The organism is Streptomyces sp. NPDC001549 (genome assembly GCF_042894025.1).
Lineage (GTDB): Bacteria > Actinomycetota > Actinomycetes > Streptomycetales > Streptomycetaceae > Streptomyces > Streptomyces kutzneri.
In genome coordinates, this window is the sequence record NZ_JBIAVJ010000007.1 from 221,836 (window position 1) to 334,431 (window position 112,596).

At 71.5% G+C, this 112,596-nt stretch carries 104 protein-coding genes (1 of these 104 only partly in view); 30 read left to right on the forward strand and 74 right to left on the reverse strand.

Annotated elements, in window-relative coordinates:
• Positions 1-90: 90 nt before the first annotated feature.
• From cobT to ACFY04_RS15060, 6 genes are all read right to left on the reverse strand, one after another.
• Positions 91-3,243, reverse strand: coding sequence for a nicotinate-nucleotide--dimethylbenzimidazole phosphoribosyltransferase (cobT, locus tag ACFY04_RS15035; protein WP_389116828.1), 3,153 nt, complete (start codon positions 3,241-3,243; stop codon positions 91-93).
• 274 nt (positions 3,244-3,517) lie between these two features.
• A complete protein-coding gene (gene cbiE / locus ACFY04_RS15040) occupies positions 3,518-4,717 on the reverse strand; it encodes a precorrin-6y C5,15-methyltransferase (decarboxylating) subunit CbiE (protein WP_389116829.1) in 1,200 nt (399 codons plus the stop codon).
• Positions 4,718-4,792: 75 nt separating this feature from the next.
• Positions 4,793-5,491 (reverse strand): GNAT family N-acetyltransferase, encoded by a 699-nt coding sequence (locus tag ACFY04_RS15045; protein ID WP_389116830.1) that lies wholly within the window; start codon positions 5,489-5,491, stop codon positions 4,793-4,795.
• 236 nt (positions 5,492-5,727) lie between these two features.
• The gene (locus ACFY04_RS15050) at positions 5,728-6,594 is read right to left on the reverse strand and encodes a MetQ/NlpA family ABC transporter substrate-binding protein (protein ID WP_389116832.1); all 867 of its coding nucleotides are present in this window, start codon (positions 6,592-6,594) and stop codon (positions 5,728-5,730) included.
• Between the two features lie 92 nt (positions 6,595-6,686).
• Positions 6,687-7,355 carry a methionine ABC transporter permease gene (locus tag ACFY04_RS15055; RefSeq protein ID WP_030010866.1) on the reverse strand — a complete coding sequence of 223 codons (669 nt, stop codon included), beginning with the start codon at positions 7,353-7,355 and terminating at the stop codon, positions 6,687-6,689.
• A complete protein-coding gene (locus tag ACFY04_RS15060) occupies positions 7,352-8,398 on the reverse strand; it encodes a methionine ABC transporter ATP-binding protein (RefSeq protein ID WP_389116987.1) in 1,047 nt (348 codons plus the stop codon). Before ACFY04_RS15060 ends, ACFY04_RS15055 begins: the two co-directional genes overlap by 4 nt.
• A gap of 613 nt (positions 8,399-9,011) precedes the next feature.
• On the opposite strand from ACFY04_RS15060, the gene ACFY04_RS15065 reads away from it, so the two are divergent.
• Together ACFY04_RS15065 and ACFY04_RS15070 are read left to right on the forward strand one after the other, a co-directional pair.
• Entirely contained in the window at positions 9,012-9,380 is a 369-nt protein-coding gene (locus tag ACFY04_RS15065; protein ID WP_389116834.1) for a hypothetical protein, read from the forward strand.
• Positions 9,373-9,831 (forward strand): hypothetical protein, encoded by a 459-nt coding sequence (locus tag ACFY04_RS15070; RefSeq protein WP_389116836.1) that lies wholly within the window; start codon positions 9,373-9,375, stop codon positions 9,829-9,831. The genes ACFY04_RS15065 and ACFY04_RS15070 overlap by 8 nt, the downstream gene beginning before the upstream one ends.
• On the opposite strand, the gene ACFY04_RS15075 is transcribed toward ACFY04_RS15070, so the two are convergent.
• The 3 genes from ACFY04_RS15075 to ACFY04_RS15085 form a co-directional block, all read right to left on the reverse strand.
• Positions 9,821-10,327, reverse strand: a complete 507-nt coding sequence (locus ACFY04_RS15075) for a GNAT family N-acetyltransferase (protein ID WP_150256638.1) — start codon at positions 10,325-10,327, stop codon at positions 9,821-9,823. The genes ACFY04_RS15070 and ACFY04_RS15075 overlap by 11 nt on opposite strands.
• A gap of 37 nt (positions 10,328-10,364) precedes the next feature.
• Positions 10,365-10,925, reverse strand: a complete 561-nt coding sequence (locus ACFY04_RS15080; protein ID WP_389116838.1) for a sigma-70 family RNA polymerase sigma factor — start codon at positions 10,923-10,925, stop codon at positions 10,365-10,367.
• A gap of 73 nt (positions 10,926-10,998) precedes the next feature.
• Positions 10,999-12,177 (reverse strand): glycerophosphodiester phosphodiesterase, encoded by a 1,179-nt coding sequence (locus ACFY04_RS15085; RefSeq protein WP_389116840.1) that lies wholly within the window; start codon positions 12,175-12,177, stop codon positions 10,999-11,001.
• A gap of 154 nt (positions 12,178-12,331) precedes the next feature.
• Here ACFY04_RS15085 and ACFY04_RS15090 point away from each other — a divergent pair, with 154 nt between their 5' ends.
• Positions 12,332-13,099 (forward strand): lysophospholipid acyltransferase family protein, encoded by a 768-nt coding sequence (locus ACFY04_RS15090; RefSeq protein WP_389116841.1) that lies wholly within the window; start codon positions 12,332-12,334, stop codon positions 13,097-13,099.
• A gap of 9 nt (positions 13,100-13,108) precedes the next feature.
• Here the strand turns inward: ACFY04_RS15090 and ACFY04_RS15095 are convergent, their stop codons facing one another.
• The 3 genes from ACFY04_RS15095 to ACFY04_RS15105 all read right to left on the reverse strand — a co-directional run bounded on the left by ACFY04_RS15095 (position 13,109) and on the right by ACFY04_RS15105 (position 16,747).
• Positions 13,109-14,584 (reverse strand): membrane-associated oxidoreductase, encoded by a 1,476-nt coding sequence (locus tag ACFY04_RS15095; RefSeq protein ID WP_389116843.1) that lies wholly within the window; start codon positions 14,582-14,584, stop codon positions 13,109-13,111.
• Between the two features lie 70 nt (positions 14,585-14,654).
• Positions 14,655-16,199: an MFS transporter gene (locus ACFY04_RS15100; RefSeq protein WP_389116844.1), complete on the reverse strand. Its 1,545-nt coding sequence runs from the start codon at positions 16,197-16,199 to the stop codon at positions 14,655-14,657.
• On the reverse strand, positions 16,196-16,747 hold the full coding sequence (locus ACFY04_RS15105) for a TetR/AcrR family transcriptional regulator (RefSeq protein ID WP_389116845.1): 552 nt from the start codon (positions 16,745-16,747) through the stop codon (positions 16,196-16,198). The genes ACFY04_RS15100 and ACFY04_RS15105 overlap by 4 nt, the downstream gene beginning before the upstream one ends.
• Before the next feature lie 90 nt (positions 16,748-16,837).
• On the opposite strand from ACFY04_RS15105, the gene ACFY04_RS15110 reads away from it, so the two are divergent.
• Complete coding sequence (locus ACFY04_RS15110; RefSeq protein WP_389116847.1) at positions 16,838-17,350, forward strand: HAD domain-containing protein; 513 nt, start codon at positions 16,838-16,840, stop codon at positions 17,348-17,350.
• Positions 17,351-17,543: 193 nt separating this feature from the next.
• On the opposite strand, the gene argH is transcribed toward ACFY04_RS15110, so the two are convergent.
• Both argH and ACFY04_RS15120 read right to left on the reverse strand, forming a co-directional pair.
• Entirely contained in the window at positions 17,544-18,971 is a 1,428-nt protein-coding gene (gene argH / locus ACFY04_RS15115; RefSeq protein WP_389116849.1) for an argininosuccinate lyase, read from the reverse strand.
• Positions 18,972-19,098: 127 nt separating this feature from the next.
• Complete coding sequence (locus tag ACFY04_RS15120; RefSeq protein WP_030009472.1) at positions 19,099-20,292, reverse strand: argininosuccinate synthase; 1,194 nt, start codon at positions 20,290-20,292, stop codon at positions 19,099-19,101.
• Positions 20,293-20,462: 170 nt separating this feature from the next.
• On the opposite strand from ACFY04_RS15120, the gene ACFY04_RS15125 reads away from it, so the two are divergent.
• From ACFY04_RS15125 to ACFY04_RS15135, 3 genes are read left to right on the forward strand one after another with little or no spacing between them, the layout of a single operon-like run.
• Positions 20,463-21,926 (forward strand): hypothetical protein, encoded by a 1,464-nt coding sequence (locus ACFY04_RS15125; protein WP_389116850.1) that lies wholly within the window; start codon positions 20,463-20,465, stop codon positions 21,924-21,926.
• Entirely contained in the window at positions 21,902-22,483 is a 582-nt protein-coding gene (locus tag ACFY04_RS15130; protein ID WP_389116851.1) for a pyridoxamine 5'-phosphate oxidase family protein, read from the forward strand. Before ACFY04_RS15125 ends, ACFY04_RS15130 begins: the two co-directional genes overlap by 25 nt.
• 6 nt (positions 22,484-22,489) lie before the next feature.
• The gene (locus ACFY04_RS15135; protein WP_389116989.1) at positions 22,490-23,176 is read left to right on the forward strand and encodes a L,D-transpeptidase; all 687 of its coding nucleotides are present in this window, start codon (positions 22,490-22,492) and stop codon (positions 23,174-23,176) included.
• Positions 23,177-23,207: 31 nt separating this feature from the next.
• Here ACFY04_RS15135 and ACFY04_RS15140 read toward each other — a convergent pair whose 3' ends face one another.
• The 8 genes from ACFY04_RS15140 to ACFY04_RS15175 form a co-directional block, all read right to left on the reverse strand.
• Positions 23,208-23,744, reverse strand: a complete 537-nt coding sequence (locus ACFY04_RS15140) for an arginine repressor (protein WP_030010023.1) — start codon at positions 23,742-23,744, stop codon at positions 23,208-23,210.
• Between the two features lie 7 nt (positions 23,745-23,751).
• Complete coding sequence (locus tag ACFY04_RS15145) at positions 23,752-24,957, reverse strand: acetylornithine transaminase (RefSeq protein ID WP_389116853.1); 1,206 nt, start codon at positions 24,955-24,957, stop codon at positions 23,752-23,754.
• Entirely contained in the window at positions 24,954-25,898 is a 945-nt protein-coding gene (gene argB / locus ACFY04_RS15150; protein WP_033222500.1) for an acetylglutamate kinase, read from the reverse strand. Before argB ends, ACFY04_RS15145 begins: the two co-directional genes overlap by 4 nt.
• Positions 25,895-27,052: a bifunctional glutamate N-acetyltransferase/amino-acid acetyltransferase ArgJ gene (gene argJ / locus ACFY04_RS15155; protein WP_389116856.1), complete on the reverse strand. Its 1,158-nt coding sequence runs from the start codon at positions 27,050-27,052 to the stop codon at positions 25,895-25,897. Before argJ ends, argB begins: the two co-directional genes overlap by 4 nt.
• Positions 27,053-27,167: 115 nt before the next feature.
• Positions 27,168-28,196 carry an N-acetyl-gamma-glutamyl-phosphate reductase gene (argC, locus tag ACFY04_RS15160; RefSeq protein ID WP_389116858.1) on the reverse strand — a complete coding sequence of 343 codons (1,029 nt, stop codon included), beginning with the start codon at positions 28,194-28,196 and terminating at the stop codon, positions 27,168-27,170.
• A 182-nt stretch (positions 28,197-28,378) separates the two neighbouring features.
• Complete coding sequence (locus ACFY04_RS15165) at positions 28,379-29,152, reverse strand: N-acetyltransferase (protein ID WP_389116859.1); 774 nt, start codon at positions 29,150-29,152, stop codon at positions 28,379-28,381.
• A 40-nt stretch (positions 29,153-29,192) separates the two neighbouring features.
• Positions 29,193-29,768, reverse strand: a complete 576-nt coding sequence (locus ACFY04_RS15170) for a histidine phosphatase family protein (RefSeq protein WP_389116861.1) — start codon at positions 29,766-29,768, stop codon at positions 29,193-29,195.
• A 31-nt stretch (positions 29,769-29,799) separates the two neighbouring features.
• The gene (locus ACFY04_RS15175; protein ID WP_389116862.1) at positions 29,800-31,245 is read right to left on the reverse strand and encodes a PLP-dependent aminotransferase family protein; all 1,446 of its coding nucleotides are present in this window, start codon (positions 31,243-31,245) and stop codon (positions 29,800-29,802) included.
• On the opposite strand from ACFY04_RS15175, the gene ACFY04_RS15180 reads away from it, so the two are divergent.
• Together ACFY04_RS15180 and ACFY04_RS15185 are read left to right on the forward strand one after the other, a co-directional pair.
• Positions 31,244-32,149, forward strand: a complete 906-nt coding sequence (locus ACFY04_RS15180; protein WP_389116863.1) for a DMT family transporter — start codon at positions 31,244-31,246, stop codon at positions 32,147-32,149. The genes ACFY04_RS15175 and ACFY04_RS15180 overlap by 2 nt on opposite strands.
• 57 nt (positions 32,150-32,206) lie before the next feature.
• Entirely contained in the window at positions 32,207-32,404 is a 198-nt protein-coding gene (locus tag ACFY04_RS15185) for a DUF1918 domain-containing protein (RefSeq protein ID WP_373043714.1), read from the forward strand.
• Position 32,405: 1 nt separating this feature from the next.
• Here ACFY04_RS15185 and ACFY04_RS15190 read toward each other — a convergent pair whose 3' ends face one another.
• Positions 32,406-33,653: a glycoside hydrolase family 10 protein gene (locus tag ACFY04_RS15190; RefSeq protein WP_389116866.1), complete on the reverse strand. Its 1,248-nt coding sequence runs from the start codon at positions 33,651-33,653 to the stop codon at positions 32,406-32,408.
• A 139-nt stretch (positions 33,654-33,792) separates the two neighbouring features.
• Here ACFY04_RS15190 and ACFY04_RS15195 point away from each other — a divergent pair, with 139 nt between their 5' ends.
• Entirely contained in the window at positions 33,793-34,686 is an 894-nt protein-coding gene (locus ACFY04_RS15195) for a 3-hydroxybutyryl-CoA dehydrogenase (protein ID WP_373043712.1), read from the forward strand.
• 15 nt (positions 34,687-34,701) lie between these two features.
• Here the strand turns inward: ACFY04_RS15195 and ACFY04_RS15200 are convergent, their stop codons facing one another.
• From ACFY04_RS15200 to infC, 10 genes are all read right to left on the reverse strand, one after another.
• Entirely contained in the window at positions 34,702-35,238 is a 537-nt protein-coding gene (locus tag ACFY04_RS15200; RefSeq protein ID WP_389116868.1) for an NUDIX hydrolase, read from the reverse strand.
• 56 nt (positions 35,239-35,294) lie between these two features.
• Entirely contained in the window at positions 35,295-36,635 is a 1,341-nt protein-coding gene (locus tag ACFY04_RS15205) for a transcriptional regulator (RefSeq protein WP_389116870.1), read from the reverse strand.
• Between the two features lie 351 nt (positions 36,636-36,986).
• A complete protein-coding gene (locus ACFY04_RS15210) occupies positions 36,987-38,057 on the reverse strand; it encodes a PP2C family protein-serine/threonine phosphatase (RefSeq protein WP_389116872.1) in 1,071 nt (356 codons plus the stop codon).
• A gap of 137 nt (positions 38,058-38,194) precedes the next feature.
• Positions 38,195-40,723 carry a phenylalanine--tRNA ligase subunit beta gene (pheT, locus tag ACFY04_RS15215; RefSeq protein WP_389116873.1) on the reverse strand — a complete coding sequence of 843 codons (2,529 nt, stop codon included), beginning with the start codon at positions 40,721-40,723 and terminating at the stop codon, positions 38,195-38,197.
• A complete protein-coding gene (gene pheS / locus ACFY04_RS15220) occupies positions 40,723-41,850 on the reverse strand; it encodes a phenylalanine--tRNA ligase subunit alpha (RefSeq protein ID WP_030012061.1) in 1,128 nt (375 codons plus the stop codon). Before pheS ends, pheT begins: the two co-directional genes overlap by 1 nt.
• Positions 41,851-42,001: 151 nt before the next feature.
• The gene (locus tag ACFY04_RS15225; protein WP_389116874.1) at positions 42,002-43,243 is read right to left on the reverse strand and encodes an ATP-binding protein; all 1,242 of its coding nucleotides are present in this window, start codon (positions 43,241-43,243) and stop codon (positions 42,002-42,004) included.
• A 56-nt stretch (positions 43,244-43,299) separates the two neighbouring features.
• A complete protein-coding gene (locus ACFY04_RS15230; protein ID WP_389116875.1) occupies positions 43,300-44,160 on the reverse strand; it encodes a TrmH family RNA methyltransferase in 861 nt (286 codons plus the stop codon).
• A 175-nt stretch (positions 44,161-44,335) separates the two neighbouring features.
• Entirely contained in the window at positions 44,336-44,722 is a 387-nt protein-coding gene (gene rplT, locus ACFY04_RS15235) for a 50S ribosomal protein L20 (RefSeq protein WP_007263143.1), read from the reverse strand.
• Positions 44,723-44,827: 105 nt separating this feature from the next.
• A complete protein-coding gene (gene rpmI / locus ACFY04_RS15240; protein WP_030012385.1) occupies positions 44,828-45,022 on the reverse strand; it encodes a 50S ribosomal protein L35 in 195 nt (64 codons plus the stop codon).
• A 105-nt stretch (positions 45,023-45,127) separates the two neighbouring features.
• The gene (gene infC / locus ACFY04_RS15245; RefSeq protein WP_030012386.1) at positions 45,128-45,862 is read right to left on the reverse strand and encodes a translation initiation factor IF-3; all 735 of its coding nucleotides are present in this window, start codon (positions 45,860-45,862) and stop codon (positions 45,128-45,130) included.
• Positions 45,863-46,187: 325 nt separating this feature from the next.
• Here infC and ACFY04_RS15250 point away from each other — a divergent pair, with 325 nt between their 5' ends.
• On the forward strand, positions 46,188-46,565 hold the full coding sequence (locus tag ACFY04_RS15250) for a DUF1844 domain-containing protein (RefSeq protein ID WP_030723460.1): 378 nt from the start codon (positions 46,188-46,190) through the stop codon (positions 46,563-46,565).
• Between the two features lie 97 nt (positions 46,566-46,662).
• Here ACFY04_RS15250 and ACFY04_RS15255 read toward each other — a convergent pair whose 3' ends face one another.
• The 3 genes from ACFY04_RS15255 to ACFY04_RS15265 are packed head-to-tail and all read right to left on the reverse strand — an operon-like array spanning position 46,663 to position 49,448.
• A complete protein-coding gene (locus tag ACFY04_RS15255; protein ID WP_389116877.1) occupies positions 46,663-47,403 on the reverse strand; it encodes an SseB family protein in 741 nt (246 codons plus the stop codon).
• A gap of 21 nt (positions 47,404-47,424) precedes the next feature.
• Complete coding sequence (mycP, locus tag ACFY04_RS15260) at positions 47,425-48,630, reverse strand: type VII secretion-associated serine protease mycosin (protein ID WP_389116879.1); 1,206 nt, start codon at positions 48,628-48,630, stop codon at positions 47,425-47,427.
• Positions 48,627-49,448, reverse strand: coding sequence for a hypothetical protein (locus ACFY04_RS15265; RefSeq protein WP_389116880.1), 822 nt, complete (start codon positions 49,446-49,448; stop codon positions 48,627-48,629). Before ACFY04_RS15265 ends, mycP begins: the two co-directional genes overlap by 4 nt.
• A 378-nt stretch (positions 49,449-49,826) precedes the next feature.
• Here ACFY04_RS15265 and ACFY04_RS15270 point away from each other — a divergent pair, with 378 nt between their 5' ends.
• On the forward strand, positions 49,827-51,029 hold the full coding sequence (locus ACFY04_RS15270; RefSeq protein ID WP_389116881.1) for an amino acid deaminase/aldolase: 1,203 nt from the start codon (positions 49,827-49,829) through the stop codon (positions 51,027-51,029).
• Between the two features lie 18 nt (positions 51,030-51,047).
• On the opposite strand, the gene ACFY04_RS15275 is transcribed toward ACFY04_RS15270, so the two are convergent.
• The 5 genes from ACFY04_RS15275 to ACFY04_RS15295 form a co-directional block, all read right to left on the reverse strand.
• A complete protein-coding gene (locus tag ACFY04_RS15275) occupies positions 51,048-51,341 on the reverse strand; it encodes a hypothetical protein (protein WP_389116883.1) in 294 nt (97 codons plus the stop codon).
• A 60-nt stretch (positions 51,342-51,401) separates the two neighbouring features.
• Positions 51,402-52,679, reverse strand: a complete 1,278-nt coding sequence (locus ACFY04_RS15280) for a haloacid dehalogenase-like hydrolase (RefSeq protein WP_389116886.1) — start codon at positions 52,677-52,679, stop codon at positions 51,402-51,404.
• A 98-nt stretch (positions 52,680-52,777) separates the two neighbouring features.
• On the reverse strand, positions 52,778-53,563 hold the full coding sequence (locus ACFY04_RS15285) for a 3-oxoacyl-ACP reductase (protein WP_389116888.1): 786 nt from the start codon (positions 53,561-53,563) through the stop codon (positions 52,778-52,780).
• 5 nt (positions 53,564-53,568) lie between these two features.
• The gene (locus ACFY04_RS15290) at positions 53,569-54,933 is read right to left on the reverse strand and encodes an aldehyde dehydrogenase family protein (RefSeq protein ID WP_389116889.1); all 1,365 of its coding nucleotides are present in this window, start codon (positions 54,931-54,933) and stop codon (positions 53,569-53,571) included.
• Positions 54,934-54,970: 37 nt separating this feature from the next.
• A complete protein-coding gene (locus ACFY04_RS15295; RefSeq protein ID WP_314249475.1) occupies positions 54,971-56,335 on the reverse strand; it encodes a glutamine synthetase family protein in 1,365 nt (454 codons plus the stop codon).
• A 77-nt stretch (positions 56,336-56,412) separates the two neighbouring features.
• Here ACFY04_RS15295 and ACFY04_RS15300 point away from each other — a divergent pair, with 77 nt between their 5' ends.
• The 4 genes from ACFY04_RS15300 to ACFY04_RS15315 all read left to right on the forward strand — a co-directional run bounded on the left by ACFY04_RS15300 (position 56,413) and on the right by ACFY04_RS15315 (position 60,582).
• Complete coding sequence (locus ACFY04_RS15300) at positions 56,413-57,159, forward strand: FadR/GntR family transcriptional regulator (RefSeq protein ID WP_389116891.1); 747 nt, start codon at positions 56,413-56,415, stop codon at positions 57,157-57,159.
• A gap of 121 nt (positions 57,160-57,280) precedes the next feature.
• Positions 57,281-58,759, forward strand: coding sequence for an ethanolamine permease (gene eat, locus ACFY04_RS15305; RefSeq protein ID WP_389116892.1), 1,479 nt, complete (start codon positions 57,281-57,283; stop codon positions 58,757-58,759).
• A 44-nt stretch (positions 58,760-58,803) separates the two neighbouring features.
• Positions 58,804-59,511, forward strand: coding sequence for a gamma-glutamyl-gamma-aminobutyrate hydrolase family protein (locus ACFY04_RS15310; RefSeq protein WP_389116893.1), 708 nt, complete (start codon positions 58,804-58,806; stop codon positions 59,509-59,511).
• Between the two features lie 276 nt (positions 59,512-59,787).
• The gene (locus ACFY04_RS15315) at positions 59,788-60,582 is read left to right on the forward strand and encodes a hypothetical protein (RefSeq protein ID WP_389116895.1); all 795 of its coding nucleotides are present in this window, start codon (positions 59,788-59,790) and stop codon (positions 60,580-60,582) included.
• A 36-nt stretch (positions 60,583-60,618) separates the two neighbouring features.
• Here ACFY04_RS15315 and ACFY04_RS15320 read toward each other — a convergent pair whose 3' ends face one another.
• Positions 60,619-60,975: a hypothetical protein gene (locus tag ACFY04_RS15320; RefSeq protein ID WP_389116896.1), complete on the reverse strand. Its 357-nt coding sequence runs from the start codon at positions 60,973-60,975 to the stop codon at positions 60,619-60,621.
• Between the two features lie 132 nt (positions 60,976-61,107).
• Positions 61,108-62,031 carry a LysR family transcriptional regulator gene (locus tag ACFY04_RS15325; protein WP_389116897.1) on the reverse strand — a complete coding sequence of 308 codons (924 nt, stop codon included), beginning with the start codon at positions 62,029-62,031 and terminating at the stop codon, positions 61,108-61,110.
• A gap of 70 nt (positions 62,032-62,101) precedes the next feature.
• On the opposite strand from ACFY04_RS15325, the gene ACFY04_RS15330 reads away from it, so the two are divergent.
• Complete coding sequence (locus ACFY04_RS15330; RefSeq protein ID WP_389116898.1) at positions 62,102-63,220, forward strand: TDT family transporter; 1,119 nt, start codon at positions 62,102-62,104, stop codon at positions 63,218-63,220.
• 428 nt (positions 63,221-63,648) lie between these two features.
• Here ACFY04_RS15330 and ACFY04_RS15335 read toward each other — a convergent pair whose 3' ends face one another.
• Both ACFY04_RS15335 and ACFY04_RS15340 read right to left on the reverse strand, forming a co-directional pair.
• Positions 63,649-64,377, reverse strand: coding sequence for a helical backbone metal receptor (locus ACFY04_RS15335; RefSeq protein WP_389116991.1), 729 nt, complete (start codon positions 64,375-64,377; stop codon positions 63,649-63,651).
• Complete coding sequence (locus ACFY04_RS15340) at positions 64,374-64,988, reverse strand: helix-turn-helix domain-containing protein (RefSeq protein WP_266392670.1); 615 nt, start codon at positions 64,986-64,988, stop codon at positions 64,374-64,376. The genes ACFY04_RS15335 and ACFY04_RS15340 overlap by 4 nt, the downstream gene beginning before the upstream one ends.
• Before the next feature lie 235 nt (positions 64,989-65,223).
• On the opposite strand from ACFY04_RS15340, the gene ACFY04_RS15345 reads away from it, so the two are divergent.
• From ACFY04_RS15345 to ACFY04_RS15360, 4 genes are all read left to right on the forward strand, one after another.
• The gene (locus ACFY04_RS15345) at positions 65,224-66,129 is read left to right on the forward strand and encodes a 5'-3' exonuclease (RefSeq protein ID WP_314249716.1); all 906 of its coding nucleotides are present in this window, start codon (positions 65,224-65,226) and stop codon (positions 66,127-66,129) included.
• Positions 66,130-66,177: 48 nt separating this feature from the next.
• Positions 66,178-67,017, forward strand: a complete 840-nt coding sequence (locus ACFY04_RS15350) for a siderophore-interacting protein (protein WP_389116899.1) — start codon at positions 66,178-66,180, stop codon at positions 67,015-67,017.
• Between the two features lie 131 nt (positions 67,018-67,148).
• Positions 67,149-68,705, forward strand: coding sequence for a serine hydrolase (locus ACFY04_RS15355; protein ID WP_389116901.1), 1,557 nt, complete (start codon positions 67,149-67,151; stop codon positions 68,703-68,705).
• Positions 68,706-68,724: 19 nt separating this feature from the next.
• Complete coding sequence (locus ACFY04_RS15360; RefSeq protein ID WP_389116903.1) at positions 68,725-69,696, forward strand: RluA family pseudouridine synthase; 972 nt, start codon at positions 68,725-68,727, stop codon at positions 69,694-69,696.
• Here ACFY04_RS15360 and ACFY04_RS15365 read toward each other — a convergent pair.
• From ACFY04_RS15365 to ACFY04_RS15425, 13 genes are all read right to left on the reverse strand, one after another.
• Entirely contained in the window at positions 69,693-70,349 is a 657-nt protein-coding gene (locus ACFY04_RS15365; RefSeq protein ID WP_389116904.1) for a helix-turn-helix domain-containing protein, read from the reverse strand. The genes ACFY04_RS15360 and ACFY04_RS15365 overlap by 4 nt on opposite strands.
• A 91-nt stretch (positions 70,350-70,440) precedes the next feature.
• A complete protein-coding gene (locus tag ACFY04_RS15370; protein ID WP_389116905.1) occupies positions 70,441-73,281 on the reverse strand; it encodes a DEAD/DEAH box helicase in 2,841 nt (946 codons plus the stop codon).
• Between the two features lie 46 nt (positions 73,282-73,327).
• Positions 73,328-74,227, reverse strand: coding sequence for a diacylglycerol kinase (locus tag ACFY04_RS15375; protein WP_389116908.1), 900 nt, complete (start codon positions 74,225-74,227; stop codon positions 73,328-73,330).
• An 81-nt stretch (positions 74,228-74,308) separates the two neighbouring features.
• Positions 74,309-75,274 carry a twin-arginine translocase subunit TatC gene (gene tatC, locus ACFY04_RS15380; RefSeq protein WP_389116909.1) on the reverse strand — a complete coding sequence of 322 codons (966 nt, stop codon included), beginning with the start codon at positions 75,272-75,274 and terminating at the stop codon, positions 74,309-74,311.
• A gap of 47 nt (positions 75,275-75,321) precedes the next feature.
• Entirely contained in the window at positions 75,322-75,612 is a 291-nt protein-coding gene (tatA, locus tag ACFY04_RS15385) for a Sec-independent protein translocase subunit TatA (RefSeq protein ID WP_314249451.1), read from the reverse strand.
• Between the two features lie 169 nt (positions 75,613-75,781).
• Complete coding sequence (locus tag ACFY04_RS15390) at positions 75,782-75,982, reverse strand: hypothetical protein (protein ID WP_389116911.1); 201 nt, start codon at positions 75,980-75,982, stop codon at positions 75,782-75,784.
• Between the two features lie 26 nt (positions 75,983-76,008).
• Positions 76,009-76,236 (reverse strand): hypothetical protein, encoded by a 228-nt coding sequence (locus tag ACFY04_RS15395; protein ID WP_266598426.1) that lies wholly within the window; start codon positions 76,234-76,236, stop codon positions 76,009-76,011.
• Positions 76,237-76,250: 14 nt separating this feature from the next.
• Positions 76,251-77,219 carry a YafY family protein gene (locus tag ACFY04_RS15400; RefSeq protein ID WP_301372211.1) on the reverse strand — a complete coding sequence of 323 codons (969 nt, stop codon included), beginning with the start codon at positions 77,217-77,219 and terminating at the stop codon, positions 76,251-76,253.
• Positions 77,220-77,331: 112 nt separating this feature from the next.
• The gene (locus tag ACFY04_RS15405; RefSeq protein ID WP_314249447.1) at positions 77,332-78,288 is read right to left on the reverse strand and encodes a WYL domain-containing protein; all 957 of its coding nucleotides are present in this window, start codon (positions 78,286-78,288) and stop codon (positions 77,332-77,334) included.
• Positions 78,289-78,461: 173 nt separating this feature from the next.
• On the reverse strand, positions 78,462-78,854 hold the full coding sequence (locus ACFY04_RS15410) for an FKBP-type peptidyl-prolyl cis-trans isomerase (protein ID WP_389116913.1): 393 nt from the start codon (positions 78,852-78,854) through the stop codon (positions 78,462-78,464).
• 28 nt (positions 78,855-78,882) lie between these two features.
• Positions 78,883-79,824 carry an FKBP-type peptidyl-prolyl cis-trans isomerase gene (locus ACFY04_RS15415; protein ID WP_373041316.1) on the reverse strand — a complete coding sequence of 314 codons (942 nt, stop codon included), beginning with the start codon at positions 79,822-79,824 and terminating at the stop codon, positions 78,883-78,885.
• A 127-nt stretch (positions 79,825-79,951) separates the two neighbouring features.
• Positions 79,952-81,313, reverse strand: a complete 1,362-nt coding sequence (gene pafA, locus ACFY04_RS15420) for a Pup--protein ligase (RefSeq protein WP_030016332.1) — start codon at positions 81,311-81,313, stop codon at positions 79,952-79,954.
• A gap of 128 nt (positions 81,314-81,441) precedes the next feature.
• Positions 81,442-82,704 carry an MFS transporter gene (locus ACFY04_RS15425; RefSeq protein ID WP_389116915.1) on the reverse strand — a complete coding sequence of 421 codons (1,263 nt, stop codon included), beginning with the start codon at positions 82,702-82,704 and terminating at the stop codon, positions 81,442-81,444.
• Positions 82,705-82,848: 144 nt separating this feature from the next.
• Between ACFY04_RS15425 and ACFY04_RS15430 the strand changes: the two genes are divergently transcribed.
• On the forward strand, positions 82,849-83,847 hold the full coding sequence (locus tag ACFY04_RS15430) for a LacI family DNA-binding transcriptional regulator (RefSeq protein ID WP_389116916.1): 999 nt from the start codon (positions 82,849-82,851) through the stop codon (positions 83,845-83,847).
• Positions 83,848-83,918: 71 nt separating this feature from the next.
• On the opposite strand, the gene prcA is transcribed toward ACFY04_RS15430, so the two are convergent.
• From prcA to arc, 6 genes are all read right to left on the reverse strand, one after another.
• Entirely contained in the window at positions 83,919-84,683 is a 765-nt protein-coding gene (gene prcA, locus ACFY04_RS15435) for a proteasome subunit alpha (protein WP_030016342.1), read from the reverse strand.
• A gap of 46 nt (positions 84,684-84,729) precedes the next feature.
• The gene (prcB, locus tag ACFY04_RS15440) at positions 84,730-85,569 is read right to left on the reverse strand and encodes a proteasome subunit beta (protein ID WP_389116918.1); all 840 of its coding nucleotides are present in this window, start codon (positions 85,567-85,569) and stop codon (positions 84,730-84,732) included.
• Positions 85,521-86,033: an endonuclease VII domain-containing protein gene (locus ACFY04_RS15445; RefSeq protein ID WP_389116919.1), complete on the reverse strand. Its 513-nt coding sequence runs from the start codon at positions 86,031-86,033 to the stop codon at positions 85,521-85,523. Before ACFY04_RS15445 ends, prcB begins: the two co-directional genes overlap by 49 nt.
• A 117-nt stretch (positions 86,034-86,150) precedes the next feature.
• The gene (locus ACFY04_RS15450) at positions 86,151-86,363 is read right to left on the reverse strand and encodes a ubiquitin-like protein Pup (protein ID WP_030233608.1); all 213 of its coding nucleotides are present in this window, start codon (positions 86,361-86,363) and stop codon (positions 86,151-86,153) included.
• Between the two features lie 199 nt (positions 86,364-86,562).
• Complete coding sequence (dop, locus tag ACFY04_RS15455) at positions 86,563-88,074, reverse strand: depupylase/deamidase Dop (RefSeq protein WP_202202290.1); 1,512 nt, start codon at positions 88,072-88,074, stop codon at positions 86,563-86,565.
• 266 nt (positions 88,075-88,340) lie between these two features.
• On the reverse strand, positions 88,341-90,107 hold the full coding sequence (gene arc, locus ACFY04_RS15460) for a proteasome ATPase (protein ID WP_389116922.1): 1,767 nt from the start codon (positions 90,105-90,107) through the stop codon (positions 88,341-88,343).
• A gap of 264 nt (positions 90,108-90,371) precedes the next feature.
• Between arc and ACFY04_RS15465 the strand changes: the two genes are divergently transcribed.
• Entirely contained in the window at positions 90,372-90,692 is a 321-nt protein-coding gene (locus ACFY04_RS15465; RefSeq protein ID WP_030016354.1) for a ferredoxin, read from the forward strand.
• 4 nt (positions 90,693-90,696) lie between these two features.
• On the opposite strand, the gene ACFY04_RS15470 is transcribed toward ACFY04_RS15465, so the two are convergent.
• The 3 genes from ACFY04_RS15470 to ACFY04_RS15480 all read right to left on the reverse strand — a co-directional run bounded on the left by ACFY04_RS15470 (position 90,697) and on the right by ACFY04_RS15480 (position 93,689).
• Positions 90,697-91,308 carry a hypothetical protein gene (locus ACFY04_RS15470; RefSeq protein ID WP_389116924.1) on the reverse strand — a complete coding sequence of 204 codons (612 nt, stop codon included), beginning with the start codon at positions 91,306-91,308 and terminating at the stop codon, positions 90,697-90,699.
• 179 nt (positions 91,309-91,487) lie between these two features.
• Positions 91,488-92,384, reverse strand: a complete 897-nt coding sequence (locus tag ACFY04_RS15475) for a tRNA (adenine-N1)-methyltransferase (RefSeq protein ID WP_030016358.1) — start codon at positions 92,382-92,384, stop codon at positions 91,488-91,490.
• 18 nt (positions 92,385-92,402) lie between these two features.
• A complete protein-coding gene (locus ACFY04_RS15480) occupies positions 92,403-93,689 on the reverse strand; it encodes a site-2 protease family protein (protein ID WP_389116926.1) in 1,287 nt (428 codons plus the stop codon).
• A gap of 68 nt (positions 93,690-93,757) precedes the next feature.
• Between ACFY04_RS15480 and ACFY04_RS15485 the strand changes: the two genes are divergently transcribed.
• Complete coding sequence (locus tag ACFY04_RS15485) at positions 93,758-94,651, forward strand: RecB family exonuclease (protein WP_301372193.1); 894 nt, start codon at positions 93,758-93,760, stop codon at positions 94,649-94,651.
• Positions 94,652-94,715: 64 nt separating this feature from the next.
• A complete protein-coding gene (locus tag ACFY04_RS15490; protein ID WP_030016364.1) occupies positions 94,716-95,387 on the forward strand; it encodes a response regulator transcription factor in 672 nt (223 codons plus the stop codon).
• Between the two features lie 106 nt (positions 95,388-95,493).
• Here the strand turns inward: ACFY04_RS15490 and ACFY04_RS15495 are convergent, their stop codons facing one another.
• The 4 genes from ACFY04_RS15495 to metH all read right to left on the reverse strand — a co-directional run bounded on the left by ACFY04_RS15495 (position 95,494) and on the right by metH (position 103,659).
• Positions 95,494-97,077, reverse strand: a complete 1,584-nt coding sequence (locus ACFY04_RS15495) for an ABC transporter substrate-binding protein (RefSeq protein ID WP_389116928.1) — start codon at positions 97,075-97,077, stop codon at positions 95,494-95,496.
• 71 nt (positions 97,078-97,148) lie between these two features.
• Entirely contained in the window at positions 97,149-98,753 is a 1,605-nt protein-coding gene (locus ACFY04_RS15500; protein ID WP_389116929.1) for an ABC transporter substrate-binding protein, read from the reverse strand.
• 566 nt (positions 98,754-99,319) lie between these two features.
• Positions 99,320-100,021 (reverse strand): HAD family hydrolase, encoded by a 702-nt coding sequence (locus tag ACFY04_RS15505; protein WP_389116930.1) that lies wholly within the window; start codon positions 100,019-100,021, stop codon positions 99,320-99,322.
• Between the two features lie 113 nt (positions 100,022-100,134).
• The gene (gene metH, locus ACFY04_RS15510) at positions 100,135-103,659 is read right to left on the reverse strand and encodes a methionine synthase (protein ID WP_389116931.1); all 3,525 of its coding nucleotides are present in this window, start codon (positions 103,657-103,659) and stop codon (positions 100,135-100,137) included.
• A 277-nt stretch (positions 103,660-103,936) separates the two neighbouring features.
• On the opposite strand from metH, the gene ACFY04_RS15515 reads away from it, so the two are divergent.
• The 5 genes from ACFY04_RS15515 to ACFY04_RS15535 all read left to right on the forward strand — a co-directional run bounded on the left by ACFY04_RS15515 (position 103,937) and on the right by ACFY04_RS15535 (position 110,189).
• The gene (locus ACFY04_RS15515; RefSeq protein ID WP_389116932.1) at positions 103,937-104,704 is read left to right on the forward strand and encodes an IclR family transcriptional regulator; all 768 of its coding nucleotides are present in this window, start codon (positions 103,937-103,939) and stop codon (positions 104,702-104,704) included.
• Positions 104,705-105,017: 313 nt separating this feature from the next.
• Complete coding sequence (locus ACFY04_RS15520) at positions 105,018-105,800, forward strand: MIP/aquaporin family protein (protein WP_030723337.1); 783 nt, start codon at positions 105,018-105,020, stop codon at positions 105,798-105,800.
• Between the two features lie 81 nt (positions 105,801-105,881).
• On the forward strand, positions 105,882-107,408 hold the full coding sequence (gene glpK, locus ACFY04_RS15525; RefSeq protein WP_389116933.1) for a glycerol kinase GlpK: 1,527 nt from the start codon (positions 105,882-105,884) through the stop codon (positions 107,406-107,408).
• 41 nt (positions 107,409-107,449) lie between these two features.
• On the forward strand, positions 107,450-109,057 hold the full coding sequence (locus ACFY04_RS15530) for a glycerol-3-phosphate dehydrogenase/oxidase (RefSeq protein ID WP_301372185.1): 1,608 nt from the start codon (positions 107,450-107,452) through the stop codon (positions 109,055-109,057).
• A 127-nt stretch (positions 109,058-109,184) separates the two neighbouring features.
• Positions 109,185-110,189, forward strand: a complete 1,005-nt coding sequence (locus ACFY04_RS15535; protein WP_389116935.1) for a PAC2 family protein — start codon at positions 109,185-109,187, stop codon at positions 110,187-110,189.
• A 175-nt stretch (positions 110,190-110,364) separates the two neighbouring features.
• On the opposite strand, the gene mshC is transcribed toward ACFY04_RS15535, so the two are convergent.
• The 3 genes from mshC to ACFY04_RS15550 all read right to left on the reverse strand — a co-directional run.
• Complete coding sequence (gene mshC / locus ACFY04_RS15540) at positions 110,365-111,594, reverse strand: cysteine--1-D-myo-inosityl 2-amino-2-deoxy-alpha-D-glucopyranoside ligase (RefSeq protein ID WP_389116936.1); 1,230 nt, start codon at positions 111,592-111,594, stop codon at positions 110,365-110,367.
• 110 nt (positions 111,595-111,704) lie between these two features.
• A complete protein-coding gene (locus ACFY04_RS15545; protein WP_389116938.1) occupies positions 111,705-112,556 on the reverse strand; it encodes an SCO1664 family protein in 852 nt (283 codons plus the stop codon).
• A protein-coding gene (locus ACFY04_RS15550) for a DUF3090 domain-containing protein (RefSeq protein WP_389116939.1) crosses the window boundary here: on the reverse strand, positions 112,520-112,596 show its 3' portion. It continues 514 nt past the right edge of the window; the window shows 77 of its 591 coding nt (coding positions 515-591); its start codon lies beyond the right edge, outside the window — the gene reads right to left on this strand; its stop codon occupies positions 112,520-112,522. Before ACFY04_RS15550 ends, ACFY04_RS15545 begins: the two co-directional genes overlap by 37 nt.

Below are 112,596 nucleotides of genomic sequence, written 5' to 3' on the forward strand. Positions count from 1 at the left end.
CCCACCCCACGGCGGACCCGAGCACGAGCCGGATCGTGGAAGGGACCCTGCCGCCGGTCCGGAGACGCACCGCCTCCGGACCGGCACGGATTACTTCTCGGTGACGCCCGCCGAGTCGAACGTGGCGACCTCGTGCATCGCGCGGGCCGCGCTCTGGACCAGGGGGAGGGCGAGCAGGGCGCCCGTGCCCTCGCCGAGGCGGAGGTCGAGGTCGACCAGCGGGCGCAGGCCCAGCTTGTTGAGCGCCGCGACGTGGCCCGGCTCGGCGCTGCGGTGGCCCGCGATACAGGCCGACAGGGACTCGGGGGCGATGGCGCGGGCCACCAGGGCCGCGGCTCCGGCGCTGACGCCGTCCAGGATCACCGGAGTGCGCAGCGACGCGCCGCCGAGGAGGAGGCCGACGATGGCCGCGTGCTCCAGGCCGCCGATGGCTGCCAGGACGCCGATCGGGTCCGCCGGGTCGGGCTGGTGGAGCTCCAGGGCGCGCCGGACGACCTCGACCTTGCGGGCGTGCGTCTCGTCGTTGATGCCCGTGCCGCGGCCGGTGACCTCGGCCGGGTCGACCCCGGTGAAGACCGAGATCAGAGCCGCGGACACGGTGGTGTTCGCGATGCCCATCTCGCCGGTCAGCAGGGCCTTGTTGCCTGCCGCGACGAGGTCGCGGGCCGTTTCGATGCCCACCTCGATGGCCGCGACGGCTTCCTCGCGGGTCATCGCGGGGCCGGTGGAGAGGTCGGCGGTGCCGGGACGGACCTTGCGCGGGAGCAGGCCCGGGGTGGCCGGGAGGTCGCCCGCGACGCCGACGTCGATCACGCAGACCTCGGCGCCGACCTGGTTGGCGAAGGCGTTGCAGACCGCTCCGCCGCCCAGGAAGTTGGCCACCATCTGGGTGGTGACCTCCTGCGGCCACGGGGTGACGCCCTGGGCGTGCACGCCGTGGTCACCGGCGAAGATCGCGACCGCGGCCGGCTCGGGGATCGGCGGCGGGCAGACCCGGGAGAGGCCGGACAGCTGGGCGGAGATGATCTCCAGCATGCCCAGGGCCCCGGCGGGCTTGGTCATGCGCTTCTGGCGCTCCCAGGCCTCGCCCAGAGCCTTCGCGTCGAGCGGGCGGATGCTGGCGACCGTCTCCGAGAGCAGGTCGTGCGGCTCCTCGCCGGGCAGCGCGCGGCGGCCGTAGGTCTCCTCGTGGACCACCCAGGAGAGCGGGCGGCGCTGCGACCAGCCGGCCTGGGCCAGCTCGGGCTCCTCGGGGAACTCGTCGACGTAGCCGACACAGAGGTAGGCGACGACTTCGAGGTGCTCGGGCAGGCCCAGCTCGCGGACCATCTCGCGCTCGTCGAAGAAGCTGACCCAGCCGACACCGAGGCCCTCGGCGCGCGCGGCGAGCCAGAGGTTCTCGACGGCGAGGGCCGCGGAGTACGGGGCCATCTGCGGCTGGGTGTGCCGGCCGAGGGTGTGGCGGCCGCCGCGGGTGGGGTCGGCGGTGACGACGATGTTCACCGGGGTGTCGAGGATGGCCTCGATCTTGAGTGCCTTGAACTGCTTCGCCCGGCCCTTGGGCAGGGACTTCGCGTAGGCCTCGCGCTGGCGCTGGGCGAGCTCGTGCATCGACCGGCGGGTCTCGGCCGACCGGATGACGACGAAGTCCCACGGCTGGGAGTGGCCCACGCTGGGCGCGTGGTGCGCGGCTTCCAGGACGCGGAGCAGCACCTCGTGCGGGATGGGGTCGGTGCGGAAGCCGTTGCGGATGTCGCGGCGCTCGCGCATGACGCGCAGCACGGCCTCGCGCTCGGCGTCGGCGTAGCCGGGGGCCGCCTCGCCTGCGGCGGGCTCGGCCGGGACGATGGGCTCGGCATCGGCATCGGCCGGGGCCTCGGGCTGGACGGGCTCGGCCACGATGGCGGCCACCTCGACCGGGGCCTCGGCCGGGGCGGACTCGGCCGACTCGGCCACGACGGCCGCGATCTCGATCGCGGGCTGGACGGGCTCCGGCTGGACCGGCTCGGGCACGACGGCCACCACCGGCTCGACCGCGACCGGTTCGGGCTCGGGCGCGGACTCGGGCTGGGGCTCGGGCTCCGGCTGCACCTCGGCGACCGGCTCGGGCTGGACGGGCTCGGGCTGGACCGGCTCGGGAGCCACGGCCGTCACCGGCTCGACGGGGACGACCGGCTCGGGCTGCGGCTCCACGGCCACCGGCTCGACCGCGATCGGCTCGGCCTGGGCCACCGGCTCCGGCCCGGCCTCGGGCAGTACCTCGGCAACGGGCTCCGGCTGGACCGGCTCGGCCACGACGGCCGCCACCGGCTCGGGCTCGGGCTCCACGGACACCGGCTGGACCGCGATCGGCTCCGGCTGCGGCTCGACCGCGATGGGCTCCGGCTGCAGCGGCTCGGCCGCCACCGGCTCGGGCTGGGCCACCGGCTCCGCAGGGGTCGGGACGGGCTGCGGCTCCACGGGCTGCGCTGCGGCCTCGGCGGGGACCGGGGCGGGCTCCGCCACCGGCTCCGGCGTCCACGGGGCGCCGGCCTGCGGCGGGATCTCGCCCGGCTGGGCCGCGGGGGCCGGGGCGGTCTCGGCGCGCGGGATGTCCAGGTACTCGGGTCCCGTGGTCGGGGGTCCTGCCTGGCGCAGCGGGAGGGGCGCCGACGGGGTGCTCACGGCGGCCATCGGGACGGCCTGGGCGGGCGCCGCGGCCGGGCCGCGGTCGGCGAGGGACCGTACGACTCCACCATTGGCCTCGGGCATGGGCGGGCCCATGTGCAGGGGGCGCCGGACGGGGGCCGCGGGGGCCACCGGGGCCGCCGGGGGCGGGACGACGAGCCCGCCGAGGTCGAGCGCGCCGGAGTCACGGCCGCCCGTCTCGTGCGCGCCCGCGCTGTAGCCGCCGTCGGGGAACACGGGAGGGGGGAACTCGGTGTACGCGGCCGGGGCCTCGGGGTAGGCGGGCGCGGCGGCGTAGGACTGGTCCGTGTACATCAGCGGCTCGCCGAGCTGGGGCGCGGCGGGGAAGGCGGGGGCCGGCGGGACGACCTGCGGGTCGCTCCATGCACCCTGGCCGCTCGGCATCAGCAGCAGTTCCTCGTCCTCCGGCTCGGCCGGGTTGTCCATGAGGTCCTGGAAGGCGTAGCCAGCGGGAATCGGTGCCGGGATCTGGACCGGAGCGGGGACGCTCTGCTGATCCACCATGCCCGCGCTGTCCGGGAGACCCTCGCCCGGGACCTGGCCGGTGTCAGTCATGCTTACCCCTCGCCCATCGGTGTTGCCTCTTCGATCGCCCGGTCGCCCACGAGGCCGCCGAGCGGTGTTGCCTGCGGGGTTGCGGTGCGACGAGCTCGTCTCGCATACGCCTGCACGACAACCAGTAAGCATTGTCGCGCCCGTCGGCCACCGTGGCGGCCATAACCGGCACGGTCCTCTGTGGACTGCGCCACGTCGCGCGTCCAGGCGGTGCCGCGATGCCCGAATCGTCCGAGGCAGTACGACGATCGGCCAGCCTACCCCGGCCCTCGTCTCAGCGCGTGGCGGGGCGTTCGGCTGCCAGGAGGAACACCACGGAACGGTCCTGTTCGGCCCAGGTCCGGGTGTCCAGGCCGACGGACTGGAGCAGCGCGCACTCGACGGCGTAACCGTGTTCGGTGAGTGCCCTGCCGATCGCCTCCGCCTCGTCGCGGGTGGAGGCGTGGCTGACGATCCGTTCGGGGCGGCGTTCGGCGACGGCCGCGACGACGGCGGCGCCGCCACCGCCGACGCGGACGACATCGGGCTCGGGCAGGTTCTCCAGTACGTGCGGAGCGCGCCCGGCGACGGCCTGGAGCTGCACTCCCCGCTCGCGGGCGGCGGCGGTTATGCGGTCGCAGGCGGCCGGGTCGGCGTCGACCGCGATGACGGCGGCGCCGAGGGCGGCGGCGTCCACGGCCACGCCGCCGGATCCGGCGCCGATGTCCCAGAGGAGGTCGCCGGTACGCGGGCCGAGCCGGGCGAGTTGGGCCGCGCGGAGCTGGGCGGACTCGCCTTCTCCCGCGTCGGCCTGCGGCCTGGCCCAGCCGCGGTCGGCGGACCGGGCGGCGCTCTGGCCGAGGAGCCAGCCGGCGTCGGCGGTGGCCGGTGCCCCGCCCCCGATGACGATGACGACGTTCGGGTCGCGCCAGCTGTGGTCGGCGGCCTTGTCGGAGGTGAGGACGCTCACCTGCTCCCGGTCCGTGCCGAGTTCCTCGCAGACGACGAAGGTGCGGTGAACTCCTTCGAGGAGCAGGGCGAGTTCCGCGGGGCCGGCGCCGGGTGAGGTGAGGACGGCGACCTTGGCGTGGGCGCGGCAGACGTTGACCGCGCGGCGCAGGGTGCGGGGGTGGGCCACGACGACCTGCGCGTCGTCCCAGGGCATGCCGGCGCGGGCGAAGGCGGCGGCCACGGAGGAGACGGCCGGGACGACCTCGACCTCCAGGCCGTGCTCCGGGGCGCGCAGGGTGCGTACGGCGCCGAAGAAGCCGGGGTCCCCGTCGGCGAAGACCACCGCGGTGCCGCGGTGCCCGGCGATGCGGCGGGCGGCGAGGCCGATACTGCCCAGGCGGATGCGCTCCGCGGTGGGCGGTACTTCGGGGAGGGCGAGGTGGTGCGCGGCGCCGGCCACGAGGGTGGCGGCGGAGAGCGCGGACCGGGCGCCCGCGGTCAGGGGCGAACCGTCCCAGCCGATCACCGTGACCCGGTCGGCCATCGTCGTCAGTCTCCTGGTCTGGGGTCGGGCGGGGTTTCGTCGGGGCGGGCACGGTGAGACTACCCGGTCATCGGTTCAGTTCCAGTCGGCGCCGACGCGGTGGCCGTTCGCGTCGGCCCGCTGCGGGAACGCGGTGCTGCGGGCGTATCCGTCGTAGCTGTCGTAGCCGTCGTATCCGTCGTAGCCGTCGCCCTCGTCGAGGTCCTCGGGGACCAGGCTCCAGACGATGAGGTCGGTGCGGGTATCGGCCCAGCCGCCGTCGGCCGTCTGCGTACGCACTATCCACGCGTTGCGCAGGACGCCCTCGCTGATGCAGCCGATCTTCTGGGCCACTTGCTGCGAGGCGGTGTTGTCGGCGGCGGTGCGCAGTTCGAGGCGCTCGAACCCCTGGGAGCGGAAGAGCCATTGGGCGACGGCCAGGACGGATTCGCTGGCGTAGCCCTCGCCGCGGGCCCAGGGGGCGGTGACGTAACCGACCTCGGTGGCACGGGTGCGCCAGTTGGTGCCCTGCAGGTGCACGATGCCGACGAGGCGCTGGGTGAGGAACTCGGTGACGGCGAAGACGATGCCGCGGCCCTCGGTGCGTTCCGCGTGGGAGTGCCGGGTGGCCCAGGCGTGTGCTTCGGCGTGGGTGTAGGGGTGGGGCACGCCGGTCCAGGCGGTGACGTGTTCGTCGTTCATCATCTCGGTCAGCGCGGTGACGTCCTCTTCCTCGAAGGGGCGCAGCACCAGCCGGTCCGTGCTGATGGTGACGTCCGGGAAGGTGGTAGTCATGCGCAGCTCCATGCCTGAGACCGTGGTGCGACCGTGGTGCGATGCGACCGCGGTGCGGGACCGTTCGTGCGGGACCGTGCGTGCGGTTCGTAGGCCACAGCATGCAGCATCGACCGGGGGATGTGCAGGGCCGGGTTGCCCGGAAGCGGGCAGAGCTCGGCCCCGCGCGCCGTCAGGTGCGTGCGGGGCCGAGATTCATGACCGGTTCGGGAGGAACCGGATCACGAGGTACCGGTTCAGGAGGCGGCCGGGGCGCCGAAGGCCGGGATGACCGAGCCCTGGTACTTCTCCTCGATGAACTTCTTGACCTCGTCGGAGTTCAGGAGCTTGGCCAGCTTCTGGATCCGCGGGTCGTTCTGGCTGCCGTCCTTGACCGCGAGGAAGTTGGCGTAGGGGTTGCCCTCGGCCTTCTCCAGGATCAGCGCGTCCTTGGCGGGCGACAGCTTGGCTTCGAGGGCGTAGTTGCCGTTGATGATCGCGGCGTCCACGTCGTTCAGGGCGCGCGGGACCGTGGCGGCCTCCAGCTCCTTGAACTCCAGGCCCTTCTTGTCGGTGATGTCGGACAGCTTGGCGCTGGTGCCGACACCCACCTTGAGGGTGATCAGGTTGTTCGCGGCGAGCAGCTGGAGCGCGCGGCCCTCGTTGGTGGTGTCGTTGGGGACGGCGATGGTCTGGCCGGCCTTGATGTCACCGATGGCCTTGATCTTCTTGGAGTAGAGACCGAGGGGCTCCAGGTGCACGTTCACGACGGGCACGACGTGCGTGCTGTTCTTCTTGTTGAAGTCGTCGAGGTACGGCTTGTGCTGGAAGTAGTTGCCGTCGACCTGGCCCTGCTCGGTGGCGGTGTTCGGCAGGACGTAGTCCGTGAACTCCTTGACCTCCAGCTTGAGGCCTTCCTTGGCCGCGAGCTTGTCCTTGACGAAGTTCAGGACGTCGGCGTGCGGGCTCGGGGAGGCCGCTATGACCAGGGGCTTGCTCTCGTCGGCCTTGCCGCCGTCGGCCTTCGCCGAGGACGGGTCCGAGGAGCTGCCGCAGGCGGTGAGGCCGAGGGCGAGCGCGGTGGCCGTGGCGGCGAGGGCGGTGAGCTTGATGTTCTTACGCACGAAGAGTGCCTTTCTTGCTGAACAAGTACCGATGACTTGCTGGTGGTGGCCCAAGCACGACAAGTGCGGGCTCTGTTGGGGGGAAGGTCTTTTCAGGCGGTCCGGCCGCGGCGGGCGAGGAGCCGGACCGCGCCGTCGCCGAGCAGCTGGATCACCGTGACGAGGGCGATCAGGACCACGACGGTGGCGATCATGAAGCCGGTCTCGAAGCGCTGGAAGCCGTAGGTGATGGCCTTGGAGCCCAGTCCTTCGCCACCGACGGCGCCGGCCATCGCCGAGTAGCCGACGAGGGTGATGACGGTGGTGGTGACACCGGCGACCAGGGAGGGCAGGGCCTGCGGGAGGAGCACCTTGCCGACCAGGGTGGGGATGCCGCCGCCCATGGACTCGACGGCCTCGATCAGGCCGTGGTCCACCTCGCGGACGGCTGTCTCGACGAGCCGGGCAAAGAAGGGGACGGCGCCGATGGCGAGCGGGACGATCATGGCGGTGGGGCCGATGAAGGTGCCGACGACCGCGGTGGTGACCGGGATCAGGAAGATCAGCAGGATGATGAACGGCAGCGAGCGGCCTATGTTCACGATCACGCCGAGGACCTTGTTGAGCGGCTGGTTCTGCAGGAGGCCGCCCTTGTCGGTGAGGACCAGCAGGATGCCGATGGGCAGTCCGCCGAGCACGGTCACCAGGGTGGACCACAGCACCATGTAGAGGGTGTCGTAGGTGCCCTGGGTGAGCAGGGGCTGCATTTCGGACCAGGTCACTTGGCACCGTCCTTGACCAGCTCGGCCAGTTCGTTGTCGATCTCGTCGACGATGTCGACCTGGAGGCCCTGCTCGCGCAGGAAGCCGACCGGCACGACGTTGTCCTCGTAACCGCCGGGCAGTTCGATGCGCATGCGGCCGATCTGCCGGCCCGCGACGGTGTCCATCGCGGCGCCGAGGATCGAGATGTCGATGTTGTACGTGCGCGAGAGCTGCGAGATGACCGGCCGGACGGCGGCTTCGCCGTGGAAGGTGACGTCGACGACCGTGCGGTCGGGGCCGGTGGCGGTACCGGTGACCGGGAAGAGTTCGCCGGCGAGCTCGGAGCCGGGGGTGGCGAGGAGTTCGGCGACGGTGCCGGACTCGATGATCCGGCCGTTCTTCATCAGGGCGGCCGAGTCGCAGACGGTCTTGACCACGTCCATCTCGTGCGTGATGAGCAGCACGGTGAGGCCGAGCTGCCGGTTGAGGTCGCGCAGCAGCCCCAGGACGGAGCGGGTGGTCTCGGGGTCCAGGGCGCTGGTGGCCTCGTCGGACAGCAGCACCTTGGGGTCGCCGGCCAGGGCGCGGGCGATGCCGACGCGCTGCTTCTGGCCGCCGGAGAGCTGGGTCGGGTAGGCCTTGGCCTTGTCGGCGAGGCCGACCAGGTCGAGGAGTTCGAGGGCCTTGCGGGAGCGCTCGCGGCCGGAGACTCCGAGGATCTCCAGGGGCAGCTCGACGTTGGCCTGGACGGTGCGCGAGGACAGCAGGTTGAAGTGCTGGAAGACCATGCCGATGCGGCTGCGGGCCTGGCGGAGTTCCCTGCCCGCACGCCGGCCGCGGCCGGCGAGGGCGGTGAGGTCGACGCCGTCGACGGTCACGGTGCCGGTGGTGGGGCGCTCCAGCAGGTTGACGCAGCGGATCAGGGAGGATTTGCCTGCGCCGCTCTGGCCGATGACTCCGTAGACCTCGCCCTCGCGGACGTGGAGATCGACGCCGTCCAGGGCGGTGACCTCGCGGCCACGGGACTGGTAGACCTTCGTGAGGCCCGATGTGGTGATCACAGGATTTCCGTCGCTGTCGAGTGCGCGGCGCAGCGGACTGCCGGGCACGGGGCAAACAATCTGGGGACGCGATACGGGACGAACCGTCAGAAAATGATGGTGTCGACACGTGCGCGGGGCATGAGTGAGCCGTGCCGTTCATCAGCTGGTGACGTGGTGGCGCGGCTGGTCTCGCTTCGGGGCGCGAGGCTCAGGAAGGGGCCCTCAGAAGGCGCACATTCGACACATACAACGAGCACCGGGCGTCATCGTCGCCTCGGTCGCAAGGGTGCGGCTGCTCGTCGTGGTCATGGGCCCAAGTAAAGCAGACGTCTCCCCTGACCGATCAATGACGTCCGGATAGCGGACGAATTCCGACCACATACCGGACGTCACCGGTCAGCCCCGACCCTCCGTCCCGAGGCCGGTTCCCCGCCTCCGACCTGCGCCGACACGGCCGTCCGGGGCCGTCCGGGGCCGTCCGAGGCCGTCCGGCCCGCCCGGTCCGGAGTGCGGCGACCCGGTCCGCTGTGGTCAAGACCACGGTCGGTACGCCGGGCCCGCGGGCAGCGCGCGGGGCTGCGGGAGAAGGGGTGCGCGCATCGGGTCTTACGGCCCGTAATACCCTCGCTGCATGCTCGACGCCCTGACGGTCGCCATCGGCGTGGCCGCACTCGCCCTCGCCGCCTGGTGCGGCCACGCCGCATGGCGGGACCAGCCGACCAAGGACTGGCACTTCATCGGTATGGCCGTCGTGACCGTGCTGGTCCTGGCGCAGCTGGTGATCGGCCTGGTCAAGCTGGCCCAGGGCGAGAAGCCCGACGAGGGCACGGTGATCTTCATGGCCTACCTGGTGGGCGCGTTCGCCGCGGTACCGGCGGCCGGGATGCTCTCGCTGACCGAGCGGACCAGATGGGGATCGATCACGGTGGCGGCCGGCGCCGTCGTTCTCGCCGTCCTCGAAGTACGGCTCTACGACATCTGGGGAACCACCGGTGCCTGACTCCGACACGACGAACGCCACCGGCGCCGCCGCCACCACCGCCACCGCCGGGCGCAAGCGGCTGGTCTCCGGGCCCGGTCTGCTGCTGGTGTGGCTGTACGGGGTGATGGTGGTGGGCGCGGTCTCCCGCTCGGCCTTCCAGATCTCCACCGAGTTCGACCGGGCGCCGCTGCCGTACGCGCTGTCCGCCGTGGCCGCGCTGGCCTACGCGTTCATCACGTACTCACTGGTGCGCGGCGGCGAGACGGCCCGCAAGGCGGCGCTGATCTGCTGCGCCGCCGAGCTGGCCGGTGTGCTGGCCGTGGGGACCTGGACGGTGGTGCGGCCCGAGTCCTTCCCCGACACGACCGTGTGGTCCCAGTTCGGCATGGGCTACCTGTTCATCCCGGTGATCCTGCCGATCACCGGGATGCTCTGGCTGCGCAAGCGCCGAGAGGCCGCTACGCGCTGACCGTGAAGTCGGTCGGGTCCTTGGCTTCCTTCTCCAGGATCACCAGCTGGACGCCGTCGGACGCGGTGCGGCCGCCGACCTTGACGTAGCCGGCCTTGCGGTAGAGGCGCAGGTTCGACTCGCTCTTGTGCCCGGTGTGCAGGCGGAAGCGGGTGGTGTGGCCGGGGCTCGCCAGGGCCTCCTCGACCGCGCGCAGCAGGCGCGCGCCGAGACCGTGACCCTGCAGGCGCGGGTGCACACAGAGCTTGGCGATCTTGCCGGTGCCGTCCTCGTCGACGTTGCCGCGCACGGTCCCGACGACCTCGTCGCCGAGCCGGGCCACCAGGACGGTGTCCGTCGCCAGCTCTCCCTTGAGGGAGTCCAGGGACTGGGTGAGCGGCTGGATGAGGTAGTTGCCGTACAGCTCGGCCTCCCGCTGGAAGGCCAGGTACTGCAGTTTGAAGATCTGCTCAGCGTCCTCGGCAGCCGCCGCCGAAATGGTCACGCTCATGCCCATGTGCGCATGCCTCCAGCTCACCTGGTAGCCCGTTGGTCTACCGCTCCTTTCCCCGCAGGCCAGGAGCCGCAACCTCTGCAGCCAGCATTCTGCGCAGACATCCCAGGCAACGGGAACGGACGGGCCCCAAACTTCCTTGTGAGATACCCAACTCTCCTGCGATTTCACGGTAAGTGAGGTCTCTGGGCGAAAGAAGTGCCTTCATCAGCTCGGGACAGCGTCCGGGCAACCGGGCGACCGCCGATCGGAGTGCGCGGTTCTCCTCGCCGTGCAGGAGGGCGTCTTCCGGCTCTGCCGCGGCGGCCGCGCCGGCCGGTGTGCTCCCGTCCACCGAGTTCTGGCGGTGGCCGTACGGGATCTCCCGGCGGGCCCGGCGCCGGGCGAGTCGGGCCTCCGCCCGGACCGCCCGGCGCAGCCACCGCGCCGGCTCCGCGGGTTCGGCCGGATCGGGGGCGTGGCGGCCGCTCTCCAGCAGCCTGACCCAGACGGCTTGTTCCAGGTCGGCCGCGTCCACTCCGGTGCCCGGGGCCTCCGCGGCCGCCTCGGCGGAGAGCAGCGGGCCCAGCTTGTCGAAGTAATCAGCCTTCAGCAGGTCCATGCCGGGCGGGACGAGTGGGCCGGGCCCGACGGTTTCCCCGCCGGGCCCGGCCCACTCGTACGGGAAGCGGCGCTCAGCGGTTGACGGGGCGTCGGCCCGGACGGAAGGCCTCCGCCGCAAGCACTCCGGTGTCCGGGTTGTCGGTGAAGATCCCGTCGATGCCCTGTTCGAAGTAGGTGCGGAAGGCACCGAGGGCGTCCCCGTACGCGGTGGGGTCGGTCCCCTTGCGGTACTCGGCGGGCAGGAAGCTGTTCTCGTTGCGTGCGGTGTAGGGGTGCAGCAGCAGCCCGCGGGCGTGGGCGTCCTTCACCAGGGTGGTCGGGGCGCCGAGCTCGCCCGCCGCGTCGCGCGGGAGGATCAGGTCCATGGTCGGGCCGATGCCCTGGGCGAAGCCGGCGATCCACTTCAGGCCCTCGGGCTTGACCAGGTCGGCGACCGTGCGCGGGTCCTTGGCCACCTCGAAGTCCCAGGGGCGGGTGCCCGCCGCGGCGAGCAGGACCACGCGGGGCGCGGAGACCAGCCGGGAGAGCCGCTGGATGCTGGAGGGCTCGAAGGACTGGAGGAAGACGGCGGCGCCCCGCCCGTCGCGCCCGTAGCGGCGCAGAAGCTTGGCGAGGGGCTCCTCCAGGCCGAGGCCCAGGCCCCGGAAGTAGGTGGGGTGCTTGGTCTCGACGTGCAGCCACACCCGCTTGCCGCGCCGCTTGCCCTCGCGGTCGGCCCAGCGGAGCACCTCTTCGAAGGTGGGTACGGCCCACTGGCCGTCGTAGAGCGTGTTGCGCTGGCGGACGGCGGGGATACGTTCCTTCGCGCGCAGGGTCCTCAGCTCGGCCAGGGTGAAGTCCTCGGTGAACCAGCCGGTGACGGCGACCCCGTCGACCGACTTGGTGGTGCGCCGGGAGGCGAACTCGGGGTGCTCGGCGACGTCGGTGGTCCCGCCGATCTCGTTCTCGTGGCGGCACACCAGATGGCCGTCCCGGGTCGGGACCAGGTCCTGCTCGACCACGTCGGCGCCCAGGTCGAGGGCGAGCTGGTAGGAGCCGATCGTGTGCTCCGGGCGGTAGCCGCTGGCCCCGCGATGGCCGATGACCGTCGGGTGGGGGAGGTCCCGGTGACCTCCGTCGCCGCGGCCGTCACCGTATCCGTACCCGTCGTCCGCGGCGGCGGAACCCGCCGTGAGTCCGGTGATCCCGGCCCCCGCCGCCAGGACGGCCGCCCCCAGGACCGTGCGCCGCGCTGCTCCACCCTGTGTCATGAGTGCCACTCCTCGTCGTGAACGCCGTGTCGCGGCCCGCGATCGGCGTGCCGATGGTAGGCAAAGGGGGTGGCCGAAGAGGGTGCGGCGACGGCACATCCGGAGAACGTGGCGCAAACACGCGTCAACACTGCGTATCCGACACGTGAACCCGATGTGCGCGGGAAGCCGACCCGCGAGTATCGTCCTCACCTGCGCTACCGCCGTGTGGTGGGTGCGCGAACCGCTTTTCGATGCCGGAGGGCCCACGTTGTTCCGTACGAAGCTCATCAAAGCCACTGTCGGACCGGTCATGCGCATGATGTTCCGCACCCGCGTGGAGGGCATCGAGAACATCCCCGGCTCCGGGCCGGTGATTCTGGCGGGCAACCACCTCACCTTCATCGACTCCATGATCCTGCCGCTGGTGTGCGACCGTACGGTCCACTTCATCGGCAAGGACGAGTACGTGACCGGCAAGGGGATCAAGGGCCGCGCCATGGCCTGGTTCTTCACCGGCTCCGGCATGATCCCCGTCGACCGTGACGGCGCCAACGGCGGCGTCGCGGCCCTGATGACCGGTCGCCGGATCCTCGAAGAGGGCAAGATCTTCGGCATCTACCCCGAGGGCACCCGCTCCCCCGACGGCCGCCTCTACCGCGGCCGCACGGGCATCGCCCGCCTGACCCTGATGACCGGCGCTCCCGTGGTCCCGTTCGCGATGATCGGCACCGACAAGCTCCAGCCGGGCGGCGCCGGCATGCCGCGCCCGGGCCGGGTCACCGTCCGCTTCGGCGAGCCGATGGAGTTCTCCCGCTACGAGGGCATGGACCGCGACCGCTACGTGCTGCGCGCCGTCACCGACTCGGTGATGGCCGAGGTCATGCGCCTCTCGGGCCAGGAGTACGTCGACATGTACGCCACCAAGGCGAAGGCCGCGTAGGCCCTCTCTTCACTGACGCTGGAGTGACCGGCTGACGCCCGCCGCCGTGGTGGTGGCGAGGATCCAGCCGGTCACGATCAGCAGGTACGACAGCCACTGGTGCCAGCCGCCCGGCGCGAAGGCCGCTTCCTGGCCGAAGCTGACGATCGGCACCATCAGGTCGATCGTGTAGAAGACCGCGTTGAAGTCCGGCGCCTCCCCCGCCTTCAGGGCGCGCGGCGGGTCGATCCCGTACGCGATCGACCCGGTCATCAGCAGGGCCACCAGCCAGCCCGCCGCACGCAGCGGCCGGAATCCGTAGCCGACGGTGGCGTCCTGGAGCAGCCCCCACGCCCGGGCGGCCCGGGGCAGGGTGTGGCGGTGCCTGCGCAGCTTCGCGAGCTGGACGGTCCGGGCGGCCGCCTCGTCGCCCGCCGTACGGTAGGCCGCCGCGAGCTGTTCGTAGGCGTACGTGAGGTAGCCGGACTCCTCCCGCTCCAGGGCGGGCAGCCGCTGCTCGGCGGGGAGGTGCGGGGCCAGGGTGCGGTAGGTCAGGCCGTCGATGGCGATCCGCTCGGGCCAGGCCTCCGGGTCGATGTGGAGCAGGTCGACGGTGGACCGGCGCAGGTTCACATCGCCGCGGACCGTTTCGCAGCGGCGCAGCCACAGCTCGCCTATGGCGCAGCTGGAGGCGCGCAGGGCGGTCCCGTCCGGGTTGGCGAGGTCGGCACGGGTGAGGTTGGCCTGGCCGGGTATCCGGGAGCCGGTGAGGTTGACCATGCCGCGGGCCTGGATCCGGTGCGCGCGCAGGTCGGTGCCGACGGTGAGGTTCTCGGCGTGCAGGGCGATCCCCCCGGGGGCGAGCAGCCGGGCGCGGTCGAGCTGGATCTGGCCGCCGACGGTGGCCCCGTTGAGGCGGAGCTGGCCGTGCACGGTCAGGTCGTTCGCGATGATGTCGGTGTCGACCTCGACGTGGTTGAGCTGGAGCGGGGGCTCGTCCGCCTCCTCGCCGGCCGTGGGGCCGATCACGGCCCCCTGGAGGAAGAGGCCCCCGGAGATCTTGGATCCCTGCAGCCGCACGGGGCCGGCGATCCGGCAGTGGGACAGGCGCAGGACCACGTCGACGCGCAGCGTGGAAGCGGTCAGGCCGGGCAGCGTGGAGTAGCCGAGGACCAGGGCGCGCAGCTGGGCCCCGTACATCAGGGGCTTGCGCTCGAACCAGCAGTCGCGCAGCCGGATGGGGTGGTCGATGACGGCGTAGCGCATGTCGAGCTTGCCCACGATCTTCGCGCCCTTGACCTTGAGGCCGGGGACCCGGCCCTGCACGGCGGGGCAGGCACCCAGCAGGATGGCCCGCAGCACCTCGGCGCGCAGGGTGCGGTCGGGGCCCCAGTCGGCTCCGTCGACGGAGCTGTCCTCGGGGGCGGCGCGGAAGTCGACCCCGTCGCCGCGCGGGAAGGCCTCCCAGACGCGGCGTTCCGCCGGGGTCAGATCGTTGATCTCCATCGCCGGGATGGTGTCCCGCAGTTCTACGAAATGTCAACTCCGGCCGGAACACCACCCCTTCGGCGGGACGTCAGTGCTCGACGCCCTCCTGGAGCCGCTGGCCCTTCAGCAGGAACCAGGCGGCCACGGCGGTGGCCAGCAGCACGGCCGCACCGACGCCGGAGGCGAGCCGCAGCCCGTCCACGAAGGCGTCCTGGGCGGCGCCCACCATCACCTGGGCGGTGTGCGGGTCCAGTGCCTTGGCGGCCTCGACGGCCCCGCCGAGGGATTCGTGCGCGGCGTCGGCGACCGGGCCCGCGACCGAGGCCGGGGCGGTGAAGCTCTGGTAGACGCCGGTGACGATGGAGCCGAGCAGGGCGATGCCGAGGGCGGCGCCGAGTTCGTAGGCCGTCTCGGAGACGGCGGAGGCCGAACCGGCCTGCTCCTTGGGCACGCTGGAGAGGATCACGTCGGCGGTGACGGTGAAGGAGAAACCGGCACCGAGGCCGACGACCAGCAGGGCCGCGCCGAGCAGCGGGTAGCCGCTCTCCTTGTGGATCAGGGTGAGCACGGCGAGGGCCAGGCCGATGGCGCCGAGGCCGCCGGTCACGATGGTCCGTACCGAGTACCGGCGGGCGTACCGGCCCGCGATCAGGCCGGTGACCACCGCGCCGATGGCGGCGGGCAGTTCGGCGAGGCCGGCCTCCAGCGGGTCGCGGCCCTGGACGAGCTGCAGGAACTGGGAGAGGAAGAAGACCAGGCCGGAGAGGCCGAAGACGGTGAGCAGGTCGGCGAGGACCGCGCCGGAAAAGCCGCGGTGCTGGAAGAGCCGCATGTCGAGCAGCGGGGACGGCAGGCCGAACTGGCGGCGTACGAAGGCGTACAGGGCGCCCGCGCCGAGTGCCGCGGTGGCCGCGACCTCCCAGGTCACGCCGTGGGTGGCGACTTCCTTGACGGCGTAGACCACGCTGATCACGCCGACGAGGGAGAGGCCGACGCTGACGAGGTCCCAGGGGCCGGCGACGGGGTTCTTGGATTCGGGAAGCAGCTTGATTCCGACGACGACCAGGGCGATCATCACGGGGAGGTTGATCAGGAAGACCGAGCCCCACCAGAAGTGCTGGAGCAGGGCTCCGCCGACGACCGGGCCGACGGCCGCGCCGGCCGAGGCGGTGGCGCCCCAGATGCCGATCGCGAGGCTGCGCTCCTTGGGGTCGTGGAAGATGTTGCGGATCAGCGCGAGGGTGGACGGCATCAGGGTCGCGCCGGCCACGCCCAGCAGGGCCCGGGCGACGATCATCATCTCGGGGCTGGTCGCGTAGGCGTTGAGCACGGACACGGCACCGAACGCGGCGGCGCCGGTGAGCAGCAGCTTCTTGCGGCCGATGCGGTCACCGAGACTGCCCATGGAGACCAGCAGTCCGGCGATGACGAAGGAGTAGATGTCGCCGATCCAGAGCAACTGGGTGCCGGACGGCTTGAGGTCCTCGGAGAGTGCGGGGGTGGCGAGGCCGAGTACGGTCGCGTCGACGGCGACCAGCAGCACGGCGAGCACCAGCACGCCCAGGGCGAGCCAGCGGCCGCGGCTCCTGGTCTCCGTCCCGGTCGGGCTGTTCAGCTGCTGGATGCTGCTCATTTCTCCACACTCCGTCGGGCGCCACCGAGCAACAGCTCGATGATCATGTACTGGAAGTCCTTGGCGGCGACCCGGCCGTCCGTCACGGCCCAGGCGCAGGCGCCGACGAGGGCGTAGAGCGCCTCGGTGAGCCACGCGGGGCTCAGGTCGATCCGGATGTCGCCCCCTTCCTGGCCGCGCCGGAAGAGCGCGCTGACGCGGGCGTCGAGCCGGGCCCATCCCTCGTTGACCTCGTCGCCCTCGAACAGCTGGTTCTCGGTGACGAGGAAGGCCAGCAGCTGGGCGTTGGGCTCGGCTTCCGCGACGAGACGTCTGATCGCCTCCACCGCCGTGCCCTCGTCGAGGCGGGCGTTGTCGAACGCCACCTCGAACTCCCGGATGCCGAGTTCTTCGAGGGCCCGTACGAGGGCGTCGCGTCCGGCGAAGTGCCGGTGGAGGGTCGCGCGCCCGATGCCGGCGGCGCGGGCGACCTCGTCCATCGTGGCGGTCGACTTGCGGGAAAGCAGGGCGGCCGCATCGCGGAGCACCTGGTCACGATCCATGGCCATGAGACAAGCGTACCCCAAATGAGACGTCACTGTCTCATTCAGTCGAAAAATGAGCTGCCTGAGAGGTAGCCGGAACGGAATCCTGCCGAAATGAAGCCACTGCTGCTGATCGACGTCGACGGGCCGCTGAACCCCTACGCGGCCAAGGCCCGGCGCCGTCCCGAGGGCTACCGCACCCACCGGATGCGCCCGACGGGCTGGACGGAGGCCGAGCAGGCCAAGCCGCTGCGGGTTTGGCTCAATCACGCCCACGGGGCGGAGCTGCTCGCCCTCGCGGACGCCTACGAGCTGGTCTGGGCCACCACGTGGAAGGACGAGGCCAACGACTGGATAGGCCCGCACCTGGGACTGCCCCGACTCCCCTTCATCGACTGGCCGGTGATGCACGGCCGGGCGCCGCGCGGCACGTTCTGGAAGACCCAGTACATCCTCGACTACGCGGGCGAGCGGCCCTTCGCCTGGATCGACGACGACATCACGGCGATGGACCGCGAGTACGTCGGCCAGCGCCACCCGGCGCAGGCCCTGCTGATGCGCATCGACGAGCAGATCGGACTGGTCCGCGCGGACTTCGACGCCCTGGCCGCGTGGGCCGCACCGTAACGGGAGAGCAACTCTTAGTAATTCGAACGCATCACGGAAGCCGGTCATCGGGGCCGCCGAGCCGAGGGAGGCACGGCAGTGCCGCCGTGGACAGTGACCGGCCGTTCTCGGTCAGCGTCGTCTGCTGATACCCCGGCATGCCGGAGGGGCGGGGGGAGCCGACGGGCTCCCACCGCCCCTCGGGGCGTACGGGCTACTGCTTGTGGGCCGCCCAGGCGTGCTGGATGACCAGGTCGGCCTTCAGCTCGGTGAGCTGGGTGGCGACCGCCGACGGGGCGGTGCCCCCGCGGCCGTTGCGGGAGGCCAGGGCGCCCTTGACGTTCAGGACGGTCCGGACCTCGGGGGTCAGGTGCTCCGAGATCTTCGCGAACTGGTCGTCCGTCAGCTGGTCGAGCTCGATGCCCTCGCCCTCGCAGACCTTGACGCACTCGCCGGCCACCTCGTGGGCCACCCGGAACGGCACGCCCTGCTTGACCAGCCACTCCGCGATGTCGGTGGCGAGCGAGAAGCCCGCCGGGGCCAGCTCCTCCATCCGCTCCCGGTTGACCGTGAGGGTCGCCATCATGCCGGTGAAGGCCGGCAGCAGGACCTCAAGGGTGTCGCAGGAGTCGAAGACGGGCTCCTTGTCCTCCTGGAGGTCGCGGTTGTACGCCAGGGGCAGCGCCTTGAGCGTCGCGAGCAGGCCCGTCAGATTGCCGATGAGGCGGCCCGACTTGCCGCGCGCCAGCTCCGCGATGTCCGGGTTCTTCTTCTGCGGCATGATCGATGACCCGGTCGAGAAGGCGTCGTGCAGCGTCACGAAGGAGAACTCCTTCGTGTTCCAGATGATGATCTCCTCCGCGATCCGGGAGAGGTTGATCCCGATCATCGCGGTGATGAAGGCGAACTCGGCGACGAAGTCGCGCGAGGCCGTGCCGTCGATCGAATTGCCGACCGAACCCCGCTCGAAGCCCAGGTCGGCGGCGACCTGCTCCGGGTCCAGCCCCAGCGAGGAGCCGGCCAGGGCGCCCGAGCCGTACGGGGAGACCGCGGTCCGGGTGTCCCACTGGCGCAGCCGCTCCGCGTCCCGGGACAGGGACTGCACGTGGGCGAGGACGTGGTGGGAGAAGAGCACCGGCTGTGCGTGCTGGAGGTGGGTCCGGCCCGGCATGGCCACGTCGTGATGCGTCTCGGCGAGGCCGACCAGCGCGTCCTGGAGGTCCGCGATCAGACCGCCGATGATCCGGCCGTGGTCGCGCAGGTACATCCGGAAGAGGGTGGCCACCTGGTCGTTGCGGGACCGGCCGGCGCGCAGCTTGCCGCCGAGCTCGGCGCCGAGCCGCTCCAGCAGGCCGCGCTCCAGGGCGGTGTGCACGTCCTCGTCGGCGATGGTGCCGGTGAAGGAGCCGTCGGCCACGTCGGCTTCGAGCTGGTCGAGTCCGGCGATCATGCGGTCGAGCTCTTCGGCGGTGAGCAGGCCGGCCTTGTGGAGCACGCGGGCGTGGGCGCGGGAGCCCGCGATGTCGTACGGCGCGAGGCGCCAGTCGAAGTGGACCGACGCCGACAGCAGGGCCAGCGCTTCCGAAGGACCGTCGGCGAACCGGCCGCCCCAGAGCCGGACGTCACCCTTGTTGCTGCTCACAGCTACTGCTCCTCAAGACTGCATGGCTTTGACTGCTGGTAAGGCTCCGAGGGCCCGTAGGGCTCCGGATGTGCAACCGCCTCCCCGCCGCGGAGGTAACGGGGAGGCGGTACGGACTGCTGGTCGGTCAGGCGAGGTCGCGGCGGGCCGCGATCTTCGAGGAGAGACCGAAGATCTCGATGAAGCCCTGGGCCTTGGACTGGTCGAAGGTGTCGCCCGAGTCGTAGGTCGCGAGGTTGAAGTCGTACAGCGACTCGTCCGACTTCCGGCCGGTGACGACGGCGCGGCCGCCGTGCAGGGTCATCCGGATGTCACCGGTGACGTGCTGGTTGGCCTCGTTGATGAAGCCGTCCAGGGCGCGCTTGAGCGGGGAGAACCACAGGCCGTCGTAGACCATCTCGCCCCAGCGCTGCTCGACCTGCCGCTTGTAGCGGGCCAGCTCGCGCTCGACGGTGACGTTCTCCAGCTCCTGGTGGGCCGTGATCAGCGCGATCGCACCCGGGGCCTCGTACACCTCACGGGACTTGATGCCCACGAGGCGGTCCTCGACGATGTCGATCCGGCCGATGCCCTGGGCTCCGGCGCGGTCGTTGAGCTGCTGGATGGCCTGGAGCACGGTGACGGGCTTGCCGTCGATGGCGACCGGGACGCCCTCCTTGAAGGAGATGACGACCTCGTCGGCCTCGCGCGGCAGGGCCGGGTTCGAGGTGTACTCGTAGATGTCCTCGATCGGGGCGTTCCAGATGTCCTCCAGGAAGCCCGTCTCGACGGCGCGCCCGAAGACGTTCTGGTCGATGGAGTACGGGGACTTCTTGGTGGTCGCGATCGGGAGCTGCTTCTCCTCGCAGAAGGCGATCGCCTTGTCCCGGGTCATCGCGTAGTCACGGACCGGGGCGATGCACTTGAGGTCCGGGGCGAGGGCGACGATGCCCGCCTCGAAGCGGACCTGGTCGTTGCCCTTGCCCGTGCAGCCGTGGGCGACGGTCGTGGCGCCGTGCTTCTTGGCGGCGGCGACCAGGTGCTTGACGATGGCCGGCCGGGAGAGCGCCGAGACCAGCGGGTACCGGTCCATGTAGAGGGCGTTCGCCTTGATCGCCGGGAGGCAGTACTCGTTGGCGAACTCGTCGGAGGCGTCGGCGACCTCGGCCTCGACCGCACCGCAGTCGAGCGCGCGCTTGCGGATGACGTCCAGGTCCTCGCCGCCCTGGCCGACGTCCACGGCAACGGCGATGACCTCGGCGCCCGTCTCCTCGGCGATCCAGCCGATGGCGACGGAGGTGTCCAGGCCGCCCGAGTAGGCGAGTACGACGCGCTCGGTCACGGGTTTCTCCTTACGGTGCATTCAACGACAGGCATAACTATGCACTACTCCGTATGTTTCGTCAATCGAGCCTCGCCGAGCCACCTGACCAGCGGAGATATCGGAGGCGCAACGGCCATCCGATTGCCTACGCTCGGCGATGAGGACAGAGGACAACAGGGGGAGGCGGCATGAGCGCCAGGCGGGAACGGGCTGTACGGGCGGGGCACGCGAGTGCGGAGCGGCTGATGGACGGCGGGCATCCCGGCCACACGCCGGTGCCGCTCCCCGCGGGCGTGGCCGACACGTGGATCGCCTTCGACCAGGCAGTACGCGATATCCGCCGCCACCGGCACGAGACCTCGTACACCGGCGACGACGTGGTGGCGCTGTGCCATCCCGACGGCTACGTCCGCGAAGGCGCGCTCCGGGCGCCGGATCCGGTGCTCGAACTCGTCGCGATCCGCTGCACCGACTGGGTTCCGGCCGTACGGGAACAGGCCCGGCGCGTACTGCGCGCCGTACTGGACGCCGACCCCGCGGGCACGGTGCGCCGGCTGACCCCGCTCCTGCTGCGGCTGGGCCGCCGCGAGCACGGCGCCTGGGCCGCCGCACGGCTCCCTGCGGCACTGAGCGGCGAGTCGCTGCGGGCCGAGCTGCGCGAGAGCACGGACCTGCCGACCCGGCGGTTCGCCGCGCGGCTCTCGCTGGAGGGCGGGGAGTTCGGCGTACGGGAGCTCGCCCGGCTGGCCGCCGTGGAACTGGATCCGCCGACCGCCCGGATGTGGGCGGACGCCGCGCTCGCCGCGCTGGCCACCGGCGGGCCGGACGACCGGGCCGTCGACCTCCTGCTCGGCGCCCACATCCCGATGGTCCGCGCCTCGGGGGTCACCGCCCTGCGCGGGGCCGGGCGGGCCGCCGAGGCCGGGGGGTATCTGACCGACCGCTCCGGGCTGGTCCGGGCCTGCGCCCGCTGGCTGGTCCGCCAGGACGGCGGCGACCCGTACTCCCGCTACCGCGAGCTGATCACGGACCCGGCCCGGGTGACTCCGTACGCGGTGAGCGGCTTCGCCGAGTGCGCCCGCCGCGAGGACGGGCCGCTGCTCCGTGCCCTGCTCGGGCACCCCGGCGGCCCGGTGCGGGCCGCCGCCGTCGCCGGGCTGCGCCTGCTGGACGCGGACGACGAGCGGCTGCTGCGGTCGCTGCTCGACGACCCCTCCCCGGCGGTGGCCCGCGAGGTCTCCCGCGGCCTGCGCGCCACCGCGGGGCCGCTGCCCGCCGACTGGCTGACGGCGCGGGTCGCCCCGGAGCTTCCGACGCACACCCGCCGGGCCGCCTTCCACCTGCTGCGGGCCCGGGGCGGCATCGCCTCGCTGCGGGCCGCCGTCACCCTGCTGGACGTGCGGGATCCGGGGCTGCGCGAGCTGGCCGAGGGCACCGTACGGGAATGGAACTGGCAGGGCTCCCTGCAGGCGGGCTGGGCGGATCCTGCCGAGCTGGGTGCTCTGCTGGAGCGGTCCGCGCACCTCTTCGACATCCACCAACTGGCCCCGCTCCGCGACCGGATGGGACTCACGGAAACCGCCCGGCCCGACCGCGCCGCACGGCCGGCCGGCCCAATAATGGGCCCATGGGAAAACTGCACGAACGAATAGACGGCCGGCTGCGCAAGTTCATCGAGGAGCAGCCGATCTTCTTCACCGCGACCGCCCCGCTCACGGGTGACGGTCACGTCAACCTCTCCCCCAAGGGCCGCGCCGGAACGCTCGTCGTCATCGACGAGCAGACCCTGGCCTACCTGGACTTCGGGGGCAGCGGCGCCGAAACCATCGCCCACGTCCGGGAGAACGGCCGGATCACCCTGATGTGGTGCGCGTTCTCCGGGCCGCCCAACATCGTGCGCATCCACGGCGAGGGCGAGGCGGTCTTCCGCGACGATCCGCGCTGGGGCGAACTGGTCGCCCTGTTCGGCGAGGCCGACGGGCCGTCGGCGCGGGCGGTCGTCCTGGTCCACGCCCGCCGGATCTCCGATGTCTGCGGGTACGCCGTCCCCCTGATGGAGTACCAGGGCGAGCGGACCCTGCACGCGGAGTACTTCGGCCGCAAGACGGACGAGGAGTTCGCCGCGTACTGCGAGAAGAAGGAGTTCATCGGATCGAGCCTCGACGGCCTGCCTGCGCTGCCGCTGCCCCTTCCGCCGCGTACCGTCTGACATGTGCTGCGTACCGCTGTAGTCACTGTCTCACTGATCGTCACGACCCTGCTCCCGCAGGGCCCCGTGCCCCTGCCCGACCGTCTCGCCGACACCGGCGGCGGCAGTCAGCTGATCACCGCCGTCGCGCCCGCGCCCGGATCCACGACCGGCCGGGTGATCTGGTGGCAGCGGTGGGCGGGGCGCTGGCACCGGTCCGGGAGCGCGCCCGCCCGCTTCGGCGCGAACGGCCTCACCGAGGGGGCGACCCGGACCCAGGGCACCAACACGACGCCCACGGGCCTCTTCGAACTCCCCTACGCCTTCGGGATCCGGCGGGCACCGGTCGGCACGGACCACGTCTACCGGCGGGTGAGCCGCGATTCCTGGTGGTGCCAGGACAACGCGTCCGCCCACTACAACCGCTGGGTCGAGCCGCTGCCCGCGGACTGCGCGCCGGGCGAGGCCGAGCACCTGGTGACGTACGAGAAGCAGTACGCGCACGCGCTGGTGATCGCCTTCAACTACGACCGGCCCGTACGCGGCCGGGGCGCCGGGATCTTCCTGCACGTCAACGGCAAGGGCGCGACGGCCGGTTGCGTGTCCGTGCCCGAGCGGGCCATGCGGGCGATCCTGCGCTGGGCGGACCCGCGCCGCCGTCCGCACATCGCGATCGGCACGGAGTCCGGGGACCTGGCCGTGACCCGGTACTGAGCCGGGCCCGGCAGGATCCGGAAGAGACGATCTAGCTCTCCTTCTGCGCTAGCCGGAGCAGGTGGTCGGCCAGGGCCTGGCCGCCGGCCGGGTCCCGGCTGATCAGCATCAGGGTGTCGTCGCCCGCGATCGTGCCGAGGATCGCGCGGAGTTCGGCCTGGTCGATCGCCGAGGCGAGGAACTGCGCGGCACCCGGCGGGGTGCGCAGGACCACGAGGTTCGCGGAGGCCTCCGCCGAGATCAGCAGTTCCCCGGAGAGGCGCCGCATGCGCTCCTCCTTCGCGGACTCGCCGAGCGGGGCCTGCGGGGTGCGGAAGCCGCCCTCGCTGGGCACCGCGTAGATCAGCTCACCGCCGGTGTTGCGGATCTTCACCGCGCCCAGCTCGTCGAGGTCGCGCGAGAGCGTCGCCTGGGTGACGCTCAGCCCGTCGTCGGCGAGCAGCTTGGCCAGCTGGCTCTGGGAACGGACCGGCTGCCGGTTGAGGATGTCCACGATCCGGCGGTGACGCGCGGTACGGGTCTGCGGGACGGCCTGGCCGCCTTGCTCGTTGTCCTGCGCCTGACTCATCGTCGTCTCATTCTCCGGATCCGTCCCCGCCTGCTGCGTCAAGGATGCCGGGCAGGGCCCGGACGAACGCGTCCGCCTCGGCCTCGGTGAGTACGTACGGGGGCATGAGCCGTACGACGTCGGGGGCGGGCGCGTTGACCAGGAAGCCGGCATCCTGAGCCGCCTGCTGCACCCGGGCGGCGAGCGGCTCGGTCAGCACGATACCCAGCAGTAGGCCGGAGCCGCGGACGTGGGAGACCAGGGCGTGGCCCGTGCCCTCGATCCCGGAGCGCAGCCGCTCGCCCCGGTCCTTGACCTGGTCGAGCAGCCCGCCCGTGGCGATCGTGTCGATGACGGCGAGGCCGGCGGCGCAGGCGACCGGGTTCCCGCCGAAGGTGGTGCCGTGCTGCCCCGGCTGGAGCAGGTCGGCCACGGGGCCGAAGGCGACCACCGCGCCGATGGGCAGCCCGCCGCCCAGCCCCTTGGCGAGGGTGACGATGTCGGGCTCGACGTCCTCGTGGGCCTGGTGCTCGAACCACTGGCCGCACCGGCCGATGCCGGTCTGCACCTCGTCGAGGACGAGCAGGGTGCCGGTGGCGCGGGTGATCTCGCGAGCGGCCGTCAGGTATCCGGCGGGGGGTACGACGACGCCGTTCTCGCCCTGGATGGGCTCGATGACGACGAGCGCGGTCTCCTCGGTGACGGCGGCCCGCAGGGCCTCGACGTCACCGAACGGGACGTGCGTGACATCGCCCGGCAGCGGCCGGAAGGGCTCCTGCTTCTTCGGCTGGCCGGTGAGCGCGAGGGCGCCCATGGTCCGGCCGTGGAAGCCGCCGTCGGTGGCGACCATGTGGGTCCGCCCGGTCAGCCGGCCGATCTTGAAGGCGGCTTCGACGGACTCGGCGCCCGAGTTGCAGAAGAAGACCTTGCCGGGGCGGCCGAAGAGCTGGAGCAGGCGCTCGCCGAGCGCGACGACCGGCTCGGAGATGAAGAGGTTGGAGACGTGGCCGAGCGTGGAGATCTGCTCGGTCACGGCCGCCACGATCGCCGGGTGGGCGTGCCCGAGGGCGTTGACCGCGATGCCGCCGACGAAGTCGGTGTACTGCTTGCCGTCGGCGTCCCAGACCTGGGCGCCCTCGCCGCGTACGAGCGCGACCGCGGGGGTGCCGTAGTTGTTGGCCAGCGCTCCCCGCCAGCGAGCGCCGTACTCCTGGTTGCCGGTGCCCTTCGTCATTGCGTTCCCCCTGACTGGTGGTCGGGCACGACCATCGTGCCGATGCCGGAGTCCGTGAAGATCTCCAGCAGGATCGAGTGCTGGACCCGCCCGTCGAGCACGCGGGCGGTGTTCACGCCGTTGCGTACGGCGTGCAGGCAGCCCTCCATCTTGGGCACCATGCCGCTGGACAGCTCGGGCAGCAGCTTCTCCAGCTCACTGACGGTGAGCTTGCTGATGACCTCGTCGCTGTTCGGCCAGTCCGCGTACAGGCCTTCGACGTCGGTGAGGACCATCAGCGTCTCGGCGCCCAGGGCGGCGGCGAGCGCCGCGGCCGCCGTGTCGGCGTTGACGTTGTAGACGTGGTGGTCGTCGGCGCTGCCCGCGATGGAGGAGATGACCGGGATCCGGCCGTCCGCCAGCAGGGCCTCGATGGCGCCGGTGTCGATGGAGGTGATCTCCCCGACCCGGCCGATGTCGATGACCTCGCCGCCGATCTCCGGGCTGTGCTTGGTCGCGATCATGGTGCGGGCGTCCTCGCCGGTCATGCCGACGGCGAGCGGCCCGTGCTGGTTGAGCAGCCCGACCAGTTCGCGCTGGACGTGGCCCGCCAAGACCATCCGTACGACGTCCATGGCCTCCGGGGTCGTGACGCGCAGCCCCGCCTTGAACTCGCTGACCAGGCCCTGCTTGTCGAGCTGGGCGTTGATCTGGGGGCCGCCGCCGTGCACCACGACCGGCTTCAGGCCGGCCTGGCGCAGGAAGACCACGTCCTGGGCGAAGGCGGCCTTGAGCTCCTCGTCGATCATGGCGTTGCCGCCGAACTTGATGACGACGATCTTGCCGTTGTGGCGGGTGAGCCACGGCAGGGCCTCGATGAGGATCTGCGCCTTGGGCAGGGCGGTGTGCTTGCGGGCGGTGCCGCCGGAGGTGCCGGGCAGGCCGGCCTTCTCGTCGCTCATGAGGAGTAGGCGCTGTTCTCGTGGACGTACTCGGCGGTCAGGTCGTTGCCCCAGATCACGGCGGACTCGCTGCCGTTCGCCAGGTCGGCGGTGATCCGGACCTCGCGGCCCTTCATGGAGACCAGGTCGCGGTCGTCGCCGACCGATCCGTTCCGGCAGACCCAGACGTCGTTGATGGCGACGTTCAGCCGGTCCGGGTCGAAGGCGGCCTTGGTGGTGCCGATCGCGGAGAGCACCCGGCCCCAGTTCGGGTCCTCGCCGTGGATGGCGCACTTGAGCAGGTTGTTCCGGGCGATGGACCGGCCGACCTCGACCGCGTCGTCCTCGGTGAGCGCACCGATGACCTCGATGCGGATGTCCTTGCTGGCGCCCTCGGCGTCGCCGATGAGCTGGCGGGCCAGGTCGTCGCAGACCTTGCGCACGGCCTCCGCGAACTCCTCGTACGCCGGCACCTGGCCGGAGGCGCCGGAGGCGAGCAGCAGCACCGTGTCGTTGGTGGACATGCAGCCGTCGGAGTCGACCCGGTCGAAGGTGGTGCGGGTGGCGGCGCGCAGCGCCTTGTCGAGGGTGGCGCTGTCCAGGTCGGCGTCGGTGGTGACGACGACGAGCATGGTGGCCAGGCCCGGGGCGAGCATGCCCGCACCCTTGGCCATGCCTCCGACGGTCCAGCCGCCCTGCGAGACGGTGGCCGTCTTGTGCACGGTGTCGGTGGTCTTGATGGCGATGGCGGCGGCCTCGCCGCCGTTCTCGGACAGGGCCGCGGCCGCCGTCTCGATGCCGGGAAGCAGCTTGTCCATGGGGAGCAGGACGCCGATCAGGCCGGTGGAGGCGACCGCGATCTCGCCGGCGTTGAAGTCCCCGCCGAGCACCTGGGCGGCCTTCTCCGCGGTGGCGTGGGTGTCCTGGAAGCCCTTGGGGCCGGTGCAGGCGTTGGCGCCGCCGGAGTTCAGGACGACCGCGCTGACGGCGGCGCCCCGCAGGACCTGCTCGGACCAGTGCACGGGCGCGGCCTTGACGCGGTTGGAGGTGAAGACGCCCGCGGCGGCCAGACTCGGCCCGTTGTTGACCACGAGGGCCAGGTCGGGATTGCCGTTGGCCTTGATCCCGGCGGCGATGCCCGCTGCCGTGAATCCCTGTGCTGCCGTGACGCTCACTGCGTGCTCCTGTTCGCTTCTCCGCCCGCGCAGCGCGCCGGTGCGGCCGTCATCGTCGTCCGCAGCCCGGTGGCTGCGCATTCTCCCCCGGCTACCGCTGGGAGGTACCCCCTGCTCACGGAGCGACTCCGATCGTCGAAAGGCCCAGGCCCTCATCGAGCCCCAGGGCGATGTTCATGCTCTGCACCGCGCCGCCGGCGGTGCCCTTGGTCAGGTTGTCGATGGCGCTGACGGCGATGATCCGCTGGGCGGACTCGTCGTAGGCGACCTGGACGTGGACGGCGTTGGAACCGTGGACGGATTTGGTGGACGGCATCCGGCCCTCGGGCAGCAGGTGGACGAAGGGCTCGTCGGCGTACGCCTTCTCGTACGCGGCGCGCAGCGATTCGGCGGTGGTGCCGGGGAGCGCCTTGGCCGAGCACGTGGCGAGGATGCCGCGCGCCATGGGCACGAGGGTCGGTGTGAAGGAGACGGAGACCCGCCGGCCCGCGACCGGGCTCAGGTTCTGCACCATCTCGGGCGTGTGGCGGTGTCCGCCGCCCACGCCGTAGGGGGTCACCGAGCCCATCACCTCGGCGCCGAGCAGGTGCGGCTTGAGGGCCTTGCCCGCGCCGGAGGTTCCGGTGGCGGCGACGATCACGGCCTCCGGCTCGGCGAACTTCCCCTGGTAGGCGGGGAAGAGCGCGAGGGAGACGGCGGTGGGGAAGCAGCCGGGGACCGCGATGCGCCTGGTCCCCGTCAGCGCCTCGCGGGCACCGGGCAGTTCGGGGAGCCCGTAGGGCCAGGTCCCGGCGTGCGGGGCGCCGTAGAAGGCGTCCCAGTCGGCGGAGTCCTTGAGCCGGTGGTCGGCCCCCATGTCGACGACGAGGACGTCCTCGCCGAGCTGGGCGGCGACGGCGGCGGACTGGCCGTGCGGGAGGGCGAGGAAGACGACATCGTGGCCTGCGAGGACCTCGGAGGTGGTCGACTCCAGGGTGCGTCCCGCGAGCGGCACGAGGTGCGGCTGCAGGGAGCCGAGGAGCTGTCCGGCGTTGGAGTTGCCGGTGAGGGCACCGATCTCCACCTCGGGGTGCGAGAGCAGGAGGCGCAGGACTTCTCCGCCCGCGTACCCGCTCGCTCCGGCCACCGCTACACGTACCACCATCGGACCCTCCTCATCGATGGCATGACTATACGTACTTCTGCACGTTTATGCAATGCCATCGCTCCCGGAGGGAGGGCCTCACGGGAGGGTCCGGCACACGGTGCCTCCAGGAAGATGTCTAGCAGGAAAGGCCCGGCCGCGGCGGTGATTCCGCCGGTGGCGTCGGGCGCGCGGACACCGCCTCAGGGCCGGACGGACGCCGCCCCGTCGGCGAGACGGTGCCGGACCCATACGTTCGGCTCCACATAGACCGCATAGCCCTGCTCCGGGTCGCACCGGACGGGCGTCAGGGCGCCCGGTACCCGCACGGGTCCGGCGGCGTCGAAGGGCAGCCCGGTCCACTCGCGCCACTGGGCGAGCGAGCCGGTGATCGTCATCGACAGCGGCGCCACCGAGTCGATGACCCCGCCCGCGCGGACGTGGACGCGCAGCCACGGGTCGTACGGGAGGCCGTCCTCCCGGGTCCGGTAGGCGTACTCGTGGATCGGGGTGTCCGGCTCGGCCGGTTTTCCGCTGGGCCGGACCGGTGCCACGACCTCGGCGAAGCCGCGGGCCCGGGCGTTGTCCCGCATCGCGGCCAGCATGAGCCCGGAGAGCCCCTCGCCCTGCCGGTCGCCGGCCACGGTGATCTCGATCGCGCTCACCGTGTCGGGCCGCACCCCGCGGCGCAGGTCGGAGAAGGCCCACATGAGCACGCGGTCCCAGCCCTGCGCGGGCAGCACCCCGTCGCGGCCGGCCTCGTGCAGGGCGAAGGGCACGCTGTAGCCGCGGGCGACCACCGCGTCCCCGTCCGTGGCGACCAGGACGTAGTCCGCCAGCTCGGCCGTCATCCGCGGGTACAGCAGCCAGGCGAGGGCGTCATGGGTGGCGAACTCGGGCCAGGGGTCGTCCATGTCCCCGAGCCGGTCCGCCAGTTCGGGGCGTTCGGCGAGCGTGGTGATGTGTATCGCGGTCATTCCCGCAGGCTAAGGGCTGTCCTCGCCCCCCTCAACCGATCTACGCCGGGGCCTGCAGACAGAGGTGCCATCGGCCGGACCAGCCCGTGAGGGTCATCGTGGACAGCGGCCGGACGTCCACGTTCCAGTAGGTCAGCGGGGGCGCCTTCAGCGCGTACACGAGGGCCGCCCGGACCACCGAGGGCTCGGCCACCGCCACGATCGCACCCCCGTCGTCGGCCGGCCGGGTGTCGAGCCAGCCGCCGACGCGGGAGATGAAGGCGAGCAGGGATTCACCCCCGTGCGGGGCGGCCCGCGGATCGCTGAGCCACAGTTCCACCGCCCCGGGCTCGTGGGCGGCCACCTCGGCCAGGGTCAGCCCCCGCCAGCGGCCCATGTCGCACTCGCGCAGCGCGGGCTGGGCGAGGGGCGCGTACCCGAGGGCCTCGCCCGTGGCACGGCTGCGCGGGGTCGGCGAGCAGTAGCGCAGCTCGGCCGAGCCCAGGGGTACGAGGCCCTGCGCGGCGGACTCCACCGACCGCCAGCCGGCTCCGTCCAGCGGGCGGTCGTCGTCGAAGCGCTCGGCGAGCAGCGAGGAACTACGGGCTGCGGCGACAAGCGAAACCCGAACATGCATGCGGTGATGGTGGGCCGCATACCGCAGTGGGTCAAGCGTCCGGGCCCAGGCCGTCCGCCAGGCCGGTACGCAGCCGCTGGACCGCCTCGACCAGTTCGCCGGGGCCCGAGACCCCGGCGAAGCTCAGCCGGACGTGCGGGCCCGGCGGCTCCGCGCAGAAGTACGGGCGGCCCGGAGCCACCGCCACCCCGGCGCGCAGGGCGGCCGCCGCGAAGGCCGCGTCGTCGCCGTACCCGGTCGGCCGGACCCACAACTGATATCCGCCGTACGGCAGATGCGGCAGCTCCAGCGCGGGCAGCTCCCGGCGCAGGGCGCCCGCGAGCACGTCCCGCCGGTGGCGCAGCTCGGCGGCCACCGTCCGCAGGTGGCGCGGCCACGCGGGCGCGCCGACCAGTTCCAGGGCGGCCTCCTGGAGCGGCCGGGACACGAAGAAGGAGTCCACGATCTGGATGGCGCGCAGCCGGTCGACCACCGGGCCCCGGGCGGCCAGTGCACCGACCCGCAGGCTGGGCGAGGTGACCTTGGTCAGCGACCGGACGTGCACCACGACCCCGTCCGTGTCCTCGGCGGCCAGGGTCGCGGGCAGCGGACCCGCGCCCTCGTGGGCCAGGGCCCGGGCGTAGTCGTCCTCGACCACGAAGGCCCCGGCGGCCCGCGCGATGCGCAGCACCTCGGCCCGCCGCCCCGGAGCCAGCACCGCTCCGGTGGGATTCTGGAACAGCGGCTGGCATACGAACACCCGCGCGCCGGTCGCTTCGAAGGCGGCGGCCAGCAGCTCCGGCCGGACCCCCTCGGCGTCCACCGGGACGGGCACCGGCCGGCACCCGGAGGCCCGGGCGATGGCCAGCATCCCGGGGTAGGTCGGGGACTCGACCAGGATCGGCGCCCCGGGCGGGGCGAGCGCCCGCAGGGCGGTGGCCAGCGCGCTCTGCCCGCCCGCCGTGACCAGTACGTCGGCGGCGGCGACCGCGCCGCCGATCTCCCGGGCGAACCAGTCGCGCAGCTCGGGCAGCCCTTCCAGGGGCGGCCGCCCCCAGGCTCCGGGCCGCCGCCCGGCCCGGGCCAGCGCGGCCGCCATGGCCCGCTCGGGCTGGAGGGAGCGGTGCAGGTAGCCGCTGTTGAGCTCGATCACCCCGGACGGCGGCGCGGCCAGGCAGCCCAGCACTCCGGTGGCGTCGACGGACCGCGGGATGACCTCCCCGGCCCCCTCGGCGCTGAGGGCGACCTCCTGCCAGGAGGTGTCCCCGGGCGCGGGGGCCGCCGTACGCGGTGCGGCGCGGAAGACCCCCGCGCCGGGCCGGGTGACGACGAGGCCCTCGGCGGCGAGCTGCGCGAGGGCCCGGGAGACGGTGACCGGGCTGACCCGGTAGCGCTCGACCAGGACCCGGCTCGACGGGAGCTTTCCGCCCACCGAGTAGCGGTTAAGTTCGGACCGCAGGGATTCGGCCAGTTCGGCCACACTGCTACGCTCATACATGACAGCACAGAATAGCGCTACTCTCCCGACCGCGATAGCGGTGACGAACCCGGTACGCCGCGGTACCACCCTCGCCCTGCTCGGCGTCGTCGCCTTCTCGCTGACCTTCCCCGCCACTGTCTGGGGACTGGAGAGCTTCGGCCCGTGGTCGCTGGTCGCGCTGCGCAGTGTCCTCGCCGCCGCGATCGCAGGGGCCTTCCTGCTGGCCCGGCGGGTCCCGCTGCCCGCCCGTGAGCACTGGGCGGGGCTCGCCGTCGTCGCCGGCGGGGTGGTCGTCGGCTTCCCGATGCTCACCACCCTCGCGCTGACGACCTCCACGACCTCGCACGCCGCCGTGGTGGTCGGCCTCCTGCCGCTCACCACCGCCGCGCTGTCCGCGCTGCGCACCGGAGCCCGCCCCTCGCGCGCCTTCTGGGCCGCGGCCCTCGCCGGGGCGGCGGTCGTGATCGCCTTCACGCTCGCGCAGAGCGGCGGCGCCCTCTCGGCGGGCGACGCGTACCTGTTCGGCGCCCTGCTGGTGTGCGCCGCCGGGTACACCGAGGGCGGCCGCCTCGCCCGGATGCTGCCCGGCTGGCAGGTGATCGGCTGGGCGCTGGTCCTGTGCCTGCCGCTCAGCCTGGCGGGCTCCGCGGCCGGGCTCGCGTACGAGCCGGTGCACCTCAGCGGGCACGGGCTCGCCGGGCTGGTCTGGGTGGCGGCGGGCTCCACCTTCCTCGGCCTCTACGTCTGGTACCGGGGCATGGCGGAGATCGGCGCGCCGCGGGCCAGCCAGCTCCAGCTCGCCCAGCCGCTGCTGACCCTCGTCTGGTCGGTGGCCCTGCTGGGCGAGCACCTCTCCCCCGCCGCGCCGGCCGCCGCCTGCGCGGTCCTCGTCTGCATCGCGGTGACCCAACGGGTCAAATAGCCGCATGACGACCTAAACTGCAAGCACCGGATCGGACCGCCACCGAGGAGGTCAGTTATGCGCGCGACCGAGGGCGACCAGCTGGTGCAGCACGGCAGGATCGTCGGACAGCACGACAAGGTGGGCGAGATCACCCAGGTCCTGGGCGAGAACGGAACCCCCCCGTACCGGGTCCGCTTCCAGGACGGACACGAGGCCCTGATGGCTCCCGGACCCGACTGCACGGTCCGCCACCCCGAAGAGCCCACTCACTGAATCAGCGCCGGGACGCCGCCGGGCCGTAGTGGTCGGCGACCACCCGGGCCATCGCTCCGTTGGGGTCCGCGGCCACCTGCTTCGCCGAGAAGTAGACGTGGCCGCGGACCTCCGGGAACCCGCGGGCGAACGTCAGGTGCTTCGACAGCTCCCCTGGGTCGCGCCAGGCCTCGGTGGGGCTGTCCTCGTCGCAGCGGTACAGGGCCTCCCCCACGTACAGGTCCACCTTCGTACCGGCGACGGTCCGCGCCCACCAGGGCACGAGGTCGGCGTAGTCGGCGGTCGGGTGCCCGATGTGCCAGTAGGCCTGCGGCACGATGTAGTCGATCCAGCCCTCCCTGACCCACTTGCGGGTGTCCGCGTAGAGGTCGTCGTACGTCCCGAGGCCCGCGCGCGTCGGAGAGCCGGCCGGGTCCCGGTCGGAGTTGCGCCAGACGGCGAACGGGCTGATCCCGAACCGTGGCGCCGGTTCGAGCGCCCGCAGCCGCGCGGACATCTCGCGGACCAGGGTGTCGGTGTTGGCGCGGCGCCAGGCGGCGCGCGAGCCGAAGCCCGCTCCGTACTCCTCGAAGGCCTCGTCGTCGTCGAAGTACTCCCCCTCCACCGGATAGGGGTAGAAGTAGTCGTCCCAGTGCACGGCGTCCAGCGGGTAGCGGGAGACGGCGTCGAACATGGCGTCCTGGACGAAGCGCCGCACCTCGGGCAGACCGGGGTTGTAGTAGAGCTTGCCGCCGTACTCCACCGTCCAGCCGGGATTGCGCCGCGCCGGGTGCGCGGGCGCCAGCCGGTCGAGGTCGGTGTGGTTCGCCACCCGGTACGGGTTGAACCAGGCGTGCAGCTCCAGTCCCCGGGCGTGCGCCTCCTTGACGGCCGTGCCCAGCGGGTCCCAGCCGGGATCCACCCCCTGCTCCCCGGTCAGCCACTGCGACCAGGGCTCCAGCTTCGAGGGCCAGAACGCGTCCGCCGCCGGCCGGACCTGGAGGACCACCGCGCCCAGGCGCCGCTCGACCGCGGTGTCGAGGAGGTCGAGCAGCTCCGCGCGCTGCCGTGCCGCGGAGAGTCCGCTTTCGGAGGGCCAGTCCACATTCGCCACGGAGGCGATCCACATCCCCCGGAAGTCGGCGGCGCCGGTCCGCCCCTCGGGGATCCCGGCGGAAGTCCGCGGCGCCGCGGCCGCCGACCCTGCCGTGGCGGCGGCGATCACCCCCACGGCTCCGGCCAGCAGTGCCCGTCGGCCGATGTACGTCATGTGACATCTCCGTTTCGCTGAGTGACATTGCACGGTGTCCGCTCAGCATGCCCGCCCCGGCCCGCCGCCCTGCGCAAGGTCGGGAGTAACGTCGGGGGGCGTGGCGGGCGCCGGAATCGTACGGGGGACCCGCCAACGGATGAGCTGCGAAAGGCACGAAGTGACTGACCTCCCTTCCGACATCACACGGGTCGGCGTAGTGGGCTGTGGCCAGATGGGTGCGGGTATCGCCGAGGTGTGCGCCCGCAGTGGCCTTGAGGTCAAGGTCGCCGAGACCACCGGCGAAGCCCTGGAGATCGGCCGGACCCGGCTGCACAACTCGCTGACCAAGGCCGCCGAACGCGGCAAGATCAGCGAGGAGGAGCGGGACGCCACCCTGGCCCGCCTCACCTTCACCACCGACCTCGGCGAGTTCGCCGACCGTGACCTCGTCATCGAGGCCGTCGTCGAGAACGAGCAGGTCAAGACGGAGATCTTCCAGATCCTCGACCAGGTGATCACCCGCCCGGACGCGATCCTGGCCTCCAACACCTCCTCGATCCCGCTGGTCAAGCTGGCCGTCGCGACCTCGCGGCCGGACCAGGTCATCGGCATCCACTTCTTCAACCCGGCCCCGGTGCAGAAGCTCGTCGAGCTGATCCCGGCGCTGACCACGGGCGAGGAGACGGTCAAGCGGGCCGAGGCCCTGGTGCGGGACGTGCTGGGCAAGCACGCGGTCCGCGCCCAGGACCGGTCCGGGTTCGTCGTCAACGCGCTCCTCGTCCCGTACCTGCTGTCCGCGATCCGGATGTTCGAGTCGGGCATCGCCAGCCGCGAGGACATCGACAACGGCATGGAGCTGGGCTGCGCCCACCCGATGGGCCCGCTCAAGCTGTCCGACCTGATCGGCCTGGACACCATCGCGTCGATCGCCGACTCGATGTACGCGGAGTACAAGGAGCCGCTCTACGCCGCTCCCCCGCTGCTCCAGCGCATGGTCGACGCCGGCCGCCTGGGCCGCAAGACGGGCGCGGGCTTCTACCCGTACGGCTGATCCGTTCGGCCGGCCCTACGGCCGGCCGAGCCGCAGGTGGTGCAGCAGGAGCAGCCCGGCCGCCATGTTGGCGGCCGGGATCTCCCCGCGGGCGATCATGTCCGGCACGAGCTTGAGCGGGACCCACTCCCGGCGCGAGGACTCGAAATCGTCCTCGGGATGCCCGATGTGGGTGGCCCCGTCCGCCCAGTAGAGGTGGTGCCGGGCATCGGTCAGTCCGTTGGACGGCTCGACGGTCATCAGGTGGTGGAGCGGGCCGGGGCGCCAGCCCGACTCCTCCTCCATCTCGCGGGCCGCCGCGGCCGCGATGTCCTCACCGTCCTCGACCACCCCGGCGGGCAGTTCCCAGCCCCAGCTGTCGGTGATGAAGCGGTGCCGCCAGAGCAGCAGCACCTCGTCGGCCTCGTTGACGGCCGTGGCGACGGCGACCGGACGCAGCCGGATCACGAAGTGGTCCAGGTGCCGGCCGTCGGGAAGTTCCACATCGGCGAGATTCACGTCGAACCAACGGTTCTTGTACACGGTCTGCTCACTCAGGTTCGTCCACTGCACGGTTGTGCCACCTTCTTCCGTTCGAGTAGGTGGCAACATGGCAGCATCCCGGCGCGTCACAGCGGAACGCGCAGCGCCCCGTCGATGAGCCGCGCGGTCTCCTCCGCGCCCGTACAACCGCTGGTCAGAAGCTGTTCGCGGACCGCCCGCAGCCGGTCGCGCAGCCGCAGCGACTCCATTCCCTTGGCCCGCTCGGCCATCTCGGCCGCGGACGCCGCGGCCCGGTCGGCCTCCCCCTGGCGCAGCTGGATCTCGCACAGCATCGCCAGCCGGTGCACCCGGCCGCGGTCGTGCGCCGGGGTGCCGACGGCGGCCGTCGCCTGGACCCGCGCGGCCTCCAGATCGCCCAGGCTGAGCAGCGCCTCGGCGACCTGGACGTTGACGAGCCCCGGCTGTACGTAGCCGGTCTCGTCCGGTTCGCTGCCCGGGCGGATCCGCTCGGCGGCCGCCTCCGCCTTGCGGATGCAGGCCAGCGCGGCCGGGGTGTCGCCGAGTTGGGCGTAGGCCTTGGCCTGCATCGCGTACAGGTCGGCGGCCAGCGCCGCGGTGGTGTGCCGCCCGGCGGCCCGCAGCGCGGCCTCGGCGAAGGCGACGGCCTGGCGGTACTCCCGCAGGTGCAGGGACTGGTTGACGATCAGCGCGATGACGTACGCGCCGAGCCCCCGGTCCCCGCTCGCCTTGGCCAGGCGCAGGGCCTGGTGGAAGTAGCGCTGGGCCAGGCCGTGGGCGTCCGAGTCGTACGCGCAGATGCCCGCCACCGCCACCAGGGACCCCGTGGCCCGGTGCAGCCGGCGGCCGAGGTCGTCGGAGTAGCTCCCGCGCAGCATGGGCGCGGTCTCACTGCCAAGGAAGCGGACGATCCGGTCCCGCGTGGCGAGACCGCCGGCCCGGCGGTACATCAGCTCGTAGTGGGCGCGGGCGGACTTCAGGATCTCGATGTGCTCGGGACCGATCGGAAGCGGGCCCTCGCGGGAGACGTCGGCGTCCTCGGGCGGATTCTCCCATTCCCACACGGGGATGACGGCGGGCGTCCCGGTGACCGCCTCGGCGGCCAGCAGCTGGGGCCGGGCCTGGACGTCGGAACGCCACAGGGCGGCGGCCCGGTCCACGAACCCGCTGAGCGGCGAGGCGTGCAGCGGAACGGGCTGGTCGGCCGCGCCGAGCCCGATGTCGTCCAGCCCGAGGGGACGCCGCAGCCGCCCGCCGAGCACCTCGCAGATCAGGTCCGGGACCTGGCCCCGGGGCCGCTGCCCCTTCAACCACCGTGTCACGGCGGTGTGTTCGTAGCGCAGGGCGAGTCCGCGGGTGCGGCCTGCCTGGTTCACGTACGCGGCGAGTCCGGCGTGGGACATGCCCGCCTCGGCGAGGAGGGCGTCGAGCAGGACATTGGGCTGCATGGGCCGCTCCAAGGGCTCGTCGGTCTCAGGCTAGTGGGTGCGCGGTTCACACGGGGTGTGAACCGTGTACGCGCATAAATGCGATGCGCACTCTGCCGCACGGACCCGTGGAGGCGCTTCACTGAAGAGCCTCGCCAAGAGGCAGCTCGGGTCGTCGGCTCCCCCTCGTACAGTGCGACGACCCGTCACCGCGCCGCCCGTTCTGCTGTCTGCCCGACACTCCATGGCAGGCGGGCGGCGCGTTCCGGCCCCGCCGGCGCCCGGTTGGTCGCCGCGCCCCGGCAGGGGCCGGGTCGAGAGCGCGCGCCGGGCTCATCCACCGGGCCCGGCGCGCGTGTCCGGGGCCGGTGGTCAGGACCGGTCGTTCCGGAGCACCAGCAGGGCGACGTCGTCGGCGAGCCGCCCGCCGGTGTGCCGCAGCAGGGCGGCGTGCACGCCCGCCACCAGCCGCGTGGGCGTGGCCGCCGCCTCCTCTGCGAGGACGCCCGCCAGATCGAAGAACCGACCGGCCCGGTCGCGGGCGTCCTCGGCCCCGTCGGTGTACAGGAACAGCGTCTCCCCGGGCCGGAGTTCCCCGCAGGCGTGCGGCCACACGTCCGCCGGTACGGGCACCACCCCGAGCGGCGGTAAGGTCTCACCCCCGGCCAGCGGCAGCACCTGCGTGGCCCGCTGCGCCGGATGAACCAGCCCCGCCCGGGGGCCCCTCCCAGCGGTAGCCGGGGGAGATTGGGGCGCGGGGTCCGGGGCGGGGCCCCGGCTGCGCGGAGCGCAGTGCTCCAGGACCGCCGCCGGGCGCAGCACGTACGGCCACGGGTGGCCGCAGTTCAGCGCCAGCAGGGCACCGTCCCCGGCGATCTGGAGGAGCAGGACCGTCACGAACTCCTCCGCCGCCGAGGAATCCGGCTCGGCCCGCGCCCGGTCACGGACATGACGGCCCAGCGCCCGCTCCATCCGCCGCAGCACACCGTCCAGCGAGGGCTCGTCGTACGCCGCCTCGCGGAAGGCCCCGAGCACGGCGGCGGCCGCGCCCAGCGCGGGCAGCCCGTGGCCCCGGACGTCCCCGATCACCACCCGGATCCCGTACGCCGTCGGCACGGCCTCGTACAGGTCCCCGCCCACCGCCGCGCCCCGGCTCGCCGAGAGCTGCGCCGCGGCCGGCGTCAGGCCGCCGATCCGCCCCGGCAGCGGCCGCAGCAGCGCCCGCTGCGCGGCGCCCGCGATCTCCTGCGAGCGGCGCAGCTCTCCCAGCAGCTCGCGCCGGATGTGCAGCGCGCACCCGGTCGCCAGCAGCAGGAACGCCGCGCAGGTGGCCAGGCTCGGGACCAGCCGCCCCGGCGTGGACAGCTGCCAGGACACCGCGGCGCCGGCCCAGGCCAGGACGCACACCCGGCGCACCAGGGGCATCTCCCCACGCGTGATCATCCGTAGGACTCCCCTCCGGCCGGATCGATTGTGTCGACCGACCGGCACCCCGGACACGGGCCACCGGGGTTCTCACCCGAACGAGTGAGGGGCACGTCCGGTGGTCCGGACGTGCCCCTCACGCGTGTACGAAGCGGCTACGCGCCCCGGAGCACCGCCCCGGTCCGCTCGCCCGCCAGGGCCACCGCCGCGTCGCGCGCGGCCGTGGACTCCTCGGCGGTCAGCGTCCGGTCGGCCGCGCGGAAGCGCAGCGCGTAGGCCAGGGACTTCTTGCCCTCGCCGACCTGCTCACCGGTGAACACGTCGAACAGCCGCAGCGATTCGAGGAGTTCGCCCGCGCCCTTGCGCAGCGCGGCCTCCACCGAGGACGCCGGGACCGACGCGTCGACGATCAGCGCCACGTCCTGGGTCGCCACCGGGAAGGAGGAGATCCGCGGGGCCTGGAGGGCCTCGCCACCGGCCGCCGCGAGGCGGTCCAGGTCGATCTCCATCGCGCTGGTGCGGGCCGGCAGGCCCATCGCCTTGACCACGCGCGGGTGCAGTTCACCGGCGTGGCCGATGACCTGCTCGACCCCGCCGAGGGTGACGACCAGCTCGGCGCAGCGGCCCGGGTGCCAGGGGCCGTACTGGCCCTGGCGGACCACCAGCTCGGTGCCGGCCTCGACGGCCAGCGCGCGGGCGGCCTGGACCGCGTCCGCCCAGTCGGCCGGACGGCCCTTGCCCCACCAGCCGGCCTGCTCGCGCGCACCGGCCAGCACGACCGCGGCGTACCGCGGCTGCGCGGGCAGGGCCGCGTTCAGGGTGGCGATCTCCTCGTCCGTGGGACGCCGGTCGACGGGCAGCCGTACGGCGACACCCGGCCGGGCGGCGGCGCGGAAGACCGAACCGGTCTCGAAGAGCGCGAGGTCGTGGCTGCCCCGGCTGTCGTTGCGGCGCAGCGCGCCGAGCAGACCCGGCAGCAGCGTGGTGCGCAGCGCCGGCTCCTCGTCGGAGATCGGGTTGACCAGCTTGACGACCTGGCGGGCGACGTCGTGCGCGGGGAGCTGGAGCTGGTCGAAGACGCCCTCACCGATGAACGGGTAGCTCAGCGCCTCGACGTAGCCCGCGCCGGCCAGCGCGCGGCCGACCCGGCGGTGCAGCTGCTGCCGGGGGGTCAGTCCGCGGCCGGAGGGCACCTGCGGGAGGGTCGACGGGAGGTTCCCGTAGCCCTCCAGCCGGATGACCTCTTCGGCGAGGTCGTTGGGCGCGGCGAGGTCGGGCCGCCACGAGGGGACGGTGACGACGAGCTCGTCCTGGCCGTAGACGTCGCAGCCGATCTCCTGGAGGCGGCGTACGACGGTCTCGCGGCCGTACTCCATGCCCGCCACCCGGTCCGGGTGGTCCGCGGGCATGGCGATGGTGCGCGGCGCGCCCGGGGCGAGGACCTCGGTGACACCCGCCTCGGCGGTGCCGCCCGCGAGGAGCACGAGCAGGTCGACGGTCCGCTGCGCGGCCGCGGCGGCGGCCTGCGGGTCGACGCCCCGCTCGAAGCGCTTGGAGGCCTCGGAGGACAGCTTCAGGCGGCGGGCGGTGCGCGAGATCGACACGGAGTCGAAGTGCGCGGCCTCGATGACGACGTCCGTGGTCCCCGTGACCTGGCCGGTCTCAGGGTCGGTGACGGAGTCGGCGATCTCGGTGTTGGCGCCGCCCATGACACCGGCGAGGCCGATCGGCCCGCTGTTGTCGGTGATCACCAGGTCCTCGGCGTCGAGCGTGCGCTTGACCCCGTCGAGGGTGGTGAACTTCTCGCCCTGCTCGGCGCGGCGGACACCGATGGTGCCCTCGACGGACGAGCGGTCGTAGGCGTGCAGCGGCTGGCCGAGCTCCAGCATCACGTAGTTGGTGATGTCCACGGCGAGCGAGATCGGGCGCATGCCCGCCTTCTGCAGGCGGCGGGTCAGCCAGATCGGGGAGCGCGCGTCGGGGTCGAGACCGGTCACCGTGCGGGCGGTGAAGCGGCCGCAGCCGGCCGGGTCGTCGACCTTGACCGGGTAGCCGTACGAGTTCGGCTGGGGCACGTCGAGCAGCGCCGGGTCGCGCAGCGGCAGGCCGTAGGCGGTGGCCGCCTCACGGGCGACACCCCGCATGGACATGCAGTAGCCGCGGTCCGGGGTGATGTCGATGTCGAGGACCTCGTCGACGAGCTGGAGCAGCTCGATCGCGTCGGTGCCGACCTCGTGCTCGTGCGGCAGCACGATGATGCCGTGCGTGCCGTCGTCGCCCATGCCCAGCTCGTCGCCGGAGCAGATCATGCCGTGCGAGGTGCGGCCGTAGGTCTTGCGCGCGGCGATCGCGAAGTCGCCGGGCAGGACCGCGCCGGGCAGCACCACGACGACCTTGTCGCCGACGGCGAAGTTCCGGGCGCCGCAGACGATCTCCTGCGGCTCGCCGGTGCCGTTGGCCTGACCGACGTCGACCGTGCAGAAGCGGATCGGCTTGCGGAAGCCCTCCAGCTCCTCGATGGTCAGCACCTGACCGACGACGAGCGGGCCCTTGAGGCCGCCGCCGAGCTGCTCGACGGTCTCGACCTCGAGGCCGGCGTCGACCAGCTTGGCCGCCACGTCACGGCCGGTTTCACCCGCGGGGAGATCGACGTACTCCCGCAGCCAGGAAAGCGGGACGCGCATCAGATCTCACTCCCGAACGGCCGGGTGAAGCGAACGTCACCCTCGACCATGTCTCGCATGTCTTCGACGTTGTGGCGGAACATCAGCATCCGTTCGATGCCGAACCCGAAGGCGAATCCGCTGTACTTCTCGGGGTCCACACCGCAGGCGACGAGCACCTTGGGGTTGACCATGCCGCAGCCGCCGAGCTCGATCCAGCCCTCGCTGGAGCAGGTACGGCACGGGCGGTCGGGGTTGCCCACCGACTCGCCGCGGCACACGTAGCACTGCATGTCCATCTCGGCGGACGGCTCGGTGAAGGGGAAGAAGTGCGGGCGCAGGCGCGTGGTGGTGCCCTCGCCGAAGAGCTCCTGGACCATGTGGTCCATGGTGCCCTTGAGGTCCGCCATGGTCAGGCCCTCGTCCACGGCGAGCAGCTCGACCTGGTGGAAGACCGGGGTGTGCGTCGCGTCGAGCTCGTCGGTGCGGTACACCCGGCCCGGGCAGACGATGTAGACGGGGGGCTTGCGCTCCAGCAGCGAGCGCGCCTGCACCGGGGAGGTGTGGGTGCGCAGCACGACGCCGGACTCGTCGCCCTGGGTGCCCTCGGGCCCCTGGACGAAGAAGGTGTCCTGCATCTGGCGCGCCGGGTGATCGGGCGTGAAGTTGAGGGCGTCGAAGTTGAACCACTCGGCCTCCACCTCCGGCCCCTCGGCGACCTCGTACCCCATGGCCACGAAGATGTCCGCGATGCGGTCCATCAGCGTGGTCAGGGGGTGCCGGGCGCCGGCGGGGACGCGGTCGTAGGGCAGCGTGACGTCCACGGCCTCCTCGACCAGCACCCGCTCGTCGCGCTCCGCCTCAAGCGCGACCGTGCGGGCCCCGAAGGCCTTGTTCACGGCGCCGCGGGCCTGGCCCACGCGCTTGCCCGCCTCGGCCTTGGCCTGCGGGGGCAGCGCGCCGATCTCGCGGTTGGCGAGCGCCAGGGGCGAGCGGTCGCCCATGTGCGCGGTCTTCGCCTCACGCAGCGCGTCGAGGTCGCCGGCGGACGCGAAGGCGGCGAGCGCCTCGTCCCGCATGCGCTCGATCTCTTCCGGTTTCAGTGCCTCGACCTCGACAGGGTCGTACGACTTGTTCGGTGCCGACATCTCTTCCCGTACTTCCGATGGCTGGCTGGTGGGTCCCCGTACGACAGGATCGGACCGATCGACGCAGAGACACAAAGGTGCCAAAGGACGAGTCTAAAGGTCGCTGGGGGTGAAGGAGCCCGTGGGCCGCCTGCCGGGACTCTCCGCAGGGCTACTGCGTGAGATACGCGGGGGCGCTCACGGGCAGGATAAATCGGAACTCGGCGCCGCCGCCTGGGCCGCGGCCGACCGTGATGGTCCCGCCGTGAGCCTCCACGATGCCCTTGACGATGTACAGGCCCAGGCCGGTGCCGCCGCGCTTGCTCCCCCGCCAGAAGCGGGTGAAGACGCGGCCCATCGACTCCTCGGGGATCCCGGGGCCTTCGTCGGTCACGGTGACGGCGGTTCCCTTCTCATGCGGCGATACACCGATGGTGACCGTTCCCTCTCCGTGGCGCACCGCATTTTCCAGGAGGTTGCCGAGGATCTGGTCGATCTTGTCCGGATCGGCCCACAGATCGGGGAGCGGGCGGCTGACGCTCACGAGGAACCGCTCGGGGTCCTGCCCGTTCGCGGTGAGCGCCTGCACGTGGCGGCCGACGGCGGTGGCGATGTCCACCGGCTGGCGGCGCACCTCCAGGCGGCCGGAGTCGATGCGGGAGATGTCGAGGAGCTCGGCGATGAGGCGGGTGACCCGGTTGGCGTCGGCGTCGACGGTCTCCAGCATCAGCCGCTTCTGGTCGTCGGTGAACCGCTCCCACTTGGCGAGCAGGGTGGCCGTGAACCCCTTGACCGAGGTCAGCGGGGAGCGCAGCTCGTGGGCGACGGTGGCGATGAGCTCGGCGTGGCTGCGCTCGGTGCGCCGGCGGGCCTCGGTACCGCGCAGGGTGACCACGAGGCGGCGCAGCGGGCCGGTGGGGTGCGTACGCACGTAGCTGGCGGAGACCAGCACCTCGCGCCCGCCCGGGAGCAGCAGGTTCCGCTCGGGCTGCCCGCGGCGGGTGGCGAGGCCCCCGTACGGGTCGGTCAGCGCCCACCAGCGGCGGCCTTCGAGGTCCTCCAGCGGGAGCGCCCGCTCGATGCGCGTGCCGAGCGCCTGGGCGGGATCGGTCGCGGTCATCCGGGCCGCGGCCCGGTTGAAGCAGATCACGTGCCCGGTGGCGTCGGCGACGACGAGCCCGTCGGGCAGGCAGTCGGGGTCGATCCCGAAGGCCAGCCCTTCACCGGGGGCGCCGACGCCCAGGACCGCCCCGCGGGCCGCGCCCTGCGGCGGTACGCCGCGCAGCGCGTCGGAGGCGAGTGCGGGGGGCGCGGCATCGACGGGCCCCCCGCCCGTACGGGCGCAGGGGCCGACCGGCAACGGCGGACCGGCCGTCGTGTCGGCCTCCGGCGAGCTGTTCGTACCGACGGTCATGTCCCCGTACCCCACATCTCCGAGTAGCGCAGTGGGCCCCCCGGGCCGCCACATTACTAGCTGGGGGTCACAGAGCGGCACCCTCCGGGCGCCCGCTGTGCACGCGCTGACGCGTAGAGGCACACGGCGGCGGCCGTCGCCAGGTTCAGGCTCTCCGCCTTTCCGTGGATCGGGACCCGTACGACGGCGTCCGCCAGGGCCCTGGTCTCCTCCGGCAGACCCCAGGCCTCGTTGCCGAAGACCCAGGCGGAGGGCCCGCCCATGGTGCCCGCGTCCAGCTCGGCGTCGAGGTCCTCGTCACCGGCGCCGTCGGCCGCCAGGATCCGTACGCCGGCCGCCCGCAGCCCCTCGACGGCCTGCTCGACCGGAACGCCGACCGCGACCGGGAGGTGGAAGAGGGAGCCGACGGAGGCCCGTACCGACTTGGGGTTGTAGAGGTCCACGGAGGCATCGGTCAGCACCACCGCGTCGGCGCCCGCGGCGTCCGCGCAGCGCAGCACCGTACCGGCGTTGCCGGGGTCGCGGACGTGCGCGAGGACGGCGACGAGCTTGGGCCGGGCCTTGAGGATCTCCTCGAACGGGGAGTCCAGGAAGTGGCAGACACCGACCAGGCCCTGCGGGGTGACGGTCTGGGAGACCTCGGCGAGCACCTCGTCGGAGGCGTAGTGCACGCGGGCGCCCGCGTCCAGGGCGGCCTCGATGATCCCGGAGTAGCGCTCGGCGGCCTCGACGGTGGCGAACAGCTCGATCAGGGTCGACGCGCCCGTGGGTCCACGGTGCTCGACGGCCTCGCGGACGGCCTGCGGGCCCTCGGCGATGAAGCGGCGCTCCTTGGTGCGGAAGTTGCGCCGCGCCAGCCGCCTGGCGGCGGCCACCCGCGGGGATCGGGGGGAGATCAGCTCGTCGGGGTGACCCATGGTGTGTGCGGTTCTCTTTCGGGGTTCCGGGCGGGACGGGGGCTGGACGGGGCGGCGCGGCCGGGGGCAGGACAGCAGGGGCGGCGCGGCGCGGCGCGGAAAGCACACGGACCCGCAGGCGAATGCCTGCGGGTCCGTGGGGGCCGGCCCGGTGTGAGCTTGGGCCGGCTAGCCCTTAGGCAGCGGCCTTGGGGGCGTTGACGTCGGCCGGAAGCGCCTTCTGCGCGACCTCGACGAGCGCGGCGAACGCGTTGGCGTCGTTGACGGCCAGCTCCGCGAGGATCTTGCGGTCCACCTCGATGTTGGCGGCCTTCAGACCCTGGATGAGGCGGTTGTACGTCATGCCGTTCTGGCGGGCAGCGGCGTTGATGCGCTGGATCCACAGCTGACGGAAGTCGCCCTTGCGCTTCTTGCGGTCGTTGAAGTTGTAGACCAGCGAGTGGGTGACCTGCTCCTTGGCCTTGCGGTACAGGCGCGAACGCTGACCGCGGTAGCCGGAGGCCGCCTCGAGGATTGCCCGGCGCTTCTTGTGGGCGTTTACTGCCCGCTTGACGCGTGCCACTTTTTAACTCCTTGTAGCGGGGCCGTGGGTGTCTTCACACGGCCCGAAATTCGATGGGGTCCCGGTCTCGACGTGCGTCCGCTCCCGGCAGGGGGAGCGGAGACGTCAGATGCCGAGAAGCTTCTTGATCTTCGCGGCGTCGCCGGGGGCCATCTCCGCGTTGCCGGTGAGGCGGCGGGTGACACGGGACGACTTGTGCTCGAGCAGGTGGCGCTTGCCGGCGCGCTCACGGAGCACCTTGCCGGAGCCGGTGACCTTGAAGCGCTTCTTGGTACCGCTGTGCGTCTTGTTCTTCGGCATGGCGCCGTTATCTCCTCGTCGGTGGCGCTCCCACCGGTCCGGTACGGGACCGGCTTACGGGAGCGTCATGTTGTGTCGGGTGATCCGGGACGGGGTGTCCTGGAATCAGGCCTCGGCGTTCGCCTCGTCGGCCGGAGCCTCTTCGGCAGCGGCCTCGGTGGCCTCGGCGGAGGCGACCTCGGTGGTGTCATCGACCTCGACAGCGGCGTCCTCGGAAGGAGCCTCGTCTTCGGTGTGGGCGACACCCTGGCGCTCCGCCTTGCGGGCGGCCTGCGCCTCGCGGGCTTCGGCCATCGCCTCGGTCTTCTTCTTGTGCGGACCGAGGACCATGATCATGTTTCGGCCGTCCTGCTTCGGGTTCGACTCGATGAACCCGAGGTCCTCGACGTCCGAAGCGAGACGCTGCAGCAGTCGGTAGCCGAGTTCCGGCCGGGACTGCTCGCGACCACGGAACATGATCGTGATCTTGACCTTGTCGCCCTGCTTGAGGAACCGAACGACGTGACCCTTCTTGGTGTCATAGTCGTGCGGGTCGATCTTCGGCCGGAGCTTCATTTCCTTGATGACCGTGTGCGCCTGGTTCTTGCGCGCCTCACGGGCCTTCATGGCCGACTCGTACTTGAACTTGCCGTAGTCCATGAGCTTGCAGACCGGCGGGCGTGCGGACGCCGCGACCTCGACCAGGTCGAGGTCGTACTCCTGCGCGAGCTCAAGCGCCTTGGCAAGCGGCACGATGCCGACCTGCTCGCCGCTGGGACCGACAAGCCGTACCTCGGGAACGCGAATCCGGTCGTTGATGCGGGGCTCGGTGCTGATGGATCCTCCTCGGTAGCACCACACGGCTGCCTGGCAGACAGCCGCTGACGTGTATTTCCGTCAGACCGACCGCAGCGGGAGAATGAAAAAAGCCCCGCCGGGCACAGGCAGGGGCTCCAAAACAACCGGAACACCGCCGCGTGCGAACCGCGGGGCGTAGACTCGGGCAGCTTTCCATCGTCCGTACGGAACGATGGATGCCGCCTGACCGGTGACCCGCCACCCCGGAGGGCAGTCAGGTGGGAGAACGGAGCCTCCACTTGTGGGCCGGGCACAGAAGTATCCGGCCGGTCGAAGTACATACTAGCACCCGTGCCACAAGCCCGCCGCACGGCATATCGTGGGGCGCATGACTGACGCGACACCCCCCACCGAACCCGCTGCCGACGGCGCCCCCGACTACGACACCATGACCCGCGACATCGCGGACGTGCCCGCCGTCGAGGTGATCACCACGGTGGCCGTGCACCTGCTGAGCGCCGCGGCGGTCAACCTGGGCCTGGACAAGCCGGACTCCGAGCACAAGGACCTCGACGAGGCCCGCAAGCTGATCACGGCCCTGGCCGGCCTGGTCACCGCGAGCGCCACCGAGATCAGCTCCTTCCACGCCGCCCCGCTGCGCGACGGCCTGAAGTCGCTCCAGCTCGCCTTCCGCGAGGCCTCGATCGTGCCGGACGAGCCGGGCCAGGGGCCGGGCGAGAAGTTCACGGGTCCCGTCTTCGGCTGAGCCCGTACCGGAAAGACACATGACGACGGCCGGTGCACCCCCGCGGGGGTGCACCGGCCGTCGTCATGTCCGGGGGCCGCGCGCCCACGGCTCACGGTCAGCGGGCGAACAGGGGCTCGCCGGGCGGAGCCGGAGCGTCCGACGGGAGCAGCGCCAGGTCCAGCCCGCGGACCAGCCGGGCCCGCAGGGTGGTGTCCGCCGCCAGCGCCTCGGCGACGCGCCGGGCCGCCGCGGGCGCCTGCGCGCCCTCGGCCAGCACGATCGCCAGGGTGCCGTCGGAGTCGCCGCCGCCCGGGCCGAGGTGGGCGCGCAGGACGGCCGGCTCCGCGGACACGGCGGCCCGTACGGCCTCCCGCACGGCGGGATCGGCCAGCGGGCCCGCGTCGGTGCGGCCCTCGGCGAGCGCGAGCAGCGCGGAACCGGTCAGCTGGTAGGTGACGGGGCCGGCCAGGTCGAGGACCACGGTGTCGGCCTTCTCGTGCGCGGCGGCCGCCAGCGCCTGGTGCAGCGGGACCGCCACCGGCCGGGCCGCGGGGTCCCAGAGCGCGAGCGAGGCGATCGAGGTGAAGGCGGGCAGCGCCCGCCGGTCGCCCGCCCGCAGGGTCGGGACGGCCATGTCGCTGGTCTTCTCGCGCTTGAGGCCCGTCTCCGGGTCGGTCTCCACCTCACCGAGGACGGCGACCACCGGGACCAGCAGGCGGGCTCCCCTGAGCGCGGCCAGCACCTCCGGCTCCTTCGTCCGGTCCTCGGACCAGGCGGCCAGGGCCGCGGTCAGCCGGGGGTCGGCGGAGCCGTCGTCGTCGGAGAATCCCGGGTCGGGAATGTTCTTGTTCGCCATGTTCGCCACAGTTACCCGACCCTACTGTGCCGCGTACGGGTCCTGGCCACGGCCCCGGGTGCCCCGGCGCGGGCGCCGCGCGAGTACGGCGGCCAGTACGAGCAGCACCGCCCCCGCGACCGCGGCCGCCGGGGCTCCCAGCCGGGCGCCCCGCTCGGGCGGGCGCACCGGTGCGGGGCCGGGGCCGAAGTACGTGCTCCCGGCCGCGGCGGGCACGGGCGCCGGAGCCTCCGGGCGCATCTCCTCGGCGGCCTGGAGGGCGGCGACGGGATCGACCAGCCCGTGACCGCGGGCGTCGTCGCGGCCGCCGGCCGGGGAGTCGGAGGCGGTCGCCTCCAGCAGCTTCTTCACCTGGGCCGGGGTCAGGTCGGGGTGCGCGGCCAGGACGAGGGCCACGGCGCCGGAGACGAAGGCCGCCGCGGCGCTGGTGCCCCAGCCCTCGTAGTACGAGCGGTCGGGGTCGGCGATGACGACGTCGACGCCGGGGGCGCTGACGGTGGCGTACCAGTTGCGGGTGGAGAACTTGGCCTTCTTGCCGCGGCGGTCGACGGCGGTGACGGCGATGACCCCCGGATAGGCGGCCGGGTAGGAGACGCGGTCGCCCGCCTCGCCGCCGTTGCCCGCGGAGGCCACGACGACCACGCCCTTGGCGAGGGCGTACTGGACGGCCTCGTCCTCCCCCGCCTCGTGGTGTGCGGAGTCGCTGTCGTCACCGAGGGACAGGTTGATCACGTCGGCGCCGTGGTCCGCGGCCCAGCGGATGCCCTCGGCGAGGGACCCGCCCTTGCTGTCGCGGGCCTGGGCGCGGCCCGGGTCGCTCTCTTCGAGGATCACCCGGACGGGCAGGATCCGTGCCTGCGGGGCCATGCCGAGGACGCCCTGGCCGCGGCTGGGGCCGTGGCCGTGCCCGGCGATGATGCTCGCCATGGCGGTTCCGTGGCGGGCCCAGGCGCGGTCGCCGGGGCCGGCCCCCATGCCGATGAGGTCGGTGCCGGCGAGGACCTGACCGGAGAGGTCGGGGTGGGACTCGTCGACGCCGGTGTCGAGGACGGCGACGGTCACTCCGGCGCCCCGGGTGGTGCCCCAGGCCTCCTCGGCGCGCAGGGCCAGCAGGCCCCACTGGCGGTCGCGGATGTTGTCGGCGGCGGCGGGGGTCGCGGTGGCGGACACGAGGAGGGTCGCGGCGAGCAGGGCGGCGGCGGCCTGCCCGGAGGCCCGGCGGATCATCGGGTGGGCTCCGGGGTGCGCGGTGCGGGCGTGGTGGGCGGTGCGGGTGGTGCGGCGAGGAAGGCGAGGCCGTGGCCGACACGGTCGGCGAGCGCCTGGGCCTCGTGGCCGAGACCGGCGTGGGCGGCGGCTCCCGTGGCGTCCTTCTTCATCAGGTCCGCGGCGGGGCGGGGTGCGTCCAGGGCGCGGCCGTCGGCGAAGGCGGAGACGGTGTAGACGACGACGGGTGCCTCGGTGAGTACGGAAGTGGCCCAGGCGGCGCGCTGCGCGTCGGTGAACCCGTACGCGGGCGGAGCGGGGATCCGGCCCTTGAGGGCGGTCATCGTGGGGGCGTCGGCGGGGGTGAAGACCATGCCGACGGTGATCAGCGAGCTGCGGGTGGCGTCGGTGTAGGTGGCGCGCAGCACGCGCGTGCAGCCGGTGGCGGCCAGCAGGGCCTGCCAGTCGGCGGCGAGGGCGGCCGGGCAGTCGGCGTCGGGGGCGAGCGCGATCCGGGTCCAGGTGCGGTCGGAGCCGCCGGGGCCGGCGGAGGGGCCGGTCAGGACGGGCGGGAGCAGGCTGTCGACGGGGGCGGCACGCCACAGCGACCCGGCCTTGCGGTAGGCGGCGTCGGCGGGGAGGGGGCGGGCCGCGGCGCGGTGTTCGGCCCAGGTGGTGAGGGCGGCCCCGCCGACGAGGCCGCTGCCCAGGAGGACGCAGAGCGTGGCGGCGAGGACCCGTACGGGGTGGCGGCGCGTGTTCGCGGGCGCGGACTCGGGCTGGGGCGGGGTCGGTTCGGGCTCGCCCAGGATCGCGGTCCGCGGTGTCGTCGTGGTCATCCGGCGGCTCCGCCCCCCGTTCCGTACGGCTGCCTGCCCGTACTCTACGGCGTCGGCGGCGCAGCGTGGATGCCGGTACCGCCCCTGAACCAGCCCCACTCCACCGGTCCAGCCCCGCCGCACCGATCCAGCCCCGCCGGCGTTCGAGGCGCGGAGATCCCAGGGCAGCGCCCCGGCCAAACCAGCCCCGCCGGCGATCGAGGCACGGGGATCGGGGCGGAGCCCCGGTCCTTGAGGCGCGCGGGCAGCCGGCCGCACCACCCCCGGCCCCGCCGGGGACCGAGTCGCGGGGCTCCGGGGCGGCGCCCCGGGAAACGGGGAAAGGGCGGGGCGGGGAACCACTACCCACCGGTAGAGACCTCTGGCAAGCTGCCGCCCATGAACTCCGCCGCCACCGACCGCGCCCGGTACGACCGGGCGACCGCGCACCTGGACGCGCCGCTGGCCATCGTGGATCTCGACGCCTTCGACGCCAACGCCGACGATCTCGTCCGCCGCGCCGCCGGCAAGCCTGTCCGGGTCGCGAGCAAGTCGGTCCGGTGCCGCGCGCTGCTGGAACGGGTCCTCGCCCGCCCCGGGTTCGCCGGGATCATGTCGTACACCCTCGCCGAGTCGCTCTGGCTGTCCCGGTCCGGGTTCGAGGACGTGCTCCTCGCCTATCCCTCCGCCGACCGGGCCGGCTTCGCCGAGCTGGCGAACGACGCCAAGCTGGCCGGCGCGGTCACGGTGATGGTGGACGACCTCGCGCAGCTGGACCTGATCGACGCGGCCCGGGACGGGGGCGCCGAGGAGGTCCGGGTCTGTCTGGAGCTGGACACGTCCCTGCGGCTGCTCGGCGGCCGGGTACGGATCGGGGCCCGCCGCTCCCCGCTGCGCGAGCCCGCGCAGCTGGCCGGGCTGGCCCGGGCGGTGGCCGACCGGCCCGGGTTCCGGGTCGTGGGGCTGATGGCGTACGAGGGTCATGTCGCCGGGGTCGGTGACTCGCTGGCGGGTCGCCCGCTGCGGTCCCGGACGATCCGGCTGATGCAGGGCGCGGCCCGCAGGGAGCTGGCGGAGCGGCGGGCCGAGGTGGTGCGGGCCGTGCGGGCCGTCGTACCGGATCTGGAGTTCGTCAACGGCGGCGGTACCGGCAGCGTGCAGCAGACGGCCGCCGAGGACGCGGTGACCGAGATAGCTGCGGGTTCGGGCCTGTACATGCCCCGGCTGTTCGACAACTACACGTCGTTCAGCGGGCGTCCGGCGGCCCTGTTCGCCCAGCCCGTGGTGCGCAGGCCCGGGGTGGGTGTGGTGACGGTGCTCGGGGGCGGCTATCCGGCCTCCGGTGCGGCCGGGGCGGACCGGCTGCCGGTCCCGTACCTGCCCCAGGGGCTGCGCTACGACCCCCAGGAAGGCGCGGGCGAGGTGCAGACCCCGCTGCTGGGGAGCCCGGCCGACGATCTGCTGATCGGCGACCGGGTCTGGTTCCGGCACGCGAAGGCGGGCGAACTGTGCGAGCGGTTCGACACCTTGCACCTGATCGAGGGCGACCGGGTCACCGACAGCGTGCCGACCTACCGGGGCGAGGGGCGGACCTTCCTCTAGGTACGGGCTGGATGCGGGCTAGGTGCGGGCGACGGGCTTGTGGACGAAGCCGGTCAGCGGTGCGAGGACCTTCCAGTCGAGCGTTTCGTAGAGCGCCCGGCCCTGGACGGTCGCGCCCAGGATGCCGGTGGCCGCACCGTTCTCGACGGCCGCGCCGGTGAGTGCTCCCCTCATCACCGTCCCGAGGCCGAGGCGCTGGTGGGCCTCCTCGGTGACGATCTGGTCGAAGACGCAGGCGGCGCCTGTCAGCCCGATCCGACCGCGCGCGGCGGGCTCCCACATCCGGACACCCCTCCGAATAATGACTGCCATCCGAATTCGGATGTTACACAGGCAGGGTGACAGTCATCGCTCGCCGAACCTCGTGGGCCCCTAGTACACGGAGTCCGTCTGGTCGGGGACGACGCTCCGGTCGCCCCGCAGGACCGGGCCCTTGGTGCCGTCGTGGTCGACGTAGCCGGTCGTCGCGCACGGGTAGGGGTCGGTCTTCCGCTTCTTGGGCTCGATGAACATGGGGTTGACGATCCAGCGGCCGTCGCTGTTGTCGTACGCCCGGCACATCAGCTCGTTCTTGTTGCGGTTCACGACGAGCCGCAGGGCGGTGGCGTCGCGCAGGAACGAGATGTCGGTGTCGGAGTCGCCGGCGGCGAACACCTGGCGGCGGGCGGCGGGCTGGACCTTTTCGGCGGCCGCGCCGCGCACGCCGAAGATCTCCTTGTTGATCCAGCAGCGCTTGCCGTCGATGTAGGTGATCATCGTATCGGCGCCGTCCCGGACGGATCCGCAGCCCTGGAGGTGGGCGGTGAACTTTCCGCCGTACGTGGTGGTGTTGCGGATGCCTATGACGTGGTCGGCCTCGATGCCGGTGCCCTGGGCCCAGACCTCGACCACGGGCTGCGGGGAGGCGGAGCTGATCCACACGTCGAAGCCGGCCTTCTGGAGGCCCTTGATCAGGTCCTTCTGCTGGTCGTAGTAGCGGACCCAGCCGGTGGCGGTGGTCGTGGTGCCGACCTGCTGCGTGGCGCCGACGGGCGCGGCGAGGTTCTCGCTGCGGGCGGCGGCGGCGAAGCCGCGGATCTCGCGGGCGGTCCAGCCCTGCATCAGCTGGGGGAGCCAGGCGTACGAGGGTTCGGTGGTGCGGCGGTCCCAGCCGGCGAAGGCGGGGGCGCCGGCGCGGGTCGCGGCGGTGCCGTAGACGGCGTTGATCTCGTCGGCGCAGGCGGCTCCGGCGGGGGTGCCGGTGGGCAGCGGGGCGCCGGGGCGGGCGAGGGCGTCGCAGGCGTCGGCCAGGGCCTTGGTGGCGGCGGGGGTGAGGTGGCGGCTGGTGGTGGACCAGTCCCCGGCGGCGGGCTGGCGGATCCGGCCGTTGCGCAGGAGCCAGAACATGGTGGCGTCGCCGACGTCGTTCTTGACGACGGTGTTGTCCCAGTCGAAGACGGCGACGGGCTTGGTGCGGCCGGTCCGGTACGGGTTGCAGCTGCCGTACCGGTCGATGAGCTGCTGGAGGCGGGTCTGGTTGTCCCCGTACCAGCCGGAGCCGACGGTGACGCGGGGACAGGGGGTGTGCGCGGCCTGGGCCGGCGGGGCCGCCAGGAGGCCGGATCCGGTGACCGCGACGAGGGCGAGGGGGGCTGCCCATTTTCTCTGCATGCTGCTCCTTCGAGGATCGGGACAGCCCTGAGGGACCGGCCGGGCACCTTGCGGCGCCCGGCCGGCCGGGGTGCGGTGCGGTGCGGCGCTGGTGAGGCCTACAGCGGGGTCACGTACGCGCCGGAGATACCGCCGTCGACGAGGAAGTCGGTGGCGTTGATGAAGGAGGAGTCGTCGCTGGCGAGGAAGGCGACGGCGGCGGCGATCTCGGTGGGCTCGGCGAAGCGGCCCAGCGGGATGTGGACGAGGCGGCGGGCGGCGCGCTCGGGGTCCTTGGCGAACAGTTCCTGCAGCAGGGGGGTGTTCACGGGCCCCGGGCACAGGGCGTTGACGCGGATGCCCTCGCGGGCGAACTGCACGCCGAGCTCGCGGGACATGGCCAGGACGCCGCCCTTGGAGGCGGTGTAGGAGATCTGGGAGGTGGCGGCGCCCATGATGGCGACGAAGGAGGCGGTGTTGATGATGGAGCCGCGACCCTGGCGCTGCATGTAGGGCAGGGCGGCCTTGCAGCACAGGTAGACGGAGGTGAGGTTGACGTCCTGGACGCGCTTCCAGGCCTCCAGGCCGGTGGTCAGGATGGAGTCGTCGTCCGGGGGCGAGATGCCCGCGTTGTTGAAGGCGATGTCGACCGAGCCGTAGGTGTCGAAGGCCGTCTTGAAGAGCGCCTCGACCTCCTCGGGGCTGGTGACGTCGACCTTGACGAACAGACCGCCGACCTCCTCGGCGGTGGCCTTGCCGGCCGTCTCGTCGATGTCCGCGCAGACCACGTTGGCGCCTTCGGAGGCGAGGCGGCGGGCGGTGGCGAGGCCGATGCCGCTGCCGGCTCCGGTGATGACGGCGGTGCGGCCGACCAGGCGGCGGCAGATGATCTCTTCGTTGGACATGTGCTTCAGGCCTCCGTGCTGATGAAGACGTTCTTGGTCTCGGTGAATGCGGTGAGGGCGTCGGGTCCGAGCTCGCGGCCGAGCCCGGACTGCTTGTAGCCGCCGAAGGGGGTCCAGTAGCGGACGCTGCTGTGGGAGTTGACGGAGAGGTTGCCGGCGGCGACGGCGCGCGAGACGCGCAGCGCGCGCCCGATGTCGCGGGTCCAGAGGGAGCCGGAGAGGCCGTACTCGGTCGCGTTGGCCAGGCGTACGGCGTCCTCCTCGTCCTCGAAGGGCAGGACGACGGCGACCGGTCCGAAGACCTCCTCGGCGGCCACGGGCGCGGTGGGGGCGACGTCCGTGACGAGGGTGGGCGGGTACCAGAAGCCGGGGCCCGCGGGGGCGGTGCCGCGGATCGCGGTGAGGTCGTCGGTGACGAAGGAGCGTACGCGGTCCAGCTGGGTCCGGGAGATCAGCGGGCCCATCTGCGTCTTCTCGTCGAGCGGGTCGCCCACGGTCACGGCCGCGATGCCGGGGGCGACGAGCTCCAGGAAGCGGTCGTAGACGGAGCGCTGTACGAGGATCCGGGTGCGGGCGCAGCAGTCCTGGCCGGTGTTGTCGAGGAAGGCCATGGGGGCGGCGGCCGCCGCTGCTTCGAGGTCGGCGTCGGCGAAGACGATGTTGGGGCTCTTGCCGCCGAGTTCGAGGGTGACGCGCTTCACCCGGTCGGCGCACTTGGCCATGATCTGCTTGCCGACGCGGGTGGACCCGGTGAAGACGATCTTCGCGACGCCGGGGTGTTCGACGAGTGCGTCGCCGGCGACGTCCCCGCGGCCGGGGAGCACCTGGAAGAGGTGCTCGGGGATCCCGGCTTCGAGGGCGAGTTCGGCGAGGCGCAGCGCGGTCAGCGGGGTGGTCTCGGCGGGCTTGAGGATGACGGCGTTGCCGGCGGCGAGGGCCGGGGCCAGGCCCCAGGCGGCGATCGGCATGGGGAAGTTCCACGGGGCGATCACGCCGATGACGCCGAGGGGTTCGAGGAAGGTGATGTCGATGCCGCCGGCGACGGGGATCTGGCGGCCGGCGAGCCGTTCCACTCCCCCGGCGGCGAAGTCGAGGAGGTCGCGTACGTTGCCGGCTTCCCAGCGGGCGTTGCCGATGGTGTGGCCGGCTTCGCGGACCTCCAGCTGGGCCAGTTCCTCGATGTGGCCGTCGACGACCGCGGCGAAGCGGCGCAGCAGCCGTGCCCGGTCGGCGGGGGCGGCCGCGGCCCAGGCGCGCTGGGCCGCGGCGGCCCGGGCGACGGCGGCGTCGACGTCGTCCCGTGTGGCGGCCGGGACGACGGCGACGGTTTCCTCGGTGGCCGGATTCAACACTTCCAGCGCGTCGGACACGTGGTGCCTCACAGTTTCGTTCGGTGGCGTGCGGTGGCTACAGGCGTTCGAAGGAGCGGCGCAGCTCCCAGTCGGTCACCGCGGAGTCGTAGGCGTCGAGCTCCACGCGGGCCATGTTCCGGTAGTGCGCGACCACTTCGGGGCCGAAGGCGGCCTTGGCGATCTCGCTGTTCTCCCAGAGCTCGGCGGCCTCGCGCAGGGTGGCGGGGACGTGTGCGTAGTCGGCGGTGTAGGCGTTCCCGCCACAGGCCTCGGGGAGCTCCAGGCGGTGCTCGATGCCGTAGAGCCCGGCCGCGACCAGGCCGGCGACGGCGAGGTACGGGTTGACGTCGCCGCCGGGGAGGCGGTTCTCGAAGCGCATGGAGCGGCCGTGGCCGACGACCCGGAGGGCGCAGGTCCGGTTGTCCACGCCCCAGGCGACGGCGGTCGGCGCGAAGGATCCCGGCCGGAAACGCTTGTACGAGTTGATGTTCGGGGCGTAGAGAAGGGAGAAGTCGCGCAGCGCGGCCAGCTGGCCGGCCAGGAAGTGCCGCATCACCGGTGACATTCCGCCTGGGCCGTCCCCGGCCATGGCGTTGCGTCCGTCGGCGTCGGCCAGCGAGAGGTGGATGTGACAGGAGTTGCCCTCGCGCTCGTCGAACTTGGCCATGAAGGTGAGCGAGACACCTTCCTGGGAGGCGATCTCCTTGGCTCCGGTCTTGTAGACGGAGTGCTGGTCGCAGGTGGTGAGCGCCTCGTCGTAGCGGAAGGCGATCTCGTGCTGGCCGAGGTTGCACTCCCCCTTGGCCGACTCCACGATCAGGCCCGCGGCCTGCATCTCGTTGCGGATCCGGCGCAGCAGTGGTTCGATGCGGCCGGTCCCGAGGACGGAGTAGTCGATGTTGTACTGGTTGGCCGGGGTCAGGCCTCGGTAGCCCGAGTTCCAGGCCTGCTCGTAGGTGTCCTGGAAGACCATGAACTCCAGCTCGGTGCCCACCATCGCGGTGTAGCCGGCCTCGGCGAGGCGCTCCAGCTGGCGGCGCAGGATCTGCCGGGGCGCCGCGACGACGGGCGAGCCGTCGTTCCAGGCGAGGTCGGCGAGCAGGAAGGCGCTGCCGGGGTTCCACGGGATGCGGCGCAGGGTGGCGAGGTCGGGGTGCATGGCGAAGTCGCCGTAGCCCCGGTCCCAGGAGGACATCTCGTAACCGTCGACGGTGTTCATGTCGGTATCGACGGCGAGGAGGTAGTTGCAGCCCTCGGTACCGTGCTCGAGGACCTCGTCGAGGAAGAACTGTGCGGCGAACCGCTTGCCCTGGAGCCGCCCCTGCATGTCGGGGAAGGCCAGGACGACTGTGTCGATCTCACCACTGGCGACGAGGGAGCGGAGCTCCTCGGGCGCGAGCGGCGGCTTGCGGTCTACCACTGGAATCTCTCCTTCGGTGAGCCGAGGAGGCCTAAGGTATTGAATAGAACCATTGCTTGGGAAGGGGAGGAGCCGAGATGACCGATACGGCGAGCGAAGGCGGCGCCACCGCACGACTGAATCCCGTGCTGCGACAGGTGCGGGCGGGCAACGGTTTCGAGGAGGCGCTGGAGCAGATCCTCCAGGTGGTCCGGCTGGGTCTGGTGCCGGGCGGCGAACGGCTGCCGCCCGAGCGCGAGCTGGCGGAGCGCATGGGGATCAGCCGCGTGACCCTGCGCGAGGTGCTGAAGGTGCTGCAGGACCAGGGGCTCGTGGAGGCCCGGCGCGGGCGGTACGGCGGAACGTTCGTGCTGCCCCGGCCCGACACCCCGGCCGGCGGCGCCGAGGAGGAGCTGCGCCGGCGCGTCGCGGGGGTGGACATCGAGGACGTCCTGCGGTTCCGCGAGGTCCTGGAGGTGGGGGCGGCCGGACTGTGCGCCTCCCAGGGCCTGACCGAGGAGGGCACCGAACGGCTGCTCGGCGCCCTGGCCGCTACCCATGACGCCCCGCTCACCGACTATCGCCGCCAGGACACGCTCTTCCACCTCACCCTGTGCGAACTGGCCGGCTCCGCCACCCTGACGGCCCAGTACGCCGGCGTCCGGGCCACCGTGAACGACCTGCTGGACTGCATCCCGCTGCTCGTGCGCAACCTGGAGCACTCCCAGCAGCAGCACAGCACGCTGGTGGAGGCGGTGCTGGAGGGCGACGCCGCCGGGGCCCGGGAGACCATGCGCGAGCACTGCTGCGGCACGGCGGCGCTGCTGCGGGGCTTCCTGACCTGAGCCACGCCAGGGGCGGCCCGAGAGGGTTTCGTAACCTCTGTTTAACGCAGAGGTCTTGCGCACTCCACTCCTCTAAGGCAAAGGTACGCCCCACAACCATTGCCCTAGGCAGGAGCGCACGATGGCCGACGACATCGAAGCACGGCTCGCAGCCGTACCCGCACCCACCACGTCCCCCGACGGCGGGGACAGCCCCGACGAGTACCTCGCGCGCCGGACGCTGCGCCGCGGCAGCGCCGGCTGGCTGCTCCTCACCGGTCTCGGCGTCGCCTATGTCGTCTCCGGGGACTTCTCCGGCTGGAACGTCGGCCTCGACAAGGGCGGCTTCGGCGGCCTCGCCATCGCCACCGTCCTCATGGGCGCGATGTACGCCTGTCTGGTCTTCTCGCTCGCCGAGCTGTCCACCATCCTGCCGACCGCGGGCGGCGGCTACGGCTTCGCCCGCCGCGCGCTCGGCCCGTGGGGCGGTTTCCTCACCGGCACCGCCATCCTCATCGAGTACATCCTGGCCCCGGCCGCGATCGTCATCTTCATCGGCGACTACGTCGAATCCCTCGGCCTCTTCGGACTCACCTCCAGCTGGCCCGTCTACCTCGGCTGCTTCGTCATCTTCATCGGCGTCCACCTCTGGGGCGTCGGCGAGGCGCTCCGCTTCAGCCTGGTCGTGACCGCGATCGCCGTCGCCGCGCTGCTGATCTTCGCGGTGGGGGCCTTCACCGAGTTCGACGCCTCCGGCCTGAACAACATCCCCGTCGACGCGGACGCCTTCGGCTCGAACTCCTGGCTGCCGCTGGGCGTCCTCGGCATCTGGGCCGCGTTCCCCTTCGGCATGTGGTTCTTCCTCGGCGTGGAAGGCGTACCGCTGGCCGCCGAGGAGGCCAAGGACCCGGTCCGCTCGATGCCGAAGGCCCTCTCCATCTCCATGGGCATCCTCGCCCTGCTCGCCCTGATCACCTTCTTCGCCGCGACCGGCGCCCAGGGCGCCGACGCCGTCAAGGCCGCCGGCAACCCGCTGGTCGTGGCCCTGGAAGGGGACGGCGGTCCGACCGCGCTCAGCCGCTTCGTGAACTACGCGGGCCTGGCCGGCCTGGTGGCCTCCTTCTTCTCCCTCATCTACGCGGGATCGCGCCAGCTGTTCGCCCTCTCCCGGGCCGGCTACCTGCCCCGCTTCCTCTCGCTCACCTCGAAGCGCAAGGCCCCGTACCTGGGTCTGGTCATCCCCGGCGCGATCGGCTTCGCCCTGGCCGCGGCCACCGGTGACGGAGCCCGCATGCTCAACATCGCGGTGTTCGGCGCCACCATCTCCTACGCCCTGATGGCGCTCTCGCACATCGTGCTGCGCCGCCGGGAGCCGGACCTGGAGCGTCCGTACCGCACCCCGGGCGGGATCCTGACCTCCTCGGTGGCCTTCGCACTCGCCCTGTCGGCCCTGGTCGCCACCTTCCTGGTGGACAAGGACGCCGCATTCATCGCCCTGGCGGTGTACGCCGTCGCCCTGGCCTACTTCGCGATCTACAGTCGGCACCACCTGGTGGCCTCGGCCCCGGAGGAGGAGTTCGCGGCTCTCGCGGAAGCCGAGGCGGAACTGACCCGCGACTGAAACCCTGTTCCTGCCCTGCTCTGCCCCTGCTGGAGGTAACGAACGTGCCCAGGCCGCTCATCGGCATCACCACCTACGTCGAGGATTCCACCCGCTACGGCGTGTGGGACCTCCCGACATCCCTCGTACCGACCGGGTACTACGAACTCGTCCAGGCGGCGGGCGGCGCGGCCGTGCTGCTCCCGCCGGACGAACCCGGGTCGGCGGCGGAGGTGCTGAGCCGGGTGGACGGCCTGGTCGTCGCGGGCGGACCGGACCTGGACCCGGTGCACTACGGAGCCGCGCGCGACTCCCGTACGGGCGCCCCCGCCACGGTCCGCGACCACTGGGAGCTGGCCCTGATCGCCGCCGCGCTGGACGCGGACCTGCCCCTGCTCGGCATCTGCCGGGGCATGCAGGCCCTCAACGTGGCCCTGGGCGGAACGCTGATCCAGCACATCGACGGCCACTTCGAGACCCCGGGGGCCATCTCGTGGCACCCGGTCCGCCCGGTCCAGGGCACCCGGTACGCGGAACTGGTCCCGGAGGAGGCGCAGGTCCCGACCTACCACCACCAGGCCGTCGACCGGCTGGGCCGGGGCCTGGTCGTCTCGGCCCACGCGGTCGACGGCACGGTGGAGGCGATCGAACTGCCCGACCCGGAGCGGTGGGTGCTGGGCGTCCAGTGGCATCCGGAGCGGGACAAGGACACGCGGGTGATGTCCGCCCTGGTCGAGGCGGCCTCCGTCCGCACCGCGGTGCCGGTGGGCTGACGCCCGCTCCCCACCGCCCCTCCCTTCGCGCCCGACGGCGCGGGGCGAAGGGGTGTCTTGTCGGTCGGGCCGGATCAGGGAGCGGCGCCCGGTGCGTGCGATCGCAAGGCCGAGGAGGGAGTCGACGCGGAGCGTCGGCGACCGACGAGAACGCGGCGAGCGTGCATGCCGGGCGCCGCGAGCCCGGCCTGACCGGCAAGACACCCCCTAAGGGCGGTGGTGCGTGGCCGCCCGGCCCGATTGGCCGGCCGCCCGGCGGACGCGCAGGCTGGAAGGGTGCGGACCGAGGCAACGGGCACGGCATCCGGCCCGGTGTCCGGGTTCCTGGAGAACCCGGTCATCGGAATGGCCCCGTGGATCGTCTTCTCACTGCTGGTCGGCCCGGGGCGGTTCGAGCTCTCGGTCGGACTGGCGCTGGCCACGGCCGCCGCGCTCATCGCGGCGAGCCACCTGATCAACCGTGGCAGCAGCTGGAAACTCCTGGAACTGGCCGACGTGGTGTTCTTCGCCTCGATGGCCGTCGTCGGAGCCCTGGCGAGCGAGGGGACCCTGCGCTGGCTGGAGACGTACGCGGGCGAGGTCGCGAACATCACCCTTGCCGTGATCGCCTTCGGCTCGATGGCCGTGGGGATGCCCTTCACCCTCCAGTACGCCCGTGAACAGGTCGATCCGTCGCACTGGCACGAGCCCGGCTTCATCCGCGCCAACTACGTGATCACCGGCGTGTGGGGTGCGGCCTTCGTGGTGGCGGCCCTCGCGGGCGCCTACGGGGACCTGGTCCTGCACAACCCGAACAACATCTGGACCGGCTGGATCATCCAGATCCTGGCCATCGTCGCCGCGTTGAAGTTCACCGTCTGGTACCCGGACGTCGTCCGCGCCCGCGCGGTCCGCGAGGCCACCGGCGAGGGCCCCGAACCACCCGGCCCGGCGGGACTGTTGCTGCCGCTGGCGGGCCTGCTGGTGCCGATCGGGATCGCCGTCCTCATCTTCGACAACATGTGGTGGCTGGGCGTCGCGCTGATCGTCGCGGGCTCGCTCCTGACGAAGAGGCTCAGCTCGCAGAGCTGAGCCTCCCCGCGCGGCTCCGGGCCCGGCAGCCGTTCCTCACTCGGGCCGGACGAAGACCACCGATCGCAGTTCGAGGCGCTCCGTGCCGTAGCCCGTGCGCGGCCGCAGCCTGAACTCACTGCCCGTGCAGTCCGGCTCGGTGAACACGATCGCCACCTCGTCGGTCCGGTTGCGCGGCGAGTGCGCCGGGGAACTGGCCGCGGGGTCGGCCACCTCGGGCAGCGTGATGCACTCCCCGCTCGGCGGGTTCTCCAGTACGACCCTCAGCGGCCTGCCGTCGAGACCGGCGACCGTGTACTGGAACTGTCCCTCCGCGGCCGAGGCCGATGTCGGGAGCGTGAGCAGCAGGGTGACAGCGCCGAAGGCGGCGACGGCGGCATGGCGAAGACGCATCTGGGTTCTCCTCGGGAGAGCGACAAACGTGCAGGAGCCACCTTCCTGCGTCGCGCACCCCGGTCACCGACCACACCGCGCCGAATCGATCCCTCATCGCCCGAACGGACCAGAACGGGCTTCGACCGCGGACTAGATCCGGCGGTGGGTCAGGGACAGCAGGTCACGGGCCGGGCCCGCCGGGCGGGAACCCGTCGGCCAGACCGCCCGCAGGGCCCGGTCCAGCGGCGCGCCCGACACCGGGACCTCCACCAGCCGCCGCGCACCCAGTTCGTCCCCGACCGCCAGCTCCGACAGCACGCACGGCCCCGCACCGCTCAGCGCCGCCGCCTTCACCGCCGTGGTCGACGCCAGTTCCAGCAGCGGCGCGGCCAGCCCGCCGGCCGAGACCAGCGCGGCGTCCAGGACCTGTCGCGTGCCGGACCCCCGCTCGCGCAGGATCAGCGGGGTCGAGGCCAGCTCCGCCGCCGCCACCCCCTTGGCGCGGCGGGCCCACGGGTGGCCCGGGGCCACCGCCACCACCAGGCGGTCCTGCGCGATCACCGCCGAATCCAGTCCCTCGGGCACGGTCAGCCCCTCCACGAAGCCGAGGTCGGCCTCGTGCGCGAGGACCCGTTCGGCGACCACCGCCGAGTTGCCGGCGTGCAGTGACACCGCCGTGTCCGGGCGCTGCCCGCGCAGGGCGATCAGCCAGCCCGGCAGCAGGTATTCCGCGATGGTCATGCTGGCGGCCACCCGCAGCCGCGAATCCCGCCGCCCGCGCAGCGCCTGCGCCCCCGCGTCGAAGGCCTCCGCCGCCTCCACCACCCGCCGGGCCCAGTCCGTGACGAGCGCGCCCTCGGCCGTCAGCGTCGACCCCCGCGGCGAGCGGTCCACCAGGGCCACGCCGAGCCGGGTCTCCATCGCCCGGATCCGGCTGCTCGCGGCGGGCTGGGTGATGCCCAGCCGCCGGGCCGCGCCGCTCAGGCTGCCGACCCGCGCGACCGCGAGCAGCAGTTCCAGCGCGCCCAGGTCCGGTACCCGGTGCGCCAGCGGAACCCACTCCTCATTACCCATAACATCAGTTTATGGCCTCATAGGGAGATGACCTCTGCCGCCCCGTCCGCCCGGGCACGAGGCTGGATCCATGGCCACCATCCTCGTGCGACCCCGCACCCACACCACTCCCGCGGTCCGGGCCCACAAGGCCCCCGCACTGCGGCACCTCGGCCCCAACTGGTACGCCTGCGTCATGGGCACGGCGATCCTCGCCAACGCCGGCGCGACCCTCCCGTACCAGCTCCCCGGCCAGCGCGTGGCCTGCCAGCTCGTCTGGGCGCTGTCCGCCGTCCTCCTCGCCGTCCTGCTCACGGCCCGCGCCGGGCACTGGCTCCACCACCGCGACCAGGCCCGCGCCCATCTCCTCGACCCGGCCGTCGCCCCCTTCTACGGCTGCCTCGCGATGGCACTGCTGGCCGTCGGCGGCGGCACGCTCATCGTCGGCAAGGACCTCATCGGGACCGGCGCCGCCGTCGCCGTGGACGCCGTGCTGTTCACCGCCGGTACCGCGATCGGCCTGGTCATGGCCGTGGCCGTGCCCTACCTGATGGTCGTACGGCACAAGGTCGAGCCCGGGCAGGCCAGCCCCGTCTGGCTGCTCCCCCTGGTCTCCCCCATGGTCTCCGCCGCCCTCGGCCCGCTGCTGATACCCCACCTGCCCGCCGGCCAGCCCCGCGAGAGCCTGCTGCTCGCCTGCTACGCCATGTTCGGGATCAGCCTGCTCGCCACCCTGCTGATGCTCCCCCTGATCTTCGGCCGGCTGATCGTGGGCGGCCCCCTCCCCCTGGCCCTGACCCCGACCCTGTTCCTGGTCCTCGGCCCCCTCGGCCAGTCCGCCACCGCCGTGAACCAGCTCGCCGACGTCGCCCCCCAGTCGATCGACGGCACCTACGCGGGCGCACTGGGCGCCTTCGCCGTGATCTACGGGGTCCCTGTGATGGGCTTCGCCCTGCTGTGGCTGGCCCTGGCCGTGGCCATGCTGGTCCGGGCGGCCCGGGGCGGCATGGGCTTCGCGATGACCTGGTGGGCCCTGACCTTCCCCCTGGGCACCTGCGTCACCGGCGCCACCGGGCTGGCCCACCACACCGGCCTGACCGCCTACGCCTGGCTCGCCACCGCCCTCTTCCTCGGCCTGCTGACCGCCTGGCTCCTGGCCGCCGCCCACACCGTGCGCGGCCTGCTCTCCGGCCGGCTGCTGGCCGGCTAGCCGTTCCCTCGGGCGGGGCCCTTCCCTCGGCGGGGCGGGCGAGTCCGAGCCGTCCTGCGGGCCGGGATCCGGGCGCGGTGCGGGCCGGTCCGCGGGGCCGGGCAGGGGTGTCTCCTCGGCTCGGCGCGTGCGAGCCGTCGCGGCAGTACCCGGCGGTCGCGCGCTCGTCCTGCTGGGCCCCCCGTCCCCGCTCCCCACGCGCCGGGGCGGCTTCGGGGCACTCTCGGAGCACGCCGTGGGGCGGGGACACGGCGGAGTGTCCCCGCAGGACGAGCGCGCACCACCGGGCACAACCGAGACATGCCGCACCGCGCGAGCCGAGGAGACACTCCGGCGGGGCACCGCCCCACACCACCCAGCCCCGCCGGCGATTGAGGCGCGGGGCCCGGGGCAGAGCCCCGGCACCACCGAGCGGCCGGAGCCGAGCGCTACAGCGCCGCGCGCAGGGCCTGCGACAGCACCGCCGGGGCCTCGGCCAGCGAGGGCCCGTACCAGGTCAGGTGCCGGCCGCCGACCAGGGCGGCGGGCAGGCCCGGGAAGGCCTCCGGGCCGTCCTCGGCCGTGAAGCGGTACGGCTCGTCCGGGAGCACCACCAGGTCGCAGCCGGCCGCCGCGAGTTCCTCCACCGGCACCCGCGGATACCGCTCCGGGTGTCCGGCGTAGACGTTGCGGACCCCGAGCCGCGCCAGCAGGTCCCCGGCGAAGGTGTCCCGGCCCAGCACCATCCACGGCCGCCGCCAGATCGGCACGAAGGCGGTGCGCGTGCCGGCCGGCTCCAACCCGGCCCACGCACGCTCCGCGTCCGCCAGCCACCCCGGTCTCGTCAGCCCCAGCGCCCCCACCAGCACCCGGTCCAGCTCCCGCAGCGCCTGCGGCAGGTCCCGGACCTCGGTGACGAGCACCTCCACGCCGGCCGCGCGCAGCGCCGCCAGGTCGGGGGCCCGGTTCTCCTCCTCGTTGGCGATCACCAGGTCCGGCCGGAGCTCGGCGATCCGCCGTACGTCGGGGTTCTTCGTCCCCCCGATCCGCACCGCGTCGCCGAGGTCCCCGGGGTGCGTGCACCAGTCGGTGACCCCGACCAGCAGCCCCGGCGCGCTCACGGCCACCGCCTCGGTCAGCGAGGGCACCAGCGAGACGACCCGCCGCACGCCGCTCAGTGTCCCGGCGACGGGGGCTCGGAGGTCGCGTGGATGTGCTCGCCCACCGCGACGACCAGGATCCGGGTGTCCTCGGTGACGGCCCGCCAGCGGTGCCGCACGCCACCGGACAGGAACAGCGCGTCCCCGCTCTCCAGCCGGTACGCCCGCCCCTCCGCCTCGACCTGGCAGGCACCCTCGACCACGTACATCAGTTCGTCGTTGCGGTGCTGGTACTCGCGTCCGGCGTCCTGGTCCCCGGTGAACTCCATCGCGTGCAGCTGGTGGTGCCCGCGCACCAGGGGCCGTACGCCCGGGAACGGGGTGAGCCCGGAGGCGTCACCGGCCCGTACGAGGTTCACCGTGCGCGCGGTGTCGGAGGCGGCCAGCAGCTCGACGGCCGTGGTCTCGAGCGCGTCCGCGACCCGCTCCAGGGAGCGCATGCTGGGCCGGGCCCGTTCGTTCTCTATCTGACTCAGGAAGGGCACCGACAGGCCGCTGCGCGCCGACACGGCGGCCAGCGTGAGATGGAGTGCGCGGCGCCGCTTGCGCACGGCCACGCCCACCCGGAGCGGCTCCTTGCCGTCCTTGTCCTTGCTCTTGTCGTCCCTGTCGTTCAGCTTGCCGTCCATGCCATCGCTGCCGTCGGTGCCGTCCCTGTCGTTCATGTCGGGGCTGCCCTCCCCATGTCTGTCGCACATCGGTGTGCTGTAAGCACCTTACGCAGCAACCGCCTCCGGTTTCGCGTGCACGGCTCTTCCCGTACTCATGCGCTCACTGTCCGTCGCGGCGCGGGGTGTCCGGGCGGCCCGGACACCCGCCGGGGTGCGTTGCGGCATCATCGACTCCGTGACGACACGACGCCTGATGCTCCTGGACACCGCCTCCCTCTACTACCGCGCCTACTTCGGTGTGCCGGACTCGGTGAAGGCCCCCGACGGCACCCCGGTCAACGCCGTGCGCGGGCTGCTCGACTTCATCGGCCGGCTCGTCCAGGACCACCGGCCGGACGATCTGGTGGCGTGTATGGACGCCGACTGGCGGCCGCACTGGCGGGTGGAGCTCATCCCCTCCTACAAGGCGCACCGGGTGGCCGAGGAGACCGAGACCGGCCCCGACGTGGAGGAGACCCCGGACACGCTCGCCCCGCAGGTCCCGATCATCGAGGCGGCGCTGGACGCCTTCGGCATCGCCCGGGTCGGGGTCGCCGGGTACGAGGCGGACGACGTGATCGGCACGCTCACCGCCCGCGCGAGCGGCCCCGTGGACATCGTCACCGGCGACCGGGACCTGTACCAGCTGGTGGACGACGCCCGGCAGCGGCGGGTGCTGTACCCGCTCAAGGGCGTGGGCACCCTGCAGGTGACCGACGAGGCGTGGCTCCGCGAGAAGTACGGGGTGGACGGCCCCGGTTACGCGGATCTGGCGCTGCTGCGCGGCGACCCGAGCGACGGCCTGCCGGGCGTCCCCGGCATCGGCGAGAAGACGGCCGCCAAACTCCTGGACGCCTACGGCACCCTGGCCGGGATCATCGCGGCGGTCGACGACCCGAAGTCGAAGCTGACCCCGACCCAGCGCAAGCGGCTGGACGAGTCCCGGCCCTACCTGGCGGTGGCACCGAAGGTGGTCAAGGTGGCCTCGGACGTGCCGCTTCCTGCGTTCGACCCGACCCGTCCGACGGCCCCGGCGCAGCCCGAACTGGTGGATGCGCTAGCCCATCGGTGGGGGCTGGGTGGCGCAGTCGCTCGCCTGAGCAGTGCGCTGCGCCCATGAGGTGATAACTTAGGTAAGGCTAAGTTTCATGGAGTCAGGGGAGTCACCGTGGCAGAAGGACGCGCCCGCACCGTCGGCACCGCCGTCGTCGTACGCACCGAGCGGCTGTCGCCGCACATGGTGCGGCTCGTGCTGGGCGGTGAGGGCCTCCGGGAGTTCGGCGCGGGCGAGTACACCGACCAGTACGTCAAGCTGCTGTTCGCCCCGGCGGGCGTCAGCTACCCCGCGCCGTGGGACCTGGACCGGATCCGCGCGGACTTCCCCCGCGCGCAGTGGCCGCGCCAGCGCGCGTACACCGTACGGAGCTGGGACCCCGCGCACCTGGAGCTGACCCTCGACTTCGTGGTCCATGGCGACGAGGGCCTGGCCGGCCCCTGGGCGGCACGGGTGCAGCCGGGCGAGCTCGTACGCTTCCTCGGCCCGGGCGGCGCCTACGCCCCGGACCCGGCGGCGGGCTGGCACCTCCTGGTGGGCGACGAGAGCGCCCTGCCGGCGATCGCCGCCGCGATGGAGCGGATGCCGGCGGGCGCCCAGGTCCACGCCCTCGTCGAGATCGACGGCCCGGCCGGCGAGCTGAAGATCGCCACCCCGGACGGCATCGTCCCGATCTGGCTGCACCGCGGCGACCGCCCGGTGGGCGAGGCTCTGGTGGAGGCCGTCACCGCCATGGAGTTCCCGTCCACGGACGTCCACGCCTTCGTCCACGGCGAGGCCGGCTTCGTCAAGGACCTGCGCCGCCACCTCCGCATGGAGCGCGGTGTCCCGCGCGAGCGCCTGTCGATCTCGGGCTACTGGCGCCTGGGCGAGACGGACGAGGGCTGGCGCGCGATCAAGCGCGACTGGAACGCCTCGGTCGAGGCCGAACAGGAACACCGCGCGGCCGCGTAAAGGTTTCGCCCCGACCCGCCCACCCCCGACGCCCCACTCAGCCCCGCCGGCGTTTGAGGCGCGGGGGTCCGGGGCAGCGCCCCCGGCAACGGCGACGCGCGCCGCGCGGCCCCCGGCAGGACAATGACCCCATGCGTACCCGCCAGGCGCTCGGGGCAGCAGGGGCCGCGGTCCTCCTGACCGCGACGGCCGGCATCACGGCCATGGGCACAGCCACGGCCGCGCCCAGCCCGCCCCCCGCCCCGAAACCCCAGATCACGGACGCCGCCGTCGACAAGGCCGTCGCCCGCCTCGACCGCACCGTCGAGGACATGATGCGCCGCACCGGGGTCCCCGGCGTGTCCGTGGCCGTGGTCCACGACGACAAGGTCGTCCACATCAAGGGCTACGGGCTCCGCAGGACCGGCGAGAGCGCCGAGGTCGGCCCCGACACCGTCTTCCAGATCGCCTCGCTGTCCAAGCCCGTCTCCTCCACGGTCGTGGCCGGCACCCTCACCGACCCCCAGGAGTGGGACGCCCGCACCGTCCTGCCCGGGTTCTCCCTGAAGGACCCCTGGGTCACCGGCCACGTCACCACCGCCGACCTGTTCTCCCACCGCAGCGGCCTCCCCGACCACGCCGGCGACCTCCTCGAAGACCTCGGCTACGACCAGGCGTACATCCTGGACCACTTGCGCCTGGAGCCCCTCGGCCCGTTCCGGGCGAGCTACGCCTACACCAACTTCGGGTTCACCGCGGCCGCCGAGGCCGTCGCCCGCGCCAAGGGCACCAGCTGGCAGAAGCTCAGCGCCGACACCCTCTTCAAGCCCGCCGGCATGACCCGTACGAGCACCGAGTTCTCCGCCTTCGTCAACTCCCCCGACCACGCCGCCACCCACGTCAGGAATGCCGACGGCACCTGGAGCCCGCGCTTCGTCCGCGACCCGGACGCCCAGGCCCCGGCCGGCGGTGTCAGCTCCACCGCCACCGACATGGCCCGCTGGCTGCGGCTGCAACTGGCCGGCGGCACCCTCGACGGGAAGCGGATCATCCCCGCCGACACCCTCGCCCGGACCCATGTCCCCGCGATCGTGTCGCAGCCGGCCAACGCCGTCGGCACCACCAGCTTCTACGGCCTCGGCTGGAACGTCAGCTACGACAGCGCCGGCCGCGTGCGCCTGAGCCACTCCGGCGCCTTCGAACTCGGCGCCAACACCAACGTCACCATGCTCCCGCTGGAGCAGCTCGGCATCGTCGTCCTGACCAACGGCGCCCCGGTCGGCCTGCCCGACGCCGTGGCCCTGGACTTCTTCGACTACGCCGAGCACGGCAAGGTCTCCACCGACTGGCTCGCCCTGGCCGCCTCCGCCTACGCCGCGGCTCTCGAACCCCCGGGCGGGTCGACCACCGACTACGCCCACCCGCCCTCCGGAGCGCAGCCGGCCCGGGACAGCGCCGCGTACACCGGAACCTACGACAACCCCTACTACGGCAAGGCCACCGTGACCGCCGACGACAACGGCGCGCTCACCCTCGCCCTCGGCCCGGGGCCCCTGCGCTTCCCGCTGACCCACTACGACGGGGACACCTTCAGCTTCATGACCGCGGGTGAGAACGCGGTCGGCCGCACCGGGGTGATCTTCGCCGACGGCACCCTGCGCATCGAATACCTCGACGCCGACCACCTGGGCACTTTCACCCAGCAGTAGCCGCATAGCCTGTTCCCCGATGAGACGCAGAGCCCAGCCACCCCCCTCGCCCCTCCCCCAGCGCGCCGGCATCGACCCGGTCCGGCTGCGGCTCCCGCCCGACCCGGACGGGGCATGGCCGGATCTCGGCGACTACCTCGCGGCGCGCTACGCCGGCACCCGCGGCGCCGACTCGGTCGCCCGCCTGCTGGCCGCAGGCCGGGTGCTGGGCCCCGGCGGGCGGGTCCTGCGCGCGGAGGACCCGTACGAGCCGGGCGCCTACCTGTGGTTCCACCGGGGCATGGAGCCGGAGCCGCGGGTGCCCTTCCCGATCTCCGTCGTCCACCGGGACGCGCACCTGCTGGTCGTGGACAAGCCGCACTTCCTGGCCACCACCCCGCGCGGCTCCCACATCACCGAGACCGCCCTGGCCCGGCTCCGCGAGGAGCTGGACCTGCCCGGCCTGAGCCCCGCGCACCGGCTGGACCGGCTGACGGCGGGACTGGTGATGTTCAGCGTCCGGCCCGAGGACCGCGGCGCCTACCAGCTGCTCTTCCAGCGGCGCGAGGTGCACAAGGAGTACGAGGCCCTCGCACCGCACGATCCGGAACTCGCCCGCACCCTCCCGCGCACGGTCCGCAGCCGGATCGAGAAGGCCCGCGGGGTCATCGCGGCGGTCGAGGTGCCCGGCGGCGAGCCCAATGCCGAGAGCCTGGTCGCATGCGTCGAGGCCCGGGGCGGGCTGGCCCGTTACCGGCTGACCCCGCGCACCGGCCGCACCCACCAGCTGCGGGTCCACATGAACAGCCTGGGTCTGCCCATCCTCGGCGACCCGGTGTACCCGCAGGTCACCGACCCGGCCCCGGACGACTACCGCAGGCCGCTGCAACTCCTGGCCCGGGTACTGGCGTTCGCCGACCCGGTGACCGGCCGCGGGCACCGCTTCGAGAGCGGCCGCACCCTCCAGGCCTGGGACGACCGCGCGGGCTGGGAGGCCGGATCCGTCGGCTAGCCGGGCGGGCCGACGCCCGCGATCCTCAGCGCCGCGTCCGCTGTGGCCTCCGCGAAGGCCGTCGCCGGCCGCGCCGGATCCGTGCGGTGGATCAGCATGACGCCCTCGATGAGCCCGAAGACGAGGTCGCCACGGAGCGTCAGCCCCGCCTTGTCCCCAGCCAGTTCGGCGCCGACGCGGGTCCCGGCGAGCAACACCCGGTAGGCGTCCTTGAGTTCCCCGCGCATCCGGCGGAACCGCGTGAAGCGCGAACCGCCCAGCTCGGGCAGCAGGTAGAGCGCCCCCAGGCGGTACGGCCCGCCGCACAGCAGCAGTACGTCGGAGCGGCACAGCTCCCACAGCCGCCGCGCGGCGCACCGCCCGTCGTCCGCGAGCAGCTGCCGGGCCAGCACCAGCGAGGGTGCGACCGTGGACTCCAGCAGTTCGGCGAGGAGTTCCTCCTTGCCACCGAAGTAGTGGTACATCGTGGCCTGGCGCATCCCGGCCCGTTCGGCGACGGCCCGCGTGGTGGTCGCCGCGTATCCCTGGTCGGTGAACAACTCGGCCGCCGCGCAGAGGAGTTCCTCGCGCGGCGGCCGGCCGCTCTCCGGTCTCAGCCGGTCGGCACGTGGCCGACCGACCCGTCTCGGACCATCGTCCGCTCCCCCACTCATGGAATCGATCGTCGCACAGAGCACGACGATTCGATCATGGCAAGAGATCAGATCAAGCCATCCCCACTCTCGGAGGAAGCCCCAAAACCGCCTAGCCGACCGAGCTGTAGGCCACTACACCCCGAAGCAGCGCGTCCACGGCCTTGCGGGCATTGCGCGCCACCGTGCTCCCGCTGTCACCGGAGGCCGCCGGAGCCGCCGCCGCGACCTGCCCGAGCACGTCGATGACCTGCTTGCACCAGCGCACGAAGTCACCGGCCGGCATCTCCGCCTCGCGCAGCACCTCGTCCAGGCTCTTGTCGGAGGCCCACTGGTACGCCGCCCACGCGAAGCCGAGGTCCGGCTCGCGCTGGCCCACGCCCTCCGCCTGGTTGATGCGGTGCTCCTCCTCCAGCGCGTCGAGGCGGCCCCAGATCCGGACCATCTCGCCCAGCGCCTCCTTCGCCGCGCCGCCGGGCACCTTCGGCGCGACCGCGTCGTCGGACTGCCGCGCCTCGAAGACCAACGCCGAGACGCAGGCGGCCAGTTCGGCCGGGCTCAGGCCCTCCCACACGCGGGCACGCAGGCATTCGGAGGCCAGCAGGTCCAGCTCCCCGTACAGCCGGGCGAGCCGCTTGCCGTGCACGGTGACCTCGTCCTCGCGCAGGTAGTCCAGCTCGGTCAGCAGCGCGTGGATCCGGTCGAAGGTGCGGGCGATGGTGTTCGTCCGGCCCTCGATCCGCCGCTCCAGCTGCTGGGTGTCCCGCTTGAGCCGGTAATAGCGCTCCGCCCAGCGGGCGTGGTCCTCGCGCTCGTCGCAGCCGTGGCAGGGATGCGCCCGCAGCTCACTGCGCAGCCGGGCGATCTCACGGTCGTCGGCGGCCGCGGCCCGGCCGTGGGAGCGCCGCTCCGGCGTGATGTGCCCGGCCTTGGTCCGCAGCTGGGACGCCAGGTCCCGGCGGGACTGCGGCGAGCGCGCGTTGAAGGTCTTGGGGATCCGCATCCGGTCGAGCGCCTCGACCGGGACCGGGAAGTCGATCGCGGCGAGCCGCTTGACCTGCCGCTCGGCGGTGAGCACCAGCGGGCGCGGGCCCTCGGCGTACTCGTGCCCGCGGTGCCCGTTGACCCGCCCGGCCGGCACGCCCGGGTCCAGGACCAGCGCGAGCCCGGCGAACTTGCCCGTCGGCACATGGATGATGTCGCCCGGCTTGAGCTTCTCCAGCGAACTCGCCGCCTGCACCCGGCGCTGCGCCGCGCCCTGCTTGGCCAGGTCCGTCTCGCGGTCCTTGAGGTCACGGCGCAGCTGCGCGTACTCCTCGAAGTTCCCCAGGTGGCAGGTCATGCCCTCCTGGTAGCCCTCCAGGCCCTCCTCGTTGCGCTGGACCTGCCGGGAGATCCCGACGACCGAGCGGTCGGCCTGGAACTGCGCGAAGGAGGTCTCCAGGAGCTCGCGCGAGCGGTGCCGCCCGAACTGGCTGACCAGGTTCACGGCCATGTTGTACGAGGGCTTGAAGCTGGAACGCAGCGGATACGTACGGGTACCCGCGAGCCCGGCGAGCCCCGCCGGGTCCATGCCGCGCTGCCAGAGCACCACCGCGTGGCCCTCGACGTCGATGCCGCGCCGGCCGGCCCGGCCGGTCAGCTGCGTGTACTCGCCGGGGGTGATGTCGGCGTGCTGCTCGCCGTTCCACTTGACCAGCTTCTCCAGGATCACCGTGCGCGCGGGCATGTTGATGCCCAGCGCCAGGGTCTCCGTGGCGAAGACGGCCTTCACCAGGCCGCGTACGAAGAGCTCCTCCACGACCTCCTTGAAGGTGGGCAGCATGCCCGCGTGGTGCGCGGCGATGCCCCGCTCCAGCCCTTCGAGCCACTCGTAGTACCCCAGGACGTGCAGGTCCTCGGTGGGGATGGAGGCGGTCCGCGCCTCGACGAGCTCGCGGACCCTGAGCCGCGCGGACTCGTCGTTGAGCCGCAGGCCCGCGTACAGGCACTGCTGGACGGCGGCCTCGCAGCCGGCCCGGCTGAAGATGAAGTTGATGGCGGGCAGCAGCCCGTCGTTGTCGAGGCGGGCGATGACCTCGGGGCGCGACGGGGTCCAGATCCGGCCGCGGGAGCGCCGCTCGCGCTCGCGGTCGGCCTCGCGGACCATCTTGCCGCGCCGCCGGTCCTTCGGACTGTAGGTGCGGCTGTTCTCCTCGCGCGCCATGCGCAGCAGATCGGGATTGACCTCCCGGCGCGCGGAGCCGCGGCCGCCGTGGTCGGACTCCTCCTCGAAGAGGTCGTAGATCCGGCGGCCGGCCATGACGTGCTGCCACAGCGGTACGGGCCGCTCCTCGGAGACGATCACCTCGGTGTCCCCGCGCACGGTGTCCAGCCAGTCGCCGAACTCCTCGGCGTTGGACACGGTGGCCGACAGGGAGACCAGGGTCACCGACTCGGGGAGGTGGATGATCACTTCCTCCCAGACGGCCCCGCGGAACCGGTCGGAGAGGTAGTGGACCTCGTCCATCACGACGTAGCCGAGGCCGAGCAGCGACCGCGAGCCCGCGTACAGCATGTTGCGGAGCACCTCGGTGGTCATCACGACCACCGGCGCCTCGGAGTTGACGCTGTTGTCACCCGTCAGCAGGCCCACCTTGTCGGCACCGTAGCGCTTGACGAGGTCGGCGTACTTCTGGTTCGACAGCGCCTTGATCGGCGTCGTGTAGAAGCACTTGCGGCCCTGCTGGAGGGCCAGGTGCACGGCGAACTCGCCGACGATGGTCTTGCCCGAGCCGGTCGGGGCGGCGACGAGGACGCCTTTGCCGGCCTCCAGCGCCTTGCAGGCCTCGACCTGATACGGGTCCAGATCGAATTCGTACATCTCGCGGAAGGGGGCCAGGGCAGAGGCCTCTTCGGCGGCGCGGATCCGGGCAGCGGCGTACCGCTCGGCGGGTGAGAGTTCTTCGGTCATCTTGCTGTCGAGCCTACCCGCCACCTCCGACAACAGTCGCGATCATTTAAGTGAGCAGCCGGACCGCCCGGGGAACGCATTCCGCGGTCACCGGCAGCACCCCCAGCGGCTCGCCGTCCGCGTACGCGCCCAGGCCCGCCGCCTCCAGGGTGATCTTCCTGGCCCGGTGGACGGTCACCTTCGGATGGCCGAGGTGGCGGCCCTTGTAGACCTGCGGGAACACCTTGAGCAGGGTGGCCCGGCTGCAGTCGCCGACCACCGTGACGTCGAAGAGTCCGTCGTCGGGGACGGCGTCCGCACAGATGCGCATGCCCCCGCCGTAGGAGGACCCGTTGCCGACGGCCACCAGCGTGGCCTCGGTCTCGATCACCGGCCCGTCGTCCAGGGTGATCCGGTACGGGAACGGCCGGAAGGCGGCCAGCTCCGCGATCATCGCCAGGTCGTACTTGAACCGGCCGACCGGCAGCCGTATGCGGTTGCCCCGGTCGTTGACCCGCGAGTCGAAGCCGGAGCACAGCACCGTCCCGAACCACTTCTCGTAGTCGGCGCCGGCCACCCGGCCCAGGTCGATCTCCCGGATCCGGCTCTCCTTGAGGGCTTCGGCGGCCATTCGTCCGGCCCGCTCCGGATCCCGTACGGGCAGCCCCGTCGCGCGCGCGAAATCGTTGCCGGTGCCCACCGCGACCACCCCGAGCGGCACCGGCGTCCCCGCCAGGGCCTGGAGCGCCAGGGAGACCATCCCGTCGCCCCCCACGGCCACCACCGCGCCGGTGCCCTCACGGACGGCGGTGGTCAGCCGGGCCAGGGCGTCCGGCGCGTCGGCGCCCACGACGGTCCGTACGGAGAAGCCGGCCGCCCGGACAGCCGAAGCGGCCGGCTGCGCGGCGTGCGCGCCCCGGCCGCGTCCGGCTGTGGGATTGACGAAGAGGGTGACCTCGTAACTCATCCACGGGAATGTACCGGAGCCCGTTTCCGGCCCCCGGCCGCCCCCGGGGACACCTCCCGGAGACGGCCGGGGGCGTACCCGTCAGGTGGCGTCGTCGTAACCGTTGATCCGCTGGCGTCCGCCGTCGGCCTGTTCGGGCAGCGCCGCGGGAGCCGGGACGGATTCCAGCCCGCCGATCGGCGCCGGGGTGAGGTCCAGCTCGGAGGCCTCGTCGTCGCTCAGATCCGCGTCGGGGTCGTTGCGCCTGCGCCTGCGGTCGTTGAGGAGACAGAGGCCGAGGGCGGCGAAGTAGAGGGCCACGATGGGCACGGCCAGCGCCAGCATCGTCGGCGGGTCACCGGTGGGGGTCGCGAAGGCGGCGAAGATCGTGATGCCGAGGACCATGCCCCGCCACCAGCTCGCCAGCCGCTTGCCGGTGAGCACACCGGTGAAGTTCAGCAGGATCAGCAGCAGCGGCAGCTCGAAGGCCAGGCCGAACACGATCACCATGCGGGTGACCAGGTCGAGGTAGTCGTCGACCGGCAGCAGGTTGCGCGCGTGGTCGGGGGTGAACTCGAGCATGATCGTCGCGGTCTGCGGGAGGATCTTGTACGCGATCACCGCGCCGGTCAGGAAGAGGGGCGCGCCGACCGCGACGAAACTCCGCGCGTACTTCTTCTCGTGACTGTGCAGCCCGGGCGCGGCGAACGCCCACAGCTGGTACAGCCACACCGGGGCGGACAGCACCACACCGGCCATCAGCGCGACCTTCAGGGCGATCGAGAACGCCGAGATCAGGCCGTTCACGGTCATGTCGGCGCAGGGGCGGCCGTTGCGCTGGGTCACCACACCGTCGGTACAGCCGACGGAGTCCAGCATCGGCTTCAACAGGAAGTTGATGATGTCCCGGTAGAAGAACGCGGCGACGATCGTGATCACCACGATCGCCAGGACCGACTTCAGCAGGCGGTTTCGAAGCTCACGCAGGTGCTCGACGAGAGGCATGCGCCCTTCGGCGTCCTTCGCCTCTCGTTCTTTCTTCTCCTGCTTGCGGGCAGACTTGAGCAACCCACGTCCCTTGTCTCGTTGCAGATGACTGGCGTGTACGGCGGGTGTCAGCCCTGGGCGGTGCGGTTCGGCTCGCTGACCGGACGCGAGCTGCTGACGTCACCCGGAGCGGCCTGGATGGTACGCGGGGCGACGGGCTGCTGCGCGGACTGGTCCGCGGGCGCGGCGGCGGCGACGTCGTCGCTCTCGCCGTCCTTCTTCATGGCCTTGGCCTCGCTCTTGAGGATGCGGGCCGACTTGCCGAGGGAGCGGGCCATGTCGGGAAGCTTCTTGGCGCCGAACAGCAGGATGATGAGTCCGACGATGACGAGGATTTCCCAACCCCTGAAGTTGCCCATAGGTATCTTCCTTTTTCTCCGAGGTTCACAGCACGCCGGACGGGCGCCCAAGACTTGCTCTACCCAGGATCGTAACCCCAGGGGGTTAACGCCCGGCAATCCCCGGGAGTCCTCCCGCTACCACCCGGGCAGGTTCGCAATGCCCCGGACACACACATTCGTCCCGCAGCTAGCCACGTACGCCGTGTCCGGCCCGGGCCAGGTCGACGGCCGCCCGCTCAAGATCCGCGGAGGCGTCGGTGATCCGGCGGCTGGCCTGCGCCACCTGGGAGGCCAGTCTGCGCACCTCCACGTATACCCGCACCGCGAGCACGGCGAGCACGGCCACTCCGAGGAAGCCCAGGGCAATTGCGAACATCGGCCACAGCATGGGGCGAGCCTAGGCCACCCGCCCGGTCAGACGCTGCGCAGGGTGCTCACGCCACCACCGGTGAGCAGTTCCACGATCCGCTCGCCGGCGGGTTTGCGTACGGCGGCACCACATTCAGGACAGGTGAAGGAATAGAACGTGGTCCGCCGGCTACCGCCGATGGCCAGCCGCAGGGCACCCGCGTCCAGCTCGAAGCGGGCGCGGCAGTCGGGACAGGAAGCCTTGAAGGCGACGGGCCCGGACGTTGGCGACATCGACCCCGCTCCCCTCAGACCTGTTCCCCGTACCCCGCCAGTGCCTCCCGGGCCGCGCTGCGCGCGCTGTCCGCCAGCTCGGCCGGAGCCACGATCCGGCCCTCCCGGCCCAGCCGCAGCGCCAGCCGGCGCAGCGAGGCCGGGTCCGGGCTGCGCAGGGTGATCCGCAGACCGCCCCCGGCCAGCTCCTCCGCGCTGTCGTGCGGGTAGTACTCGGCGACCCAGCGCCCGCCCGGCCCCACCTCGACCACGACCTCCGGGTCCTCGGCGGCCGGCTGGACCAGGCCCTCGGACAGGTCGCGCGGCTCGATGGCGGGCGGCTCGGCCCGCTCGTCCAGCAGCCGGATCTCCGCGACCCGGTCGAGGCGGAAGGTGCGCCGGGCCTCCGAGAGGTGGCACCAGCCCTCCATGTACGTGTGCCCCACCGCGAAGAGCCGGATCGGGTCGACCGTGCGCTCGGTGAGCTCGTCCCGCGCGGGCGAGTAGTAGCGCAGCCACAGCCGCCGGCGCTCCGCGATGGCCCGGTCGACGTCCGCGAAGACCCCGCCCTCGGACTCGAAGGTCACCGACAGTCGTGAGCTGGCCCCGGCCACCTCGCCCGCGGCCGCCTCCAGCTTGGCCGTGGCCCGCAGCAGGGCGTCCCGGTCGCTCTCGCGCAGCCCGGGCAGGGTGGCCACCGCGCGCGCGGCCACCAGCAGCGCGGTCGCCTCGTCGGCGGCCAGCCGCAGCGGCTCGGCGGTGGACTCCCCCGAGGCGTCGGGATTGCGCCACCAGATGCGCTCCCCGTCGGTGTCGATGTCGAGCAGGTCCCCGCCCCGGAAGCTCGTCCCGCACATGGGCAGCACGTCGAGGTCCGAGATCAGCTCGTCCTCGGTGATCCCGAAGGCGCGCGCGACGTCCGCGACGTGCGCCCCGGGGCGCTCGCGCAGGTAGGTCACCAGGGACAGCATCCGGCGGGTCTGGTCGATGGCGTTGGCAGCCATGCTGGTACGTCTCCCCCTCAGGGCACGTCTGTGGATGTCGCTCTTGTGGAGCGGTGCGGCCGCGGATCGGCCGCCGGGCTCGCGGGTCCGCGGGCCCCGGGATCGGGCCTTGTCAGGCCCCGGCCACGGCCCGCAGCCGGTCCACCACGTCCGCCCGCAGGTCGGCGGGACCGACCACGACCACGTCGGGCCCGAACTCCACCAGCCAGGCGTCCAGCCCGTGCCCGTACGGGATCTCCAGCTCGTCCCAGCCGTCCCCGCCCTCGCGCACCGCGGTGGCCTTGGCCCGCAGCGGGTAGCCCGCCCCGGCCCGCAGCCGGATCAGCGCGCTGCGGTCCGCGCTCTCCCCGGCCCAGCTCGCCACGGTCTCCCGCACGGTCACCACGTCCGGCACCTCGGCGGTGTACTTCGCGGCCCGGGAGCGGACCTTGCCGGTGATCCGGGAGAGCCGGAACACCCGCTCCGCCCCGCGGTCGCGGTCGTAGCCGGCCAGGTACCAGTGGCCGCGCCAGCACTCCAGCGCCCAGGGCTCGACCTGCCGGGTCTCGGGGCTGGCGGCGGTGGACTTGCGGTAGTCGAAGACCACCGGCCGGCGGTCCCGGCAGGCCAGCATCAGCGGCTCGAAGGCCGCCTCGTGGACGGGGATGCGCGGCTCGATCGCGCTGTGCTGCCCCTCGTACGGGTCCTCCGCCTCGGGCATCCCGCCCGCGCGCAGCTTCTGCAGGGCCCCGCTGGCGGCCCCCGCCAGCCGCGCCTGCTGCCAGACCTTGGCCGCGAGCCCCAGGGCGGCGGCCTCCTCGGCGTCCAGCGAGACGGGAGGCAGCCGGTTGCTGTCCCGGCGGGCCAGGTAACCGGTCTCGCCGTCCAGGTTCTCCACCGTCTCGATGACGAGGCCGAGTTCACGCAGGTCGTCCTTGTCCCGCTCGAACATGCGGTTGAAGGACTCGTCGTTGCCGGCCTCCATGTAGGCCTCGATGGAACCGCGCAACTCCCGCTTGCTGAGCGGCCGGCGGGTCCCCAGCAGACACAGCGCCAGATTCATCAGCCGCTCGGCCTTGGCAATCGCCATCGACGCCCTTCCGCCCTTCTCCGCCTGCACATCCGTCGGACCGTCACACGGGCCGCGACCCGATACGGACGGACCCATTGACCGTTGACCGTACCGCCCCGGCGCGCCCGGGCAAAAAGCGAGGGGCCCCCGCCGGACGGCGGGGGCCCCTCGACCGATCGCGGAGGTCCGGATCAGCCGACCTTGACCAGGTCGCAGACGAAGATCAGCGTCTCGCCCGGGGCGATCGCACCGCCCGCGCCACGGTCGCCGTAGGCGAGGTGCGCCGGGATCGTCAGCTTGCGACGGCCGCCGACCTTCATGCCTGCGACGCCCTGGTCCCAGCCCGCGATGACGCGGCCGGCACCGAGCGGAAACTGCAGCGCGGAACCGCGGTTCCACGAAGCGTCGAACTCCTCGCCGGTGGAGAAGGCCACGCCCACGTAGTGGACGGAGACCATGGCACCGGCCTTGGCCTCGGCGCCGTCGCCCTCCCAGATGTCCTCGATGACGAGGTCCTTGGGGGCCTCGCCCTCGGGGAAGTCGATCTCGGGCTTCTGGAGGTCACTCACGGAACTTCTCCTCATACGTACGAAACGGTCAACCGGAACAGTCTTACACCACCGCGAGGATGTCGAGACTGAAGACCAGCGTCGACTTCGCCGGGATGGTGCCCTGCTCCTTGTCACCGAAAGCCTGGTCCGGCGGGATGACCAGCAGGATGCGGCTGCCGGCCTTCTTGCCGACGATGCCGTCCTTCAGACCCTTGACCGAAAGCTCACTCAGCGGCCAGGTGACCGTCTGGCCGCTGGTGTAGGTGCTCTCGAAGGACTTGTCGTCCTTCCACGTCTTGCCGTTGAACTTGACGACGACGTTGTCGGTCTCCTTCACGACCGCGCCGTCACCCTCCAGGACGTAGTCCGAGACCAGCTTGGTCGGCTCGGCGGTGTCCTTCGGGACGGTCACGGAGACTTCCTTGCCGTCCGTGTTCGTGCCGACCTTGGGCAGGTCCTTGTTGTCCTGGGCGACTTCCTTGCCCGTGGCCGAGGCCGGGACGGTCGCGCCCTTGACGATGTCCACGACGAAGACCAGCGTGGCGTTCGGCTTGATCTTCTCGCCCGAGCCCTGGGCCCCGTAGCCGAGCGCCGGCGGGATCACCAGCTCGACACGGCTGCCGACCTTCTGACCCTCCAGGCCCTGGTCCCAGCCCTTGATGACGGCGCCGGCGCCGATCGTCACGTCGAACGGTGCGGGCCGCCCGAAGCTCTGGTCGAACGGCTCCTTGCCGTCCCACACCTGGCCGAGGTAGTGGACCTGCGCGATGTCGTTCTTCTTGAGCACCTGCCCGTCGCCCTCGCTGATGGTCACCACCTTGAGTTCCTTGGGCGGCGCGCCCTTCCCCTTCGACAGGGTGGGCGTCTCCCCGAAGGCGGCACCCTTGGTGATCGCGGGGGCCCCGTTCTTCATCTGGGCGGAGTCGGAGCCGCTGTCGTCGCCACACGCTGCGGTCGTCAGCAGCAGCAGGGGTACGACAAGCAGGCCGGCAAGTCGGCGCACGTGTTCCTCAGATCTCAGACGGCAAAGCGGTCGCTCGCCACTCTAAGCCGTGCACAGGGCCCCGTACGAGAGACGTACGGGGCCCTGGCGAGGAGTGCGATGTCACACTGCGGTCACTCTGCGGGTCCTACATGCCCGCGATCAGCTTCTCCACCCGGTCGTCCACCGACCGGAACGGGTCCTTGCACAGCACCGTCCGCTGCGCCTGGTCATTGAGCTTCAGGTGCACCCAGTCGACCGTGAAGTCCCGCCGCTGCTCCTGCGCCCGGCGGATGAAGTCCCCGCGCAACCGCGCCCGCGTCGTCTGCGGGGGCACCGACTTGCCCTCGAAGATCTTCAGGTCGTTGCAGATCCGCGCCGCCTGCCCCTTGCGCTCCAGCAGGTAGTACAGCCCGCGCCGGCGGTGGATGTCGTGATACGCGAGGTCTATCTGAGCCACCCGCGGATTCGACATGGTCATGTTGTGCTTGGCCCGGTACCGCTCGATCAGCTGGTACTTCATGACCCAGTCGATCTCGGTCCCGATCCGGTCCAGGTCCTCCGCGTCGATCGCGTCGAGCGTGCGGCCCCACAGCTCCAGCACCTGGTCCACCACGCCGGTACGGATCCCCCGGCGCTCGGCGAAGTCCACCGCCTTGTCGTAGTACTCCCGCTGGATCTCCAGCGCCGAGGCCTCCCGGCCGCTCGCCAGCCGCACCTTGCGCTGACCCGTGATGTCGTGGCTGACCTCACGGATCGCCCGGATCGGGTTCTCCAGGGTCAGGTCCCGCATCACCGTGCCCGCCTCGATCATGCGCAGCACCAGGTCGGTGGCCCCGACCTTGAGCAGCATGGTCGTCTCGGACATGTTCGAGTCACCCACGATGACGTGCAGCCTGCGGTAGCGCTCGGCGTCCGCGTGCGGCTCGTCCCGGGTGTTGATGATCGGCCGCGAGCGGGTCGTGGCAGAGCTGACGCCCTCCCAGATGTGCTCGGCCCGCTGGCTCACGCAGTAGACCGCACCCCGCGGCGTCTGCAGCACCTTGCCGGCGCCGCAGATCAGCTGCCGCGTGACAAGGAACGGAATGAGAATGTCCGCCAGGCGGGAGAATTCCCCGTGCCGGGCCACCAGGTAGTTCTCGTGGCAGCCGTACGAGTTGCCCGCCGAGTCGGTGTTGTTCTTGAAGAGATAGACGTCGCCCGCGATTCCCTCCTCGTGCAGGCGGCGTTCGGCGTCGACGAGCAGACCTTCGAGAATGCGCTCGCCTGCTTTGTCGTGAGTGACCAGCTCGGTCACGTTGTCGCATTCGGGAGTTGCATATTCCGGATGCGAACCCACGTCGAGGTACAGGCGGGCGCCGTTCCGCAGGAAGACATTGCTGCTGCGGCCCCATGACACAACACGGCGGAAGAGGTAGCGCGCCACTTCGTCAGGAGACAGTCGGCGCTGTCCCCTGAACGTGCACGTGACGCCGTACTCGTTCTCCAGCCCGAAAATGCGGCGGTCCATGACTGAACATTACGCCTTCTGCCCTCTTCTGAAACCGGGTTCGGGAGCGCCGTTTCGATCAGTCCCCCTCAGCGGGCCGATCAACGCCCCGATCACGGCCCGATCGGCCCATCCGCCGCGCCCGCCGATCACGGCGCCGACGGCACCTCCGACAGCACGTCAGGAGAGCCCTCCGACACACCGTCAGACGAGCCCGCGACCGCGCGACTGCGCCCACCGGTTGCCAGCACCCGCTGAGTGAGCATCAGAACCAGCAGCGCCGAAATGCCCGCCACGCCCGCCACACCGAAGCCCGCCGCGGTACCGCCCAGCTCCACCGCCGGCCCCGCCGCCGCCGTACCGATCGCCGCACCCACCCCGAAGAACGTCACCAGCCACGAGAACGCCTCCGTCACCGTGCCCGCCGGAGCATGCCGGTCCACCACGATGAACGCACACGCCAGCGCGGGCGCCAGGAACACACCCGACAGCGCCGACAGCCCCGTCATCGCCACCGCGCCCGGAACAAGCATCAGCGGCAGATAGCAGACCGCCAGCAGGGCCACCAGCAACCGCAGCCGCCGCTCGGGCGCACCGGCCCACTGCCGCGCACCGTAGAACACACCACCGATCAGCGCACCCAGCCCCAGCGCCGCCATCAGCCAGCCGTACACCGCCTGACCGCCGTGATCATCCGCGTACGCCACACCCGCCACCGTGATCGAACCCAGCGCCATGCCCACGAAGAAGAACGCACCCAGCAGCGCCAGCAGCCCACGCGAACGCAGCGCCCCCAGCCAGTGCGCCTCCCGCGGCGCCGAACGCCACTTCCGGGACGGCTCACTGACCACCACGGACAGCGCACCCAGCACACCGATCGCGTTCAGCGCCAGCAGCGCCCCCGCGGGCGACCACATCGCCACGAACAGCGTCACCAGCAGCGGACCGACGGTGAACATGACCTCCTGGGCCACCGCGTCCATCGCGTACGCCGCGTGCACCCGCTCCTCACGGCCGCCCAGCACCCCCGGCCACAGCGCCCGCAGCCCGCCCTCCAGCGGCGGCGTGAACAGCCCCGCGACGACCACCGCGGCGTACGCGGCCACCGCCGACCCCGTGCCCGCGAGCGCGAGCCACACCATGCCCAGCGCGGAGACCACCGCGGCCGGCAGCTGCACGCGCGGCTGCCCGAACAGGTCCACGGCCCGCCCCAGCAGCGGCTGACCCACCGCGTTCGCCAGCCCGTACGCGGCGGCCAGCGCCCCCGCCAGGCTGTAGCTGCCGCCCTCGGCACGCGTGAACAGCACGATCGCGATCGGCCCCGTGGCATTGGGCAGCCGGCCCACGAGCGTGCCCACCAGCAGCCTCGCGGCGTGCCTGGTCCTCAGCAGCTCCGCGTATCCCGCAGCCATGTCCGCCCCCTTCTGCCCGGATCCAGCCGGGAGTACCCAAGTAATACGTATAACTAGACCGGTCATACGTACCATGGCCGCAGTCCGCCGGTCCACCCCGCGGACCCGCCCACACCCCCCGACCTCGCACTTCAGGAGCCCCCTGTGACGAGACCCACCAGCCGCGACGTGGCCACCGCCGCCGGGGTCTCCCAGGCCACCGTCTCCCTCGTCCTCGGCGACAAATGGCCCGGCCGCGTCTCCGAACGCACCGCCACCCACGTCCGCGAAACCGCCACCCGCCTCGGCTACCGCCCCAACCTCGCCGCCCGCAACCTCCGCCTCGGCACCACCCGCACCGCCCTCCTCGTCGTCCCCGCCCTCACCAACGAATTCTTCGCCCGCGTCTACACCGGAGCCGCCCGCGTCGCCGCCGAACACGGCTTCGGCGTCGTCCTCTACCCCTCCCCCGACGGCACCGGCCCCGCCCGCGACCCCTTCGCCTCCGCCCGCGCCGCCCTCGACGGAGTCATCGCCTCCTCCATGGCCGCCCACACCCTCGACGCCATCGGCGGCAACACCCTCCCCCTCGTCATGCTCGACAGCGACCCCGCCGCCGGCACCGCCGCCGCCCACGTCAACCTCGCCATGGCCGACGGGATGCGCCAGGTCACCGAGCACCTCCTGGCCCACGGCCACCGCCGCTTCCTGCACCTCGCCTCCGCCGTCGACTCCTGGACCTTCGACACCCGCGCCGAAGCCCTCACGGCCCTCCTGGGCCCCGGCACCGAGCTGCGCACCGTACGGGCCCCCCTCACCGTCGACGCCGCCCGCACGGCCATGGAGACCGCCCTGGCCACCCCCCAGGACCGGCCCACCGCCGTCGTCTGCGACGACGACATCCTCGCCGCCGGCGCCTGCAAGGCCGCCCGCCGCCTCGGCCTGCGCATCCCCGAGGACCTCTCCATCACCGGCTTCGACGACCTCGCCCTCGCCACCGCCGTCGAACCCGAACTCACCACCGTCCACCTCCCCGCCGAACGCGTCGGCGAACAAGGCATGACCGCCCTCCTCGCCGTCCTCGAAGGCACCGCCTGGACCGCCCCCGACATCCCCGTCCGCCTCGTCGTCCGCGACTCCACGGGCCCCGCCCCCACCCCCTGACCGGACGGGAGCCGGACACGACGAAGCCCCGGCCCACCGAAACGGTGAACCGGGGCCCTCGCACCACCGGACTACTCGGCGTCGTCCTCCGGCGCCTCGTCGTTCGACACGGCATCGGCCTGCACCGCCGCCGTCACATCCGCCTCCAGCAACCGCGACAGCTGCCGGCCCCGGATCCGCTTGAACTTGCGCTGCTGCGCCCGCGTACGGTCCAGCACCGCCACCTCCAGCCGCTCGGCCGGAATCGTCTTGTCCGCACCGTTCGCCTGGCTGGACAGCGCCTGCACCGCCAGCTTCAACGCCTCCGACAAGGTCATCCCGTCCTGGTGACGCTGATCGAGGAAGGTACTGATCTGCTCGGCGTTGCCACCGACCGCGACCGAACCGTGCTCGTCCACGATCGACCCGTCGTGCGGCAGCCGGTAGATCTGGTCCCCGGCCGCGGTCGCACCGACCTCGGCGACGACCAGTTCCACCTCGTACGGCTTCTCACCCGCACTGGAGAAGATCGTGCCGAGCGTCTGCGCGTACACGTTCGCCAGCCCACGGGCCGTCACATCGTCACGGTCATAGGTGTACCCGCGCAGATCCGCGTACCGCACACCGCCGATCCGCAGGTTCTCGTACTCGTTGTACTTGCCGGCGGCCGCGAAGCCGATCCGGTCATAGATCTCGCTGAACTTGTGCAGCGCACGGGACGGGTTCTCGCCGACGAACACGATGCCGTCGGCGTACTGCAGCACGACCAGGCTGCGACCGCGGGCGATGCCCTTGCGGGCGTATTCCGCCCGGTCGGCCATGGCCTGCTGGGGTGACACATAGAACGGAGTCGACACCGGCTGTCCGTCCCTTTCTTCTGGGCGACGAGGAGACGAGGAGTGATCAGAGCAGGGCCGCGCGCGGCCCGTCGGGCTGCTCCATGCGCCGCTCGGTGATGGCCCGCGCGAGCTCCGACGACTCCACCTCGCTGAGCCTGCGGAAGCCCTCGTCGGTGATGACGGTGACGATCGGGAAGATCCGGCGGTACAGGTCCGGGCCACCGGTCGCCGAGTCGTCGTCGGCGGCGTCGTACAGGGCCTGCACGACCAGGGTGGTGGCCTGCTGCTCCGTCAAGTCGTCGCGGTAGAGCTTCTTCATCGAACCGCGGGCGAAGATCGAACCGGAACCGGTGGCGGCGAAGCCGTGCTCCTCGGAGCGGCCGCCGGTCACGTCGTAGGAGAAGATCCGGCCCTTCTCCTTGGCCTCGTCGTAGCCCGCGAACAGCGGCACGACGGCCAGGCCCTGCATGGCCATCCCCAGATTGCTCCGGATCATGGTGGAGAGCCGGTTGGCCTTGCCCTCCAGGGACAGGGTCGTCCCTTCCACCTTCTCGAAGTGCTCCAGCTCCAGCTGGAACAGCTTGACCATCTCCACGGCCAGGCCGGCCGTGCCGGCGATACCGACGGCGGAGTACTCGTCGGCGGGGAACACCTTCTCGATGTCCCGCTGCGCGATCATGTTCCCCATGGTCGCCCGCCGGTCACCGGCGAGGACCACCCCGCCGGGGAAGGTGGCGGCGACGATGGTCGTCCCGTGCGGCGCCTCGATCACGCCTTCCGGCAGCTTGCGGTTGCCGGGCAGCATCTCGGGCGAGTGCGCGCCCAGGAAGTCCATGAAGGACGACGACCCCGGCGTCAGGAAGGCTGCCGGTAGACGCCCTGTGCCACGATTGTTGGCTTCCACGCGTGTCCCTCCAAGTATGAGACGACCCGACGAGCTGCGTCGGGATCGTCACCCAACTTGCCGATGGCCGTGTTGCAGTTGAAGCACAGTACGCCTCGGACCCTACCCGTCTTGTGGCAGTGATCCACATGGACCGCCGGGCGCTTCAGACAGATACAGCAGAGCCCGCCCTGAGCGGCGATCATTTCGTCGCGATCAGCCTCGGTCATGCCGTACGAGCGCTTGAGATGACCCGCCCGACTTTCGACCGCTCGGCACGCCTTGCAACGCGTCGACAACCCGTCCGAGGCCGTCTTGTTCCGGTCCCATTCCGAGTGGGGCTTGATCCCCCCGCAGCGGCGGCAGTATTTGTGCCCCGCTGGGGCTTCGACTCGGGGACGCACGTTCTTCCCCTTGGCTATCTGACGCTGTTGGTGGTATTCGGCTGCGCATGGCCTGCAGTAGCACTGCAGGCCATCACGCATGGCCCGGTTCGAAGCGAAAGCATCGAGCGGCTTGACTACGCCACACCGCCCACACTTCTTACCCACCTCCGACACTCACCCTCCCCCGCGAGCGTCACCTTCGATTCGAAGGTGAAATCACTCGCCACCCTTCTGAACGAAGGAGCGCACGAAGTCCTCGGCGTTCTCCTCGAGCACATCATCGATTTCGTCGAGTACGGAGTCGACGTCGTCGGAGAGCTTTTCCTGGCGCTCCTTGAGGTCGGTCGATTCCTCGACCGCCGCCTCCTCGACCTCCTCGGTCGAGCGCGTCGCCTTCTGCTGTCCGCCGCCGGTGTCCTTGGTCGCCATGTCTACCTCACCCCGCTCGGTTCGCACGCTCATGTCGAGAGACCCCGGGATTCGGGATCTCTCAAGATCAGACCCTACGTCGGACCCTATAGGGAGGGTCCGACATTCGTCCCCGCACTTGTTCAAAAGGTCGCGGAACAACGTCCGGTTCTCTTCATGATTCCCGGACCGGAGGCCTTTCAGGCCCCCCAGGCGCCGCTCACTGCCCCGAAAGCACCCGCACCAGGTCCTCCGCCGTGCGGCAGCGGTCCAGGAGCTCCTTGACGTGGTTCCGGGTCCCCCGCAGGGGTTCCAGCGTCGGGACCCGCTGGAGCGAGTCCCGGCCGGGGAGGTCGAAGATCACCGAGTCCCAGGACGCCGCGGCCACGTCGTCCGCGTACTGCTCCAGGCAGCGGCCGCGGAAGTACGCCCGGGTGTCCTCCGGAGGCTTGCTCTGAGCCCGCTCCACCGCCGGCTCTTCCACCAGGCGCTTCATCTTGCCGCGGGCCACCAGGCGGTTGTACAGGCCCTTCTCGGGCCGTACGTCCGAGTACTGGAGGTCCACCAGGTGCAGCCGTGCCGCGTCCCAGTTCAGCCCGTCCCGGCGCCGGTAGCCCTCCAGGATCTCCCGCTTGGCGATCCAGTCGAGCTCCCCCGACAGGCTCATGGGGTCGCTCTCCAGCCGGCCCAGCACGTCCTCCCAGCGGACCAGCACGTCCTTGGTCTGCTCGTCCGCGTCCGACCCGAAACGTTCGTCCACGTACTTCCGCGCCAGCTCGAAGTACTCCATCTGGAGTTGCACCGCGGTCAGGGTCCGGCCGCTGCGCAGCGTGATCAGGTGCTGCAGGTCCGGGTCGTGGGAGACCTGGTGCAGGGTGCGTACGGGCTGGTCGACGGCCAGGTCGACGTTGATGAACCCGTCCTCGATCATGGACAGGACAAGTGCGGTCGTGCCGAGTTTGAGGTAGGTGGAGATCTCGGAGAGGTTGGCGTCCCCGATGATCACGTGGAGCCGGCGGTACTTCTCGGCGTCCGAGTGGGGTTCGTCGCGGGTGTTGATGATGGGGCGTTTGAGGGTGGTCTCCAGGCCGACCTCGACCTCGAAGTAGTCCGCGCGCTGGCTGATCTGGAAGCCGTGTTCGCGTCCGTCCTGGCCGATGCCCACGCGTCCCGCACCGGTCACGACCTGTCGCGAGACGAAGAAGGGGGTCAGGTGGCGCACGATCTCCGAGAAGGGGGTCTCCCGCTTCATCAGGTAGTTCTCGTGCGTGCCGTAGGAGGCGCCCTTGTTGTCGGTGTTGTTCTTGTAGAGGTGGATCGGCTGGGCGCCGGGGAGCTGGGCGGCGCGGACGGCCGCCTCGGCCATGATCCGCTCGCCTGCCTTGTCCCAGAGGACGGCGTCGAGCGGGTTGGTGATCTCGGGCGAGCTGTATTCGGGGTGCGCGTGGTCGACGTAGAGCCGTGCGCCGTTCGTGAGGATGACGTTGGCGAGGCCGATGTCCTCGTCGGTCAGCTGGCTGTTGTCGGCGGCCTCGCGGGCGAGGTCGAAGCCGCGGGCGTCCCGCAGCGGATTCTCCTCCTCGAAGTCCCAGCGGGCGCGTCGCGCCCGGTGCATCGCCGCCGCGTAGGCGTTGACGATCTGGGACGAGGTGAGCATGGCATTGGCGTTCGGGTGCCCCGGGACGGAGATCCCGTACTCCGTCTCGATCCCCATTACTCGCCGTACGGTCATGCGGCCCTCCTTGCCCGGCGGCGCTCCCCTTTCGGGAGCGGCGCTCAAGTACCGCTGGTGCTCCGGTGCGTGTGCCTGTGCGGTGCCCGTCCCCGCACTGCGCGTCCGGCGGTACGGAAGAGCCTAGAACCACTGCGCGCTCGTGGGGAGATCATTTCCGTCATTGGATCCGCCTCGTCACCGGCTGAAAAGCGGCCGGTAAAGCGGTGGGGTAAAGCAGTCGGCTGCGGATGCCCGGGGTGGGCATCCGCAGCCGCCCCGCTTTGTCAGAGGTACTGACCGGTGTTTGCCACCGTGTCGATGGAGCGTCCGGTGTCCGCGCCTTGCTTTCCGGTGACGAGGGTGCGGATGAATACGATCCGCTCGCCCTTCTTTCCGGAGATGCGGGCCCAGTCGTCCGGGTTGGTGGTGTTGGGCAGGTCCTCGTTCTCCTTGAACTCGTCCACGCAGGCCTGGAGCAGGTGGGCCACCCGCAGACCCTTCTGGTTGTGTTCGAGGAAGGCCTTGATGGCCATCTTCTTGGCCCGGTCGACGATGTTCTGGATCATCGCGCCGGAGTTGAAGTCCTTGAAGTAGAGGACTTCCTTGTCGCCGTTGGCGTACGTGACCTCGAGGAAGCGGTTCTCCTCGGTTTCGGCGTACATCTGCTCGACGACGGTCTGGATCATGCTGTGGACGGTGCCGTCCTTGGAGCCCTGGTGTTCGGACAGGTCGTCCGTGTGCAGGGGCAGCGAGGCCTTGAGGTACTTGGCGAAGATGTCCTTCGCGGCCTCGGCGTCCGGGCGCTCGATCTTGATCTTCACGTCGAGCCGGCCGGGGCGCAGGATGGCCGGGTCGATCATGTCCTCGCGGTTGGAGGCGCCGATGACGATGACGTTCTCCAGGCCTTCCACGCCGTCGATCTCGGCGAGCAGCTGGGGGACGATGGTGTTCTCCACGTCCGAGCTGACTCCGGATCCGCGGGTGCGGAAGAGGGATTCCATCTCGTCGAAGAAGACGATGACGGGGGTGCCCTCGCTCGCCTTCTCGCGGGCACGCTGGAAGACGAGGCGGATGTGGCGCTCGGTCTCGCCGACGTACTTGTTGAGGAGTTCGGGGCCCTTGATGTTCAGGAAGTAGGACTTCCCGGCGGGCTGGCCGGTGACCTCGGCGACCTTCTTGGCAAGGGAGTTGGCGACGGCCTTGGCGATGAGCGTCTTGCCGCAGCCGGGCGGGCCGTAGAGCAGGATGCCCTTCGGGGGCCGCAGTTCGTGTTCCTTGAAGAGGTCGGGGTAGAGGTACGGGAGCTCGACGGCGTCGCGGATCAGCTCGATCTGGTCGCCCAGGCCGCCGATCTTGTCGTAGTCGATGTCCGGGACCTCTTCGAGGACGAGTTCTTCGACCTCGCTCTTGGGGACGACCTCGTAGACGTAGCCGGATCGGGGTTCGAGCAGGAGGGCGTCGCCGGGGCGGATGGTGATGTCCAGGAGCGGCTCGGCGAGCCTCACCACCCTTTCCTCGTCGGTGTGCCCGACGACCAGGGCGCGCTCGCCGTCCTCGAGGATCTCCTTGAGGGTGACGATGTCCCCGGCCCGCTCGAATTCCATGGCCTCGACCACGTTGAGGGCCTCGTTGAGCATGACCTCCTGGCCGCGCCGGAGGTCTTCCGGGTCGACGCTGGGGCTGACGTTCACGCGGAGCTTTCGGCCTCCGGTGAAGATGTCGACGGTGCCGTCCTCGTTGGCTTGCAGGAAGACACCGAAACCGGCCGGCGGCTGTGCGAGCCGGTCGACTTCTTCCTTGAGGGCCACGATCTGGTCTCGGGCCTCACGGAGGGTATTCGCGAGTCGTTCGTTCTGTGCGGATACGCCGGCCAGATTTGTCTGGAGCTCGATGATCCGCTCTTCGAGAATCCTCGTGTGTCGCGGAGAGTCGGCGAGCTTTCGTCGCAGGACGGCGATTTCCTGCTCGAGATAGGCAACCTGGCCGGCGGGGTCCTCGGACCCTCGCGCGGGCCGGATGCCGCGGTTGATGTCGTCGTCGTGGGCTGCCACGGTCCTCACCTCCTCCAAGGGGAGCTGGACGCTTCCTGACCCTACCTGGGCTGGTGGTGATTGAAACCCCTAGATCACAAAGACGGTAGAGGTGTGTCCGATCTTCACCCTTGCGTACTCCCTCACGCCAAGGAAATACCCACCCATCAAACTCGGGAAGCAGCCGGTTGTAAGGTCGAACTGTTCAACACCCGTCAGGGCTCGCGCGACTTGCTGCGGGTTGTGACCGGGATGGATCACTCAGCGCAGGGAACGGCAGGAGATATGACCGTGCAGCAGGAGGCTCCGACGGGCGGCGGCGGCGAGGCCGGCGAGCCGCTCGAGGTCTGGATCGATCAGGACCTGTGCACCGGGGACGGGATCTGCGTGCAGTACGCGCCTGAGGTGTTCGAGCTGGACATCGATGGTCTGGCGTACGTGAAGAGCCCGGAGGACGAGCTGCTGCAGGACGCGGGGGCGACCACTCCGGTTCCGCTGACGCTGCTCCAGGACGTGGTCGACTCGGCGAAGGAATGTCCGGGGGACTGTATTCACGTAAGGCGCGTTTCGGACAGGGTGGAAGTCTTCGGCCCCGACGCGGAGTGACGTTTCAAACACTCCTGGCGGCCGAGTCCGTCAGCTCCTGGCGGAATTTTCCGTCGTGCCAGCGCCACTTGGCGAGCTGCTTCGTGTCGGGGCTGTAGCGGGGCACGTCGGGTGAGGAGTAGCCGACGAGGGTCGCCGTGACGAGTCCGTCGCGCACGGTGAGCTCGGTGGCGGTCTGTCGTCTCGCGGTGTCGAGCAGGGTGGCGACGACGCGGGGGCGGGCGCCGTCGGCCCGGTCCCGGGTGAGTACGTAGATCGCGTGGGGCGGGGTGCCGGAGCCGGCGTCGCAGCGGACGGCGGCCACGGTCTCGGGGCGGCCGTCGCCGTCGAGGTCGCCCTGGGCGCTGGTGGTGACGGTCTGCGGGGCGCCCTTGCAGTCGAGGGGGTAGGTGACCGCCGCCGGGTCGGGTGCGGTGGCCTGGGGGCCCTTCGCGGGGGTTTCCGCGGCGCTCGCGGTGGTGTCGGTGGCCGGGGTGCCGGTGGCGGGCTGTACGAGTCCTGCGGCGGCTATGACGGCTGCCATGGCGGTGGCCGTGGTGAGCCAGTGGACGGGCCTGGTGCGGCTGTGCTCCAGGGTGTGCGGGAGCGGGGCCGTCTCGGCGTGGCTGTGCGGCACGCGGGGTGTCTCCTGTGCGAAGGGTGACGAGGAGCCAGCATCGTGCCACACCTCGCAGGGAGGTGGAACGGCTGGGTCCGGAGCTGGTGCACAGGACAACGAAAAGGCGCTGTGGCGCAGTTCCCGGGTGGGTCGGGGGAACTGTGCCACAGCGCCTTTGTGTTGGGTCTGCGGGGCCGTTATGCGGAGCGGTCGCTGCCGGGGCCGTCGTAGTCCTCGCCATAGGCGCCCTTGGCGGGGCGGCGGCGGCGCATGGGGGGCTCGACGCCGTCCGCGAGGCGGCGGGCGGTGACGAGGAAGCCGGTGTGGCCGATCATCCGGTGGTCGGGGCGGACGGCGAGGCCTTCCACGTGCCAGTTGCGGATCATCGATTCCCACGGCTGCGGCTCGGCGAAGCAGCCGATCTCGCGGATGGACTCGACGGTCTTGGACAGCTGGGTGGTGGTGGCCACGTAGCAGCAGAGGATGCCGCCGGGGACCAGGGCCTTGGAGACGGCTTCCAGGCATTCCCAGGGGGCGAGCATGTCGAGGATGACGCGGTCGACGTCCGTGTCGGACAGGTTGTCCTGGAGGTCGCCTACGGTCAGCTGCCACGCGGGGTGGGGGCCGCCGAAGTAGCGTTCGACGTTGGCGGTGGCGATCTCGGCGAAGTCCGCGCGGCGCTCGTAGCTGTGGAGCATGCCCTGGTCGCCGATGGCGCGCAGCAGGAAGCTGCTCAGGGAGCCGGAGCCCACTCCCGCTTCCACGACGCGTGCGCCGGGGAAGATGTCGGCGAAGGCCAGGATCTGGCCTGCGTCCTTGGGGTAGACCACGGCGGCGCCGCGGGGCATGGACAGGACATAGTCGGGGAGCAGGGGGCGCAGCGCGAGGTATGCGACGTTGCCCGTGGTGCGGACAACGCTGCCTTCGGGAGCACCGATCAGCTCGTCGTGCGGGAAGGAACCCTTGTGGGTGTGGAAATTCTTCCCGGCTTCGAGCGTGAACGTGTAGTGGCGGCCCTTGGGGTCGGTGAGCTGTACCTGGTCCCCGACCTCGAAGGGCCCGCGTCGGCGGGCGGCACCGGTCGGTTCGGACATGTGACCAGTGTATTGGCTTCAGGACTGGGGCCGTGCCATGGCCTTCACGAAGGCCTTTTCGACGTCGAGGGTGGACAGGACGCCGTAGATGGCGCCGCCGGGTTCGAGGACGAGGTATTCGGTGGCGGGGGTGGCGCGGAGGTGGTCGAGGAGTTCTTCGCCGGTGAGGTCCGCTGAAACCTTCATGCCGTCGGTGAGGTCCTGGGCGAGGGTGCTGACGGCAACCCAGGGGCGGCGGTGTTCGGGGACGGAGGCGATGGCGGTTTCGCGGACGATGGCGGTGGGGTCGCCTTGTCCGTCGACGACGACGAGGGCGCGGGCGCCGGCTTCGTTGGCGCGGCGGAGGGCTTCGGAGAGGGGGGTGGCGTTCTCGACGGGGATGGCGCGCCGGGTGAGGGTGCGGGCGCGCAGTTCGGGGAGGTGTTCACGCAGGCGGGCCATGCGCAGGCTGTTGCCGGCGCCGGTCCAGATGATGCCGGCGAGGATGGCGGCGAGCAGGGCGTCCATGACGGTGTTCATGCCGCCGATTTCCTCGGTGCGGTTGCCGAGGACTCCGGTGTGGGTGAGGAGGGGGAGGCCGAGGAGGACGGCGAGGGCGAGGCCGCGGCCGACCCAGGCGGCTGCGACGGTGCCGGCCATGGGTTTGCCGGTGATGCCCCAGATCACGGCACGGAGCATGCGGCCGCCGTCGAGGGGGAGGCCGGGGAGCAGGTTGAAGGCGGCGACGAGCAGGTTGGAGATCATCAGGCCGGCGAGGAGGACGCCGGGGACGGTGGCCGGGTCGACGGCTTTCATGCCGAGGTAGAAGGCTCCGGTGAGGAGGAGGGAGAGCAGGGGGCCGACGAAGGCGAGGACGAATTCGCGGCCGGGTGTCTCGGATTCCTTTTCGATCTCGGAGACTCCGCCGAAGAACTGGAGCTGGATGCGGCGCACGGGGAGCTTGAAGCGCAGGGCGGCGACGGTGTGCGCGAGTTCGTGGACCAGGACGGAGGCGTAGAAGGCGACGGCGAAGAAGAGGGAGACGAGGTAGCGGACGGGTCCGAGGTCGGGCAGGACGCGGTCGAGCTGGTCTCCGAAGACCCAGGTGATGAGGGCGGCGACGAGGAACCAGCTGGGCGAGACGTAGACGGGTACGCCGAAGGGGCGGCCCATGAGGAGTCCGCCGCCCGGTCCGGAGCGGCCGCCTGAGCGCTCGCCGGGTTCGTCGGTGTCTGCCACGGCTGTCCTTCGTTCGGTGCTGGTGTTTCCAGTGTGTTCTGTTCGTGTACGGGGTGGTGCTGTAGCGGGTTGTGATGCTCCGATCATGCAGTGCGAGGGGGCTTGTCGTCGATGGTATGCGCGTCCTGTCGGTGGTGGGTCGTAGGGTTTTGTGCATGACGACGAGCCCCGGTGCTGTGCCTGGCGCAGCCGATGCCGATGCGCGGAGCGCTGTGGCGCCCTCTTCGCTCTCCCCTTCGCGGGCGAGCGATTTCATGCAGTGCCCCCTGCTGTACCGGTTCCGGGTGATCGACAGGCTGCCGGAGAAGCCCAGTGCCGCCGCTACCCGCGGGACGCTGGTGCATGCGGTGCTGGAGCGGCTCTTCGATCATCCGGCGCAGGAGCGGACGGCGCCGCGGGCGAAGGCGCTGGTTCCGGGGCAGTGGGACCGGTTGCTGGAGTCGAAGCCGGAGCTGACGGAGCTGTTCCCGGAGGGTGACGAGGGGGCGGGGCTGGCGCGGTGGCTGACGGAGGCCGAGGCGCTGGTCGAGCGGTGGTTCACGCTGGAGGACCCGACGCGGCTGGAGCCGGTGGAGCGGGAGTTCTTCGTGGAGACGGAGCTGGAGTCGGGGCTGCGTCTGCGCGGGATCATCGACCGGGTGGACGTGGCGCCGACGGGTGAGGTGCGGATCGTCGACTACAAGACGGGGAAGGCGCCGCGGCCGGAGTATGCCGAGGGTGCGCTGTTCCAGATGAAGTTCTACGCGCTGGTGGTGTGGCGGCTGAAGCAGGTGGTGCCGCGGCGGCTGCAGCTGGTGTATCTGGGCAGTGGGGACGTGCTGACGTACGACCCGGTGGTCGCGGATCTGGAGCGGGTGGAGCGCAAGCTGCTCGCGTTGTGGGAGGCGATCCGGGAGGCGACGGAGTCGGGTGAGTGGCGGCCTCGGCCGACGAAGCTGTGCGGCTGGTGTGATCATCAGGCGGTGTGTCCGGAGTTCGGCGGCACTCCCCCGCCGTATCCTCTGGTGATCTCCCCGCGGCCGGGGGCGGAGCGCCCGGCGGAGTCCTGATCTTGGTGTCAGGGCAGAATGGACGGGCCCGCCGTAGCCGTCCGACGAATACGAGGTAGACCCCGTGGCGATCCGCGTCCTTCTGGTCGACGACCAGCCGCTGCTGCGCACCGGCTTCCGGATGATCCTGGAGGCGGAGGAGGACCTGGCGGTGGTCGGTGAGGCCGGGGACGGTCTGCAGGCGCTGGACCAGGTGCGGGCGCTGCAGCCCGATGTGGTGCTGATGGACATCCGGATGCCGCGGATGGACGGGGTGGAGGCGACCCGGCAGATCACCGGTCCGGAGCGTGACGGGCCGGCGAAGGTGCTGGTGCTGACCACGTTCGATCTGGACGAGTACGTGGTGGAGGCGCTGCGGGCGGGGGCGAGCGGGTTCCTGCTGAAGGACGCGCCGGCGAACGAGCTGGTGCAGGCGATCCGGGTGGTCGCGGCGGGTGAGGCGATGCTCGCGCCGAGTATCACGCGGCGGCTGCTGGACAAGTACGCGGGGCATCTTCCGTCGGGTGAGGAGAGCCTTCCGAACACCTTGGGGACGCTGACCGAGCGTGAGGTCGAGGTGCTGAAACTGGTGTCCCGGGGGCTGTCGAACGCGGAGATCGCGGCGGATCTGTTCGTGAGCGAGACGACGGTCAAGACGCATGTGGGGCACGTGCTGACGAAGCTGGGGCTGCGGGACCGGGTCCAGGCGGCCGTGTACGCGTACGAGAGCGGTCTGGTGCGCCCCGGGGCCCAGTAAGGCCGGGCGGGGCGCGCATACGCGAAGGGGGCCGTACGTGCTGACACGTACGGCCCCCTTCGCGTGGTGCCGGGCCCGCTTCGGGGCGGGCCCGGCTCCGGTGGCGTCAGCCCTTGCTGATCTCCCAGAAGCGGAAGACGGTGGAGGCGTCGAGGGACCACTGCAGGCCGCTCACGTTCTGGCGGGTGACGGCGTACTGCTTGCCCTGCCAGAGCGGGATGAGCGGGAGCTCCTCGGCGACGATGTCCTGGAGGCGGTTGTAGTCGGTGTTGGCCGCGGTGCGGTCGGACTTCGCGGAGGTCGACGGGATGATCGTCCCGGTGATCTCCTTGTTGTCGTAGTTGTTGTTCAGCACGTTGTCCGGGCCGAAGAACGGCTGCGTGAAGTTGTCGGCGTCCGGGTAGTCGGGCACCCAGCCCTTGACGTACACGCCGTACTTGCCGGCCTGGATGTCCTTCTCGTACTGCTCGTACTCGACGGACTTGACGTCGGCGTCGAAGAGACCGCTGTCGTTGAGCTGCTTGGCGATGACCTCGAACTGCTGGTCCGTGGAGGGGCCGTAGCGGGACGGGGTGGAGTACAGGGTCAGCTTGACCTTGCCGTTGATGCCGCCGGCCTTGAGGACGGCCTTGGCCTTTTCGAGCTGCGGGGTGCCGCCGTAGCGGTCGAAGAACGGGGTCGTGTGGCCGGCGATGCCGGTCGGCACGATGGAGTAGAGCGCGGTGGCGGTGCCCGCGTACACGTCCCGGACGAGGGCTTCGCGGTCGATGAGGTAGGCGATGGCCTTGCGCACGGGGAGCTTGCCGACGACGGGGTCGTTGACGTTGAACACCATGTGCTCGACCTCGGCGCCGGTGCCCTGGACGACGTCGACCTTGTTGTCGCCGGTCTTGCTGGAGGCGAGGGCGGCGATGTCCTTGGCGGCGAGGCCGCGGAAGGCGAAGTCGACGTCGCCGCTCTCCAGGACGGTCTTGAGGCCGGCCTGGTCGCCGTTGAAGAACTTCAGCGTGACGCCGGTGTTCTTGGCCTTGGCCTTGCCGCTGTAGGACTCGTTGACGGAGAAGGTGGCGCTCTTCTCGCCGAACGAGTCGAGCTTGTAGACGCCGGAGCCGACGGCCTTGTTGTCGGCGCGCAGCTTGTCGGCCGGGTACTCGGTGTGGTCGACGATGGAGCCGGCGCCCGACGCGATCTTGCTGGGGAAGGTGGCGTCGGAGGTCTTGAGCTTGAAGACGACGGTCTTGTCGTCCGGGGCGTCGATGCTCGCGATCGACGCGAGCATCACGGCCGGGCCGTTCGCGTCGTTGATCTTCAGCGTGCGCTCGAAGGAGAACTTGACGTCCTTCGAGGTGAGGCTGTGGCCGTTGCTGAACTTCAGGCCGTCCCGCAGGGTGCACTTGTAGAGCTTGCTGTCGGCGCCCTCGAAGCCGCAGGCCTGGGCGGCGTCGGGCTCGGGGGTGGTGCCGCCCTTGGGGAAGCTCAGCAGCGACTGGAAGACGTTGTTGAACAGCAGCCAGGAGCCCGGGTCGTAGCCCGATGCCGGGTCGACGGACTTCACCTTGTCGGATATGCCCATGACCACGCCCTTGCCGCTGCCGGCATTGGAGCCATCGGTCGAACCGCAACCGCTGAGCAGCGCGGCGGCGGTGGCTGCGCCGAGCGGGGCCGCCAGCCACTGGTTACGTCGATTCACGCGAACGTCCTTCACAGTCGAACTGTTTCGTTGGTCCGGCCCGCGACTTCCGCTGCCGGTCGTTGCCTTGCTCAGCCGCTTACGCCACGGCCGAGCTCCCACAGCTGGAGGTCGGAGATGGCGTTGACCGACCACTCCACTCCGGTGATCCCGTCGCGTGCGGCGACGTACTGCTTGCCCTGCCACAGGGGCAGGACGGGCACGTCCTCGGCGACGATGTCCTGTATCTCCGTGATCGCGGGGACGGCGACCGTACGGTCGACCGCCCGCCGGGATTCGGGGATGAGCCTGCTGCGTACCGCGCTGTTGGCGTACGGCGTGCCCAGGAAGTTGTCCTGCTCCAGGAACGGGGCGAGGAAGTTGTCGGCGTCCGGGTAGTCGGGGAACCAGCCGAGCCCGTAGGCGGCGTGGTCGCCCTTCTTCTGGGCGGGGCGGAAGTCCGCCCACTCGCTGCCCTGGACGGTGATGTCGAACAGGCCGGTGGAGTTCAGCTGGGCCTTGAGGGCCTCGAACTCGGCGGCCGTGCCGTCGCCGTAGTGGTCGCTGGTGTAGTGCAGGGTCAGCTTGACCGGGGTCTTGATCCCGGACTCCTTCAACAGGGCGGCGGCCTTGGGCGTGTTGGCCTCGCCGTACTTGTTGTAGAAGGAGTTGACGTGACCCGTCACGGTGGTGGGGACCAGCGAGTAGAGCGGCTGGGCGGACTTGCCGTAGACCTTGGAGATGAGCTGGCCGCGGTCGACGGCGGCGGCGAGCGCCTGGCGTACGGCCTTCTCCTTGACGACCGGCGCCTCGGTGTTGAAGCCGAGGTAGCGGATCTCCAGGCCGGGCATCGGGACCAGCTTGACGCCCTTGGGCGGCTGGGCGCTGAACTCGGTGATCTGGGCGGGCGACAGGGTGCGGGAGACCATGTGGATCTTCCCGTCGGTGAGCGCCTTGCCCATGGCCGGGGAGTCGGTGAAGGTGCGCAGCTCGACCTTGTCGTTCTGCAGCTTGAGGTCGCCCTTGTAGTGCGGGTTCTTGGTGAAGACGGCGCGGACCAGCCGGTTGCCCTTGACCTCGGCCTTCATCGTGTACGGGCCGGAGCCGTCCACGGCGAAGCCCTCGCGGAGCTTCTTGGCGTCGTAGTTCTTCTCGCTGACGATGCCGGCGGCGGGGGTGGAGAGCTTGAACGGGAAGGTCGCGTCCGGGGTCTTCAGGTGGAAGACGACGGTGTCGGTGCCCTTGACCTCGACGTTGTCGAGGGTGGAGAGCAGCGAGGAGGGGCCGTTCTCGTCCTTGATGGCGAGGACGCGGTCGATGGAGAACTTGACGTCCTTGGCGGTGAGGGGCTCACCGTCGGCGAACTTCAGACCGGGGCGCAGGGTGCAGCGGTAGCTCTCGTTGCCGGCGTCGGTGAAGCGGCAGGCGGAGGCCGCTTCGGGGACGGGCTGGCCGCCGCCGCGCGGGGTGTGCATCAGCGTCTGGACGGTCTGGCGCAGGACGTTCCAGGCGCCGGCGTCGTAGGCGTAGGCCGGGTCGAAGGGGGCGGGAGCGAAGTCTGCGGCCTCGAACCGATCGGTGGTTCCGACGACGATCGCTCCGGATCCTGCTCCTCCGCCGCTCGCGCTGCCGCAGGCGGCCAGCGCGGGGGTGAGCAGTCCGGCCGCGGCCGTCAGCACCATGGTCTTGCGGTTCATGCTGGAAGTACTCCCTGTAACCGGCACTTGTTCAAAGCGGCGTAGAGGGCACTTCGCGGCGGTCGCCCGTTCGGGGCGGAACGATCGGGCCGGTGTTGTGACGATCGGTCCACGCGTTCCCGGCACAGGGGTGTGTGCCAGGGACGGCTGAGGTGCGGCGTAGTGCCCGCGTCGACACTAGTGGCCCGGGCGGGGATGGCTGGAACTGACCGGACTTGGGGCGTAATCGCACCGTGATCGGAGCGAACTGCCTGTTCACACGCAGGGCTGCGCAGATTCGGTCAGGGGCTGATCAATCCGGACACAAGGGAAGGGTCAGGGGGTCCGGGACGGGCCCGCAGGAGGGTTGACGGGTGACCAAGGTCACGCTGAGCGACTGCCCCGGAGAACGTGGAATTTCAGCCTCCGGGGCCTGCGACGGAAGATCCTTCCGTCGGACCTCGCTCCCGCGCATGTTCCGTTCGGTACGGAGCGTGCATAGAGGACGCCGGTGCGTGGCGGCGTACGGGGCGGACCGTGGCGGTACGTGGCGGTGCGTGGCGGTGCGTGGCGGTCGGCCGTCACGCTCAGTTCATCGGGGCGATGAGCGAGCGCAGGAACGCCAGGTCCACGTCCTCCAGCGAGCGGACGACCGTGCGCCCGGGGGCGGATTCGATCACGCCGACCGAGGGGATGGCCACGACCCGGCAGCCGGCGGCCTCGGCGGCCGCCACACCGGTGCGGGTGTCCTCGATGACCGCGCACCGCGAGGGGTGGGCGCCCAGCGAGCGGGCGGCGAACAGGTACGGGTCGGGGTGCGGCTTGGTGCGGACCACCTCGTCGCCGGCGACGGTCATCGTGAAGCGGTCGCGGCCGAGGGTGAGCAGGACCTGGTCGATGACCCGGCGGTGGGAGGCGGAGACGAGCGCGGTGGGCACGTTGTGCCGGGCGAGCTCGGACAGCAGCCGCTCGGCGCCGGGCATCAGCGGCACCCGGTCGGCGATGCGGGCCTCGAAGCGCTCGTTGAGCAGGACGCTCAGCTCGGCGAGGCCGATGGCGGCGCCGGTCGCCTCGATCAGGAAGGTCGCGCTGCGGCTCATGGGGCCGCCGACGACCACGTCGCGCCAGGACTCGTCGAGACGGTGGCCCAGCTCCTGGAAGATCTCCGCCTCGATCTCCCACCAGAAGCCTTCGGTGTCGACGAGGGTGCCGTCCATGTCGAGCAGCACCGCCTGCAGGGCAGAACCGTCGGCCGTACGGGCGACGGGGGCGGGAACGGTGCTCGTCATGCGCATGCCTCTCAGAAGGGACGAGAAGGCCGGTCACCTCTTCCGCGGGGCATACGACCCCGGGGAACAGGCGACCGGCCTGTATGGGACCGACAAGTGTACGTCGGTGGAGCTCAGCGTGCGTTGAAATACTTCGCTTCGGGGTGGTGAATCACGATCGCGTCGGTGGACTGCTCCGGGTGGAGCTGGAACTCCTCCGACAGGTGGACGCCGATCCGCTCCGGCTCCAGGAGGTCGGCGATCTTCGCGCGGTCCTCCAGGTCGGGGCAGGCGCCGTAGCCGAGCGAGAAGCGGGCACCGCGGTACTTGAGGTCGAACATGTCCTCGACCTGCGCCGGGTCCTCGCCGCCGAATCCGAGCTCGGCGCGGACGCGGGCGTGCCAGTACTCGGCCATGGCCTCGGCGAGCTGGACCGAGAGGCCGTGCAGCTCCAGGTACTCGCGGTAGGAGTCCGACTCGAACAGCTTGGCCGTGGCCTCGCCGATCTTCGAGCCGACGGTGACCACCTGCAGGCCGACGACGTCGGTCTCGCCGGACTCCTCGGGACGGAAGAAGTCCGCGAGGCACAGGCGCCGCCCGCGGCGCTGGCGCGGGAAGGTGAAGCGGGTCCGCTCGTTGCCGGCCTCGTCGAGGATGATCAGGTCCTCGCCCTTGGAGACGCAGGGGAAGTACCCGTAGACGACCGCGGCTTCGAGCAGGTTCTCGGTGTGCAGCTTGTCCAGGAGGCCGCGCAGCCGCGGACGGCCCTCGCTCTCGACGAGCTCCTCATACGTGGCCCCGCCCGCGCGGGCCTGCTTGAGGCCCCACTGGCCCTTGAAGAGGGCGCCCTCGTCGAGCCAGGAGGCGTAGTCCTTGAGCGGGATGCCCTTGACCACGCGGGTGCCCCAGAACGGCGGGGTGGGGACCGGGTTGTCGACCGAGACGTCGGAGCGGCCTCCGGGCTCCTCGGCCTCCTCGACCCCGAGGGCCGGCCCCCCCGGTGTCGCCGTGCGTTTGGCGACGCGGCGCTGCTTGAGCTCGGGCAGGGTCGCGCCGGGGACGCCGCGCTTGACGGCGATGAGGGCGTCCATGAGGCGCAGGCCCTCGAAGGCGTCACGGGCGTAGCGGACCTCGCCCTCGTAGATCTCGTGGAGGTCCTGCTCGACGTAGGCGCGGGTGAGGGCGGCACCGCCGAGGATCACCGGGTAGTCGGCGGCCAGCTTGCGCTGGTTCAGCTCCTCCAGGTTCTCCTTCATGATCACGGTCGACTTCACGAGCAGGCCGGACATGCCGATGACGTCGGCCTTGTGCTCCTGCGCGGCTTCGAGGATCGCGGAGACGGGCTGCTTGATGCCGATGTTGACGACGTTGTAGCCGTTGTTGGTGAGGATGATGTCGACGAGGTTCTTGCCGATGTCGTGGACGTCGCCGCGGACGGTGGCGAGCACGATCGTGCCCTTGCCCTCGTCGTCGGTCTTCTCCATGTGCGGTTCGAGGTAGGCGACGGCCGTCTTCATGACCTCGGCGGACTGCAGGACGAAGGGGAGCTGCATCTGGCCGGAGCCGAAGAGCTCGCCGACGACCTTCATGCCCTCCAGGAGGGTGTCGTTGACGATGTCGAGGGCGGGGCGGGTCTGGAGGGCCTCGTCGAGGTCGGCCTCCAGGCCGTTCTTCTCGCCGTCGATGATGCGGCGCTGCAGTCGCTCGTCCAGCGGCAGGGCGAGGAGTTCCTCGGCGCGGCCGGCCTTGAGCGACTTGGTGTTGACGCCCTCGAAGAGGGCCATCAGCTTCTGCAGCGGGTCGTAGTCGCCCTCGCGCCGGTCGTAGATCAGGTCGAGGGCGGTGGTGACCTGCTCCTCGTCGAAGCGGGCGATCGGCAGGATCTTGGAGGCGTGGACGATGGCGGAGTCCAGGCCGGCCTTGACGCACTCGTCGAGGAAGACCGAGTTCAGCAGGACGCGGGCCGCCGGGTTGAGGCCGAAGGAGATGTTGGACAGGCCGAGGGTGGTCTGGACGTCCGGGTGGAGCCGCTTGAGCTCGCGGATCGCCTCGATCGTGGCGATGCCGTCCTTGCGGGACTCCTCCTGGCCGGTGCAGATCGTGAAGGTCAGGGTGTCGATGAGGATGTCCGACTCGCGGATCCCCCAGTTGCCCGTCAGGTCGTCGATGAGCCGTTCGGCGATGGCGACCTTGTGTTCGACGGTGCGGGCCTGGCCCTCCTCGTCGATGGTCAGCGCGATGAGCGCGGCCCCGTGCTCCTGGGCCAGTCGGGTGACCTTGGCGAAGCGGGACTCGGGGCCGTCGCCGTCCTCGTAGTTCACGGAGTTGATGACCGCGCGGCCGCCGAGCTTCTCCAGGCCCGCCCGGATGACGGGGACCTCGGTGGAGTCCAGGACGATGGGCAGGGTGGAGGCGGTGGCGAAGCGGCCGGCGAGCTCCTCCATGTCGGCGACGCCGTCGCGGCCCACGTAGTCCACGCAGAGGTCGAGCATGTGCGCGCCCTCGCGGATCTGGTCGCGCGCCATCTCCACGCAGTCGTCCCAGCGGGCCTCCAGCATGGCCTCGCGGAACTTCTTGGAGCCGTTGGCGTTGGTGCGCTCACCGATCGCCATGTACGAGGTGTCCTGGCGGAAGGGCACGGTCTGGTAGAGCGAGGCGGCGCCGGGCTCGGGCTGGGGGGTGCGCTCGGTGATCGCCGTGCCGCGGACCCGCTCGACGACCTGGCGCAGGTGTTCGGGGGTGGTGCCGCAGCAGCCGCCGACCAGGGAGAGCCCGTACTCGCGGACGAAGGTCTCCTGGGCGTCGGCGAGCTCGGGGGCGCTGAGCGGGTAGTGCGCGCCCTGCTTGGTCAGGACGGGCAGGCCGGCGTTGGGCATGCAGGAGAGCGGGATGCGGGCGTTGCGCGCGAGGTAGCGCAGGTGCTCGCTCATCTCGGCGGGGCCGGTGGCGCAGTTCAGGCCGATCATGTCGATGCCCAGCGGCTCCAGCGCGGTCAGGGCCGCGCCGATCTCCGAGCCGAGGAGCATGGTGCCGGTGGTCTCGACGGTGACGGAGCAGATCAGCGGAACGGTGACGCCGAGGGCCTCCATGGCCCGGCGGGCGCCGATGATCGAGGACTTCGTCTGCAGGAGGTCCTGGGTGGTCTCGACGAGCAGCGCGTCGGCGCCGCCGGAGAGCAGGCCCTCGGCGTTGATCTGGTAGGCGTCGCGGATCTGGGCGTAGCTGATGTGGCCGAGCGTGGGGAGCTTGGTGCCGGGGCCCATGGAGCCGAGGACCCAGCGCTGCTGGCCGGTGGACGCGGTGAACTCGTCGGCGACCCCGCGGGCGATGCGCGCGCCGGCCTCCGACAGCTCGAAATTGCGTTCGGCGATGTCGTACTCGGCGAGCGCCGCGTAGTTCGTGCCGAAGGTGTTGGTCTCGACGCAGTCCACGCCCACCGAGAAGTACTCCTCGTGGACGGAGCGCACGATGTCGGGGCGGGTGATGTTGAGGACCTCGTTGCAGCCTTCGAGCTGCTGGAAGTCCTCCATGGTGGGGTCCTGCGCCTGGAGCATCGTTCCCATGGCTCCGTCTGCGACGACCACGCGGGTCGCGAGTGCCTCCCGGAGGGCATCGGCCCGGGTCTGGGTGTCAGCGGGCAAGGTGGGCAACGAAGCCATGGTTGTGCTCCCTGGGATGCGACGGCTGTCGGCTTTGCACCCCCTCTGTGTCAAGGGTGCACGCGGCCAGGGTAACCGCGGGGCACCCGCCCCGGTGTGGGTGTCCCACGTGGCGGACTGCATTCTGTGGCGGGGACTTCCCGGGGGGTGCCCCGGCGGCGGGTACGGCGAACAGCTGTCCGACGGTGCGCAAGGTCGACATCGACCGATACTGTTCAGCATTGTCGAACCGCGTCAAGATGGTCAGTAATACCGAAGGTCTGCAGGAGGCTGCGCGATGGCACGGAACATCCAGTCGCTCGAACGAGCCGCTGCGATGCTGCGACTTCTGGCGGGCGGCGAGCGCCGGCTGGGACTCTCGGACGTGGCGTCCTCGCTGGGCCTGGCCAAGGGCACGGCCCACGGCATCCTGCGCACCCTGCAGGCCGAGGGCTTCGTGGAGCAGGACCCGGCCTCCGGCCGGTACCAGCTGGGCGCGGAGCTGCTGCGCCTGGGGAACAGCTACCTCGACGTCCACGAGCTGCGCGCCCGCGCCCTGGTGTGGACGGACGACCTGGCCCGGGCGAGCGGCGAGAGCGTGTACGTGGGCGTGCTGCACCAGAGCGGGGTGCTGATCATGCACCACGTGTTCCGGCCCGACGACAGCCGCCAGGTGCTGGAGGTCGGGGCCATGCAGCCGCTGCACTCGACCGCGCTGGGCAAGGTGCTGTCGGCGTACGACCCGGTGGCGCACACCCAGGCGCATGAGGTCGAGCGCGAGGCCTTCACCCCCCGCACGGTCACGGACGGCACCGGCTTCGAGGAGATCCTGGGCCTGACCCGGGCGCGCGGCTGGGCCTCCGACGTCGAGGAGACCTGGGAGGGCATCGCCTCGGTGGCGGCGCCGATCCACGACCGGCGCCGGATGCCGGTCGGCGCGGTGGCGGTCGCGGGCGCCGTGGAACGGGTCTGCAGCGAGACCGGAGAGCCCCGTGCGGCCCTGGTGGCGTCGGTGCGGGACTGTGCGCGTGCGGTTTCACGCGATCTCGGCGCGGGCCGGTTCTGAGCTTCCTTTAACAGGTCCAGGCCACACCCTGACCCCTCTATGCCCATTTTTCGCCATAACCCGATCATGGGATGGCTGGATTTGGCTGATCGCACCTACGGGTAACGATCCGACACTTTGGCCTGGCCGACCCTTGACGCGTTCTTCACTTGGGCGGAAAACTGCCGTTCATCGGTCGGCATTGTCGAACACCTACCGGCAATACGCGCTAGGATGCGACAAGGCCACGGACCGGTGCAGCACTCACCGAGTGTGCGGAACCACCGGAGGGACCCGGTGTCCGCCCACCCCTGGACGTACAAAGGAGTCGCGGGTGTCCAGCTCCGACATCTTCATCGGCGAGACCATCGGTACCGCCCTGCTCACACTGCTCGGCGGTGGCGTCTGCGCCGCAGTGACACTCAAGAGCTCCAAGGCCCGCAACGCGGGCTGGCTCGCCATCACGTTCGGCTGGGGTTTCGCCGTACTGATCGCCGCCTACGTCTCCGCGCCGCTCTCCGGTGCGCACCTCAACCCGGCGGTCACCGTCGGCATCGGCGTCACGACCGGCGAGTGGGGGGACGTCCCCGTCTACTTCGCAGGCCAGCTGCTGGGCGCGATGCTCGGTGCGGTCCTGATGTGGATCACCTACTACGGGCAGTTCCGCGTCCACCTGGCCGACCCGGAGCACATCCGCGACGCCAAGCTCGGTCCCGAGGACCCGCACCCGCACGATGTGGCCGGTCCGGTGCTCGGCATCTTCTCCACCGGCCCCGAGATCCGTAACGTCGTGCAGAACCTGGCGACCGAGATCATCGGTACCGCCGTTCTGATCCTGGCGATCCTGACCCAGGGTCTCCAGGACGGTGGCAAGGGCCTCGGTGTCATCGGCGTCCTGATCACCTCGTTCGTGGTCGTCGGCATCGGTCTCTCGCTCGGTGGCCCGACCGGTTACGCCATCAACCCGGTGCGCGACCTCGGTCCGCGTATCGTGCATGCCCTGCTGCCGCTGCCCAACAAGGGCGGCTCCGACTGGGGTTACTCCTGGATCCCGGTGGTCGGCCCGCTCGTCGGTGCCGCGCTCGCCGGTGGTCTCTACAACATCGCGTTCGCCTGATCAGCAGTACCGGCAAGATCGTAAGATCCGCACCGCCCTCCTGATTCCGCCTACTCACCCGACCTGCCAGGAGCAGCCAACATGACCACCAGCACCGGCCCCTTCATCGCCGCGATCGACCAGGGGACCACCTCCTCCCGCTGCATCGTCTTCGACCGCGACGGCCGCATCGTCGCCGTCGACCAGAAGGAGCACGAGCAGATCTTCCCGAAGCCGGGCCAGGTCGAGCACGACGCCACCGAGATCTGGACCAACGTCCAGGAGGTCGTGGCCAGCGCGATCGCCAAGGCGGAGATCACCTCCGCGGACGTCAAGGCCGTCGGCATCACCAACCAGCGCGAGACCACGGTCCTGTGGGACCGCCACACCGGCGAGCCGGTGCACAACGCGCTGGTCTGGCAGGACACCCGCACCGACGCCCTGTGCAAGGAGCTCGGCCGCAACGTCGGCCAGGACCGCTTCCGCCGCGAGACCGGCCTGCCGCTGGCGAGCTACTTCGCCGGACCGAAGGTCCGCTGGCTGCTCGACAACGTCGAGGGCCTGCGGGAGCGCGCCGAGGCCGGCGACATCCTCTTCGGCACCATGGACTCGTGGATCATCTGGAACCTCACGGGTGGCCCGCAGGGCGGTGTGCACGTCACGGACGTCACCAACGCCTCGCGCACCATGCTGATGAACCTGCACACCCTGGCCTGGGACGACAAGATCGCCGAGTCCATGGGCGTCCCGCTCAACATCCTTCCGGAGATCAAGTCCTCCGCCGAGGTCTACGGCCACGTCAAGGACGGCGTCCTCGCCGGTGTCCCGGTCGCCTCGGCGCTCGGTGACCAGCAGGCCGCCCTCTTCGGCCAGACCTGTTTCGCCGAGGGCGAGGCCAAGTCCACGTACGGCACCGGAACGTTCATGCTGATGAACACCGGCGACAAGATCATCAACTCCTATAGCGGCCTGCTGACCACGGTCGGCTACCAGATCGGCGACCAGAAGCCGGTCTACGCGCTGGAGGGCTCCATCGCCGTCACCGGCTCGCTCGTCCAGTGGATGCGCGACCAGATGGGCCTGATCAAGTCCGCGGCCGAGATCGAGACCCTGGCCTCCTCGGTCGAGGACAACGGCGGCGTCTACTTCGTGCCGGCCTTCTCCGGCCTGTTCGCCCCGTACTGGCGCTCCGACGCCCGTGGCGTGGTCGCCGGCCTCACCCGGTACGTCACCAAGGCGCACATCGCCCGTGCCGTCCTGGAGGCCACCGCCTGGCAGACCCGCGAGATCACCGACGCCATGACCAAGGACTCGGGCGTCGAGCTCGCGGCCCTCAAGGTCGACGGCGGCATGACCTCCAACAACCTGCTGATGCAGACGCTCTCGGACTTCCTGGACGCCCCCGTGGTGCGCCCGATGGTCGCCGAGACCACCTGCCTCGGCGCCGCCTACGCCGCCGGCCTGGCCGTCGGCTTCTGGCCCGACACCGACGCCCTGCGCGCCAACTGGCGCCGCGCGGCGGAGTGGACCCCGCGGATGCCCGCCGACCAGCGGGACCGCGAGTACAAGAGCTGGCTCAAGGCCGTGGAGCGTTCCATGGGCTGGGTCGACGACGAAGACGCCAGCTGACCGCACTCAGCTGAGTCAATCGACGAGGAGCTAAGAGAGATATGAGCAGCCTGCAGAGCGTTCCCGCACTGGGCACGCACCCGACCGCCGGTGCCAACGTCAGCCGCGCCCAGACCCGTGAGCAGCTGTCGAAGGCCACGTACGACCTGCTGGTCATCGGTGGTGGAATCCTGGGCACCTCCGTGGCGTGGCACGCCGCGCAGTCGGGCCTGCGGGTTGCCATGGTGGACGCCGGCGACTTCGCCGGCGCCACCTCCTCGGCCTCCTCCAAGCTCGTCCACGGCGGTCTGCGCTACCTGCAGACCGGCGCGGTCAAGCTGGTCGCGGAGAACCACCACGAGCGGCGGGTGCTGGCCAAGGACGTGGCCCCGCACCTGGTCAACCCGCTCACCTTCTACCTGCCGGTCTACAAGGGCGGTCCGGTGGGTGCGGCCAAGCTGGGCGCGGGCGTCTTCGCCTACTCCGCCCTCTCGGCCTTCGGCGACGGCATGGGCAAGGTCATATCCCCGGCCCGTGCCGTCGCCGACAACCCGGGCCTGAAGACGGACAACCTCAAGGCCGTCGCGGTCTACTACGACCACCAGATGAACGACTCCCGCGTCGCCGTCATGACGGTCCGCGCGGCCGTCGAGTCGGGCGCGGTCGTCCTCAACCACGCCGAGGTCACCGGACTGCGCAAGACGCGCGGCCGGGTCACCGGCGCCGAGCTCAAGGACCGTCTCGACGGCACCGAGTTCGGGGTCGACGCGCGCGTCGTGCTCAACGCCACCGGCCCGTGGGTGGACCACCTGCGGCGCATGGAGGACAAGCACTCCATGCCGTCGATCCGCCTCTCCAAGGGCGCGCACATCGTCATGAAGCGCAAGTCGCCGTGGAAGGCCGCCATGGCCACCCCGATCGACAAGTACCGCATCACCTTCGCCCTCCCGTGGGAGGACCAGCTGCTGCTCGGCACCACCGACGAGGTGTACGAGGGCGACCCGGCGGACGTGCGCGCCACCGAGTCCGACATCGCGCAGATCCTGGACGAGGCGGCCTTCTCGGTGAAGGACGCGGACCTGGACCGCTCGCTGATGACGTATGCCTTCGCGGGCCTTCGGGTGCTGCCCGGCGGCCCCGGCGGCGTCGAGAAGGCCAAGCGCGAGACGGTCGTCTCCGAGGGCGCCGGCGGCATGCTGTCGGTGGCCGGCGGCAAGTGGACGACGTACCGCCACATCGGCCGTGTGGTCATGGACAAGCTGGCGAAGCTCCCGGGCAGTCCGCTGACCGAGGACATGGAGCCGGTGAAGTCGCTGGTGCGCCGGATCGCGCTGCCCGGTGTCGCCAACCCGAACGCGGTCGCGCACCGGCTGCTGGTGGACCGGGAGCCGGGAACGCGGATGGACCCGCTGACGGCCCGCCACCTGGCCTCCCACTACGGCTCGCTGGCCTTCGACATCGCGCGCATCGCGAACGAGGACCCGGCGCTGGCCGAGCGGATCCACCCGGACGGTCCGGAGATCTGGGCGCAGGTCGCCTACGCCCGTGACAACGAGTGGGCCGAGACGGTCGACGACGTGCTGCGCCGCCGTACGACGGTGACGATCCGCGGCCTTGACGACGAGTCCGTACGTGCCCGGGTCGAGGAGATGCTGGGCCGTAAGGCATAGCTCCTGCGCAGGTGGGGAAGAGGGGCGGTTCCGAGGGGAACCGCCCCTCTGTCGTGGGCTGTGGCCGGTGCCTCATCAAGGCTTAGGCTGACCCACGTACGCAAGGGAACTTCGGAAGGAGACCTGGGTGATCGAGCTTGAGGGCGTGCCCGAGCTGATCGACCCGGTCATGGTGGCCGCGTTCGAGGGCTGGAACGACGCGGGTGACGCGGCCTCCGGTGCGGTCGCGCACCTGGACCGGGAGTGGAAGGGCGAGGTCTTCGCGGCACTCGACGCCGAGGACTACTACGACTTCCAGGTCAACCGGCCGACGGTGTGGCTGGACAACGGGGTACGGAAGATCACGTGGCCGACGACGCGGCTGTCGGTGGTCCGGATCGGCGGTGCCAAGCCGCGGGACCTGGTGCTGGTGCGGGGCATCGAACCGTCCATGCGGTGGCGGTCGTTCTGCAACGAGATCCTCGGGTTCGCGCACGAGCTGGGCGTGGAGATGGTGGTCATCCTGGGCGCGCTGCTCGGGGACACCCCGCACACGCGGCCGGTGCCGGTGAGCGGGGTCACCTCGGACGCGGACCTGGCCCGGACGATGGACCTGGAGGAGACCAAGTACGAGGGCCCGACGGGCATCGTGGGCATCCTGCAGGAGGCCTGTACGCACGCGGGTGTCCCGGCGGTGTCCCTGTGGGCGGCGGTGCCGCACTACGTCTCCCAGCCGCCGAACCCGAAGGCGACGCTGGCCCTGCTGAACCGGCTGGAGGATCTGATCGACATCCGGATCCCGCTGGGCGAGCTGCCGGAGGACGCGCGGGCGTGGCAGCTGGGCGTGGACCAACTGGCCGCCGAGGACAGCGAGGTGGCGGAGTACGTGCAGACTCTGGAGGAGGCGCGGGACACGGCCGATCTGCCGGAGGCCTCGGGCGACGCGATCGCCCGGGAGTTCGAGCGGTACCTGCGGCGGCGTGACCCGGCGGCCCCCTCGGCCGAGCCGGGCGACGGCTCGTACCTCCGCGACACGAGCGGGGGCCTCCCCCGCCCCCCGAAGCGCAAGCCGGACCCCTCCGGGGAGGGTCCGGAGCCGCCGACCGCCGCGTCGTCCGACGAGGACGACGCCCCGGAGCCACCGGAGGCGTAGCCCGCAGGGGGCGGGTGCGGGGGCTGCCGCTGCGCGGGGCCGTCCCCGCCCCGCCCTTTCACCGTTTTCCGGGGCTCCGCCCCGGACCCCGCGCCTCGAACGCCGGCGGGGCTGATCTTCCCGCGGAAAGGGCGATGCCCCCGGCCGGCGGCCGGGGGCATCAGGGGCGGGGTGGCTACAGGGCCACGCCCAGAAGGGCGTCGACCGTGCGGGAGACCAGGCCCGGGGCCGACTCGTCGTCGCCGTCGGTGGCGATCTGGCGCTCGACCCAGCGGTCCACCGCGGCCAGGGCCGCCGGGGCGTCCAGGTCGTCGGCGAGAGCCTCTCGGACCTCCTCGACCAGGGCGTCGGCCGGGATGCCGTCCGGCCGGGACACGGCCGCGCGCCAGCGCTCCAGCCGGGCCACGGCCTCGGCGAGGATCGCGTCGGTCCACTCCCAGTCGGCCCGGTAGTGGTGCGACAGCAGCGCGAGGCGGATCGCCGCCGGGTCCACCCCGGAGCGCCGCAGCGCCGACACGAAGACGAGGTTGCCCTTCGACTTCGACATCTTCTCGCCGTGCAGCGCCACCATGCCCGCGTGCACATACGCCTTGGCCATCGGGAACTCGCCCGTCAGCGCCTGCGCGTGCGACGCGCCCATCTCGTGGTGCGGGAACGCCAGGTCGGAGCCGCCGCCCTGGATGTCGAAGCCCATGCCCAGGTGGTCGAGGGCGATCGCCACGCACTCGATGTGCCAGCCCGGCCGGCCGCGGCCCAGCGAGCCGCCGTCCCAGCTCGGCTCGCCCGGACGCGCGGCCATCCACAGCATCGGGTCCAGCGGGTTCTTCTTCCCGGGCCGGTCGGGGTCGCCGCCCCGCTCCGCCGAGAGCAGCCGCATCGCCTCGGCGTCGAGGTGCGAGACCCCGCCGAAGTGCGGGTCGGCCTCGACCGAGAAGTAGGTGTCGCCGTCGAGCTCGTACGCCGCACCCGCGTCCCGCAGCCGCTCGACCAGCGGCACGATTCCGGGTATGGCCTCGACGGCACCGATGTAGTGCTGCGGGGGCAGCATCCGCAGGGCCGTCATGTCCTCGCGGAAGAGCGCGGTCTCGCGCTCCGCCAGCTCGGTCCAGTCCTGGTTGTCACGCAGCGCCCGCTCCAGGAGCGGGTCGTCCACGTCCGTGACGTTCTGGACGTAGTGGACCTGCCGCTTGGTGTCGAGCCACACGCGTTGTACGAGGTCGAACGCGTTGTAGGTCGCCGCGTGACCGATGTGGGTCGCGTCGTACGGCGTGATGCCGCAGACGTAGATACGGGCGACGGGACCGGGGGCGAGGGTGATCGTCCCCTGGGTCGCGGTGTCGTGGATCTGGAGGTCGCGGCCCTTGCCAGGAAGGGCGGGGACCTCAGAAGCGGGCCAGGCATGCATGTGTCGAGCCTAACCGGACGGATGTTCCGGAAACGAACTGGACCTGCACTGTTGTCTTGATCGGCACTCTTGCGGTCTGGCCGGTTCTGTGCGTATGGCCGATGGCTGATTCAGACCGGTGGCCAGGGGATCGCCGGCCACTGCCCGGACGGCTGGGGATGGGTTCCGGTGCGCAGCAGGTGCTCCACCCGGTCCCGTACGGCGGCCACCTCGACCGGCGTGATCAGTTCGGCCAGCCGGGTGGCGAGCGGGGCTCCCTCGGCCAGCCCGTCGGCCAGCGCGGCCAGCACCTCGCGCGCCTCGTCGGTCAGCGGCTCGCCCGCCCAGCCCCACAGGAGGGTGCGCAGCTTGTCCTCTGCGTGGAAGGTCACACCGTGGTCGATGCCGTAGAGCCGTCCGTCGGGCGCGGGCAGCAGGTGGCCGCCCTTGCGGTCGCCGTTGTTGATCACGGCGTCGAGTACGGCGAGCCGGCGCAGCCGGGGGTCGTCGGCGTGCACGAGCAGCGCGGTGCGGCCTTCGCCGACCTCGGCGAGGGCGACGGCCTTCCAGCCCTCCCCCGCCTCCTCGCCGTCGACGAGCCCGAGGAGCGCGCCCAGCGGGGAGTCCTCGTCCGGCTGCTCGGCATCGATCCACCGCTGGACCATGCCCTCGCCGTACGGTCCGTCGCGCAGCACGGTGGCGGGGACCAGGCCCCATCCGGTGGCTTCGGAGATCAGGTAGGCGGCGACCTCCCGGCGGGCGAGGTTCCCGTCGGGGAAGTCCCACAGCGGCCGCTCGCCCTTGACCGGCTTGTACACGCAGTCGGCGCTCACGTCCCCGTACGTGACGCTGCACAGCAGGACGGCGTTGGACGCCTCGCGGATCCGGCCTATGACGGTGAGCTCGCCCTTGGCGAGCAGTTCCTCCATCTTCTCCCCCGTGTCCGTCACGCCTGGCGCCGGTAGCCGTTCTGGCGTGGGCACACGTGCCCCTCCGGGTCCAGCGGGAGGCTGCACAGCGGGC

Excerpts from the sequence above, each read along its gene's own strand:
- ACFY04_RS15395 (WP_266598426.1), bottom strand. The coding sequence starts at position 76,236 with ATGTCGCCAACGTCCGGGCCCGTCGCCTTCAAGGCTTCCTGTCCCGAC.
- ACFY04_RS15180 (WP_389116863.1), top strand. The coding sequence starts at position 31,244 with ATGACAGCACAGAATAGCGCTACTCTCCCGACCGCGATAGCGGTGACG.
- ACFY04_RS15485 (WP_301372193.1), top strand. The coding sequence starts at position 93,758 with ATGACGACGAGCCCCGGTGCTGTGCCTGGCGCAGCCGATGCCGATGCG.
- pafA (WP_030016332.1), bottom strand. The coding sequence starts at position 81,313 with ATGGACCGCCGCATTTTCGGGCTGGAGAACGAGTACGGCGTCACGTGC.
- ACFY04_RS15085 (WP_389116840.1), bottom strand. The coding sequence starts at position 12,177 with ATGACACAGGGTGGAGCAGCGCGGCGCACGGTCCTGGGGGCGGCCGTC.
- ACFY04_RS15300 (WP_389116891.1), top strand. The coding sequence starts at position 56,413 with ATGACCGATACGGCGAGCGAAGGCGGCGCCACCGCACGACTGAATCCC.
- ACFY04_RS15275 (WP_389116883.1), bottom strand. The coding sequence starts at position 51,341 with ATGGCAGTCATTATTCGGAGGGGTGTCCGGATGTGGGAGCCCGCCGCG.
- metH (WP_389116931.1), bottom strand. The coding sequence starts at position 103,659 with ATGGCTTCGTTGCCCACCTTGCCCGCTGACACCCAGACCCGGGCCGAT.
- ACFY04_RS15410 (WP_389116913.1), bottom strand. The coding sequence starts at position 78,854 with ATGAGGAGAAGTTCCGTGAGTGACCTCCAGAAGCCCGAGATCGACTTC.
- pheT (WP_389116873.1), bottom strand. The coding sequence starts at position 40,723 with ATGCGCGTCCCGCTTTCCTGGCTGCGGGAGTACGTCGATCTCCCCGCG.
- ACFY04_RS15345 (WP_314249716.1), top strand. The coding sequence starts at position 65,224 with ATGCTCCTGGACACCGCCTCCCTCTACTACCGCGCCTACTTCGGTGTG.
- ACFY04_RS15360 (WP_389116903.1), top strand. The coding sequence starts at position 68,725 with ATGAGACGCAGAGCCCAGCCACCCCCCTCGCCCCTCCCCCAGCGCGCC.
- ACFY04_RS15125 (WP_389116850.1), top strand. The coding sequence starts at position 20,463 with ATGAGCGCCAGGCGGGAACGGGCTGTACGGGCGGGGCACGCGAGTGCG.
- ACFY04_RS15230 (WP_389116875.1), bottom strand. The coding sequence starts at position 44,160 with ATGGGTCACCCCGACGAGCTGATCTCCCCCCGATCCCCGCGGGTGGCC.
- ACFY04_RS15450 (WP_030233608.1), bottom strand. The coding sequence starts at position 86,363 with ATGGCGACCAAGGACACCGGCGGCGGACAGCAGAAGGCGACGCGCTCG.
- ACFY04_RS15080 (WP_389116838.1), bottom strand. The coding sequence starts at position 10,925 with ATGGACCTGCTGAAGGCTGATTACTTCGACAAGCTGGGCCCGCTGCTC.
- ACFY04_RS15445 (WP_389116919.1), bottom strand. The coding sequence starts at position 86,033 with ATGCGTGATGGCCTGCAGTGCTACTGCAGGCCATGCGCAGCCGAATAC.
- mycP (WP_389116879.1), bottom strand. The coding sequence starts at position 48,630 with ATGATCCGCCGGGCCTCCGGGCAGGCCGCCGCCGCCCTGCTCGCCGCG.
- ACFY04_RS15225 (WP_389116874.1), bottom strand. The coding sequence starts at position 43,243 with ATGACCGTCGGTACGAACAGCTCGCCGGAGGCCGACACGACGGCCGGT.
- ACFY04_RS15075 (WP_150256638.1), bottom strand. The coding sequence starts at position 10,327 with ATGGGCATGAGCGTGACCATTTCGGCGGCGGCTGCCGAGGACGCTGAG.
- cobT (WP_389116828.1), bottom strand. The coding sequence starts at position 3,243 with ATGACTGACACCGGCCAGGTCCCGGGCGAGGGTCTCCCGGACAGCGCG.
- mshC (WP_389116936.1), bottom strand. The coding sequence starts at position 111,594 with ATGCATGCCTGGCCCGCTTCTGAGGTCCCCGCCCTTCCTGGCAAGGGC.
- ACFY04_RS15475 (WP_030016358.1), bottom strand. The coding sequence starts at position 92,384 with ATGTCCGAACCGACCGGTGCCGCCCGCCGACGCGGGCCCTTCGAGGTC.
- ACFY04_RS15320 (WP_389116896.1), bottom strand. The coding sequence starts at position 60,975 with ATGCGTCTTCGCCATGCCGCCGTCGCCGCCTTCGGCGCTGTCACCCTG.
- ACFY04_RS15140 (WP_030010023.1), bottom strand. The coding sequence starts at position 23,744 with ATGAGTCAGGCGCAGGACAACGAGCAAGGCGGCCAGGCCGTCCCGCAG.
- ACFY04_RS15095 (WP_389116843.1), bottom strand. The coding sequence starts at position 14,584 with ATGGAGATCAACGATCTGACCCCGGCGGAACGCCGCGTCTGGGAGGCC.
- argB (WP_033222500.1), bottom strand. The coding sequence starts at position 25,898 with ATGAGCGACGAGAAGGCCGGCCTGCCCGGCACCTCCGGCGGCACCGCC.
- glpK (WP_389116933.1), top strand. The coding sequence starts at position 105,882 with ATGACCACCAGCACCGGCCCCTTCATCGCCGCGATCGACCAGGGGACC.
- ACFY04_RS15530 (WP_301372185.1), top strand. The coding sequence starts at position 107,450 with ATGAGCAGCCTGCAGAGCGTTCCCGCACTGGGCACGCACCCGACCGCC.
- ACFY04_RS15500 (WP_389116929.1), bottom strand. The coding sequence starts at position 98,753 with ATGAACCGCAAGACCATGGTGCTGACGGCCGCGGCCGGACTGCTCACC.
- ACFY04_RS15110 (WP_389116847.1), top strand. The coding sequence starts at position 16,838 with ATGAAGCCACTGCTGCTGATCGACGTCGACGGGCCGCTGAACCCCTAC.
- rpmI (WP_030012385.1), bottom strand. The coding sequence starts at position 45,022 with ATGCCGAAGAACAAGACGCACAGCGGTACCAAGAAGCGCTTCAAGGTC.
- ACFY04_RS15105 (WP_389116845.1), bottom strand. The coding sequence starts at position 16,747 with ATGGCCATGGATCGTGACCAGGTGCTCCGCGATGCGGCCGCCCTGCTT.
- ACFY04_RS15270 (WP_389116881.1), top strand. The coding sequence starts at position 49,827 with ATGAACTCCGCCGCCACCGACCGCGCCCGGTACGACCGGGCGACCGCG.
- ACFY04_RS15285 (WP_389116888.1), bottom strand. The coding sequence starts at position 53,563 with ATGTCCAACGAAGAGATCATCTGCCGCCGCCTGGTCGGCCGCACCGCC.
- ACFY04_RS15170 (WP_389116861.1), bottom strand. The coding sequence starts at position 29,768 with ATGCATGTTCGGGTTTCGCTTGTCGCCGCAGCCCGTAGTTCCTCGCTG.
- pheS (WP_030012061.1), bottom strand. The coding sequence starts at position 41,850 with ATGTCGGCACCGAACAAGTCGTACGACCCTGTCGAGGTCGAGGCACTG.
- argC (WP_389116858.1), bottom strand. The coding sequence starts at position 28,196 with ATGGTGGTACGTGTAGCGGTGGCCGGAGCGAGCGGGTACGCGGGCGGA.
- ACFY04_RS15425 (WP_389116915.1), bottom strand. The coding sequence starts at position 82,704 with ATGGCTGCGGGATACGCGGAGCTGCTGAGGACCAGGCACGCCGCGAGG.
- ACFY04_RS15045 (WP_389116830.1), bottom strand. The coding sequence starts at position 5,491 with ATGACTACCACCTTCCCGGACGTCACCATCAGCACGGACCGGCTGGTG.
- ACFY04_RS15175 (WP_389116862.1), bottom strand. The coding sequence starts at position 31,245 with ATGTATGAGCGTAGCAGTGTGGCCGAACTGGCCGAATCCCTGCGGTCC.
- ACFY04_RS15165 (WP_389116859.1), bottom strand. The coding sequence starts at position 29,152 with ATGACCGCGATACACATCACCACGCTCGCCGAACGCCCCGAACTGGCG.
- ACFY04_RS15205 (WP_389116870.1), bottom strand. The coding sequence starts at position 36,635 with ATGCAGCCCAATGTCCTGCTCGACGCCCTCCTCGCCGAGGCGGGCATG.
- ACFY04_RS15145 (WP_389116853.1), bottom strand. The coding sequence starts at position 24,957 with ATGACGAAGGGCACCGGCAACCAGGAGTACGGCGCTCGCTGGCGGGGA.
- ACFY04_RS15265 (WP_389116880.1), bottom strand. The coding sequence starts at position 49,448 with ATGACCACGACGACACCGCGGACCGCGATCCTGGGCGAGCCCGAACCG.
- ACFY04_RS15090 (WP_389116841.1), top strand. The coding sequence starts at position 12,332 with ATGTGCGCGGGAAGCCGACCCGCGAGTATCGTCCTCACCTGCGCTACC.
- ACFY04_RS15480 (WP_389116926.1), bottom strand. The coding sequence starts at position 93,689 with ATGATCGGAGCATCACAACCCGCTACAGCACCACCCCGTACACGAACA.
- ACFY04_RS15130 (WP_389116851.1), top strand. The coding sequence starts at position 21,902 with ATGGGAAAACTGCACGAACGAATAGACGGCCGGCTGCGCAAGTTCATC.
- ACFY04_RS15185 (WP_373043714.1), top strand. The coding sequence starts at position 32,207 with ATGCGCGCGACCGAGGGCGACCAGCTGGTGCAGCACGGCAGGATCGTC.
- ACFY04_RS15370 (WP_389116905.1), bottom strand. The coding sequence starts at position 73,281 with ATGACCGAAGAACTCTCACCCGCCGAGCGGTACGCCGCTGCCCGGATC.
- ACFY04_RS15065 (WP_389116834.1), top strand. The coding sequence starts at position 9,012 with ATGCTCGACGCCCTGACGGTCGCCATCGGCGTGGCCGCACTCGCCCTC.
- ACFY04_RS15210 (WP_389116872.1), bottom strand. The coding sequence starts at position 38,057 with ATGATCACGCGTGGGGAGATGCCCCTGGTGCGCCGGGTGTGCGTCCTG.
- eat (WP_389116892.1), top strand. The coding sequence starts at position 57,281 with ATGGCCGACGACATCGAAGCACGGCTCGCAGCCGTACCCGCACCCACC.
- dop (WP_202202290.1), bottom strand. The coding sequence starts at position 88,074 with ATGACCGTACGGCGAGTAATGGGGATCGAGACGGAGTACGGGATCTCC.
- ACFY04_RS15330 (WP_389116898.1), top strand. The coding sequence starts at position 62,102 with ATGGCCACCATCCTCGTGCGACCCCGCACCCACACCACTCCCGCGGTC.
- ACFY04_RS15255 (WP_389116877.1), bottom strand. The coding sequence starts at position 47,403 with ATGGCGAACAAGAACATTCCCGACCCGGGATTCTCCGACGACGACGGC.
- tatA (WP_314249451.1), bottom strand. The coding sequence starts at position 75,612 with ATGGGCAACTTCAGGGGTTGGGAAATCCTCGTCATCGTCGGACTCATC.
- ACFY04_RS15465 (WP_030016354.1), top strand. The coding sequence starts at position 90,372 with ATGACCGTGCAGCAGGAGGCTCCGACGGGCGGCGGCGGCGAGGCCGGC.
- ACFY04_RS15340 (WP_266392670.1), bottom strand. The coding sequence starts at position 64,988 with ATGGACGGCAAGCTGAACGACAGGGACGACAAGAGCAAGGACAAGGAC.
- ACFY04_RS15250 (WP_030723460.1), top strand. The coding sequence starts at position 46,188 with ATGACTGACGCGACACCCCCCACCGAACCCGCTGCCGACGGCGCCCCC.
- ACFY04_RS15190 (WP_389116866.1), bottom strand. The coding sequence starts at position 33,653 with ATGACGTACATCGGCCGACGGGCACTGCTGGCCGGAGCCGTGGGGGTG.
- ACFY04_RS15515 (WP_389116932.1), top strand. The coding sequence starts at position 103,937 with ATGGCACGGAACATCCAGTCGCTCGAACGAGCCGCTGCGATGCTGCGA.
- ACFY04_RS15195 (WP_373043712.1), top strand. The coding sequence starts at position 33,793 with ATGAGCTGCGAAAGGCACGAAGTGACTGACCTCCCTTCCGACATCACA.
- ACFY04_RS15390 (WP_389116911.1), bottom strand. The coding sequence starts at position 75,982 with ATGCTGTGGCCGATGTTCGCAATTGCCCTGGGCTTCCTCGGAGTGGCC.
- ACFY04_RS15280 (WP_389116886.1), bottom strand. The coding sequence starts at position 52,679 with ATGCAGAGAAAATGGGCAGCCCCCCTCGCCCTCGTCGCGGTCACCGGA.
- cbiE (WP_389116829.1), bottom strand. The coding sequence starts at position 4,717 with ATGGCCGACCGGGTCACGGTGATCGGCTGGGACGGTTCGCCCCTGACC.
- ACFY04_RS15400 (WP_301372211.1), bottom strand. The coding sequence starts at position 77,219 with ATGGCTGCCAACGCCATCGACCAGACCCGCCGGATGCTGTCCCTGGTG.
- ACFY04_RS15100 (WP_389116844.1), bottom strand. The coding sequence starts at position 16,199 with ATGAGCAGCATCCAGCAGCTGAACAGCCCGACCGGGACGGAGACCAGG.
- ACFY04_RS15325 (WP_389116897.1), bottom strand. The coding sequence starts at position 62,031 with ATGGGTAATGAGGAGTGGGTTCCGCTGGCGCACCGGGTACCGGACCTG.
- ACFY04_RS15505 (WP_389116930.1), bottom strand. The coding sequence starts at position 100,021 with ATGACGAGCACCGTTCCCGCCCCCGTCGCCCGTACGGCCGACGGTTCT.
- ACFY04_RS15375 (WP_389116908.1), bottom strand. The coding sequence starts at position 74,227 with ATGAGTTACGAGGTCACCCTCTTCGTCAATCCCACAGCCGGACGCGGC.
- ACFY04_RS15405 (WP_314249447.1), bottom strand. The coding sequence starts at position 78,288 with ATGGCGATTGCCAAGGCCGAGCGGCTGATGAATCTGGCGCTGTGTCTG.
- ACFY04_RS15365 (WP_389116904.1), bottom strand. The coding sequence starts at position 70,349 with ATGAGTGGGGGAGCGGACGATGGTCCGAGACGGGTCGGTCGGCCACGT.
- ACFY04_RS15355 (WP_389116901.1), top strand. The coding sequence starts at position 67,149 with ATGCGTACCCGCCAGGCGCTCGGGGCAGCAGGGGCCGCGGTCCTCCTG.